The following is a 115343-nucleotide window of genomic DNA, read 5'->3' on the forward strand; positions in this document are numbered from 1 at the left end:
AAGCTCACCCAGCGTTTTCAGCGCGAAGGTAAAAGCGTCATGCTGGCGGCTGGCGATACCTTCCGCGCTGCCGCCGTTGAGCAGCTAAAAGTATGGGGCGATCGTAATCGCGTGCCGGTGATTGCCCAGCATACCGGTGCCGATAGCGCCTCGGTTATTTATGACGCGGTAGCGGCTGCCAAAGCACGCGGTGTCGACGTGCTGATTGCCGATACCGCCGGCCGGCTGCATAACAAAAGCCACCTGATGGAAGAGCTGAAAAAAGTCCACCGGGTGATGCAGAAGCTAGATACCAGCGCGCCACATGAGGTGATGCTAGTACTGGATGCGGGAACCGGGCAAAACGCTATTTCTCAAGCCAGTACCTTTAACGATGCCGTGCCTATCAGCGGCATCACCTTGACCAAATTGGATGGCACCGCGAAGGGCGGCATTATTTTCGCACTGGCTAAGCAGCTAGGAACGCCGATTCGCTTTATTGGAGTGGGGGAGGGTATTGATGATCTTCGCCCCTTTGAGGCCAGTGATTTTGTGCATGCGCTGTTTGACCGCCAAGAGGATGATGCCAGCGCATGATCGCTTTTGAGCACGTGGGAAAGCGTTATGGCGGCCGTTTTGAAGCGCTAGCGCACCTCAATTTTCGTGTCGCCCGGGGTGAAATGGTATTTCTTACCGGTCATTCCGGCGCGGGTAAAAGCTCGCTGCTGCGCTTAATCATGCGCCTTGAAAAACCCAGCCGCGGGCGTGTCGTGGTGGCCGGCCACGATATTGCCCAGCTGCATGCTAGCCAGGTGCCGTTTTATCGCCGTCAAATTGGCGTCGTCTTTCAAGACCACCAGCTGCTCTTTGATCGCAGCATTTTTCACAACGTCTCGCTGCCTCTGGATATCCAGGGAATTGAGTCCCGCGAAACCGCTCGTCGAGTGCGGGCGGCGCTAGATAAGGTGGGGCTATTACACCGTGAAAAAGCACTGCCGATAGAGCTGTCTGGCGGTGAGCAGCAGCGGGTGGGTATTGCTCGCGCCGTGGTTAATAAACCGGCGCTGCTGCTAGCAGACGAGCCAACGGGTAACTTAGACCCTCAGCTTTCGGCGGATATTATGGCGCTGTTCGAGGATTTTAATCGCATCGGCACCACCGTCATGATTGCTAGCCATGACCTGGCCCTGATTGCTCGGCTGCGGCATCGTATACTGCGCTTGAGTGATGGTCGTCTCGTGGGCGACGAGGGCGCGCTATGAAGCCATCGGCTACTCCCAGGCGCCGCCAAGGAGCGGCGTTAAAAACGCCGCGTCGGCCGCCTGCCAAGGCACCTGACAATAACCCCCCTCAGCGAGGTGCTAAATCGCATCAGGCGCGCTTTTCAAGCCGCCTGCGGGCCTGGGGTCGCCACCACCGCAGCATGGCAGGGGACAGCTTCTACCGCCTGGTACGCTATCCGGTTGGCAATCTGCTGACTATGCTGGCGATTGCCATTGCGCTGGTGCTACCGGCAGCTCTCTGGCTAACGTTAGACAGCGCGCGCCTGCTGGATGCGGAGCTTGATGAAAGCGCAACCCTAACGATGTATCTAGAATTGGCCGCTGATGACGCTCAGGCTCGGCGTATTGAAGAAGCTGTGAATGCTGAGGGTAGCGTGCTTGAGACACAGCTGATCAGCGCGGATCAGGGCATGGTGGAGTTCCAGCAGGCGCTGGGGCTCGATGATGCGTTGGCTGGCCTGGATAATAATCCGCTGCCGATCAGCATCGTAGTGCGACCAGAAAGCGTTGACCCTGCGGCTATGCAACAGTTGGCCAACACGCTTGAAGCGCTTTCGGGCGTCGATGAGGTACGGGTCGATTTAGCCTGGGTAGAGCGGCTTAGAAACTTAGCCGAGCTTGGCCGTCGAGTTGCCCTGGCGCTAGGGGCGCTGTTCGGTTTAGGGGTGCTGCTGGTAGTTGGCAATACTATTCGCCTGTCGGTAGAAAGCCGCCGCCGAGAAATTGAAGTCGTCATGCTGATTGGCGCGACGCACGCCTTTGTTCGGCGGCCATTTTTATATAGCGGCGCCTGGTACGGTGTTGGTGGCGGCCTGTTAGCACTGGGGCTACTCGGCGTGGGCAATCACTGGCTATCGATGCCGGTGGCGGCACTGGCCGCCAGCTACGGCGCGAGCTTCTCCCTGCCTCAACTTGATGTGACGGGCTCTACAATTCTGCTATCTTGCAGTACACTACTAGGCTGGTTGGGCGCTTGGCTGGCGGTAACTCGCCACCTTTCAAGTATTCGCCCAAGATGACGCCGCTGGGTGGCAAAGGGTTTGAACCTTATCCACACAACCGTGTCTGTATGTATAGGTTAATTAAGGCGTGCTACGTCAACCACGATGGTTTACAGGGGAGACCACCTGCACATGAGCACTAGTCTTCTACCGGTGGGGCAGCTTTCACCCGGCGGCGACCTTGGCGGTTATATCCGTGCGGTCAATGGTATTTCGGTATTAACGGCCGATGAAGAGCGCGAGCTTGCCTATCGTTTACACGATGAGGGTGATCTTGAAGCCGCTCGGCGCTTAGTTATGTCGCATTTGCGCTTTGTTGTGCATATTGCCCGCAGTTACTCAGGTTACGGGCTGCCGCAAGCGGATCTAATTCAGGAAGGCAACGTTGGCTTGATGAAAGCCGTCAAGCGCTTTGATCCTAACCATGGCGTTCGGCTAGTTTCTTTTGCGGTGCATTGGATCAAAGCTGAAATACACGAATTTGTACTGCGTAACTGGCGCATCGTTAAAATTGCCACTACGAAAGCCCAGCGTAAGCTGTTTTTCAATTTGCGCAGCGCTAAGAAGCGCCTAGCATGGTTGAACAACGACGAAGTCGCCGCCATCGCCAAAGATCTCGACGTTAAGCCTGAAGTTGTACGTGATATGGAAGGTCGCCTTTCTTCTTACGACGCAGGGTTTGACGGCTCGCCGAGCGACGATGACGACAGCGCTTACCAAGCGCCGGTGCATTTTTTAGATGATGCGACGTCAGACCCGGCAACACAGCTGGAAGATAGCAATTTCGAAGAAGACTCTACGCGTCGTTTGCAGCTGGCGTTGGAAGGGCTAGACGATCGCTCGCGAGATATCTTGCAGCGCCGCTGGTTAGCTGAGAATAAAGAAACGCTGCATGACTTAGCCGACGTTTACGGCGTGAGTGCAGAGCGCATTCGTCAGCTTGAGAAAAATGCCATGAAAAAGCTGCGCTTGAAAATGGGTGAAGATTCCATTGCTGCATAGCTAGGTTTAAGTAACATAAGTTTAAATACCGTAAGCGTCAATATCGTAAGTTGCGGCATGGTATGTGTAATATAAAAAACCGGCCTTCTTTAATAGAAGGACCGGTTTTTTTTGAGGTAAGGCCAGCGCCCGTTGGTTTATGGCTTAGGCGGGAAGTGCGGCGGCGCGCAGCAAATGAGCCGACAGCAATGACCACTGATCTTCCCAGTGCTCGGTCGGCATGCGTTTGAAATCACTGCGCACATACTGCGAAATGCGTCCTTCTGCCTGGGCCGCTAGCAAATTAGCGGCGGCCGGCGCCGGAATAGTGGGGCGCAGTCCTTCACGTAGCTCTGCCTCGCGTAGGATCTGCTTTAGCTGCGTCTCTAAGCGTTCAAACAGCTGATTGATACGCTGGCGCAGTCGAGCGGTTTCGCCAGTGAGTACGTCGCCCCCCATCACGCGAGCAAGGCCTGGATTCTTTTCAGCAAAGCCGAGCAGTAGCGCAAGAATGGTGCCGCAGCGCGTAGTGGCATCGGGTACGTCTTCTAAAATGCGCGTAATACGGGCAAAAATGCTTTCTTCAATAAAGTCGATTAGCCCTTCAAACATGCGCGCTTTGCTAGGAAAATGGCGATAGAGTGCCGCCTCTGATACTCCCACCTGACGCGCCAGGGCCGCCGTAGTAATGCGTTTTCCGCTGTCCTCTTCAAGCATCAATGCCAGCGCCTGGAGAATCTGCTCGCGACGGCGAGGCTTTTGGTCATCGCTCATAAAGTGCCCTCCGCCGCGGTTAGTACGCGTCCATTATTTGAGTGCCTACCCCAGCATTGGTGAAGATTTCTAGCAACACAGCGTGGGGAACGCGGCCATCAATAATGTGCGCGCTGTTCACGCCGCCTTTAACGGCATCTAGAGCGCAGCGGATTTTGGGCAGCATGCCGCCATAAATTGTGCCATCGGCGATTAAGGCATCTACCTGAGAAGTGGTTAATCCCGTAAGTACTTCGCCTTCGGTATTCATTAAGCCGGCCACATTGGTGAGCAGCATTAATTTTTCGGCGTTAAGGGCTTCGGCAATTTTGCCGGCCACTAAATCGGCATTAATGTTGTAGCTGTGGCCTTTTGCATCAACGCCGATGGGGGCAATCACCGGAATAAAGTCGCGAGCCGCGAGCATCTCGATTAGCTCGGTTGAGATCGACTCAACTTCGCCCACATGGCCAATGTCGATAATTTCGGGCGCGGTCATTTCGGGGCTTTGATGCTCAACTTTAAGCTGGCGAGCACGAATTTGTGCGCCGTCTTTACCCGTTAAGCCTATCGCCTTGCCGCCGCTCTGATTGATGAGGTTGACGATGCTTTTATTGACCAGACCGCCTAGCACCATCTCAACCACGTCCATGGTTTGCGAGTCGGTAACGCGCATGCCGTTCACAAAGCGTGATTCAATGTTGAGCTTTTTCAGCAGGTCGCCAATTTGCGGGCCGCCACCGTGCACCACCACTGGATTAATACCGACTTCCTTCATTAACACGATATCGCGTGCAAAGGAGTCAATCAGGGTGCTTTCAGTCATTGCATTGCCGCCATATTTGACCACGACGGTTTTGCCGGAAAACTGCTGGATATAGGGAAGCGCTTCGGAAAGCACTTCCACGACGACCTGTGGGTCGCTACTGGCTGAACTCATTATGTTGTCCCTTGCGAACGTTTTTATGCTGATCACGTTTATGCTGATGTAGTGATGAGGGCCATGCTTTCTTAGTGCACACGATCCCTTCGACGCCTAGCTATCTTCAATGGCGAGCTTAAGCTCTGGCGCGACGCGTAATAACGCGGTGTTAAAAACAGATTTGATGCGTGCTAGCGCGGCATCGTCTTTGCCTTCAAAGCGCATCACCAGTGCAGGCGTGGTGTTAGATGCTCGGCACAGCCCCCAACCATCTGCATAGTCGACGCGAATGCCGTCCAACGTGGTTTTGATACCTTCGCCGAAGTCGCCCTCACGAGCAAGCTTATCGACGATAGAAAATTTGTTAGCGTCGGTCACCGCAATGTTAATTTCCGGGGTGCCTGCGTCCTGGGGGAATTTTGCAAAGAACGTATCAGCATCGTCGGCTTGGTTAGCTAAAATCTCAATCAGCCGGGCGGCGGCATAAAGACCATCGTCAAAACCATACCAGCGCTCTTGGAAAAAAATATGCCCGCTCATTTCACCTGCCAGCAGAGCGCCCGTGGCTTTCATGCGCGCCTTGATCAGCGAGTGCCCGGTTCGCCACATTTCTGGTTCGCCGCCTGCTTCGCTGATCACTTTCACCAGGTTGCCCGTGCACTTGATGTCAAAAATGACCTTGGCGCCGGGCTGGCGAGAGAGCATGTCGGTGGCAAATACCATTAGTAGATGATCGGGAAACACTAGCTGGCCGTGAGGAGTGACAACGCCTAGGCGATCGCCGTCGCCATCGAAGGCAAGGCCAATATCAGCACCGGTTTCGCGAACCTTGCGTATCAGATCTTGCATATTTTCCGGCTTGCCAGGGTCCGGATGGTGATTGGGGAAGTTGCCGTCGATTTCGGCAAACAGTGGGACTGTCTCCACGCCTAGGCGCGACAGCAGCTGTGGCCCCAGCTCGCCGGCGACGCCGTTACCGCAGTCGACAACGGCTTTTAACGGCCTGCTTAGGTGAACGTCGTCTAAAATGCGCGCTAAGTACGTTTCGCGAATATCTTGCTGAGTGATGCTGCCTTGGCCGTCTACCAGCTCGCCAGACTGGATTCGCTCGAACAAGGCAGTAATGGCGTCGCCGGAAAGCGTTTCGCCGCCCAGCACGATTTTAAAACCATTATAGTCCGGCGGATTGTGGCTGCCGGTCACCATGACGCCCGATTGGGTGCCCTCTAGCAGGTGGGTAGCAAAATAGAGCACCGGTGTCGGCACCATGCCGATGTCGATGACATTGCGCCCTGCAGCGTTCAGACCGCGCATTAAAGCAGCTTGCAGCCGCGCGCCTGAAAGACGCCCATCGCGTGCCACCACCACCGTGGACTCACCGCGTGCGGCTGCCTCAGAGCCCACGGCGCGGCCAATCATCTCGGCCGTGCTTTCTGTCAGCGTGTCGTCAACAATACCGCGAATGTCGTAGGCGCGAAAAATCGAGGCGGGTACGGTCTGTGTGTTCATAAGGCTTCCCAGCTAAACCAACATGCGTTGCTCATCGCGATTTTATCCGCAAGAGGCTACTGACTGCCGGTGCTGCCAAATCCTGCGCTGCCGCGTGAAGAATCTTCAAAAGCGTCTACAAGAGACAGCTCGGCCTGTACGACGGGCACCAGTACATACTGTGCCAGACGCTCAAAGGGCGCTAGCGTAAACGCACTTTGTCCACGGTTCCAGACAGAGATCATCAGCTCACCCTGATAATCAGAATCGATTAAGCCGACCAAATTACCCAGTACGATGCCGTGCTTATGCCCTAATCCCGAGCGCGGCAAAATCATGCCCGCAAGGGAGGGGTCTTCAATATAGATGGCAATGCCGGTACGCACGAGCTGGCATTCGCCGGGGGCTAACGTTAGCGGCTCATCTAGCAGAGCGCGAAGGTCCATGCCGGCGGAGCCTTCGGTGGCATACGTTGGCAAATAGTCGTTGAGTCGCTCATCCAGCAGTTTGCACTGTAGCCGAGGGCGGGCGGTCATAGGGTATCTCCAGGGGCAGAATTAGATGCATGTTCAGCGGTTTTTGTCGCTAGCAGGGCGAGCGCTTGGCGAATAATAGTGCCAGCCAGCTGTGTTTTTGGCTGCGGCGCTTCCGATCGGCTCTCAACGCCTTCGGGCGTGCGCCACAGTAGCCAGGCAGCGTTCTGGTCGCTGCCAAAACCAAGGCCCGCTAAAGAAACGTCATTAGCGACAATCATATCCAGCCCTTTGCTCTGCAGCTTGTCGCGTGCGTAGCGCTCGATTTGCTGGGTTTCGGCAGCAAAGCCGACGACAAGCGGGCGCTGCTCAGCGGGCAGCGCCGCGACGCCGGCGATAATGTCAGGATTTTTAACCAGCGTCAGAGTGAGCGTATCTCCCGTTTCCTGTTTTTTGAGTTTGTGCTCGGCGGGGGCCGCGGCGCGATAGTCGGCGACGGCGGCGCAGCCGATAAACATCGCCGCCTGAGGTGCTAGCCGCTGGGCCTCGGCGTGCATCTGTTCGGCAGACTCTACGTCAATGCGCGTGACGCCTTTCGGCGTGGGTAGCTCAACGGGCCCGCTGATCAGCGTCACCTTGGCGCCTTCAAGCGCCGCCGCAGCGGCCAGCGCGAAGCCCATTTTCCCAGAGCTGTGATTGGAGATATAGCGCACGGGGTCGAGCGGCTCACGGGTAGGGCCCGCCGTAATGACAATATGGGGAGCACTGGCTGCGGGGCGAGGGGCGACGTGAGATGCCATGAATAAGTCGACAACCGCGCTAAAGATCTCGTCAGGCTCGCTCATACGGCCAGGGCCGACATCGCCACAGGCCTGGTCACCGGCAGCGGGGCCGATCAGCTGCCAGCGGTCGCTCTCCAGCTGCGCTACGTTGCGCTGCGTGGCGGGATGGTGCCACATGGCCTGGTTCATCGCCGGAGCAACGAGTTTAGGCGCATCAGACGCCAAGCACAGCGTAGTGAGCAGGTCGTCGGCCATGCCGTGTACTAGGCGTGCGATTAAGTCCGCGGTGGCCGGCGCAATCAGCACAACATCTGCCCAGCGTGCCAGTTCGATATGGCCCATGCCGGCTTCTGCCTCCGGGTCGAGCAAAGACGTGCGTACCGGCTCGCCAGAAAGCGCCTGCAGCGTTAGTGGCGTAATAAACGCCTGCGCCCCGCTGGTCATCACCACGCGAACCTCGCAGCCTGCTTGCTTAAGCAAACGCACCAAAAGAGCGCTTTTATAGGCTGCGATACCCGCGCTAACACCTAGCAGCACGCGTTTGCCCGTGAGCGTCGGCGCCTTGCCAGACGCGCTTATTGAAGTACCAGAAGCCATGAGCAGTGATCCACGTCAGCGTTCGTGAGGAGGCTTACCATACCATTGGCATCGAGATTTGGCATGCTAGGGGTAAACAAGGTTAAGCTAGGTTTAATGAGGCTGGCTAGGCGCAAGCTGTTTTAGATGGGCAGCGCATTAATACGCACAACAATGAGTCATGCGGGAAGGTGCAATGGGAATCAATCACTGGCCGGAAGGTGAGCGGCCCCGAGAAAAATTATTAAATAACGGCGCCCAGGCGCTTTCAGACGCTGAGTTACTGGCAATTTTCTTGCGCGTCGGCGTGCAGGGGCGCTCGGCGGTTGATTTAGCGCGAGACCTGCTCAGCAGCTTCGGTGGCTTGCGGCCTCTGCTGGAGGCTAATCAGACAAGCTTTTGCGCCGCGCATGGGCTGGGGAGCGCTAAGTACGCCCAGCTACAGGCGACGCTTGAACTGTCGCGACGTCATTTAGCCAGCCAGCTGGCGCGCGGCAACGCGCTAACATCGCCGGACTTGGTGCGCCACTATTTGAGTTCACAGCTGCGTCATTTAGGGCATGAGGAATTTGCGGTGCTTTTTTTAGATACTCAGCACCGAATTATTCGCTATGAATCGCTGTTTCGCGGTACCCTAGACAGCGCATCTGTTTACCCCCGCGAAGTTGCCAAGCGCGCATTAGAACTTAGCGCTGGCGCCGTTATCCTGGCTCACAACCACCCCTCGGGTGTGGCAGAGCCAAGCGATGCTGACCGACGTATCACTGAACGTTTAAAAGACGCTCTCGCACTTTTTGACGTGCGCGTGTTGGATCATTTCGTGGTGGGGGATGGAGACGTGGTTTCTTTTGCCGAGCGCGGCTGGCTATAAGCTGAATTGATGCATCGTTGTTATTCGCAGAGAATAACGCGGGCTATCGATTTTCTAAGTTTGATGAATTAAAAAGCTGTTTTTTAGCCTTTTTGGTCGGTTTAGCTTGCTGCTAGTCAGGTGCTCTGGTATAAAGTGCCACCTTTAAACTTGGGTTGAATAACGGATTTGGATAAAGCTTGGCCGGTTCACCGCGTCGACTCCTTCCTGCTCCGGTTTGCCCGACAGTTTTGAACACTCAGGTTATTATATCCTGGCCAAGCAGTTGAGAGGCTCTCATGTCCAAAGTATGTCAGGTTACCGGTAAGCGTCCGGTAACTGGAAATAACGTTTCACACTCAATGCGTAAGACACGTCGTCGTTTCTTGCCAAACCTGCACACCCATCGTTTTTGGGTTGAGTCTGAAAACCGCTTCGTCAAGCTGCGCGTTTCCACTAAAGGAATGCGTATTATTGATAAAAACGGTATCGACGCAGTTTTGGTTGGTATTCGTAAGCGCGGCGACGCTATCTAAGCCAGCTTTTGGGCCAAGCGTTTCGGACCAAGCATTTTGGAAGGATTAAACCATGCGCGATAAAATCAAGTTGGTGTCTAGTGCCGGTACAGGTCACTTCTACACCACTGATAAAAACAAGCGGAACACGCCGGACAAGTTCGAATTCAAGAAATTCGACCCGGTCGTCCGTAAGCACGTTATGTACAAGGAAGCTAAGATCAAGTAATCGCTGTTGCGATGAAGATCGGCTTTCACTACAGGCGAGCGCCTGTTCAAAAACCCGGCCCCAAGCCGGGTTTTTGCATGCATGTCTTTCGCATGTCGCATATGTCTTTTAGCCATCCTCGCAAGGCTGTCATCACAGGCCGGTAGATGTCCAAATATGCCCGAACTCCCCGAAGTTGAAACGACCCGACGCGGAATAGCCCCCTACATTGAGGGCCAGGAGATTACCGAGGTGCTGGTGCGTCAGCCGCGGCTGCGTGTGCCGGTGCCAGAGGATCTTGCTGAGCGACTGGTGGGCGCGCAGATTGGCGTATTGACGCGGCGTGCTAAGTATTTACAGATCCCCATTCACACTGCCCATGCGCCAGGCGGCGAGCCTGATACCGCGCAACCCGCGGATGCAACGCTGCTATGGCACCTGGGTATGTCGGGTAGCCTGCGTATTGCGCGGGCGGGGGATTTGCCTAAAAAGCATGACCATGTCGATGTGGTGACCGCCAGCGGCTACGTGTTGCGCTACCATGATCCTCGCCGCTTTGGCTTTGTGGATTGGCGGCTAGAGGATGCATCGCTGGATAAGCGCCTTGCGCACTTAGGCCCAGAGCCGCTGTCTGACGCGTTTAACGGTAAATGGCTATACACCCTCTCGCGCAATAAGCGGGTGGCGGTTAAGCCATTTTTGATGGATAACCAGGTAGTGGTTGGCGCCGGGAATATTTACGCGGCCGAAGCGCTATTTATGGCGGGTATTGATCCGCGTCGCGCAGCGGGCCGCGTCTCCCTCGCGCGCTATCAGCAGCTAGCGGTAGCGGTAAAAGAGGTGCTGGCCGCTGCGATTACTCAGGGCGGCACTACACTGCGTGATTTTGTGAGCGGTCAGGGCGAGCCCGGCTACTTCGCTCAGCGCCTAAAAGTTTACGGGCGCCACGGCCAGCCGTGCTTTCGCTGTGGTGCTGAGCTGCGCCGCATTACGCTTGGCCAGCGGGCCAGCGTGTTCTGCCCCGGTTGCCAACACTAATGGCCGCCTCTGATATGGTTATTTTGCATCTTAATCGATTGCCCTATTTAAGTTTGTTGCCCTGCTTGGGTTTTTCTAAGCCTAAGGTTTTTAAGACAACGTTTTAAGACAAAGCGCTAAGACAGCGCTTTTGGAGATTTTTGTGACCCAACGCCTGCGCCTAAATAAACACGCTGACCGCCGCCTTAAAGCGGGCCATCTTTGGATCTACTCCAATGAGGTCGATATTAAAGAAACGCCGCTGAAAAACTTTACGGCAGGTGAAACCGCTTTGGTAGAAGCGTCCAACGGTAAGGTCATCGCGGTGGCGTATGTGAATCCCCATTCGCTCATAGCCGCGCGGGTCATGTCACGCGATCCCGAAATGCGCCTTGACCGCTCGCTGTTTGTGCACCGCTTTAATCAAGCGCTAGCACTGCGCGAGCGCCTTTACGATCAGCCCTACTATCGCTTGATCCACGGTGAAGGAGACCTGCTGCCAGGCCTGGTAGTTGATCGCTTTGGCGATGTGGTTGTCGTACAGCTTAATACTGCTGGCATGCAGGCATTGGCAGATGAGATCGTCGATGCGCTGGAAAAAGTCATCAAGCCTGAGGTGATCGTCTTCCGTAACGACACCGGCGGTCGCCGTCAGGAAGGGCTAGAGGCTCACGTTGAAGTGATCAAAGGCGTCTTGCCTGACGAAGTCTTGCTAGAAGAGAACGGCGCGCGCTTTGCAGTGCCGGTTATTAACGGCCAGAAAACCGGCTGGTTCTTTGACCACCGGGTGAACCGCGAGTGGCTCAATCGCCAAGTGTCGGGTAAGCGCGTGCTGGACGTGTTCAGCTACGTGGGCGGTTGGGGCGTACAGGCCGCGGTTCACGGCGCTAAAGATGTGCTGTGCTTAGACTCTTCCAAGCCCGCGCTTGATCAGGTTCTTCGCAATGCCGAGCTGAACGGTGTGCAGGAGCAGGTTGCCGTGGGTGAGGGCGATGCCTTTGAAGCCCTGGCGGCTTTGAAAGCAGACGGCGAGCAGTTTGACGTTATCGTGCTTGATCCACCTGCGTTTATTAAAAAGCGCAAAGATATCCCCAACGGCGAGCGCGCCTATGCTCGCTTAAACCGCGAAGCTATGCGTCTGCTGGGCCGCGATGGACTGATGGTATCCGCCTCGTGCTCAATGCATCTGGCGCCTGATCGGCTGATGGATGTCGTGCGTGGCGCGGTACGTCACCAAGACCGTCAAGGTCAGGTGATTTTCCAGGGCCACCAGGGGCCTGACCATCCGGTACATCCGGCTATCCCCGAAACGTCTTACCTAAAAGCGCTGGGCGTGCGCGTGTTCCGCGATTAATTTAAAGGAAAAGATAATGGAGTGGGTGCTGCCTGATTCTTTCATGATTGATATCCGCGTGGCTGATGAGGCGATTGACGCCTATCAGCACGTCAACAACAGCGAGTACCTGCGCTGGGTTGAGCAGGTCAGCTGGGCGCACTCGGAGGCGCTTGGGCTATCGCTTGAGCGTTATCGCGAGCTTGATCGTGCCATGGTGGTTCATCGCCATGAGCTTGACTACCTCGCGCCCGCCTTTGCCGGCGACGAACTGCTGTTGGCGACTTGGATTGTCGATTGTGATGAGCGGTTTAGTCTGACCCGGCGTTTTCAACTTAAGCGACCGCGAGATGGCAAAACGTTGCTAAACGCACGCACGCGCTTTGCCTGTGTTGCGCTTAGTACCGGGCGCCCTAAGCGCTTGCCCGATGAATATCGGCGTATCTATGGTGGCGCGGTGGTTGTGGAGTGACGCAAGAAAAAGTTGATTTTTTCGTGTGGAAACGTCATTCGCTAGATTTTTCTCCTAAAAAACGCCTTAACCGGCGTTTTTTTTGTTTTTATTTTCAGGGCTGGTGGTCAACGTTAAGGGTGATGTAGTTTGCCTAGCAGAGCTAATTTTTCTGCTTAGCGCCGACGTTACATAAAAGGAAGCCGCCAATGAATATCGCCATCCCTAAAGAAATTAAAAATCATGAATACCGAGTGGCCTTAACCCCCGCCGGCGCACGCGAATTAGTCGGGCGTGGCCATCATGTCAGCGTTCAGGCCGGTGCCGGTGAAGGCGCGGGATTTGCGGATGATGACTATCACGCCGCCGGTGCGCAGATAGAGGCCGATGTCGAGGCGCTGTGGCGAGGTGCCGAGCTGATTCTTAAGGTCAAAGAACCCCAGCCGGAGGAGGTGGCACGGCTCACTCCGACGCATACGCTGTTCACCTACCTGCATCTTGCCGCTGAACAAGCGCTTACCCGTGGGCTAATGGAAAGCGGCGCGACCTGTATCGCCTATGAAACCATTACCGACGCGCGAGGCGGTCTACCGCTGCTTGCGCCGATGAGCACGGTGGCCGGTCGAATGGTCGTTCAGGCCGGTGCCCACAGCCTGGAAAAAGCCCAGGGTGGCGCCGGCGTGCTGCTGCCCGGCGTCCCTGGCGTTGCACCGGGCAAAGTGACCGTGATTGGGGGCGGCGTGGTCGGCGAAAACGCGGCCCGTATGGCGCTGGGGCTAGGCGCTGACGTCACCATTTTGGATAAATCGCTGGCCCGACTGGAAGTGCTGGACGATCGTTATCAGGGGCGCATTAAAACGGTTTATTCCACCACCGACGCCTTGGAAAGCGCTGTGCGTGAGTCCGATATGATTATTGGCGCAGTGCTGGTGCCTGGCGCCGCCGCCCCCAAATTAATTACCCGGAATATGCTGGCCGATATGAAGCCCGGCAGCGTGTTGGTCGATGTCGCGATTGACCAGGGCGGCTGTTTTGAAACCAGCAAGCCCACAACGCACGCTGAGCCAACCTATATCGTTGATGGCATTGTCCACTACTGCGTGGCCAATATGCCCGGTGCGGTGGCGCGTACCTCCACCCAAGGGCTAACCAATGCAACGCTGCCGTTTGTGATTGCGCTGGCGGATAAAGGCTGGCAGCAGGCGCTGCGCGATGACCCGCACTTTCTGCCGGGGTTGAACGTACATGCTGGGCAAGTCACCTACCGCGCAGTGGCTGACGCTTTTAGTCTGGAAAGTGTCGACCCGGCAAGTATTATTCAGTAAGCCGCGCAGCAACCGCTAACAGGGGCTTGGCTAACAGGATCTTAGCTAACAGGGCTTAGCTAACAGGGCTTTAATAGTGCGGAGGTAGCTCATCCTCAGGGCGTCGGCCACCCTGGGGCTCGCTATCTTGGAGTGCTTGGTGCTGCTCGCGCAGACGTTCGCGCATTAGTCCACTGAGCTGCTCTAGTTTTTCTAGGCGCCGCTCCTGTTGCACGACCGCTTGGTCTAGCGTGTCCAGCCAGTGCTCTTGGTAAGCGAGACGGCTTTCTAACGATTCAAGAAGTTGAGTTAGCTCAGCAGGCGTTAATTCGTGGGTCATGATAACATTGCAACCTTATGTAGTAGTATGCCGGTGCTATTGGGAGTGGGCCTGATAGTTCGGGTATTGTCCTTCGTCTGTTACCCATACAACAAGAGAGCTTTCTTTTTCTATGAACCCAAAAGTTGTGTTTCGCTGTTTCTTAATCAGTGTATTACTGTCCGCCCCCACGCCATTTCTGTTGGCGGGGATTGTTCATTTAACCGATAGTGCGCTCGCTGAGCTATGGCTGGCTGAGTTAGCCATCAGTGGTATGAGCGGTGTGTATATTGCCGTTGCTATAGGGTGTTTTATTGTTTTGTTCCTCGGCACTTTGGCATCAGCTGCGTTGGTACCTTTAGTGGTGACGTCAGACGCTATGGCACGTTCCAATTCAGCGTCGCGTCCGCCCCAAGCGGCGGCTCCTTTGGAAGACGATGAGGAAGAAGACATCATCGACCCCAATGACGGCCGTGAAGAAGGTGATGTAAAGTGGTTCAACACTAACAAAGGTTACGGTTTTATTACCCGCGACAATGGCGAAGACGTATTTGTACATTTTCGCGCCATTCGTGGTCGTGGCCCGCGTATGTTGGCAGAAGGTCAAATTGTGCGTTACCACGTGATCAAAAATGAGCGTGGCCTGCAGGCTGACGATGTAAGTATTATCGAGTAGGTTTAATCGCTCGCTTGATAGTAAACGACCCCGCCTCGGCGGGGTCGTTTACGTTTAGCTCGTTGGGTGGTTTAGTTAGCCTGATGTCAGCGGCCCGAATCTGGCCACGCAATTTCACCTTCTTTGCCACCTGGGAATACTTGCCAAAAGCGGTCGGGGTCATCGCCGGGGTTCCAGCCGCCTAGCGAGCAGCGCACCTCGGTTTGCAGTGCTTCTGCCGCCTGCTGGGCGCAGTCCTGATCGGTTAGCCAGGGGGTATGGTTGCTATCAAACCATAGGCTAGCAAACCCACCAGCGGCCTTATCAACCAGTAGCACCGGTACACAGTCGCCCTGGTATTGGCCACGGGTTTTCCACTGGCCTTTACCGGCTGGGCTAAGCGGGGGTGCTATCAGCGCACTTTTTAGCCACGCATTGAGTGCGTCCAGCGAAACGCTCTTCAGGTAAATTTCTATATCGGGGTAACGCTCCATCATACGTTTGCCTCACCGGTAATGAGCAGCGCCTGTAGCGTGGCTTCGTAAATCCGGCTTAAATCGTCTAGATCGCTGGCGCGAACGCGCTCATTGACCTTGTGGATGGTATCGTTAAGCGGCCCTAATTCGACCACTTGAGCGCCCAGGGTGGCAATAAAGCGGCCATCAGACGTGCCGCCGCTGGTTGAAAGCGTTGGCCGTAGGCCGGTCACCGCTTCAACGCCTTTCACGGCCGCGTCGACAAGCTCGCCTTTTGCAGTCAAAAATGGCTCGCCATTGAGCGTCCAGTCTACCTGATACTCAAGCGCATACTGGTTCAAAATCGCATGCGTGCGCGTTTTGAGTTCTTCATGGGTCACCTCGGTGGAGAAGCGGAAGTTAAAGACTACCTCCACGTCGCCAGGAATCACGTTGGTGGCGCCGGTGCCTGCCCGCAGGTTGGAAATTTGAAAGCTGGTGGCTGGGAAGAAATCGTTGCCAGCGTCCCAGTGCTCGTTGGTGAGCGCCGTTAGCGCAGGCATCGCTTGATGAATAGGGTTGCGCGCCAAATGCGGATAAGCCACGTGACCTTGAATGCCTTTGATGTGCAGCACGCCGCCGAGCGAACCGCGGCGCCCGTTTTTAATCACATCGCCCAGGCGCTCGGTTGAAGAGGGCTCGCCGACGATGCAGTAATCAAGGCGCTCATTGCGCTCGCGTAAATGCTCAACTACCGCGCGGGTGCCGTCCACCGCGGGGCCTTCTTCATCGGAGGTGATCAGAAAGGCAATCCGCCCATCGTGCTGAGGGTGGCGAGTCACAAAGCGCTCAACCGCTGTTAGCATTGAGGCCAAGCTGCCTTTCATATCGGCCGCACCGCGGCCGCACAGCATGCCCTCGTCGTCGATACAGGGTTCAAACGGCGGATGCTGCCAATTAACATGGGGACCGCTAGGGACAACGTCAGTATGCCCCGCGAACGCTATGACGGGGCCGTGGTGGCCGCGTATTGCCCAAAAATTTTGCACATCGCCAAACGGCAGGCGCTCAATATGAAAACCGAGCGCCTCCAAGCGCTCGATCATCAGGGGTTGGCAGCCTTCGTCGTCTGGCGTAACCGACGCGCGGCGCAACAGCTCAAAGGCGAGCGTGAGCGTGGGCGACAGTGATTCAGACTCAGTTATGGGCATGCAGCGCCTCGTTTAGGGCGATCGCACTTTTATTGGTCAAGCACTCAATGCGGCCACTTTGCGAATTGCGACGCCATAGCAGGTCATCTTGACCAGCTAATTCGCGCGCAGCGACGGTGTTTACTTCCTGGCCTTGCTCATCCAGCAGCGTAATTTTAGAGCCAGCGGTGATGTACAGGCCGGCTTCAACGGTGCAGCGATCGCCTAGCGGAATGCCGATGCCTGCGTTGGCGCCGATCAAGCAGCCTTCACCTACTTTAATAACCATATTGCCGCCGCCCGAAAGCGTGCCCATGGTCGAGCAGCCGCCGCCAAGGTCAGAGCCTTTGCCAACCATGACGCCGGCTGAAATACGGCCTTCAATCATTCCCGGGCCTTCACTGCCGGCATTGAAGTTGACAAAGCCTTCATGCATGACGGTGGTGCCTTCACCCAAATAGGCGCCCAGGCGCACGCGGGCGGTGTCGGCAATGCGAATACCGGTGGGCACGACGTAGTCGGTCATTTTGGGGAACTTGTCAACGCAGTCCACGGACAGCGCGCGTCCCGCCATACGCGCCTTCAGGCGGCGAGTTGGTAGCTCTTCAATATCAATCGCGCCTTCGTTGGTCCAGGCAATATTGCGCAGCAGGCCAAACATGCCGGTGAGATCAAGGCCGTGAGGTTTGACTAAGCGATGCGACAGTAGGTGCAGCTTTAAATACACCTCTGGCACGCTTTGCGGGGCTTGGTCGGTGTCCAGGAACATGGCTACCAACGGGCGTTGGCTGGCAGAAAGCGCTTCAGCAAGCTCCGCTTGGGCAGAGTGGCCTGCGGCTTCTAACGCTTTGGCCAGCCGCGTGCAGTCTTCCGGGAGAAAACTGATGGCGGCATTGCCCTTGGGCGCATCTAGCGCTTGTTGAGCGGCCTCCACCAGACTTGCTTCTGGGTTGAACAGTGGCGCCGGGTAATAAACTTCCAGCCAGTTGCCCTGAGTGTTTTGAGTGCCGATTCCAAGCGCAAAGCTCAGCATAAGTCGTCGTCCTGTCGTTAGAGAAAAGGGTAGTAAAATGAACGGTGTGTCACAGCGGCTACCCGCCTAGCTGATCGTAATCGCCGTCGCGGTAGCCGACTAAAAAGGTTTTATCGCCAACTTCTAAGAGCGGCCGCTTAAGCAGCGTGGGATGTTGAATAATGAGCTGGCGTGCTGACGTATCCAGCGAGTCTTTCTCCTCTTGAGAAAGATCGCGCCAGGTTTTACTGCGCTTGTTGACGGCATCAACCAGCGCGACGCCTTCTAAAATATGTTCAAGTAGGCCCGCCGAAAGGCCATCTTTGCGCAAGTCGTAGGTTTTGAACGCAATGCCTTTCTCTTCCAATGCTTTGCGCGCCTTGCGGCAGGTATCACAAGTATCGATGATGTAAAGCGTCAGCATATGACCTCCTTTGAATGACCCATTATGCAGCGAGTGCTTAGCGGCCACTACTCAGTAACGACATGTCCGCCATGTTTCATCAATCACGTTTAATCAGCCACGTTCAATCAATTGGCGAATTCGCTGGGCCGCTTCAAGCGTGGGCGCTAACTCGGCGACCAGCGCTAATCGCAAACGGCCGGCGCCGGGGTTTTTGCCACTTCTGCCGGTGCGGCCCATTAAACTGCCGGGCAAAACGCTTACGTGCTGCTCAGCAAATAGGCGTTGGGTAAAGGCAATGTCGTCACCGCCCGGTACCGCAGGCCATAGGTAAAAACTAGCCTCCGGCGCTGGAAAGTCCATTACGGGTGCGAGTACATCGGTGACGGCGCTAAACTTTTCGCGATAGGCGTCGCGATTCGCGCGCACGTGCTGCTCATCCTGCCAGGCGGCGATAGAGGCATGTTGCAGCGGTAGCGACATGGCGCAGCCGTGATAGGTACGGTAGCGCTTAAAGGGCGTCAGTAATGCCGCATCGCCCGCCACAAAGCCTGAACGCAGCCCTGGCAAGTTGGAACGCTTGGAGAGCGAGTGGAAAACGACACAGCGGCGATAATCGTCGCGCCCCAGCTCTGCGCAGGCTTGCAGTAGCCCCGGCGGCGGGGCGGCTTCGTCAAGATAAAGCTCTGAATAGCACTCATCGGAGGCAATAATAAAATCATGCTCATCAGCCAGCGCAATCAGTTGCTTGAACTCATCAAGGGGCGTAACCGCACCGGTAGGGTTGCCCGGCGAGCAGATAAAGACGATCTGCACCTCGCGCCACGTGGCGGCGGGCACCGCACTAATGTCAGATCGAAAGCCATTCTCAGCGGTGCAGTCTAGATAAAGCGGCTCGCCGCCGGCAAGTAGCGTCGCGCCTTCGTAAATCTGATAAAACGGATTGGGTACGGCAACCTTGGCCGGGCGGGTGCGATCCAGCGCCGCCTGAACAAAGGCGAAGATGGCTTCTCGCGTGCCGTTAACCGGCACTACGTGGCGCTCGCTATCCAGCTCGCGCAGTTTAAAGCGCTGGCTTGCCCAGGCGGCGATGGTTTGGCGCAGAGCAGGCAGGCCGTTAGTGGCCGGATAGCGGGCCATTTCTAGCTGATGCGCCACCATGGCTTCAAGCGCTGCGGGATAGGGCGCGTGCTGAGGTTCGCCAATGGTCAGCGAGATAGGTGCGAGTTCTACTGGCGGAGTGAGCGCCGCCTTGAGCGCGGCCAGCTTTTCAAACGGGTAGGGATGCAGGGCGTCGAGGTCGGCGTTCATGATGTGTCCGTTAATGGCTTGGCTGGCGTAAACCGACAATTATAGGCAAGCCTCGGTGTAGGCTCAAACCTAACCGGGCTTGCGATGAGACTTAAACGCCCAGTACCTCAATCAAACGTTCGCGCAGCTGCTGCTGGCGCTCGGGGTCGGTTAACGGTTCGCCAGCCTTCGTGGTAATGAAAAATACGTCTTCTACGCGCTCGCCTAGCGTGGCAATTTTTGCCGCGGAAAGCGCGATGTCCTGCTCCATGAAAATACGCCCTACTCGGGCCAGCAGGCCTGGGCGGTCGGGGGCCGTTAACTCTAATAGAGTGCGCTCGTTGGCCGGGTCTTGCTCAATAATGACCTCTGTGGGCACCCTGAAATGCTTGAGTTGGCGCGGGGTATGGCGAGTAACAATATTGGGATAGTCGTCAGGATCATCAAGCTCTTCGACTAAGTGCTGGCGCATCTCCTCGATGTACGCAGGATCGCGGATCGGCTGGCTGTGGCTGTCGAGGACGATAAAGGTGTTTAGCGTCCAGTCATTATGCGAGGTGGCAATGCGCGCATCGTGGATCGATAGGCCGAGCTGCTCCATCGCGGCCGCGGTGGCGGCAAATAAATCATCCACCGAGCGGGTGTGGATAAATACCTTGGTGCCGCCTTCGGCCATGTCTGCCGTGGGCGCGCTAATCAGCACCAGCGGTAGCGGCGACTGGTTGTGATTAAGTATGCCCTGAGTTTGCCAGACGATTTCACTTGGCGCGTACTGTAAAAAGTAATCTTCCCCCAGCGAATCCCAAAGCTGGTCAATTTGCCCACGATTCACGCCAACGGTTTGTAGCAGCGAGCGCGCTTCTGTTTTCGTCTCGCGTACCCAGTCGTCCCGGTCCGGTGGGTTATTCAGGCCGCGGCGCAGGGCGCGTTTTGTTTCGGCGTGAAGTTGGCGCAGTAGCGATGCACGCCAGCCGTTCCACAGCGTAGGGTTGGTGGCATTGATGTCGGCGACGGTGAGCACATACAGGTAGTCTAGGCGGATCTCATTGCGCACGATGAGAGCGAAGTCACGAATCACATCAGGATCGCTAATGTCGCGTTTTTGTGCCGTCATCGACATCAGCAGATGGTGCTCGACAAGCCAGCTAACAAGGTTGGTGTCATGCAGCGATACATGGTGCTTTTGGCAAAAATGCTCCACGTCGCGAGCGCCGATTTCTGAGTGATCGCCGCCACGGCCCTTGCCGATGTCATGGAACAGGCCGGCAATCCACAGCAGCTCTAGCTTTGGCAGCTGCGGCATTAGCGCAGCCGCTACCGGGAAGTCGCCTTTGGCGTCCGATTTACGAAAGCCGTGCAGAAACTTAAGCAGCCGCAGGGTGTGAGCATCGACGGTATAGATATGAAACAGATCGTGCTGCATGAGGCCCACCGCGCGGCCAAATTCAGGCAGATACTTGCCTAAAATGCCGTAGCGGTTCATGCGGCGCAGCTGGCGTGGCACGTTGCCAGGGGCGCGCATAATGGCCATGAATAGCCGCTGGTGGCGAGGCTCGTCGCGATAGTGGTCGTCAATTTGGTGGCGGTGGTCACGAATTAGCCGGATCGTGTCCGCGCGCACCCCTTCAATCTCTGGGTGTTGGGCCATGAGCAGAAACAGTTCCAGCATGGCCGCGGGCGTTTCGCGAAATAGAGTGCGCGAGCGCGCTTGAATGTAACCGCCTTTGGTCTCAAAGCGCTCGTTGAGTTTGACGGTCTCCAGGGCCTCTTTGCCGCGCAGAATGACCTCGTCAAAATGCTGTAGCAGCATGTCGTTAAGGCCTGCGAGCGCGGTGACATGCCGGTAGTAGCGTTTCATGAATTGCTCAACCGCCAGGCGTTCAGGCGTGTCGCGAAAGCCAAACATTTCAGCAATGGTGCGCTGGTGATCAAACAGCAGGCGGTCTTCAGCGCGGTCGGTGAGCATGTGCAGGGCGTAGCGCACCTGCCATAAAAACGCCTGGCCCTGACTTAGAATGCGCAGCTCGGCATCGTTCATAAACCCTTTGGCAACGATGTCCGTGTACTGCTCGGTGTCAAAATGGCGCTTAGCAACCCAGCCGATCATTTGGATGTCGCGCAGGCCGCCGGGGGAGCTTTTAAGATTGGGCTCCAGGTGATACTCAGAGTTGTTGTAGCGGTAATGGCGGGATATTTGCTCCTGCCATTTAGCCTCGAAAAAGCGGTCGGCGGGCCAAATATTGTTGGCGCTTAGGCGCTGGTGCATGGCGACCCGCAGGCTTTCAGGTCCAGCGATGAGGCGCGATTCGAGCAGGTTGGTAATCACCGTCACATCGGCTTCGGCTTCTCGTTCGCAGTCATTGAGCGAGCGCACGCTATGGCCAATTTCAAGGCCGATATCCCATAAGAAGGTGATAAACGCGGTGAGCGGTTCGCGGTAAGCGGTGTCATCGTCCTGCTCCAGCAGTAGCAGCAGGTCGATGTCCGAGTGAGGATGAAGCTCGCCTCGGCCGTAGCCACCCACTGCGACCAGTGCGACACCGTCATCGGGCCACGCTTGCAGTGCCCAGGCGATTGCCAATAGTTGGTCTAGATACCAGGCGCGGCCACGCACCAAGTCGCGAATGTCCGCACCGGCGCGAAACTGGTCGTCTAGGCGCGCCTGCAGCTCGCGCAGGGCCGCCTTAAACGGGGCAATTGGGGAGCGCGAGCCTGCAAGCTCGGCGCGAAAGGCTTGCAGGTCGTAAAGCGAGGTGTCCGGTTCGAACCGGTAGTGGTGTAGGAGCATCAGTTGGGCAAAAAGCTGAAGTCTTCTTCGCTACGTGCGGTCAGCACCTCAACGCCAGACTCAGTGACCAGCAGCGTATGTTCCCACTGGGCAGAAAGGCTGCGGTCTTTGGTGACGGCCGTCCAGCCATCGCGCAGTACCTTGGTTTTGTAGCCACCAACATTGATCATCGGCTCGATCGTGAAGCACATGCCCGCCGCCAGTTTAATATCGGCATCCGGCGCGTAGCCATCGTAGTGTAAAAACTGCGGCTCTTCGTGAAACTCGGCACCCAGGCCGTGACCGCAGAAATCGCGGACTACCGAATAGCCGTTCTCTTCAGCGTGCTTTTGAATCACCCGCGCGAGTTCAGAAAGGCGCGCGCCGGGTTTTACTAATTCGATGCTTTTATACAGGCACTCTTGAGTGATACGGCTTAGCCGCTCGCCCTGAATATTTTCACCGATGATGAACATAACGCTGGAGTCACCGTGATAACCCGCAGGGGTTTTAACGGTGATATCCAGGTTCATGATGTCGCCTTTTTTCAGCGTTTTGGCATCGTCGGGAATGCCGTGGCACACCACGTGATTCAGCGAGGTGCAGGTCGCCTTGGGAAAGCCATGATAGTTCAGCGGCGCCGGGATCGAGCCCAGTTCGTTAACAATGTATGCGTGGCAAAGGCGGTCGATCTCGCCGGTGCTGATGCCCGCCTGCACATAAGGGGTGATCATTTCGATGACGCTGACCGCTTGGCGTCCGGCTTCGCGCATGTGTTCGATTTCAGAAGGCGTCTTGATAGGAACGTTCATGAATACTCGATTTGAATGTAAATGGGGCAAATAGGATGGCGCAATTTAAAACCGTCAAACGGGGCGCGACTTCATCTTGGCGATGATCTATGGTATAAAGCCGCGCGCTTTCCTGCAATCGTGATTCCGAGCTTCTTTATTGGCTGGGTGCACGTTGAAGGGCGGGGCAATGAATATGCAGTGTGCCACGAAGCGGCGCGTTGCTTGCTTAATCACTAAAAACGTCAAGCCTTAAAAACACACATGCACCGGCACATGGTCCCGGGTGCCGCTGGCAGCGTCTAACGCGGTCAACGGTCGGATCCATGGGGTGCGTGGAGGCCTAACCCGAGTTTGAGGAGTTTTACCATGTCTCACGTCAATATGCGTGACCTGCTTAAAGCAGGCGCTCACTTCGGTCACCAGACTAAGTACTGGAATCCGAAAATGAGCAAATTTATCTTCGGCGCGCGCAACAAGATTCACATCATCAACCTTGAGCACACTCTGCCGGCACTGAATGAAGCGGTTGATGTGGTTGAGAAGATGGCGGCATCCAACAACAAAATTTTGTTTGTTGGCACCAAGCGCAGCGCTAGCAAGGTAATTAAAGAAGAAGCAAACCGCAGTGGCCAGCCGTTCGTCAACCATCGCTGGTTGGGCGGCATGCTGACTAACTTCAAGACCATTCGCCAGTCGATTAAGCGCCTGCGTGAGCTTGAAGCAATGCGCGAAGACGGTACGTTCGAGAAGCTGACCAAGAAAGAAGTCTTGATGGCGACTCGCGAGCAAGAAAAACTTGAGCGTTCTATCGGCGGCATCAAGAACATGGGCGGCCTTCCGGACGCGCTGTTCGTCATCGACGTTGACCATGAGCGTATTGCGATCAACGAAGCCAACAAGCTTGGCATCCCGGTCATCGGCGTGGTGGATACTAACTCCAACCCCGATGGCGTTGATTACGTGATCCCAGGCAACGATGACTCTATCCGCGCTATCCAGATCTACGTTAAAGCGATTGCGGATGCGTGTGGTCGTGCCAAAGAAAGCAATGCTCAAGAGTTTGTTGAAGTGACCGAAGAGGCCGCTGCAGCTGAAGACAACACGGCAGCTGAGTAATAGCCGCTGTGGATGCGCTGATTTAGCCGCATCGTGATGAAGGGGGCTATGCCCCCTTTGTCGCGCTACAGATGAATAATCTGAGCAAGTCGAATTTGCCAGCTCATCGAAGCCGGCCTCGTAATGCAGAGTGATACATGATGGTCATCTATGTTGGCTATACTCGCCTGTGTTGCGTCTAACTCTCATAGCACTATTTTCAAGTGCTACTTCAATAGCACTATTTCAGAGGTGAATTCTCATGGCAGCTATTAGCGCCTCTCAGGTCAAGGAACTTCGCGAACGTACCGGTCTCGGCATGATGGAGTGTAAAAAAGCACTCACCGAAACCGACGGCGATATCGACGTTGCAATCGAAAACCTGCGCAAAAATTCAGGCCTTAAGGCCGCGAAGAAAGCCGATCGTATCGCCGCAGAAGGTGTGGTGGTTACGCGCGTAGCGGAAGACGGTAGCTACGGTGTAATGGTCGAAATCAACTCCGAGACTGACTTTGTTGCACGTGATGACAACTTCATTTCGTTTGCTGACAAAATCGTTGGTGGTTTCTTCGCTGCTAAAAATGAAGATGTCGCTGCGGTCATGGCGGGCGATCTGGAGACTGCACGTGAGCAGTTGGTTCAGAAAATCGGCGAGAATATCGGCGTGCGTCGTGCCGTCGTTGTTAACGCTGTAGGCGGTGGCTTGGTCGGCGAATACGTCCACGGTGGCCGTATTGGTGTTCTGACTGTATTGACTGGCGGTACCGCTGCTGTGGCGAAAGATGTTGCGATGCACGTGGCCGCCATCAATCCTGCGGTTGCGCTGCCTGCTGACATGCCCCAAGAACAGCTTGATCAAGAAAAAGCTATTATCCTGGCGCAGCCGGATATGGCCGGTAAGCCGGAGCAGATTGCTGAGAAAATGGTGCAGGGTCGCTTGAAAAAGTACCTGGCCGAAAACAGCCTGACCGAGCAGCCGTTTGTTAAAGATCCTAACCAGACCGTTGCTGAGTTCGTTAAAGCAGCGGGCGGCGAAGTCGTGAGCTTTACGCGCTTTGAAGTGGGTGAAGGTATCGAGAAAGAAGAAGTCGATTTTGCTAAAGAAGTTATGGAACAGGCTGGCCGTCGCTAGGGTCAGAGGTTTCAAGAAGAAGATGGCGTGCGCGCGAGCGCACGCCTTTGCGTATCCGGCCCTTGTAATTGGTTCTAGTGCAACGGATGGTTGTACAAATCAGGGCTACCCCGCCTGCTTGTATTCAGGCCTGCCTCAGGAGAGATGCCATGTCACGTGATGTTCAAGAGCCGACCCCTTACGTCGCACCCAGCAAAGGCAACGCTGAGAGCTCGAAGTCAAAATACAAACGTATTTTGCTCAAGCTTTCGGGTGAAGCGCTGATGGGTGAACACGATTTTGGTATTGACCCTAAGGTGCTTGACCGCCTAGCGCTGGAAATCGGTCAGCTGGTGGGTATTGGCGTGCAAGTGGGTATCGTGATTGGCGGCGGTAACTTGTTCCGCGGCGCCGCACTCAGCGAGGCCGGTATGGATCGCGTGACTGGCGACCATATGGGGATGCTGGCCACCGTCATGAATGCGCTGGCCATGCGTGACGCTCTAGAGCGTTCTAATATTCGCTCGCGTGTTATGTCGGCTATTCCGATGAGCGGCGTGGTTGAGCACTACGATCGACGCACTGCTATTCGTTACTTAACCTCCGGCGACGTTGTGCTTTTCTCAGCGGGAACGGGTAACCCCTTCTTTACCACTGATTCTGCTGCCTGTTTGCGCGGCATTGAAGTGGACGCTGACGTGGTGATCAAGGCGACCAAAGTTGATGGCGTCTACAATAAAGATCCGGTAAAACATCCGGATGCTGTTAAGTATGACCAGCTTTCTTACGACGACGCTCTAGATCAAAAGCTAGGCGTTATGGATTTGACCGCTATCTGCCTGGTACGTGACCATAATATGCCGGTGCGGGTGTTTGACATGAATAAACCTGGTGCCCTGCTGAATATGGTGGTGGGGGGCAAGGAAGGCACGCTGATATATAGAGGGTAATGACGTGATCAACGATATTAAGAAAGACGCCGAATCGCGCATGAAGAAAAGCGTTGATGCGCTGAATAGTAACTTCAATAAAATCCGTACCGGGCGCGCTCATCCGAGTATTTTGGACGCGGTCACCGTTGACTATTACGGTAGCCAGGTGCCGCTGGGCCAAGTAGCCTCTGTGAACGTTGAAGATGCTCGCACGCTGAGCATTGCGCCATGGGAACAGGGCATGGTGCAGAAGATCGAGAAGGCCATCATGACGTCTGATCTTGGCCTTAACCCGGCCAGCGCGGGTAACGTCATTCGCGTTCCGATGCCGATGCTGACGGAAGAAACCCGCAAGGTTTACATTAAGCAGGCGCGCAGCGAAGCAGAGAATGCCCGCGTTGCCGTGCGCAACGTGCGTCGTGATGCCAACGGTGACTTTAAGTCGCTGTTAAAAGAGAAAGACATTACCGAAGACGATCAGCGTCAAGGTGAAGATGAGGTTCAGAAGCTGACCGACAAATATATCGCTGAAGTCGATAAAGCGTTGGCCGCCAAAGAACAGGATCTGATGCAGGTATAATTCTGTGTTTTATTCAACGACGGGCAGCGTTAGCTGCCCGTTTTTCCACGCTTTGTCGGGTGTTTTATGACTGATTTTTGGTGCGAGAACCCATGACGTCACCGCAGTTTCCCAAAAAACAGCCGGACGATGCCAGCGCTCTTTCCCTAGATGGGGAGGCTATGCCGTCCCATGTTGCCATCATTATGGATGGTAATAACCGCTGGGCGCGTGCGCGCGGGCTTTCTGGCGTGCGTGGGCACCGCGCAGGGGTTGAAGCGGTTCGCGCGGTGATTCAGCGTGCTGCTGAGCGTGAGGTAAAAACGCTTAGCCTATTCGCTTTCTCCAGCGAAAATTGGAAACGCCCAGCGGCAGAGGTTAACGCGCTGATGGAGCTGTTTTTAATGGCGCTCAAGCGTGAAGTCAAAAAGCTCAACGAGCGCAATGTCCGGCTGTCGATTATTGGCGAAGAGCGTGGTTTTTCCCACGCTATCCAAAAGCATATCCAGCGTGCTGAGGCGCTAACCGCGCACAACACGGGTATGCATTTAGTGATTGCCGCCAACTATGGTGGGCAGTGGGAGATCGCCCGCGCGGCACGCACTTTAGCCGAGCAGGTCGCCGCCGGTGACTTAGCGCCTTCCGCCATCGATGAAGATTGTTTCGATGCAGCGATGGGCAGCGAGCGGGTGCCGCCGGTCGATCTGTGCATACGGACGAGCGGAGAGCAGCGGCTATCAAATTTCATGCTTTGGCAGCTTGCTTACGCTGAGCTGCACTTTTCACCTCTGTTATGGCCTGATTTCGGCGCAGACGCTTTTGATCTGGCGTTAAACGACTTCTGTCAGCGGCGTCGTCGCTTTGGTATGACAGACGAACAAATTGAGGCGCAAGGTGCTTAAACAGCGGATTATCACCGCAGCTTGGTTAGCGCCTCTGACGCTAATCGGCCTGTTCGGATTACAAGGCGGTGCGTTTGCGCTGTTTACAGCCTTGATGGTTCTGCTTGGCGCTTGGGAGTGGACCAACTTAGCCGGCGTTACTCGACAGCGCATCCGCTTACAGCTGGTCGCCGCTATGGCTTTACTGATGGCAATTATGTGGCTTAGCGGTGCGGTATTTGCCGTTTGGCCGCTATGGCTAGCCGCAGTGGGCTGGTTAGCAAATCTTTACTGGGTCGTACGCTACCCGGCAGCGGGGACGCAGTGGCAAACCACCACGCGCCGCTTAGCGATGGGTTTATGGGTGCTGCTGCCGTGCTGGGTAGGCTTTAACGTGCTGCGTGATAGCGGCGCGATTTGGCTGTTGTTCGTGATGCTGCTGGTCTGGACCGCCGATATCGGTGCTTATTTTGCCGGCCGTCGGTGGGGTAAGCGTAAGCTTGCGCCTCGCGTTAGCCCCGGTAAGTCCTGGGAAGGCGTTATTGGAGGGCTGGTGGCAACCTCTCTGCTGGCGCTAGCGTTTGCCATTTGGCAGCCGCTGGGCCTAGCAGGAGGAATAGCGCTGATCATAATTACCGCCTTGGTTACTTTGATTTCCGTGCTGGGTGATTTGTTAGAAAGCATGTTGAAGCGATATCGCAATATTAAGGATTCCAGCCAGCTGCTGCCTGGTCACGGCGGAGTTTTAGACCGTATTGATAGCCTGACAGCCGCCATTCCGCTGTTTGCGCTGCTGTATCTCGAAGTTTTGCTCTCAATGCTTGCCTCGTCCCTGGGTCAAGGGCCGCCGCTATGATTCAGTCAGCTAAGCCATCATCGTTGCAACGAGTCACGGTGCTAGGCTCAACGGGCTCTGTGGGTACGAGCACGCTGGACGTGATTGCCCGCCACCCCGAGCGCTATGCGGTTCATGCGTTAACTGCGCACACCTCAAAAGAAGCGTTGCTCGCTCAGTGTTTGATACATCGACCCGCGGTCGCCGTGCTGGATAGCGACGCTGATGCTGCGTGGCTACGTCGTGAACTTAAGCAAGCTGGGCAGCCAGTCGATGTCAGTGCCGGCCCGCAGGCGCTATGTGACGTTGCTCGAGATGCCAGTGTCGACTGTGTTATGGCCGCCATTGTGGGCGCCGCAGGGTTGCTGCCAGCACTGGCGGCGGCGGAGGCAGGTAAGCGAGTGCTGCTAGCCAATAAAGAGGCACTGGTCATGAGCGGCGCGCTGTTTATGGACGCTGTTTCCCGTTCGGGCGCAACGCTATTGCCAATTGATTCCGAACATAATGCCATCTATCAGTGTCTACCCGTGGAGCACCGCGGTGGGTTGGCACAACACGGCATTACCCAGCTTATGTTGACGGCCTCTGGAGGGCCGTTTCGCACCTGGCGTCAGGCCGACATCGATAGCGCAACGCCAGAGCAGGCCTGTGCCCATCCTAATTGGTCAATGGGGCGCAAGATTTCCGTCGACAGCGCAACGTTGATGAATAAAGGGTTAGAGCTGATTGAAGCCTGCTGGTTATTTGATGCAACGCCTGAGCAAATCCAGGTGGTGGTTCACCCGCAAAGCGTGATTCACTCCATGGTGGCGTATCATGACGGGTCAGTGATTGCCCAGCTGGGTAATCCAGATATGCGCACGCCTATTGCCTACGGGCTTGCTTGGCCTGAGCGGATTAACGCAGGTGTTGAAACTCTTGATCTTTTTCAGGTGGCACGGCTCGATTTTGAAGCCCCTGACGAAGCGCGTTTTCCCTGTTTAGGCCTTGCTCGCGCAGCGATGCAGCAAGGCGGCTTGGCGCCGACCGTATTAAATGCAGCGAACGAAATAGCGGTTGAGGCATTTTTACAGCGTCGGCTGGGCTTTTCGGCGATTGGGCAGTTGGTAGAAGAAATTCTTTCGCGCCCCTCTGAAGGTCGCGTTGATAGTGTGGAAAGCGTATTGGCAGCCGACCAGTGGGCGCGACATCAGGCGATTGAGCTGGTAACAAAGTGGTCCGCTTAAGCATCCGCTGAGCTGGTCGTTAAGAGCGGGGCGTTAAGGAGTGCAGTGTGGGCCTGATACAAAATATTTTAGCGGTCATTGTGGTGCTGGGCCTGTTAGTGACGTTTCACGAATTTGGTCATTTCTGGGTGGCGCGGCGCTGCGGGGTCAAAGTGCTGCGCTTTTCAGTAGGCTTTGGTAAGCCTTTATGGTCACGGGTTGATCGTCAGGGCACTGAGTACGCCATCGCGGCGATTCCGCTTGGCGGCTATGTCAAAATGCTTGATGAGCGCGAAGCGCCGGTTCCCGACGATCAGCTTGACCAAGCGTTTAACCGCAAGACAGTTTGGCAACGCATTGCTATTGTGGCAGCGGGCCCTATTGCTAATTTTTTGCTAGCGATCGTTGCGTACTGGGCACTGTTTGTGGCCGGCACTACGGTCGTGTCGCCCATGGTGGGCAACGTTATTCCAAACTCCCCTGCAGAGCAGGCGGGGCTTGCGCGGGGCTATGAAATTGTCGCTGTCCAGGGCGATGAAATGCGCTCTTGGGAAGATGTTAATCTAAAGCTGGTGTCTATCATTGGCTTTAACGGCGAGTTGAGTATTGATGCACGGCCCGAAGGGGCGAGCGATTCCCAGCGCTACGTTTTGCCGGTGACCGATTATTTAGTGCGTCAGGATCCACCGCAGCCGTTGGAAACGCTGGGTATCACGCCGTGGCAGCCAGAGTTTCCGGCTATTTTAGGCCAGATAGTGAGTGGCGAGGCCGCCGAGCAGGCGGGTCTTATGGCTGGCGATACCATGGTGGCGATTAATGGCGAGCCGGTGGATGATTGGATGCACTTCGTCAATATCGTGCGGGGAAGTCCTGGTGAAACGCTGCAACTCACCTACGAGCGCAGTGGCGAACGGTCGAACATAGATTTAACCCCAGGGCGTAACAGCTTGGATACGGGGATTGAAATTGGTTATATAGGTGCAGGTGCGCAGCAAGTTGAATGGCCTGCTGAGTTTCAGCGTGAGATCCGCTATGGCCCTATTGAAGCGGTTGGACAGGCGTTTTCGCGCACTGGCGAAATGACGCTATTAACCGTTGATGCCATACGTAAAATGTTGGTGGGGCTTATTTCGCCCTCCAATTTATCCGGGCCGATTACCATTGCGCAGGTGTCTGGGGATTCAGCGCGTGCGGGGGTAGAAGCGTTTGTTGGCTTTCTAGCGTATCTTTCTATCAGTCTTGGGGTGCTTAATTTACTACCGATCCCCGTGCTTGATGGTGGCCATTTGCTTTATTATTTCATGGAGGTCGTGCGTGGACGGCCAGTATCTGAAAAAACACAAGCCGTAGGATTGCGCATTGGGCTTGCCATGGTCGGCACCCTGATGTTGATGGCCCTCTATTTTGATCTGATGCGCCTGTGGTAATGACGCGTGTAGCGCGCAGGATGCCTTGGCATCTGCCTGCACAAATGTATATGGTGCCTGTCTGGAATGATGGGCAGACCAACGCGAGCGAATTGACTGCATGAAAATCAAGACCCTTGGAATGGCGGCACTTTTGCTGGCAGGCGCCAGCGGCGCCCAAGCACAATCCTTTGATGTTTCAGACATTCGAGTGGAAGGACTACAGCGGGTATCTGCCGCCTCGGTCTTCAATGCATTCCCCGTCAGTGCCAACGAGCGCGTCAGCGAGGCCCAGTTGGCCGACGCTGCGCGTGATTTGTTTGCAACGGGACTTTTTGACGATGTCTCTTTGGCACGAGAGGGGGATGTGCTCGTTATTCAGGTGGTTGAGCGCCCAACCATTGCACGGCTACAGATCAACGGCAACGATCAGATATCTGAAGACGATCTGCGCAATGGCTTACGCCAGTCGGGTCTTTCTGAGGGGCAGGTGCTAGAGCTTTCTACGCTAGAAGAAATTCAGCGCGAGCTGGAAGGCGTTTATCAGTCTCAGGGGCGCTACAGCGCCAGCATTGATACCGAGGTTGAGGAAGTTGATGAGGGTCGCGTTCAGGTCAATATCAACATCAATGAAGGCGAAATAGCTAAAATTAGCCAGATCAATATTATTGGTAATGAAGCCTTTGATGACGAAACGCTGCGCCAAGTATTTGAGCTAGACGATCGGCCGGGCCGGTTTTTTGGCTGGTTCTCTAGCGACGAGTACTCCCGCGAAGCACTGTCGGGCGATATTGAGCGCCTGCGTTCATATTACCTGGATCGCGGCTATGTCAACTTTGACGTTACCTCGACTCAGGTGTCTATTGGCCCTGAAAAGTCGGAAATTTTCATCACCTTAAACGTTGATGAAGGTCAACAGTATCGCGTTGGCGATATTCGTTTTGCGGGTGATTTGCAAATCAGTGAAAACGAAGCCCGTCAGCTGCTCACCGTTGAGGAAGGTGAGATTTTCTCGCGTGGCGATGTCAATGCCTCCACGGAAGCACTGCGCCAGCGGCTGGGTGCGGAAGGATTTGCCTTTGCGGACATTCAGGGCGTACCGGAAATATCGGATGATGGTGAGACGGTCGATTTGGTCATCGCCGTTAATTCTGGTGAGCGTGCCTATGTGCGCCGTATTGAGTTCTTCGGCAATACCACCACGCAGGACGAAGTGCTGCGTCGCGAAATGATTCAGCTAGAAGGCGCGCCTGCCTCAACCGATGCCATCACCCAATCACGTCAGCGTCTAGAGCGACTGGGTTTCTTTAGCCAAGTAGAAGTGGATACGCAGCCGGTCCCTGGCGAGCCGGATCTGCTGGATGTTACTTATAACGTTGAAGAGCAGCCTTCCGGCTCGGTGTCTGCCAGCGTTGGTTTTTCTCAGAGTGCTGGCGTTATCTACGGCGTAGGCCTATCGCAGAATAACTTCCTAGGCACGGGTAACCGCGTCAACGTGGGCGCTCAGCGCAGCGATACCTTTACCAGCGTCAACTTTGGTTTCACCGACCCGTATTGGACGCTTGATGGGATTTCTCGCGGTTACAATGTTTTCTACCGCGAAACTGACTACGCCGATTCCGATATTTCTACGTTCTCGACGGATGCCTACGGTGCAGGTATTAACTTCGGCTATCCCGTCAGCGAGCTATCGCGGCTAAACTTTGGCGCCAGTCTTGAAGATCTAACGGTCAAAACTTACTTTGATACGGCCTCTGAAATTCGCCGCTATGTGGAAGAGGAGGGTGAGGACGCGCAAAGTCTGAAGCTGACGGCCAGCTGGACACGTAACAACCTTAACCGCGGTATCATGCCGACGGATGGTAATTACCAGCGTCTTTCAGTAGAAACCGGCGTGCCGGGCAGCGATGCGGAATACTATAAGCTGCGTGCGCGGGCCCAGCAGCTTTTCCCGATTAATGCTGATGAGTCCTTCGCGTTCAAATTTACCGGCAACGTCGGCTATGCTGATACGCTAGGCAGCAACGATCCGTTCCCCTTCTATGAGAACTTCTACGCTGGTGGCCTAGGCTCGGTGCGTGGTTATACCTCTAATACGCTAGGGCAGCGCACGACACCAGCGAATGAAGGCGGTCGTAATCGTACCTTAGGCGGTAACGTGTCAATTGAAGGCAGCGCCGAGATCATTTTCCCACTGCCCTTTATTGAAGATCAGCGCGCACTGCAAACATCGCTGTTCTTAGATGGTGGTAATACCTTCCTGAGTTCTTGCTACGATGTGCTTGACGAAGATGCCGGTCGTCAACAGTGTAACTCGGGCGTTGATTTAGGCGATCTGCGCTACAGCACAGGTATTGGTCTTTCTTGGCTGACACCGGTGGGCCCGCTAACGTTTAGTGTTGCTCGGCCATTGAACGAGGAGAGCGGTGACGATACACAGTTCTTCCAGTTCTCGTTGGGACAAACGTTCTAAGAGCTGGCTGTTCTAAAGGCTAGTAGTTTGAAGGGCTAATCGTTCTAAAGTGCAGTCGTTCTAATTTTGCTAGGCCGCGTGCCATGGTGGCGCGCGCTAGCATGACCTAAGGAGTTAACACAATGCGGAGACTGACAGCGGTTGTATGCTTGTTGGGCGCGATGATTTTACCTGCTCATGCGGCGGAAGTGGCCGTGCTGGATTGGCGAGCAGCGTTAATGAATACCCAGTCTGCTCAAGCGTCGCTGAGCAGTTTGGAAGGTCAAATCGGCAGCCAGCAGCGGGAAGCGCAGTCTCTTGGCAATGAGCTGCAGCAGATGCAGCAGCGCTTGCAAAACGAAGGTGAAACAATGGGGCAGTCCCAGCGTGAGTCGCTGATAGGCGAATTGCAGCAAAAGGGCAGCCGTTTTGAGCAGCTTCGTCAAGAAGTGATGCAGGCGCAGCAGCGTTCTGAACAGCAGTTTTTAGAAAGCGCTGAATCTAAGCTGGAGCAAGCCGTAGAGCAAGTGCTGGAACGTCACGGCATAGACGTACTGGTTGAGCCACAGGGCGTACTGCACTCCGGCGTTGATTTGCCTAATCTGACCGACGAAGTCACTCAGATTTTTGATGGCTTGAACTAAATTTAAACGATGCTTGGTGTGGCCGGGCCACACCAACGTTTCTCTGGGTTCCCATGACGCACGCTTCTCATCACCTTACTCTTGCAGACGTTGCTCGCCACTTAGGCGTTGCCTTTAAGGGCAATGCTGAGCAGCCTATACGTGGTCTTGCGACGCTAAAAGAAGCGCAGCCGGATCAAGTAGCTTTTTTGGCGAACCGTGCCTATCTAAAAGATTTGGCGACGACCCAGGCGGCGGCGGTGTTACTACACCCCGAGCATGGCAAAGACTGCCCCGTGCCGCGTCTGGAAATCGATAACCCGTATTTAGGCTATGCAAAGCTCTCTCAGCTGTTTGATCCGTTGCCGCCGCGCGACGTGATCGGTATTCATCCGACGGCGGTGGTAGCCGATGACGTCCAGCTAGGTGCCGATGTCTCTGTCCAGGCTCACGCAGTCGTGGAAGCAGGAGTGGTGCTCGGTAACCGCGTCGTTATTGGGGCCGGCAGTATGGTCGGCGCCGATAGCCAGCTCGGTGAAGGGACGCGCTTACACGCCAACGTTACCGTCTGCCATGGCGTCATTGTCGGTAAAAACGTGATCCTGCAAAGTGGCTGTGTTATCGGCGGCGATGGGTTTGGCTTTGCTCACGATGGTGCCGGCTGGCATAAGATTGTTCAGCTGGGTGGCGTTGTGCTGGGTGATGATGTGGAAGTCGGCAGCTGCTCGAGCATTGATCGTGGCGCGCTGGGTGATACGGTGATCGGCAATGACGTTAAAATCGATAGCCAGGTGCAAATTGCCCATAACGTTATTATTGGCGACCATAGTGCATTGGCGGGCTGTGTAGGTATTGCTGGCTCAACGAAAGTCGGCAAGCACTGCATGCTAGGCGGCGGCGTCGGGCTATCCGGCCATCTGACCATTTGTGATGGCGTTCAGGTGACGGGTATGAGTCTGGTAACGAACTCTATTCATGAGCCCGGTGTCTACTCTTCGGGCACTGGCGCCATGGCCAATAACCAGTGGCGGAAAAACGCGGTGCGCTTTAAGCAGCTTGATGATATCGCCAGGCGTTTAGCAAGATTGGAAAAAAAGCAGTGAGATTAACCAGTGCTAAATGATTTTATCCGCCATTAGCTTGAGGCTAGATAGCAGCGGGGTATAATCCACAGCCTTTTCACCAGCCGGCGTGCTGGTATTTACCTGACTCCCCTCAGGTGTTCCAGGTTTTTGTCATTTTAGAGGTCGCTACGATGGTTATGGATATCAATGAAATTCGCGAATACTTGCCCCACCGCTATCCGTTTTTGCTGGTGGATCGAGTAACGGAATTGACCATCGGTGAGTCCATCGTTGCGTACAAGAACGTTAGTATCAATGAGCCGTTTTTCAACGGACATTTTCCGCACCACCCGATTATGCCCGGCGTGCTGGTTATCGAAGCGCTGGCTCAAGTTTGTGGCATTCTTGGCTTTAAAACGGTTAATAAACTGCCGGCCGATGGCTACGTCTATTATCTAGTAGGCACCGATAAAGTACGCTTCAAGCGCCCGGTGATGCCTGGCGACAAGCTCACGTTAGAAGCTAACGTTATCAAAGGTAAACGCGGTATTTGGAAGTTCGCCTGCCGCGCTTCTGTTGATGGCGAACTCGCCTGCGAAGCGGAAATCATTTGTGCCGAGAGGAAGGTTGCTTGATACATCCTACTGCCTTGGTCGACCCAGCGGCGCGTCTAGCCGATGACGTTGAGGTGGGTCCTTTTAGTGTTATTGGCCCAGACGTCACTATCGGCGCAGGCTCTATCATTGGCCCTCATGTAGTGGTTAAAGGCCCCTCTACGCTGGGCGAGCGTACGCGTATCTTTCAGTTCGCCTCCGTAGGCGAAGACTGTCAGGATAAAAAATACGCAGGCGAGCCAACGCGGCTGGTGATGGGCGACGATAACGTCATCCGCGAAGGCGTCACGCTACATCGCGGAACGGTTCAGGATCGCAGCGAAACCACGATTGGTTCGCGCAATTTATTTATGGCCTATGTGCACGTAGGGCATGATTGCGTTATTGGTAATGACTGCATCTTGGCCAACCAGGTCACCTTGGCGGGTCATGTCACCGTCGGCGACCACGTTATCCTAGGTGGCTTGTCGGCAGTGCATCAGTTCTGCCACTTTGGCGATTATGCCATGGCGGGCGGCGGCTCGATTATTACCAAAGACACGCCCGCGTATATCATGATTAACGGTAATCCTGCTGAAGCACGTGGCCTTAATCTCGTCGGTTTGAAGCGGCGAGGCTTTAGCCGCGATGCCATCAGCGCGTTAACTTCTTCCTACAAGATGGTTTATCGACAGGGCTTGACGATAGAGCAAGCGCTTACTGAGATGCACAGCCGTTTTGACTTGCCTGAGGTGAAGCACTTTGCCGCCTCAATTGAGCGATCGACACGCGGCATCACCCGCTAGCCCATGCGAATCATTTTATGACCCTGCAACGCGTTTATCTCGTGGCCGGGGAACTCTCCGGCGATATTCTGGGCGCTGGGTTGATGCGCGAGCTGAAGGCGCGTCATCCGGGCGTTGAGTTTCGTGGTATCGGCGGGCCACGCATGCAGGTTGAGGGTATGGAAAGTCGTTTTCCATTAGAGACCCTGTCAGTCATGGGTCTGGTTGAAGTTCTAAAGCATCTGCCTGAACTGATTCGTGTGCGGCGTACCTTAAAAGCCGAAGCGCTGGCCTGGCAGCCGGATATTATGCTGGGCATAGACGCACCTGATTTCAACTTGGGGCTAGAAAGACAGCTCCGCGAGGCAGGTATTACGACCGCCCATTACGTCAGCCCTTCCGTTTGGGCGTGGCGTCAGGGCAGAGTGAAAGGCATCGCCAAATCGGTCGACGGCATGCTGACTCTGCTGCCCTTTGAAGCTGCTTTTTATCGAGCCCATCGAGTCCCCGTCGTGTTTGTTGGCCACCCGCTGGCCGACGAGCTACCGCTTGAAAATGATCGTGATGCCACGCGCCGTGAACTCCACTTGCCTGCTGACGCGCCGGTGCTGGCTCTGTTGCCGGGCTCGCGCGCTAACGAAGTGCGTTTTTTAGGCGCTACTTTTTTGGCCGCTGCCGAGCAGCTTTGCCAGCAACACCCCGCGCTGCACGTTGTTATCCCCGCCGCTACGCCTGATCGACGTCGTGAAATAAGCGCACTACTTGCCGACTATCCACGGCTTGCAGAATGCACCAGTCTGCTAGATGGGCAAGCCCGTGAGGCCATGGTAGCGAGCGACATTGTGTTGCTCGCCTCCGGTACGGCCGCGCTTGAAGCGATGCTGTGCCATCGGGCAATGCTGGTCGCTTACAAAATGGCGCCGGCGACGCACTGGCTGGCGAAGCGGCTGGTGAAAACGCAGTGGGTGTCACTGCCGAACCTGATCGCGCAAGAAACGCTGGTGCCTGAACTGATTCAGGAGGCCGCTTCGCCTGAGGCGATTGCGGGCCAGCTCAGCGCTATGCTGATCGACGAATCGAGCCGTTACGCGCTTGAAGAACGCTTTGCTGAGATACATGCCACGCTGCAGCGCGACGCTAGCCGGCGTGCGGCTGAAGCGCTCGGCGCATTGGCAGCAGGGCAGCCATGGGAGGACGCTTATGACGATTAAGTACGCCGACTATCCGCCCCTAGAGATTGCCTATATCGGCCAGCGGCTTGCCGGGGTAGATGAAGTAGGGCGTGGGCCGCTGATCGGCAGCGTCGTGGCCGCTGCGGTCATTCTGGATCCTGCACAGCCGATTGAAGGCCTGACGGACTCTAAAAAATTAAGTGCGCGTCGCCGTGAAGCGTTGGACGAGCAGATTCGCGCGCGGGCAATAGCGTTTGCGATAGCAGAGGCCAGTGCCGCCGAGGTGGACGCGCTGAATATCTATCACGCCACTCACTTAGCCATGCGACGAGCCATTGATGCGCTGGCGCCTTCGGCCGAGTACCTGCTCGTCGACGGTAATAAGTTGCCTGGCCACCGGTTACCCGGACAAGCCGTGGTCAAAGGCGATGCTCGCCATGCGGCTATCGCCGCGGCATCAATTTTGGCTAAAGTGTTGCGCGATGCACAGATGGTGGCGCTGGATATGCGCTATCCTGAGTATGGCTTTGCTCGCCACAAAGGCTATCCCACAAAAGAGCACCTAGCGGCACTGTCTGCGCATGGGCCTTTACCCGAACATCGACGCAGTTTTGCGCCCGTTCAGCGTCAGCTATCAACGATCAACATGCCCTAGCGCTGCTGTAAGCTTATTTCTTTATTTGCCGAGAATGTTATGAATTTGTTGAGGGTGTTATGACGTTAGCGAGAGTCTCATGACGGTACCGTTTGTTCATCTGCGTTTGCACAGTGAGTACTCCCTGGTTGACGGCTTGGTTAAGCTCAAATCGTTGGTCAGTACCACCGCTGAACGGGCGATGCCGGCGCTGGCCCTGACCGATGAAACCAATTTATTTGGCCTGGTAAAGTTCTATAAAGCGGCCCAAGGAGCGGGTTTAAAGCCCGTGATTGGCAGCGATTTATGGCTCCAAAATCCGCACGACGAATCGCATCCTTACCGCATAACGTTGCTGGCGATGAACGACGTTGGCTATCGCAATCTTACCGAACTGATCTCTAAAGGCTGGACTCATGGCCAGCGCCAGGGGCGCGCCATTCTCGACAAACAGTGGGTGATGGAGCAGAACGAGGGATTAATTGCGCTCTCCGGTGCTCGCGAGGGCGAAATTGGCCGCCACCTGCTATCTGATCACGAGCAGGACGCGCGCGCGCTGCTGAAAGAATGGCAGGCGGCCTTTCCTGAGCGTTTTTATCTAGAGCTAGTGCGCACCGGGCGCCCCTTGGAAGAGGCTTGCGTTCACGCCAGCGTCAAGCTAGCCATTGAAACCGGTACGCCGGTGGTCGCCACCAACGACGTGCGCTTTCTTGAACGCGGCGATTTTTGGGCCCACGAAACCCGGGTGGCGATTGGCGAGGGCAAGGCTCTGGATGACCCGCGCCGCGAGCGTCGCTATACCGAAGAGCAGTACCTGAAAAGCCCCGATGAGATGGCGGCGCTGTTCTCCGATATCCCCGAAGCGTTAGAAAATAGCGTGATGATTGCCGAACGCTGCAGCGTAAACGTGCGGCTTGGCGAGATTTTCCTGCCCGAGTTCGAAATTCCCGAGGGCATGACGCAGGACGAGTTTTTCCGCAAGGTTTCCCACGACGGCCTGACGGATCGTTTGGATTTCTTATTTCCCGCTGAGCGCTATCCTCGCGAGAGTGACGAATATAAAGCGATCAATCAGCGCTATCGCGATCGGCTTGAATTTGAGCTGAACGTTATTATTCAGATGGGCTTTCCCGGCTACTTTCTGATCGTTATGGACTTTATCCAGTGGGCGAAGGATAACAATGTGCCGGTAGGGCCAGGGCGTGGTTCGGGTGCAGGTTCGCTGGTTGCCTATGCTCAAAAGATTACCGACCTAGACCCGATTGGTTACGACCTGCTGTTCGAGCGCTTTTTGAATCCTGAGCGTGTTTCCATGCCCGACTTTGACGTCGATTTCTGCATGGAAAAACGCGACAAGGTCATCGAGTACGTAGCCGAGCGCTACGGGCGTAACGCGGTATCGCAGATTGTTACCTTCGGCACCATGGCGGCGAAAGCCGTGGTGCGCGATGTTGCTCGCGCTCAGGGCCGGCCTTATTCGCTGGGCGACAAGCTCTCCAAGCTGATCCCTTTTGAAGTCGGCATGACGCTGTCAAAAGCGATTGAGCAAGAGCCAGCGCTTAAAGAGTTTATCGGCAGCGACGAAGACGCCGGAGAGATCTGGGAAATGGCGCTCAAACTAGAGGGCACCACGCGGGGTACCGGTAAGCATGCGGGCGGGGTGGTTATTGCCCCGACCAAACTGACCGACTTCTCACCGCTGTTATGCGATGAAGATGGTTCAGGCTTGATGGTGCAGTTCGATAAAAACGATATTGAAGAAGCGGGCCTGGTCAAATTCGACTTCCTGGGTTTGCGTACGCTGACAATTATCGACTGGGCGCTGGAGATGGTCGATAAAGTGCGCGACGTTAATGGCCAGGGGGCGCTGAATATCGACAGCATCCCGCTGGACGATGCGCCGACCTTTGAAATGCTCAAACGCGCCGAAACCACCGCGGTGTTCCAGCTCGAATCTCGCGGTATGAAGGAGCTGATTAAGCGCCTGCTGCCTGACTCGCTAGACGACATGATTGCCCTGGTGGCACTGTTCCGCCCCGGCCCGCTGCAGTCGGGCATGGTCGATGACTTTATCAACCGTAAGCACGGCCGGGCCGAAGTGTCTTATCCACACCCGGACTACCAGCATGAACTGCTTAAGCCGGTGCTGGCGCCTACCTACGGCATCATTCTTTACCAAGAGCAGGTCATGCAGATCGCTCAGGTGATGGCCGGCTACAGCCTCGGCCAGGCCGATATGCTGCGGCGCGCCATGGGTAAGAAAAAGCCCGAAGAGATGGCTAAACAGCGCGACGGCTTTATGGATGGCTGTGCCGCCAACGGTATTGATAAAAATCTGGCCGGTAATATTTTTGATTTGGTGGAAAAATTCGCCGGCTACGGTTTTAACAAGTCGCACTCGGCTGCTTATGCGTTAGTTTCTTATCAAACCGCATGGCTGAAAGCCCACTATCCGGGTCCCTTTATGGCGGCCGTGATGTCCACAGAAATGGACAATCTGGACAAAGTGGTGCCGCTGATTGAAGAGTGTCGCAACCTAAAACTCACGGTGACGCCCCCGGATGTCAACGTGGGTGGCTACAAGTTCACGGTGGATACGGACGCTCGGGTTGTGTATGGCCTAGGCGCGATCCGAGGTGTGGGCGAAGGGCCTATTGGTGCCATTGTTGATGCCCGCAAGGCAGACGGCCCGTTTAAGGATATCTTCGACTTTTGCCGGCGTATGGATCCTAAGCGGATGAATAAGCGCACCTTAGAGGCGCTGATTCGCTCTGGTGCACTCGATACGATAGGCCCTAATCGTGCGGTGCTGTTCGCGGCGATGGAAGACGCGCTAAAAGCCGCTGCGCAGAATCATACCAATCAGAATCTGGGTATGCTGGACATGTTTGGCGATGCCTTTATTGAGGCTGACGATAGCGAAAGCAACGTTTACGCCGAGTATCTCAGTGCTCGGGAGTGGACCGATCGTGAGCGGCTATCGGGGGAAAAAGATACTCTGGGGTTGTACCTAACCGGCCACCCGATTGACGAGTATGAGCGTGAGTTAAAGCGCTTTGTTTCCACTCGCATCAGCGATTTAAAACCCTCTCGCGATCCGCAGCGCGTGGCAGGGTTGGTGGTTGGCGTGCGCACGATGAAGTCCAAGCGTGGTGATACCATGGCGTTTATTACCTTGGATGACCGCACTGGACGCATTGAAGCCTCGCTGTTTGGCGAGCTGTTCGAGCAGCTGCGCGGCCAGATTGAGTCTGATCAAGTGTTAATCGTTGAAGGCGAAGTCTCCAGCGATGAATTTTCCGGCGGTTTGCGCCTGCGCGGTAAAGACGTCACGCCCATGGTGACGGCGCGGATTCGCTATGGCCAGGCGGTAGAACTTGCCTTAGACGCTGAGCAAATCAACGGCCGTTTAGTTGATAGCCTGCGTGATAGCCTTACGCCATACCGTGATGAAACGGGGCTGCCCGTGCGCTTGCAGTACCGCCATCCGGCAGCGGTGGCTTGGCTTGAGCTTGGCGATGAGTGGAAAGTCTCGCCTAGCGACGATTTATTGCTAGCGCTGCGAGATGTGCAGGGCCAGGCGGGTGTCCAACTTCGCTACCGCTAGCAAGGCGACAACGGAGCCTTCACCTTGCGTGGCAGAACCAGGGTGCGATAATGCTCATATTCTCTCATTATTTATCCATGCTTATTTTGATCAGGCTTCTTACAGGTAGCGCCGATGAATCCTAATTATCTCGATTTTGAACAGCCCATTGCCGAGCTTCAGGCAAAAATTGAAGAGCTGCGTTTAGTCGGCTCCAGTAGCCAAGTGAACCTCTCCGATGAAATTACTCGTCTGGAAGAAAAAAGTCGCAAGCTGACGGAATCGATCTTCAAGGATTTAACTCCCTGGCAGGTTTCTCAGTTATCGCGGCACCCTCAGCGGCCCTATACGCTGGATTATCTTGAATACATCTTCACCGATTTTGATGAGCTGCACGGTGACCGTCTCTTTGCCGATGATGCTGCTCTGGTCGGCGGGGTTGCGCGGTTGAACGGTGCGCCGGTGATGGTGATTGGCCATCAAAAAGGCCGTGACGTGAAAGAGAAGGTGCGCCGCAACTTCGGCATGCCGCGTCCGGAAGGTTATCGCAAAGCGTGCCGGCTGATGGAGATGGCCGAGCGTTTCAAAATGCCGATTCTGACCTTTATCGATACGCCCGGTGCTTATCCCGGCATTGATGCCGAAGAGCGCGGTCAGTCAGAAGCTATCGCCTACAATTTGGCCGTTATGTCACGGCTGAAAACACCGATTATTTCTACCGTGGTGGGTGAGGGCGGCTCCGGCGGCGCGCTGGCTATTGGCGTCTGCGACGAGCTGCAAATGCTGCAGTACTCCACTTACTCGGTGATCTCGCCGGAAGGCTGCGCCTCGATTCTCTGGAAGAGCGCGACCAAAGCCTCTGACGCCGCTCAGGCGATGGGCATCACCGCCGAGCGTCTAAAAGAGCTAGGGTTTGTCGATTCATTGATTAAAGAGCCGTTAGGCGGCTCGCATCGCCATCCTCTAACGACCGCTGAGCGCGTTAAAGAGGCGCTGTCTGCCAGCTTAGAGCGCTTACAGTCGATGGACACCGAGGCACTGCTGGAACGCCGCTATAAGCGCTTAATGAGCTATGGCGCCCCAGCCGCTTAGCACACTGCAAAGCCTGCTTAACGACGCCCTGGCGGAAACCCCGCCGGGGCGCTCTATTTGGGTGGCGCTCTCCGGAGGCATAGACTCATGCTTGCTGGTGACGCTCGCCGCCAAGGTAGGCAAGCAGGCTAATCGCTGCGTTCGCGCTATTCATATCAATCACGACCTTCAGGCCGCTGCCCAGACCTTTGAGGCGCATTCGCGGACGCTGTGTGAACGTCTAAATGTGCCGCTAACGGTGGTCAATGTCACGGTGGCTGTGCAGGGGCAGGGTGTCGAAGGCGCTGCACGCAACGCTCGCTACGCCGCGTTTTACGCCACGCTAGCCGCTGGCGATGCGCTATGGCTTGCCCAGCACCAGGATGATCAGGCAGAAACGTTTCTACTCGCTGCGCTGCGCGGCAGCGGGTTGCGTGGTCTTGCAGGCATGCCTTGTCGACGCGAATCTCAGGGCATTACGCTAGTGCGGCCCTGGCTGAGCGTACGTCGAGCCGAGTTGGAGGCAGCGGCACGTTCGCTAGCACTAACGTGGTGCGAAGATCCTACCAATAGCGATATCAGCTTTGATCGTAATCGCCTGCGCCATCGCGTGCTGCCGGAGCTCCATGAGCGCTGGCCAGGAGCCGCGCGCGCGTTAGCGAATAGCGCGGCGCATGCCTATGAGGCGGATGCCGTGCTGGGCGAATACGTGGCAGCCGAGCTGGCGGGCCTTATGACCAATGATGGTCAGGTAGATGCCGGTGCGCTTAATCGATGCTCACGCCCGCGTCAGCGGCTGCTGGTGCGGGCGCTGTGCCAACAGCAAGGCTTGCCAACGCCGCCGCAAAAACGCTTAGAAAGTCTCTTGGAACAGCTGATGGCTAAGGCGGATGCAGAGGTCTGCATTGAGTGGCCGGGAGTTCAGGCACGCTTATGGCGTCAGCGGCTCTACGTGATGGCAAGGCTTGAGCCCCTGCCGGCGTGGGACGTTTTCTGGGACGGTCAAGCGCCGCTGGAAACGCCACTGGGGCGGTTAGGCTGGCAGCTTGACTGCTCGCAACGGCTGAGGGTTGCCTGGCGGCAGGGAGGCGAGGTTATCCAACTTCGCACGCGTGGTCGGCGTGATCTAAAACGGTTACTGCAAGAGGCATCTGTGCCGCCCTGGGAGCGAGAGCGGCTAGTGGTGGTGATGCAGGCAAAGGCCTGCATTGGCGTGATCTCTCCTCCGGACAGGCTGCTCTGGCAAGCTGAAGGGTTTGAGTTTACCCCTCAGCCTTCATCTGCTTAACCACAAGATTAAAGCCCGCGGCTTGCATAAACGCCTGCTCCTGTTCGAGGTCGGTGCTCAGCAGGGTGGGCTCATCGCTCTCCGGCAGAGTAATCGTTAGGCTGCCGCTATCGACGTTTAATAGCGGCAGCGCTGGCGCCGCTTCAGGCCGAGAATGATTAAATAAAACCGCCAACCGCAGCAGCTGAGCAAGCTTTTGAGCGCTCGCCTGCTGTGCTGCTGGCAGCGCCTGCCACTCTTTAAGCGGGAATTTGCGTCGATGGGCGCGCACTAAAAAGGCCAGCTGGCGCTGTTCCGGGCGTGAAAAACCGGCCAGGTCAGAGTGTTCCAACAGGTAGGCCCCGTGGCGGTGAAATTGGCTATGGGCAATCGCAAGGCCAATTTCATGCACGTGGCTTGCCCACTGTAAGTAGCGCGCCTGGGCGGGGCCCAGCGACCAGGCATGGCGTACTTGATTAAATAAACGCTCGGCGGTGTCGGCGACATTGGCCCCTTGGCGAGTATCAACATCGTAGGTCCGCTTCAGTGATTCCAGGCTTTTTGAGCGTGAATCTTCCGCACTATTGCGTCCCGCCATATCGTAGAGCACGCCTTCGCGCAGGGCGCCGTCGGCAAAACGCATTTGCGTGAGATCGAAGGCTTCAAAAATCGCGCCTAGAATGGCAACCCCCGCAGGAAAGACTTTGGCGCGATCGGGCTTTAGGCCATCTAGTTCGACTTTATCAAGCTGCTTGCATTTCAGCAGGCGCTCGCGCAGTTTCTTTAATCCACTGCGCGTAATAACCCCTTCGTGAGGCGTATCGCCGTAAGCATGCAGCACGCTAGCGGCGGCTTTAATCGTACCGCTTGAGCCGACAGGATCGTCCCAGCCTAAACGCTGATAGGGGCGCTGGATATTGGCGAGCTCTGAAAGGGCGGAGATTTCAGCGCGGCGCATGCGTTTTTCGTTTAACTCGCCGTCGGGGAAAAAGCGTCGTGAAAAGGTCACGCAGCCCATGCGCAGGCTTTCCAGCGCTTTGGGTTCAAAGGCTTCGCCAATGATGAACTCGGTGGAGCCGCCGCCGATATCGACAATTAAGCGGCGGCCGTTCTCGGCCAGCGCGTGAGCAGCGCCTAGGTAAATGAGGCGGGCCTCTTCGCGGCCGGCAATAATCTCGATAGCGTGACCTAGCTGAGCTTCAGCGCGCTCAATGAACGCTTGGCTGTTACGCGCGTCGCGCAGCGCGTTAGTGCCGACGATGCGTAAGTTGCCATGGGTAATGTCGTTTAAAAACGGCGCGAAGCGGCCCAGGCAGTCCAGCGCACGCTGTATGGCTGCTTCATTGAGCACTCCGTCATCATCTAACCCCGCCGCAAGCTGAACTTTTTCACCCAGGCGGGCAACCACCTGAAGCCGCTCATGCTGATAATTGGCCACCAGTAGATGGAAGCTGTTGGAGCCCAGGTCTATCGCGGCAAAGCGCTGCGGCGCAACGTTTTCTATCTCCGCAGTGGCGGTCGTGGGTGTCGAAATGTCCTTGGGCATGCGCTATCCTTCTTATTGGCTATGCCAAGGTTGCGGTGAGCTTTATCCATTGTCAATTACCAAAGACTTGCGTTTGTCGCGATGCTTGACTACCATCGAGCTACTGGCTTGATATGACCTAGTTTGTTAGTGTGTCCACAAGCGCGGCGTTATGGTAATAAATCGTTTTACATTCGTCGTTCAAGTACGGCATCTTGGTCGCCCCATACGTTACTCATCGCTTATCTCATTAGCGTCAGCCAGATTTCCAAGTCGTCAGATAGCCCACTGGTTTCGCCACTCTCCGGTGCAAGCCAGATTAAATAACTGTTAGCACCCTCGAGTTGAGCCTTAATCACACTAATCAATAGTGTTATTAACTGAGCCCAATCCAGTTCCTTTCGTTTTCGAGCGCGTGCCTTTTCCGGGGTCTGAACGCATCACACGGCGTAACTGAAACGCCTCCTGTCTTATTCCCGGCGCCTAGCGCCCAGCTTCCATGAGCAATTTTCTAACACACCGATGAATCTTACTGAACTCAAGCAAAAAACCGTTCCCGAGCTCCTCGATATCGCCCGTGAAATGGGTATTGATAACTTGGCCCGTTCGCGCAAGCAGGACATCATTTTCGCCATCCTGAAAAAACACGCCAAAAGTGGCGAGGATATTTATGGCGACGGTGTGCTGGAAATTCTTCAGGATGGCTTTGGCTTCCTGCGTAGCGCTGACAGCTCCTATCTGGCCGGTCCAGATGATATTTACATTTCGCCTTCACAGATCCGTCGTTTCAATCTGCGCAAGGGCGATTCCATTTCAGGCAAAATCCGTCCGCCGAAGGAGGGTGAGCGCTATTTCGCCCTGCTCAAGGTCAGTCAAATCAATTTTGACCGCCCGGAAAATGCCAAGCACAAGATACTGTTTGAGAACTTAACGCCCCTGTTCCCAGACGAACGTATGCGTATGGAGATCGGTAACGGCTCCACGGAAGACCTTACCGCGCGGATCATTGATCTAACCGCGCCGATTGGTAAAGGCCAACGTGGCTTGCTGGTATCGCCGCCTAAAGCGGGTAAAACGCTGATGTTGCAAAACATCGCGACCTCCATCACGCGTAACAATCCAGAATGTCATCTGATCGTACTGTTGATCGATGAGCGTCCTGAAGAAGTGACCGAAATGTCGCGCACCGTGCGTGGCGAAGTGGTTGCATCGACCTTTGATGAGCCGCCAGCGCGTCACGTGCAAGTCGCCGAAATGGTTATCGAGAAAGCCAAGCGTTTGGTTGAGCACAAGAAAGACGTGGTCATCCTGCTCGACTCGATTACCCGCTTAGCGCGCGCTTACAACACCGTGGTGCCTAGCTCCGGCAAAGTACTCACCGGTGGTGTCGATGCGCACGCGCTTGAGAAGCCAAAACGCTTCTTCGGTGCGGCGCGTAACATCGAAGAGGGCGGCAGCCTGACGATTATCGCCACGGCGCTGGTCGATACCGGCTCTAAGATGGACGAAGTCATCTTCGAAGAGTTCAAGGGTACCGGCAACATGGAAGCCCACCTGGACCGCAAGCTGGCCGAACGTCGCGTATTCCCCGCGATCAATATCCGTCGCAGTGGCACTCGTCGTGAAGACTTGCTGGCCTCTGAGGATGAAATGCAGCGCATGTGGATTCTGCGTAAGCTGCTCAATCCGATGGAAGACACCGCCGCGACCGAGTTCTTGATTGACCGTCTGAAAGATACCAAGACCAATCTTGAGTTCTTTGAAGCGATGAAGCGCCGCTAGCGTGTTATTCATATCAGCGCTGCTAGCGTTGAGTGGGACAAACGCCGCCGCGCAGTAGCCAGCCAGGGAGCGTGCCTTGAAGTACAAAGACCTGCGTGAGTTCATTGCGGCGTTAGAAGCCCGTGGTGAACTCAAACGTATCCATGTCGAAGTCGATCCTTATCTGGAAATCACTGAAATTTGCGACCGCACGCTGCGTGCCGGTGGCCCGGCGCTGTTGTTTGAAAACGTCAAAGGCCATGACATGCCGCTACTGGGCAATCTCTTTGGTACCCCCAAACGGGTAGCGCTGGGAATGGGGCAGGACTCGGTAGAAGCGCTGCGAGAAGTCGGCAAGCTGCTGGCGTTTCTCAAAGAGCCTGACCCGCCTAAAGGCTTAAAAGATGCCTGGGACAAGCTGCCGATTTTCAAGCAAGTGCTCAGCATGGGGCCTAAAAACGTCAAGCGAGCGCCGGTGCAAGAAGTGGTTTACGAGGATGACGACGTCGACCTTGGCCTGCTGCCGATCCAGCACTGCTGGCCTGGCGATGCAGGGCCGCTGGTCACCTGGCCGTTGGTGATTACCAAAGGGCCGCATAAAAAGCGCCAAAATCTCGGTATTTATCGTCAGCAGAAAATCGCTAAAAACCGCCTGATTATGCGCTGGCTCTCCCATCGCGGCGGCGCTTTGGATTTCCTTGAGTTTCAAAAAGAACACCCAGGTGAGCCGTTTCCGGTGGCAGTGGCGTTAGGTGCTGACCCGGCGACGATTCTTGCGGCCGTTACGCCCGTGCCAGACTCGCTTTCGGAGTATGCCTTTGCAGGGCTGCTACGTGGCTCGCGTACTGAGCTAGTCAAGTGCGGCCACGCGGATCTTGATGTGCCGGCATCGAGCGAAATCATCCTCGAAGGCTTCATCTATCCTGACGACATGGCAGCGGAAGGCCCCTTTGGTGACCACACCGGTTACTACAATGAGGTCGATCACTTTCCTGTCTTTACCGTCACCCGTATGACCATGCGCCGTGACGCGATTTACCATTCTACCTACACCGGGCGTCCGCCTGACGAACCGGCGATCCTCGGGTTAGCGTTGAACGAAGTATTTGTGCCGATTCTGTGTAAACAATTCCCAGAAATTGTCGACTTTTATCTGCCGCCAGAAGGCTGTTCGTACCGCATGGCGGTGGTCACGATGAAGAAGCAATACCCTGGTCACGCCAAGCGCGTAATGATGGGGGTCTGGAGCTTTCTGCGACAGTTCATGTACACCAAGTTTGTGATTGTGCTGGATGACGACGTTGATGCCCGCAACTGGGAAGACGTCATTTGGGCCATCACCACACGGATGGATCCCGCGCGCGACACCGTGCTCGTGGAGAATACGCCGATTGATTATCTCGATTTCGCCTCGCCGGTCTCAGGCCTTGGGTCGAAAATGGGGTTAGACGCCACCAATAAATGGCCGGGTGAAACAGACCGGGAGTGGGGCACCCCCATTGTGATGGACGAAGCCGTTAAAGCGCGTGTGGATGATCGCTGGGAAGCGCTTGGGATCGGCCTTGATTTGCCGCCCTCTCGCCACGGCGGTTAAACGTGCGGCGTTATAGTTGACCGAAATAGTTGAGCGAAATAGTTGAGCGAATTTGCAAAAAGAGGCTTTCATGAGTGCAAGGACGTTGACTTGCCAAGTTACCGAAGTTGAGAACTTGAACCCCGATGTGTTTGGCGTGACGCTCGAAGGGCGCGCCGAAGCCATGCAGCATGCACCGGGCCAGTATTTAGAGCTTAAGTTAGACGATACCACCTGGGTGCCGTTTTCGATTGCCAGCTTCGATCGCGGAGTTGGCATTATTGAACTACATATTCAGCATTGGCCGGAGCGAAGCAATTCCGTGCGTCTGCGAGAGCTGTTGAAGGTCGCAAATCAACTAACACTGCGGCTGCCGGGCGGTGAATGTGTACTGGATCGCCAAAGCCAGCGGCCGCTAATGCTCATCGCCGCGGGCACCGGCTTTTCGCAGATGAAAGCCATGGTTGAGGCGGTGCTGCACGAGCAGCCCGACCGGCAAGTGTCGCTATGGTGGGCCGCACGCGAGCACCGGGATCTTTATCTAGAGCAGCTGGCCAGCCACTGGGCGCAAACGTACTCCAACGTGTCATTCCATGCGGTCACCGAGCTTCCGTTAGAAGAGCCGCTAGCGGTGGGAGAGCGGATTACCCATCAGCAGGGGCGTATTGATGACGCCCTGAAGGCTGCCGATATTGCCCCGCACGCTCATGATGTTTATTTATCAGGGTCGCCAGGCATGGTGTATGCCTGTCTGGACGTGCTTGAAAGTAAAGGCATGCCATTAGAGCGCGTATTTTCAGACGTGTTCGCCTATGCGCCACGGGCTAGCTAATATCCCAGGCATGACCTGTCTTAGGCGCGCTTAAGCTCTGTTATCAGCCCTGTTTGACTTGAAGGGCACCGCTGAGCGGCAGGCTTTTAGCAGATGAGTATTGCCATTTGAAACGCTTGCAGGCAGGATAAAGTCATTACGCCACTGCGAAAGCCCTTTGGGCTATCCCTCGGGCCTTACCATTACCAGCGGAAAATAAGCATGCTACAACGCGCCACGTCATTCACAGCTAAGCCCCAGCCGATAACGGCTGATGGCGTGCGTGCGTGCGTGGAAAGCCTACCGCCAGTGCGTAGCACTGAACTGGTTAACAGCACTGCAGCTTATTGGTATTGGTTTAGCCACGGTGTGCCCTTGGCCGACGCCTAACGTCGCGCTACCAGGCACACCACTCGGTTGCCTGCCGCAAGCACAGAAGCCCCGGTCGGTAACCCCGCCGGGGCTTTTGGCGTTTTTGGACGTATCTAAGTTCTTGTACGTATCGAGAGCGATCGTCATCATTATTTCATTAAGGAGCGGCACCATGATTTATCGCGCACTGACTAACGCTTTTGCTATCGGCTTTGTGGGCTATTGCTATGGCTGGCGATTTAGCGGCGCGCGGTCGGTGCAAGCTACCACCTCCGATCGTGTTCGCCTGGGTGGTCACTTAGTCAAACGATGTACGATTACGGAGAGTTAATCATGAATGCGCCCATCAGTTCTGCTGTCAATTGCCCTGTAATAGCTAACCCTAGTATCGATACAACCTTCAGCGCGTCGTCTGAAAGGCTGCCCACCCCCGATGCGCTTCGTCAGCGTATCCCGCTGAATGACTCGCTACGTGAGCAGATTTCTCGCCAGCGTCACGCCGTTCAGCAAATTTTAAGCGGTCAGGATGATCGCCTGCTGGTCGTTGTCGGCCCCTGCTCGGTGCATGACCCTAAGGCGACGTTAGAGTATGCCGATCGCTTATCCGTGCTCAGCGAGCAGGTGAGCGAACGTATTTTGCCGGTGATGCGCGTCTATATTGAAAAGCCGCGCACCACTGTGGGTTGGAAGGGGCTAGCCTACGATCCTGATTTGGATGGCAGCGGTAATATGGGGCGTGGCTTAGCGCTCTCCCGTGAGCTGATGCATGCGGTTGCCGCACGCGGGCTGCCGGTGGCTACCGAGCTTTTGCAGCCAATGCTGGCACCCTATTTGGACGATTTACTGAGCTGGGTAGCGATTGGCGCACGCACCACGGAGTCACAGCTGCACCGTGAGCTCGCCAGTGATTTAGCCGCCGCGGTGGGGTTTAAAAATGCCACCAGCGGCGATGTACAGGTGGCGATTGATGCCATGGAGGCGGCGGCTCATCCACACCAGCGCTTCGCGGTTGATTCTCAGGGGCACCCTATTGTCCAGCAAGCGGCGGGAAATCCGCATACTCACGTCGTATTACGCGGCGGCCACGGTGAGCCCAATTACCAGGCGCATCACGTGCGTGCGGCCATTGCCGCGCTGCGTAACGCTGGGCAAAATCCACGGCTGATGGTGGATTGCAGCCACGCTAACGCGCGTAAAGACCATCGTCGCCAGAGCGAAGTCATGCTGGATGTGCTGGCTCAGCGCCAAGCGGGTGAGGCAAATCTCGTCGCGCTTATGTTAGAAAGCCACCTGTTCGAAGGCAAGCAGCCGTTAAAGCCCGGCGCAATGCGCTATGGCGTGTCGGTCACCGATGCTTGCATGGGCTGGGAAACTACCGAACATCTGCTAAAAACCGCCGCCGAGCGTTTAGCTTAGCGCAAGTGCTTGTTTGCCCTGGTCAGCCCCGTATCATAAGGGCGTTTCTAAAGATAACGAGGCTGGCTATGGTATTTAATCTAGAACATCACGACCCAGAGGCCTACCGCCGCAAAGCCCGTATGATCAGCTTTGCCATGGCGGGGCAGCTGATTATTTTTGGCCTATTATTTTCAATGCTGCTGACCTCTACCTTTGGCAGCAGCCTGTGGCTCTACGCCTTAGGCGTCGTGCTTGGGCTGCTGGCAACCAGCGCACTGTTTGCCGTGCTGCGTGAGCGCCCGTGGATGACCGAGGTGCGCTATGCCTGGCAGCTTAAGCATCACCTGTCACAAGTCAGCGGCTATCTTGCTCCGCTGCGGCGTGCGGCTGAAGAGCACAATCGCACGGCGCTGGATCTACTGACTTTCTATCATCAGGGCATGGCGCAGTTAGCCGAGCTCAATGGACGCGCCGCCAATAGTGACCCAGAGCGTCTCGCTGAAAAAAGACAGCTGAAAATAAAGCGCGAAGAGCAAGGGTTGCCACCACGGATAGAGAGTGTCGATACTCAAGACCTGCAAGCGTTCAAGCGCGGGTAGGCACACCTCAAGCCATAGAATCCGTCATATAGGGAACCCAGTACAATGAATCCAGGACTATGAACATGCTAACAACACGCCTATGGGCGACGGTCGTAACAGGGCTGATGGTCGCCTTAACGGGCTGTGCAGCAACGCCTTCGGCCGAAACAGCCGTTGCTAACCAGGCAACGTTGGAAAATCGGGCACCTTTTTTACCGTCGGCGCTTTTTCCCGGCTCTGCGCAGCAGTTTGAAGCCTGGCACTGCATGCCCGCTCAGCAGCACCTCGTCACTGCAACTAATGACAGCGATCTGCGTCTTTGGTCGCTGCACGGCGCTTGGCGATTGCCACAGGCGATTGTAGCCAGCGGCGCTCGCTATCAGGATGGTGAAATCAGCTTCTGGAATCGCGGTGATCAGGCGCGCGTAGAAACGCCGCGTGGTCAGCTACAATGCGCCCTCGCTGAGCAGCGCGATGCCTTAACCCGCGCTGAACGCCCCGGCGTCATGTTCTTTGGCCAAGGCAATGAGCCAGGATGGTCGATCGCGCTAGCCCACGATACGCCGACACTAACGGTCGAACTCAATTATGGTGAGGATAAAATCCAACTGCCCTACATGGTCAGCGTGATGGATAACGAGGCCGGCCGGGTGGTGATTGAAAATGGCGATGTCGAGCCTTTCTTCCGCGTGCGCATTGAGGCGGGGGCCTGCTTCGACGACATGAGCGGCAAGCCTTTTCCCGCCCGAGTCACGCTGACCTATGGCGGCGAGCAGTACAGCGGCTGCGGCCAGGGTATCGCTCCCTAAGCCCTGCCCAATGCCCAGGCATTAACTTAACAACGATCAGCCGCGGGCTCCGCTCGCCATGCATCCGCCACAAATTCGCTGGCGCATAAAGCGGAAGGGTTGCCAGTGGCGCGAGCGGCGAGGCGTAGCAGGGTTTGCATCGCCAGCTCACGCGTATTTTCTAGCTCCTCGGTTACCGCCAAGGGTGTCCAGCGCCCATCCTCTAAGGTTGCGAGTGTAAAGCTGAACGGGTGAAAGCCTGGAAAGCCGAGCCTGACGTCGGTGGCGATCAGCGTCTCTTTACCGTCCAGCAGGCGTGTCTCGTAGCGTAAGAACGGGCCAGCAAACCATGCTAAACGCTGGCCCTGTTGGCTAGCGAGGGCGGCCTGTTCTAACTCAGCGTTTCGACGTAGCGGCTCAAGATGTGGTGAATGCTGGCCATCAAACAGACTGACCAAACTTTCATAGTAGCGATCGCCGTCCACCAGCGTTACGCGCCACAGTGCGATACTGAACGGCGCTGGTTGGATAAGTAAGGGCGCATTCTCCAGACCTTGTGCCGCTAGCGCCGGCGCTAAACGGTGCTCCACCGCGGTTTTGGCGCCTATCGCCATGATGAGATAAACGCTAGAAATGGCTAATCCCCAGGTGCAGGCTTTGCGTATCTGCTTTGAAGCCAAGCCGATGCCGAGGGCAATCAGCAGGGGCAGCGTGTAGAACGGATCGATAATAAACACGATGGGCAGCGCGGCCGGGGGCAGGTCGAGAGGCCACAACAGCTGGGTGCCGTAAGTGGTCAGCGAATCTAGCAATGGGTGAGTGGTCAGGCCCATGGTAAAAAGCCACCACCAACGTTGAAAGGAGATATCGCGAGCAGGGGCAAAGCGTGTGCACAGCAGTGCCATTAGCGTGGCTAAGCCGGTAAGCACAAACAGCGAATGGCTAAAGCCGCGATGCTCGGTGACATTGGCCACGGCATCGCCATAATCCAACACTACGTCAAGATCCGGCAAGGTGCCGAGCACTGCGCCAATGAGCAATGCCTTGCCGCCTAGGCGGCGTCCCAGCACAGCACCGCCAATAGCGGCACCCAGCGCGGCTTGGGTGACTGAATCCACAGGTTTCTCCGTCGGGTAAACCCAGTTAAGATAAACGTTATGGTGTCATTGTACAGCGTTGCAATGCTTTGGTCTTATTGTCACGCTTTTGTAAAGCATGGCTAAGATGAATTATTCACAGGAGTCGTTATGCAATATCTTCATACCATGGCACGGGTTAGTGATTTAGATGCGTCGTTACACTTTTACTGCGACCTGCTGGGTCTTAAGGAAGTGCGTCGCAAAGAAAATGAGAAAGGCCGTTTCACGCTGATTTTTTTGGCCGCACCAGCGGACGAGCAGCGCTCAGAGCGGCTGACGGCGCCTGAGCTGGAGCTGACCTACAACTGGGACCCTGAAGAGTATTCAGGCGGGCGCAACTTCGGCCATTTAGCCTATCGTGTCGATGACATTTACGCGCTTTGCAAGTATCTGCAGGATAACGGCGTCACTATCAATCGTCCGCCTCGCGACGGCTATATGGCGTTTGTTAAATCGCCAGATGGTATCTCGGTAGAGCTGCTGCAGAAAGGCGATGCGTTAGCACCGCAAGAGCCCTGGGCTTCTATGGAAAATAGCGGTAGCTGGTAATCCATTGCGGGTAATCAAGCTGCTGATCGTCGTTAAGCCTAATCGCTAAAGAGGTAAAGGATCATCATGACCATGAAAGGTTGGCGTTTACTGCCGCTGCTTGCTTCAGCCGCGCTGTTGTTAAGTGCCTGTAGCAGCACCCCAGGACCGAGCTCAGCAACGGGAGGCCAAATGAGCGGCTCCTCGCTCTCAGGCCCTATCGTTGAGCAGCGCTGGAATCTATTGCTGGTCGGCACCGACGAGCGCCTCTCCATGTCGGAAACGCCCTATTTCCAGATTGCAAAGGACGGCAAGGTCAGCGGTTATGATGGCTGCAATCGCTTTACCGGCGAAGTGACGCTCGGCGATAGCCAGCGCATAGCGTTTAGCGAATTAGCGACGACCCGCATGGCATGCCCACAAATGGCCGATGCAAAGCGGGTAACGGATATGATGGAAACCGCCTACCGTTACTTAATTGATCATGATCGGCTGGTCTTTTTTGGCCCGGATAGCCGAGTACTCGGCGGCTGGCGCGAAGGCAAGTAGGCTGTTCTGAGCACTACTTATGCTTTTCTGAGGACTACCTAGGCGGATTGAAGCGTGCGATAAAGCGCGCATCAATCCGCTTTTTCCATTTCCAAACCCATCGGCCTGAGATGCCAACGCCACCATGGCTGGCAATGGCCCGGCCATCGCCGGTGCCAATCAGTGCCAGTACGCGCTTCGGCGCCTGCCAGTCCGTCAGCGGCTCGTCGTGGCAAGCGCGGCGTAGGTTCTCCGCTAGATGGGGCCCCATGCGCACCGCGTAAACGCCGGCGTTAGGCACTGCTGGCGTTAGCGCGGCACAGTCGCCGGCGGCAAAGATCCCCGGCTGATCGCTGGCTTCTAGCGTGTTGTTTACCCGGATAAAGTAATATTTGTCCAGCGGTAATGCCGTGTCTGCCAGCCAGCGATGGCCGACGGCGCCGGTCGCCCAGAGCACGATATCAGCGCCAATCAGCACGTTGCAGTGCGTTAAAACGCCGCCGTCAACCAGCGCGGCTCCTCTTACTTGCGTATGCACGCTAATGCCTGCGCGTGAAAGCGCCCGCTGGGTTAGGCCGCGTGGCAGGCGCCCTGCGCCGGGCAACAGTCGGTTGGAGGCGCTGAGCAGATGCCCCTGCCAGTCAATATCCGCACGCTGGTGGCGTAGCTGCGCCATCACGCTCATCAGCGTTTCGCAGCCTGCCGCGCCGCCTCCAATGCCAACAACGCGTTGAACGCCGCCGCTGGGCAGGTGCTGAATATGCGTCTGCAGGGCTTGCCAGCGTTCATGTAGCGAGCTTAACGGGCGCATCGCCATCAGCTTGGGCAGCCGTTCGCCATGCTGCTGGGGTGGAACCAGGGTGGAGCCGATATTGAACGAGGCAATGTCAAAATCAATCCGATCGCCATTAGCCAACGTGACGTAGCGCGATAGCGTGTCGATGTGACGAGCGCAAGACAGTAGCAGCCGTGCATTGGCGCGTTGACACAGTGCCGCCACGTCGATCTGAGTCTCACGCAGCGTACATTCACCGGCCAGCCATGCCGGCACGCTGCCCGAATAAGCCGTTAAAGCACTGTCGCTGACAACGGTAATGGCAATGTTTGGATCTGGCCGCTTTGCAAACGCTTCCAGCACAAAGGCATGGGCATGGCCTGCACCGATCAGCAGCAGCTGCTTCATTTTGCGTCACCGCGCCGCCAGCTGAAGTAGCGTTTCAATAGCGCCAGCACCCGCTCGGGTTTATGCGCATTTTTCCATACGCCTGCCGTGGCCTTGGCAGCCTCACCTAACGTGGGATAGGGGTGAATAGTGCCCAACAGCTTGTTAAGCCCCAGGCCATGCTTCATGGCGAGGGTAAATTCACCCAGCCACTCGCCGGCATTTTCAGCCACAATCGTCGCGCCGAGAATTTTATCTTTGCCGGGCGCGGTAAGCACCTTGATAAAGCCTTGAATGGCGCCTTCCGCAATGGCGCGGTCGCTCTCGCTCATCGCGTAGCGTGTAACTTCAAATGCAATGCCCTTTGCTTCAGCTTCTTTCTCATTCAGCCCCACTCTGGCCACCTCTGGCTGAACGTAGGTGACGGCGGGCATAACGCGATAGTCCACCGCAAAGCTTTTGAATTCACCAAACAGTGCGTTGACCGCTGCGTGCCAGGCTTGATGTGACGCCGCGTGGGTGAGCTGGTAAGGCCCGGCTAAATCACCGCAGGCCCAGATATTAGGAAGCCGCGTTTGCAGCCGCTCGTTAAGCTCCAGCGTGCCTGCTTGAGTGGTAGTGATACCCAGCGCTTCCAGCCCCAAGCCCTCAACGTTGGCTTGGCGTCCTGCGCTCACTAATAGATAGTCAAAGGCGAGCAGCGTGCGTTCGCCTTGATGCTCAACGACTAGCTGGTAGCCCGCGGCATCATTAATCACTTCGTATGCCTGGGTATGGGACATCACCGTGACGCCTTCGCCAGCCAAGGTGTTTTCAATCAGTTCGCCAACGTCATGGTCTTCACGCCCCAGCAGCTGAGCAGCTTCTTCTATCAGCGTGACGTGGCTGCCCAGGCGGGCAAAGCTCTGGCTTAGCTCGCAGCCAATGGCACCGCCCCCCAGCACCACTAAGCGCTTGGGCAGCTCCGTTAGCGACCACAGGTTTTCTGAGGTTAAAACGGGGGCGCCCTCAATGCCCGGCAGGGCTGGAATGCGTGGCCGTGCTCCGGTGGCCAGCACGATATGGCGAGCCGTCAGGGTTTTATCGCCGACCTTTATTTCCCATGGCGAGGTGAGCGTGGCGTGATCTTGGTATACCTCCACGCCTAAGTCGCTGTAGCGTTCTACGCTGTCGTGAGGCTCGATATCGCGAATCGCCTGATGAACGTGCCCCATCACCTTGGAAAAGTCGATCTCGGGCTCGCTGGCGCTGACGCCAAAGCGTGACGCGGTGCGGATCTCATGGGCCGCACGGGCGGCGCGTATCAGCGCTTTAGACGGTACGCAGCCGGTGTTCAGGCAGTCGCCACCCATTTTGTTTTTTTCCACTAGCGCTACTTTGGCGTTCACGGCGCTGGCGATGTAGCTGGTGACCAGCCCCGCTGAGCCTGCGCCAATCACCACAATGTCATAATCAAAACGCTGGGGGCGGGTGAAGCCCTGGTAGGCCTTGCGTTGCTGCACTACTAGTACGATGCGCCGGGCAATCCAGGGGAAAATCGCCAGCAGCGCAAACGAGGCTAACAGCGTCGGGGAAACGATGCCGCCCAGGCTCTCAAGCTCACCCAGCTGGCCGCCGGCATTGACGAAAACCGCCGTGCCCGGCAGCATCGCGAGCTGACTCACCCAGTAAAACGTCACGGTTTTAATCCGCGTTAAGCCCATCACCAGGTTGATCATGAAAAATGGAAACACCGGCACAAGGCGTAGCATAAAGAGATAAAAAGCCCCTTCGCGCTCAACGCCGCGGTTCACCGCTTCAAACTGGCGCGGAAAGCGCTTTTCAATCGGCTGGCGAAATAGAAACCGTGACAGTAAAAACGCTAACGTCGCGCCCAGCGTGCTGGCAAACGAGATAATCAGCAGCCCCCAGCCCAGACCAAACAGCGCACCGCCGAGCAGCGTGAGCAGCGTGGCGCCGGGTAGCGAAAGGGCGGTCATCACCACGTAAACGGCAAAAAAGAGTCCCGCTACCTGCCACGGATTTTGATTAAACGCCGCTTGAAAGTCGCTTTGGTACGCCTTGAGGGTTTCCAGCGTGAACCACTGGTGGGCACCGCTCAGAAAAAACACGCCAATGGCAATGACCAGTAGCGCTGCAAGAATCAAACGTTGTCGGGTCACGATAAGCTCCAGCGGCAGGGGATAAACATGCGGTGTTTAACTGTTTTTATACAGTGAGGGAGACTCACTTAGTGAGAAAAGAATCCGTTTTCTTATCTGGAAAGCGCTTTCCAGCGCTGCCAATCTTCGGGGCGATCTACATCCCAGATGGTTGCCGGATAAGCGGCCTGCAGCCCCAGTGCTTCAATACGCTGCTGAGTGGTTGTCAGCACGCTTTGGGTTCCCCAGGGAATGTCGCTAAATAGCGCAGGGTAGTCTTGCTGAGTGCCGACAAAACCGTAGCCGCCGTCTTCCGCGGGTAAAATGACCACGTCGTAGCGGGCGAGCTGCTGTGCGCAGGTGGTAATCAGCGCACTGGTAATACTGGGGCAGTCACTGCCCATTAGCATGGCGGGCCCCGGCGTGCTGTTGAGCGCATAGCGAACCCGAGTGCCTAGATCGCCGTTCGGCTGAGGGCATAACGCCAAGCCGTATTGATTTTGCAACTCAATAAATAGCGGGTGGGAGTGCTCAAGCGCCGTCCACAGCGTGATCTGCTCAGCGGGCAGTGCCCCGCAGGCGTTGGCGACGCAGTGGCGCACCAGTTCAGCATGCGCATTGGCCGCTCCGCTTTCTCCCAGCAGGGGTGCCAGGCGCGTTTTTGCCTGCCCGGCCAGCGGCGCTTTGGCCAGCAGGTGCAAATGAGGCAGCGGTTCGCGCTGAAGAGGCATCTTAGCGGGCATCGCGATATTCCTTGGCAAGTTGAATGGCGCTAACGCCGCGCCAGTAGCGATAGCGCAGCCGCCACATCAGGCAGATGGTTTTCCACGCGCCGTGCTGATCCCAGCGCCTGCCTGAGCTTATCACTTTTGCCGTTAGGCAGGCGGGGCGCGAGATGCGTCTGAGCCGCTTAGACAGCTCAATATCCTCCATTAACGGCTGTTCGGGAAAGCCGCCGATGGCTTTAAACGCACTGGCGCGCACGAAAAATCCCTGGTCGCCGGTCGCGATGCCGGTGAGCCGCGAGCGTTTATTCATCATCCAGCTCACGACGGGTAGCCAGCCACTGCGGCCGTTAAGTTGAATATCAAAGCGGCCCCAGGTGTGGGTCGTCAGCGCCTGGGCTACCTGCTCAATGGCGCCCTCGGGCAAGCGGGTATCGGCGTGCAAAAACAGTAAGGCAGGCGCGCTCGCCTGCTGCGCTCCCAGGTTCATTTGCATCGCTCGGCCGGTCGGGCTGTTGAATATACGGTCAGCCAGCGGCCTGGCGATATGAATGCTGTCATCGCTGCTCCCGCCATCAACCACAATGATCTCGATGTGCTGGGCAGCGTCCGGCGTGCGCAGTGGCGCCAGCGCGGCATGAATGCTGGCAGCTTCGTTCAGCACCGGCATTATGATGCTGAGCCGAGGCGGCTGTTTAGCCAAGCTCAATGACCGGCCCTCCCGCGGCGTCGGCATCCGCGTGGTCGTGGGTGACCAGCAGTGCCGGCAGGCCAGCCTCGCGCAGCTGGCTAAATACCAGCGAGCGCGTCTCCTGGCGTAGTGCCGTATCCAATTTTGAAAACGGCTCGTCCAGCAGCACCGCCTGGGGCGATGAAAGCAGCAGGCGCATTAATGCCACACGGGCTTTTTGACCACCGGAAAGCGTGGCCGGGTCACGATCTTCAAAGCCCTCAAGCCCCACGCGCGCAAGAGATTGGGATACTTGCTGGCGCTTCTCTTGCGCGCGTTTAGGTAGCCCGAAGCGCAGGTTGCCAGCCACGCTAAGATGCGGAAACAGCAGCGGATCCTGAAACAAAAGCCCGATGCCTCGCTGCTCCGCGGGCAGCTTAATCAGGCTGCGCTCGCCCAGCCAAACGTCACCGCGAGCGGTGAACTCACGTTCTAAAAAGCCCGCTATATAGGCGAGCAGGGTAGATTTTCCTGAACCGGAAGGCCCCATCACAGTGAGCACCTCGCCGGGGGCAATGGTGGCATCAACGGCGAGCAGCTCGCGGCCTGCAAGGGCGATGCTGATCTGCTCAAGACGTAGCGGTGCGCTCAAATATGCTGTCACGATGACCCTCTTAGGTAGCCAGCTCTCGACGGTTTGCGCGTAAAAGGCGGGGCAGCGTCAGCGCAAGCACAAAGCCAATCAGCGGCAGTACCGCCTGCATTAAGGCCCATACGCCAATTAAGCGACGATTACTGCCTGCGGCAAGCGCCACGGCTTCAGTGGTCACGGTGGTTACGTGCCCCGCACCCAGCAGCTGAGTGGGCAAATACTGGCCAATGCTAACCGCTAAGCCTACCGCAAACGCCGTTAACACCGATGCTAATAGGAGCGGCAGGCGAACGCGCCAAAAAGCGGCGCGGCGAGATACGCCCAGTGAACGTGCTACCTGAAGCCAGCGGGGGTCCAGGCGGCGGTATGCCTCTGATAGCGAAAGATACACATAAGGCAGCACAAACAGCAGGTGCCCCGCGACCACCAGGCTTAACTGAGGGCGTATTCCCAGGCTTTCAGCCGCGACGACTAGCCCAAACAAAAAGGCAATTTGGGGCACCAGCAGCGGCAAATACAGTAGCCACAGCGCGCGCTTAGGGCGTAGATGCTGGCGGTGCTCGTTTTCCAGCGTTGCGAGTACTAACGCCGTCGCTAGGGCAGTTGACAGCAGCCCGATGAGCGCGGTGTTGAGCAGCGGCGTGGCAAACATTGGGCCGCTACGCTGCCAGTGATCCAGCGTTAGCATTTGTGGCAGCAGATCAGGGAACTGCCAGAAACCGGCTAAGGAAAACAGCCCCAAACCTACCAAGGATGCAAGCGCTGTCACGCTTGAGAATAGCAGCGCCGAGCGACCCAGCATACGCAGCGCACGTTCACCGCGCTGGCGGCTGCCGTTGATTAGCCAGCCCCGCGTTAGCGAGCGGGCCAGCTGTTCCAGTAGCCACCAGCAAAACAGCGCCGCTAGCGTCACGCCAAGCTGCAGCACCGCCGCCGCCGAGGCCATAAAACGCATGCTAATGTTAGGATCGTTAAACCAGCTAAGAATCGAGACGCTCAGCGTTGGCGGCAGCTGTGGGCCCAGAATCAGCGCCATGTCCACCACCGAGGTTGCGTAGGCGATCACCGCGTAAATGGGCAGGCGAATAAGCGGATACAGCGAAGGCAGTACCGTTTTCAACCAGGCAATGGTAGGTGAATAGCCCAAGGACCGCGCCAGCATTAGGTGCTTTTCAGGCGCTAGCTGCGGCAATGCCGCCAGGCTCATCAGCAGTAAAAACGGCGCCTCTTTCAATGCCAGCCCGGCCATTAATGCCAGCCCCCACGGGTCGTTGACGATCAGCGCATCCGGTGGGCGCTCCCAGCCCGTTAGCGCCGGTGAAATCAGCCGCGCCACCAGACCAGAAGGCGCGATCAAAAAAGCGAATCCAAACGCGATAGCGGCATGGGGAATCGCGAGCAGCGGTGACACTAGCCGCCGAATGCCGCGATCTAGCCAGGTTCCCCGGCTGGCCGCTAAAAAAAGCACCACAATGATCAGTGCTATCGCGGTGCTGATCAAGCCGCTGGCAAAGCTAACCGAGACCGAACGCCATAGCCCCGGCTGATCGAACAGCATTTGCCACGGGGCAATACTAGCAGCGTGGCCACCTAGCGCGGGCAGGTAGCCAAATGCTGGCAGCAGTACCATTACTAGCCCAGCACCCACCGGTACGACCAGCAGAGCAATGATGAGCGCCGGGGCTAATTGCAGCATGCTTAGTTAACGCCGTAACGCTCAAGCCACGCCTCTTGAAGCGCGGTCATCCAACTAGGGTGTGGTTCTGGCAGCGTGTTGGAAAGCGCATCGGCAGGCAGCTCGGCAGGATGGCGCTCACCCTGCTCAAACAGCGCTTGGGTATCCGCATCGAGTTGAGCGATATCGAGTACGCTGCGGTCGCCCCACATGGCTAGCGACTGTTTTTGGGCCTGTGCCTGCGGAGAAAGCAAAAAGTCGGCAAGTACCATGGCACCGGCTTTATGCGGTGAGTTATAGGGAATCGCCACAAAGTGTACGTTCCCTAGCGTGCCGCCTTCTAGCACGTAGCTGCGAACGCTTTCAGGCAGCTCATACTCCATGACCGCTACGGCGGCATCGGTGGGATAGAAGGAAAATGCCAGGCTCAGCTCGCCATCACTCATCAGCGTGCGCAGGTTGGGGCCTGAGTCAGGGAAGGTGCGTCCGCTGCGCCATAGGTGCGGGTGCAGCGTATCTAAATAGGCCCAGAGCGGCGCTGTTACGGCCTCGAAATCGGCCTCTGACACCGGCTGATAAAGCGCCTCATCCTGCTCGGTAAGCTCGATCAGTGCCTGCTTTAAAAACGTGCTGCCGGTGAAGTCGGGAATGCGCGGATAGCTGAACTGGCCGGGATTGGCTTCCGCCCAGCTGAGCAGTGCCTGCATATCCTGTGGGGGCGTGTCGGTTTGGGCGCTATCGTAATAGAAGGTGATTTGCGCTTTGCCCCACGGCGCTTCGTAGCCTTCCGTGGGAAGGGTGAAGTCGGTCACTACCTCCGGGTTAGCGGCGGCGTTGGTGAGCGTAAAATTAGGCAGCGCTTCGGCGAAAGGGCCAAACAGCAAGTCGCTTTCGCGCATGGCCGCGAAGTTTTCACCGTTGATCCAAATCAGGTCGATGCTACCATCGTCGCCGTTACCGGCCTGCTTTTCCGCCAGCACCCGCGCTACGGCGCTGCCGGTGTCATCCAGCTTGACGTGCTCCACATCAACGCCGTACTGCGCCTGCATTTGCTGGGCGACCCAGTTAATGTAGCGATTCGTCCGCGTATCACCGCCCCATGCGTTCCAATAAACGGTCTGGCCTTCGGCCGCTTGCTGCACGGCCGGCCAATCACTTGGATCTGGGTTGGCCATGGCGGAAAAGCTCAGCGCCAGCATCGTCACCGCCGTTGTGGCACGCAGGGAGTTGCGGTTAATCGGCATTGCACACCTCATCATTAAAGAAATAAAAACATCACAGGGAGGCTTGCAGGCACTGCAGCTCGCCGTGGACGTGATCGATAGTCGGTAGCGAGAGATAATGCTCGACGCGATCACGGACGTGCTCAATCACGGCGTCGTCAGTGAGTTCTGCCGACCAGTCTTCGCCGCGCTGTTGGTCATCTTTGGCGTTGACGTATTGAGCACGCCATTTGGCACACCACGTCAGCGACCATAGCCAGGTCGCGCGACGACAGGCGACCAGGGTTTCTGTACTGGGTGTTTCTCCCATGGCGGTTTGCCAGCGACGGTAAAAATCAATCACCTCGCTCAGCGACAGCACGGCTTGGCTATTGATATCCCACGTAGTGGAGGTATAAAGCGAGGTATGCGCAAGATCAATACCCGGTAAGCCGTAGCGGCATTTCTCAAGATCCACTAACACGGCGCGGCCATCGTCTCGGATTAAAAAGTTGCCGGGGTGAGTATCAAAGCTAATCAGTGCAGGTGTGGCATCGCTTAAGCGGGGCGGGAGCATATCCAGCTCTTGCTGAATGCGTTGCGTGACTTTGCTGGAAAGCTGGGCATCACTCAGCCAGTTAGCCTGCTGGCGCACTTCAGTAACCATTGCTTGCCACGGGTCGTCAGGGGCAAGCAATGGTTGCCGCGCCGCGTGACTGGGCAGCGGTTGGCGATGCAGGCTGGCCAGTGCATCCGCAATGGCGGGCAGGTCATCCGGGAGTCGGGTCAAGCGGCCGCGGATAGCCTCAACTAATAAACCACCGCGTGGCAGGGCATCACTGGGCGGCAAGGTGGCATAAAACGTTGGCATATGACCACCTGGGCTGGCGCGCTGATAACAGGCGGCTTGGTAGGCCAGGTTTTCTTGTGGGGGCAGGTTCATTTGGCTTTGTTTTGGCAGCCTCGCCACCCAGTCGTCACCATCGTTGCGGTGCACCCATACGTGATCGTGAGCAAGCCCGGTATCCGCCATCGGCGAAAGCTCACGGTACGAAACCCCTGCCCGCTGTAGTTCGCTTGCCAGCGCCTCTAGTCGCGCCTCGATAGGTGTCGGCATAAAGCAGTCCGTGTCGTTGCTGAATCAGCGATGCTAGTAAGTGGCCGTTCTTGTACCAACCTTACACTTTTCTTAACAAGAAGTGATGATGCAGTTTAAGTGAACATTGATTGAGCGCAATGCTAAAAAGGAGGCAGCCTAAAACCAAAAACGGCACCTCAGAGGTACCGTTTTTAATTCAGCTCGTGCCAATAAGCGTTTTACAGCGCCTCTATCTTCATCTTTTGTTCTTCCAGCAGCTGCTTCGTTGCTTGGAATTCGGCGAGTTTGCCGCGCTCTTTGTCGACCACTGCGACGGGGGCTTTGGCGATAAAGCCGTCGTTGCCGAGCTTTTTCTCGATGCCGCCGATGAATTTATCCTGCTTTTCGATCTCTTTGGCTAGGCGGGCCAGCTCGACGTCTTTATCGATCAAGTCCGCCATCGGTACCAGCACTTCCATATCGCCCACGAGCTGCGTGGCGCAAAGCGGCGCGTCGTTGGGGTTTTCAAGCCAGCTAACGCTTTCTAGCTTGGCGAGCTTGGAAAGGAAGTGACGGTTGCTATCCAGACGTTCGATGTCTTCTGGCTTGCCTTTGGTCAGCAGCACGTCGAGCGGTTTACCGGGGGAGATGTTCATCTCGGCGCGGATGTTGCGTACAGCGATAATCACGCCCTTCAGCCACTCGATATCAAGGCTTGCTTGATCGTCGATTTTGCTTGCGTCGGTTTCCGGCCAGGACTGCAGCATGATCGACGCACCTTCACCCATAAACACGCCCGCCAGCGGCGCGACGCGCTGCCAAATCTCTTCGGTGATATAGGGCATCATCGGGTGGGCAAGGCGCAGAATCGTTTCGAGCACGCGCACCAGTGTGCGGCGAGTGCCTCTTTTCGCTTCTGCTGTGGCGTTTTCGTCCCACAGTACCGGTTTGGAAAGCTCCAGATACCAGTCGCAGTATTCGTTCCAGACAAATTCATACAGCGCTTGTGAGGCGTGGTCGAAACGATATTCATCCATCGCTTTAGTGACCTGAGACTCAACCTTCTGCAGCTGTGAAATAATCCAGCGGTCGGCCAGAGAGAGCTCAACGTCACTGCCATCTAGCCCGCAATCCTCGCCTTCGGCGTTCATCAGCACGTAGCGCGAGGCGTTCCACAGCTTATTGCAGAAGTTGCGATAGCCATCCAAGCGGTTCATATCAAACTTGATATCGCGCCCGGTGGTGGCCTGGGAGAGGAAGGTAAAGCGCAGCGCATCGGTGCCATGGGCTTCGATGCCGTCTTTAAATTCGTCCTTGGTCGCCTTGGCAATGGCCTTCGCCTGTTTCGGCTGCATCATATTGCCGGTGCGCTTGTCGAGCAGTTCATCCAAGGTGATGCCGTCGATCAAATCGATAGGATCGAGTACGTTGCCCTTAGATTTGGACATCTTCTGACCCTGGCCGTCACGCACCAGGCCATGCACATACACCGTTTTGAATGGCACCTGTTTGGTGAACTTCAGGGTCATCATGATCATCCGGGCAACCCAGAAGAAGATGATGTCAAAGCCGGTGACCAGCACGCTGGAAGGATGGAATGTCTCAAGCTCTGGCGTTTGTTCTGGCCAGCCGAGGGTGCCGAAGGTCCACAGACCCGAGCTAAACCAGGTGTCGAGCACGTCTTCGTCTTGCGTAAGCGCCACGTCGGCACCAAGGCCGTGCTTCTCGCGCGCTTCCTCTTCGCTGCGGGCAACGTAGATATTGCCTTCGGCGTCGTACCACGCTGGAATGCGGTGGCCCCACCACAGCTGGCGGGAAATACACCAGTCTTGCAGGTCGCGCATCCAGGCAAAGTACATGTTTTCGTAGTTTTTAGGCACGAACTGAATATCGCCGTTTTCCACCGCTTCAATGGCCGGTTTGGCGAGCGATTCCACCGCCACAAACCACTGATCGGTGAGCAGCGGTTCAATCACGTCACCTGAACGATCGCCATAGGGCAGGGTATTGTTAACGGCTTCTACCTGTTCCAGCAGACCTAGGGCATCCATGTCAGCCACGATTTGCTTGCGCGCGTCGAAGCGGTCCAGGCCTGCGTACTTGGCGGGCAGGCTGGCATCTTCGTCAGGATGAGGCTGACCCTTCAGGTCAAAGATTTCGGCACGTTCAAGGATCGACGCATCTTTGGAGAAAACGTTAATCAGCAGGTGGTTATGCCGCTTGCCGACTTCGTAATCGTTAAAGTCGTGGGCAGGGGTGATCTTGACGCAGCCCGAGCCTTTTTCGATATCCGCGTGTTCGTCGGCCACGATCGGAATACGCCGACCAACCAGCGGCAGCTCAATAAAGGTGCCGATCAATGAGGCATAGCGGGCGTCGTCTGGGTTCACGGCTACGCCGGTATCACCGAGCAGCGTTTCTGGGCGGGTGGTGGCGACCACCACGTAATTCTTGCCATCAGCCGTTTGCACGCCATCCGCCAACGGGTAGCGGAAATGCCAGAAGCTGCCTTGCTGCTCTTTATTTTCTACTTCTAAATCAGAAATGGCGGTGTGCAGCGTTGGGTCCCAGTTGACCAAGCGCTTGCCACGATAAATCAGTTTTTCTTCGTGCAGGCGAACAAATACTTCTTGAACTGCTTTGTAGAAGCCGTCGTCCATGGTGAAGCGTTCGCGGCTCCAATCTACGCTTGCGCCCATGCGGCGCAGCTGGCGGGTAATCTGGCCGCCAGACTCTTCCTTCCATTCCCACACTTTATCGATAAACGCGTCGCGGCCTAAATCGTGGCGGGTTTTGCCCTCTTCCGCTGCAAGCTTACGTTCCACCAGCATTTGCGTGGCGATACCGGCGTGGTCGGTGCCTACCTGCCACAGCGTATTGTTCCCCTGCATTCGCTTCCAGCGCGTCAGGGTATCCATAATGGTGTCCTGGAACGCGTGGCCCATATGCAGGCTGCCGGTCACGTTGGGCGGGGGAATCATGATCGAAAAAGGCGCGCCCTTGCCGGAAGGGGCGAAACGGTTGTCGGCTTCCCAGCGCTCGTACCAGCGGGTTTCGATCTGCTCGGGTTGGTAGGTCTTTTCCATGGGAGTCGGCTCACGGCTGGCAAAAATGTGCACAAGTATAGCGCGAGAGGTACTTGCTCGTCAGGTGCTTCGGGTGCGCATCGCGATGAGCCCAAGAACTGGGCCTGGCAGCAGCCACCAAATGACCGCCAGCGACTGGCTAGACCACAGCGCGGTGACTAGCGCAATGGAAGGAATGGTTAACCCAAAGCCAATAGCGTTCATCATTGCTAACGCCGCCCCCAGCCGTTCGGGCGGGGCCGTGGCGCTGGCTAGCGCTGAAAACTGTGCCGAGTCAGCAATCACGCTAACTCCCCATACGCCTAACAGTGCCAACAGTAGCCAGGGTGATGCATTAGCCAATAGGGGGTAAGCCAAACACAGCGCACCAGAGACTGCCAGTGCTATACAGGCAACTCTACCGCTACCAATGCGATGGCTCCATTTGCCCGCTAGCACGCAGCCGGGCAAGCCTAGGGCGATCACTGCAAAGCTTAGCCACGGCTGCGCGCTATTTGACGCATCCAAGCGCTCCAGTTCCCGGGCGACCAGGAATGGTACCAGCGCCCAAAATGCATACAGTTCCCAGCAGTGGCCGAAGTAACCCAGCGCGGAGGCACGAAAACGGGGTTGTTTGAACGCAGCTAGCCCTGCCCAAGGGCGGCCACTTTTGGCGGTGGCCGGTAGGTGAGGGCCGTCGCCTAAGCGAGCAATCATCAGTGCGGCGACCAGCGCTAATAGTGAAGCAAGCAGTAGCGGCCACTGCCAAGGAAGATGTAGCGTTAAACCTCGCAGCAGGTGGGGGGAGGCAATGCCTAGGGTGAGCATGCCCAACAGCCAGCCCAGCGCTGCTCCGGCGTGGCTGGGTGTCCAGCTCACCACGAGCTTCATACCAAGCGGATAGATGCCCGCTAGACAAAGCCCGGTGGCAAACCGCGCCACTGCAGCTAGCGTCACGCTTTCGGCGACGCCAATAAAGGCGGCGTTAATTAATGCGCCCAGCACCGCTGAAATCGCAAACAGGTGGCTGGCGCGGACGCGATCGGCCAAGCCCGTGGTGGCCATTAGCAGGGTGCCGGTAATAAACCCGGCCTGAACGGCGATAGTCAGCAGACCCAGATCACTTTCGCTCAGGCCTACGGCCTCCTGTAGTGCCAGGCCAACGCCGTTTACGCTAAACCACAGCGAAGTGCCAAACAGCTGGGCGATAACAATAACGGCCAAAGGGTAGCGCACCAGCAGCGATGTGGGCATATAAAATCCCTTCCAATAAGGGGGGTATTATTACCCCAGTTTATGCGGCACGACCTCATGGCCGAGCTCTTTATAGCGCTGCCAGCAGGCACGTTTGGCGACCAGCACTTGTTGGTGCTGATTGATGATTTCGGCAATGCGCGCGTAGTGTTCAAGGCCGTCGGGAATGTCGGGGTGCAGATTGAGCAGTGCGGTTTCTTGCGTGGGCATCGGTAGCTGTTGCCAGCCCAGCGTAATGGGCACGCTGGCGGCCATTTCGCTATCTTCTAACGCGTGGGGCAGATAGGCATCGGGGCGAAAATTCCACAGCGCGCTGTCGGCCTGCTCAGCGAATGCTTTGTCCTCGCAGTGCAGATGCAGCCGGTAGCCTTTGCGCCAGATGGTCTCGGCAAGCTTGCAGGCAAACTGCAAACGGGCTTCTAGGGTCGTGTCGGGCAGGATGTAAAAGTCAATGCGCGCCATAGCGATTCCAGATAAGTCGGGTCTAGAGTAAGCGGCTTAAAACAGCGCCGCCGCAAAAGATGCGGCGGCGAGAAGAAGCGCTTTAGCGTTAAACCAGCTTAGTTAGCCAGCCGTGCTTATCTTCACTGCGGCCATACTGCAGGTCGAGCAGCTTGCTACGAATGCGCATAGCGACTTCGTTGCTGTCGCCAGCGCCTTCAACGGCAGACTTAAGACGAATACGCTCGTTTTCGGAAACCAGCTCGCCCACCGGGGTGATCACCGCGGCGGTGCCGCAGGCAAAGACTTCGATGATCTCACCCGACGCCGCGCCTTCGCGCCACTCGTCAATGCTGATCGGGCGCTCTTCTGGCGTTAGGCCTTCCTCTTTGGCTAGCGTCAGTATCGAGTTGCGGGTCACGCCTTCCAAAATGGTGTCGGTTAAGCGGGGCGTTACCAAGCGGCCGTCTTTGAAAACGAAGAACAGGTTCATACCGCCCAGCTCTTCAACCCACTTGTTTTCAGCGGCATCTAGAAACGCGACTTGGCCACACTGATGGGCTTCGGCTTCTTTCTGCGCAGCTAAGGATGCGGCGTAGTTGCCGCCACACTTGGCAAAGCCCGTGCCACCGGCGGCCGCGCGCTTGTAGTTCGAGGAAAGCCAGATCGATACCGGCGCAACGCCGCCTTTAAAGTAGGCCGCCGCTGGGGAGGCGATAACGTAGTAATCGACCTCCTGTGACGGGCGAACGCCTAAAAACGCTTCAGAGGCGATCATAAAGGGGCGTAGGTAAAGGCTGCACTCATCCGAGGTGCTGGCAGGCGTGGGAACCCAGGCGTGATCTTGGGCCAGCAGCGCTTTCAGCGAGCCAATAAAGTCTTCGTCTGAAAGCTCAGGCAGTGCCAGGCGACGTGCGCTGCGGCGAAAACGCTCGGCGTTTTTCTCAGGGCGAAACGTCCAGATCGAACCGTCGGCATGGCGATAGGCTTTAATGCCTTCAAAAATTTCCTGGCCGTAGTGCAGCACTGACGCTGCAGGGTCTAGCGTCAGCGGACCATACGGACGCACCTGATGGCCGTGCCAGTTGGCATCGGAGGTCCAGCGAACGTGGGCCATGTGGTCAGTGAAATACTTGCCAAAACCTGGGTTACTTAGGATATTGCCACGAATATCACCTGCCAACGGATTGTTGGACGGGAGGGTTTCAAAACCCGTTTCAAAGCTTGCAGTGGGCACGGCTATTTGTCTCCGCTAGAACCACGCCCAGGGTTGGGCATGGTTGGATACGATGGTGAATTCGATACAGCAGCACCGAGCCTCGGCTCGGTGCTGCTTGATATGTCCAGGTTTAACGGTTGCGGCGCAGAAAGGCAACCGTTTCGCGCATGAACGAGGCGTTAAGCGTCACTATTTTCGACCTGAGTGTCGGTTTCACGATCAAGCAAGTACTGGGTTAATAGGCCAACAGGGCGCCCCGTGGCGCCTTTTTGCTTGCCAGAGTGCCAAGCGGTGCCTGCGATATCTAGGTGCGCCCAGGGGAAGTGATCGGCAAAGCGCGACAAAAAGCACGCGGCGGTAATCGTGCCCGCTGGACGACCGCCTATATTGGCAAGATCGGCAAAATTAGAGTCTAGCTGCTCTTGGTATTCGTCCCACAGCGGTAAATGCCACGCGCGATCCCACGCGGCCTCGCCTGCATCTAGTAAGTCGAGTGCTAGATCATCATCGTTGGAAAGCAGGCCTGTGGCATGGTGGCCCAGGCCAATAATCACCGCACCGGTGAGGGTGGCGATATCCACCACGCTTGCCGGCGTAAAGCGCTCGGCGTAGGTCAGCGCATCGCATAGCACCAGGCGGCCTTCTGCGTCAGTGTTGAGCACTTCAACGGTCAAACCTTTCATCGTCTTGATAATATCGCCGGGCTTGGTGGCATGGCCGTCAGGCATGTTTTCCGCGGCGGCGACGATAAAGACTAGGTTGAGCTTTGGCTTGATCGCCAGCACCGCTTTGACGGTGCCGAAGACGCTGGCGGCGCCGCACATATCGAATTTCATTTCGTCCATGCCTTCGCCAGGCTTGAGCGAAATGCCGCCGGTATCGAAGGTTATGCCTTTGCCGACCAGCACATGGGGCGCTTCTTGCGCATTTTCAGCACCTTGATATTTCATTACGATCAGGCGGGTTGGCTCTTTGCTACCGCGGCCTACGGACAATAACGAGCGTGCGCCCAACGCTTCGAGCGCATCTTCATCGAGGATCTCAACGTCCAGCGCACCGTTTGACTCGCGCCCTAGCTGCTGCGCCTGCTCGGCTAAGTAGCTGGGCGTGCAGACGTTGGCGGGAAGGTTGCCCAGCGTGCGGGTATAGTTAATGCCTTGGCCAATCGCATTGCCTACTAGCGCACCTTGCTGAACGAGAGGCTGCGCGCTGGTGTCACTAATAACGAGCGTGAGTTTGGCAAGGCTGGGGGCTGGTGCCGGCGTCGATTTGAACTGATCGAAGCGATAAATAGCCCGCTCAGCGGCTTCTAACACTTTACGAGCTTTCCAGGCCGCGTCGCGGTCGGTTAGCGGCACATCATTAAAAACGACGCTGGCTTCATCAATGGGCAGTTTCACCAGCGCAGCCATGGCGGCATCCAGCGCTTTAATGTAGGCCGCTTCCTGACATTTTTCGCGTTCGCCCAAGCCGACTAATAACAGCCGCTGTGCCCCGAGGCCTGGCGCAAACGGTATCATGAGGATGCTGCCGAGCGAGGCATCAAAGTCGCCGCGCTCCATCAGCTGGCCGATTAGGCGCTCGCTAGCGTCGTCCAGTTTGGCGACGCTGGGCAGTAGATCGCTACCTTTAAAAACCGGCACCACAAGACAGGCTGTTTCGGTTTTGGCCGGATTAGCAGTTTGAACGGAAAATTCCATGACGTCTCCAACAAGACAAGCAACGAGGGATTCGGGATAATGCCTCGTTACTTTTGATTTTGAAAAGGCACTGAGAATAGTTTCATTAGTGTACCCAAGCCATGCGGGTATTGCATGGCATCCTGCACGACTAGCCGGAGAGCGCGTTGATTTTATTTCGGTATTTAACTCGCGAAGTGTTACTCACCATGGCGGCGGTTGCCGGCATTCTGCTGTTGGTGATCATGGGCAGCCGTTTTATCCGTTATTTCGCGGATGCAGCGGAGGGTGACTTTCCGGTCACTATCTTAGGCAGCCTGATGATGTTTCATCTGCCTGGCTTTATGGAGCTGATACTGCCGCTGTCGTTTTTTCTAGGCATTTTGCTGGCCTACGGGCAGCTCTATATGAACAGCGAGATTACGGTCATGGTCGCCTGCGGCATGAGCCCCACGCGCTTGCTGAAAGTAACGCTGCTGCCGGCGAGCGTTGTCGCGGTGCTGGTAGGCGTGTGTAGCCTGTGGCTGACGCCCTATGGCGCGCTGCAAACGGAAACCGTACTGGAGGAACAGCGCAGCCGCTTGGATGTGTCTGTGCTCGCACCGGGGCGCTTTCAGGAGTTTGGAGGCGGTCGCACCGCGTACATTGGCAGCTTTTCCAGCGATGGCACAGAGATGCAGGATGTATTTGTGCACGAGCAGAATCAGCCCGGCGATGAAAATACCCACGACTATATTACCCGCGCCGCCTCTGGCTATCAGGAAACCCGGATGGATACGGGCAGTCGTTTTCTGGTGTTAGACGAGGGCGAGCGATACGGTGTGACCCCCGGGCGGCAAAGCGCTGAACGGCTCACCTTTGATCGCTATACGCTGCGCTTAGGGCTAAGCAATAATCGACAGTCGCTGGATTCCCTAGAGTATGCGACCACGCCAGCGCTATGGAATGATCCAAGCCCGCGTGCGCAGGCCCAGTGGCAGTGGCGGGCCGGGCTCCCGCTAATGGTGTTTATATTAGCCCTAATGGCGCAGCCGCTTTCTCGGGTTAACCCTCGCCAGGGGCGTTTTGGCAAACTTTTGCCGGCGGTGTTTTTATACGTCGCCTATCTCAGTCTTTTACTCGCGGTGGTCGACGCCATTGGCAGTGAAACGTGGTCTGCCACGTTGGGTGTATGGCCGGTACATGGGCTGTTTTTAGGATTGGGCCTGCTGCTGCTGTGGCACTCGCAACGTAAGGGAATGCGCTGATGGTGAATCTGCTGATGGTTGACCGCCTGGACCGCTACATCGCCCGCAACGTGCTGGCGGCTATTATTGTGGTTCAGTTCGTGCTGTTGGGCTTGGATATTACCATTGCCTATATCGATAACTTAGGCGATGTGCAGGCCGGCTATACCGCCCTTGATGCGCTGTTCTACTTGCTGATGCGTACGCCGTGGCGCTTCTATCAATATGCCCCGGTGGCGGTGTTAATTGGCGCGTTAATTGGCTTGGGCAGCATGGCTTCTAATAACGAACTCACCGTTATGCGTGCCTCTGGGCGCTCCCTAGCACGTATTGTGTGGGGCGTGATGAAGCCAGTGCTGCTGGTGATCGTCGTGGTGCTGCTTGTGGCTGAATATGTCAGTCCACGTACCGAACAGCACGCTGAGGCCTGGCGCTTAGAAAAGATTCAGGGCGAAGGTACGATGCTGACTAGCCGCAGTGGCTGGCAAATTGAGGGCGACAGCGTCTATCGCTTCGGGGCGATCCGTGCCGATGATGTGGTGCTTGATTTAACCCGCTATCGCTTTGATGACCGGCAGCTAGTAGAAGCCACCTATGCTCAGCGCGCGCTTTGGGAAGACGGGGCCTGGCGTTTGGAAAGCGTCTCTACGACGCGCATCTTCGATGATCACACTGAGTCCGACCAGGCCGCAAACATGGGGTGGGAAACGTCTTTTACCCCCACGCAGCTTGAGCGCCTGTTACGGGACATAGAGAGCCAGGCGCCCAGTGAGCTTTGGTACTACGCGAAGTTTCTCGCTGCTCAAGGCCTGCAAAACGATCAGGCGCTGCTGTATTTTTGGCAGAAAATGTTAATGCCGCTCACCATGGGCTCATTAGTACTGATTGCGGCCTCGTTCGTTTTTGGCCCACTGCGCACCGTGGCAGCGGGTACCCGCGTTTTCTACGGCGTGATTACCGGGCTCAGCTTTAAGTATGTGCAAGATCTGCTGGCGCCTGCATCAACGATTTTCGGATTTTCGCCCGTCTGGGCCGTATTGGTGCCGACGCTTGCGTGTGCCGGGGTGGGGATCTATTTCTTACGCCGCAACGGTTAGCAAGATGCGCACGCGACGCTTTGCTCAGTTGGGTGATGCGTGGCCAGCAGGCCTAGGCCGCCGCTTAGGCGCCATGCTCTACGACGGCTTTTTGGTTACGGCAATTTGGATTGCAGTGACGGTGGTTCATCTAGTGTTTTTCCGCTATGTGCTGGGCCAGTCGCTAGAAGACATTGGCGCCACCGCCTGCGATGTTTGGAGCCTGCGAATCATGCTGGTCGTGTTTGTCAGCCTGTTTTTTGTTTTCTCCTGGACGCGCGGCGGCATGACTCTGGGAATGCAGGCATGGCGGTTGCGTGTGCAAACGCGAGAGGGCTATTCACTGAGCCTGACGCAGTGCCTCATTCGCTGCGCTGTCGCGTGGTTGTCGCTGTTGACGTTTGGGTTAGGCTATCTGTGGGTGCTGTTCGACCCACAGCGGCGTAGCTGGCCAGATATCGTGTCTAAAACGCAAACCGTGGTGCTGTCAAAACGATAACGCTGTCGATTTTGAGTAAAAAAATAATAATTAGGCGAAAATTGTTGCCGGTAAAAAACGTCGCGGCGCCAATATGTTATCGAGCAGCTGGCGTGTGTTAAGACGAATGCCTCCCAAAAAGCAGTTATTTCTACTTGATAAGATGTATACGAATCATTTACATTCATCTCATAGTTTATATGAGGTGTCGCCATGTACGTTTGTGTGTGCAAGGGAGTAACCGATCATCAGATTCGCCAGCAGGTAAGCGACGGTGCGCGCAGCTGGCGGGAAGTACGCGAAGCAACCGGCTGCGCAACGCAGTGCGGTAAGTGCGCGTGCTATGCCAAAGCTATTACCCGCGATGCCGTATTAGATGCTCGTCAAGAGGCCGATATGGGGCTTGCTTACGCCGTGTGACGCGAATCACTCTTGTTAGAGTTATCGTTTGCAAATATATGATTTGCTTGAACTTTTAAACACTTTATCTATACTCTCAGGAAAGCTGGGAGTGTAGCTATTTGCGTCTATACTCCTTCTCTAACGTAACTGCTTGATCGCATTATTTAAAGGCCACTTAAACACTGGCTTAACCATCAGCATTACCGTTGAAAAGGTGACATTATGAAAGGTGATACTAAAGTTCTTGAGCATCTCAACAAGGCGCTTGGTAACGAACTCGTCGCGATTAATCAGTATTTTTTGCATTCCAAAATGTACAAAGACTGGGGTCTTAAGGCGCTCGCTAAATGGGAATACGAAGAATCCATCGAAGAAATGCAGCACGCTGACAAGATCATCGAGCGCATCCTATTCCTAGAAGGCATTCCCAACCTGCAAGACCTGGGCAAGCTGCACATTGGTGAAAACGTTAAAGAGATGCTCGAAAGCGATCTAAAAATCGAGCACGACGGCCGCAACGATTACATTGAAGCCATCACCTACTGTGAAAGCGTAAAAGACTACGTTACTCGCGATATGCTGCGCGACCTGCTCGCCGATGAAGAAGGTCACATTGATCACATCGAAACTGAGCTGAAACTGATTGAGCAGGTGGGTATCCAGAACTACCTGCAGCGCCAAATGCAGATGGCTGGCGAAGAGTAAATACGCTGGCAGTATTAACTATCAAGTGATCTTTTCACGTTAATGCGCAAAGCAAAACGGGCAGCCCATGGGCTGCCCGTTTTCTATTAGTCTTACAGCGATTTAAGAGTTAGTCGTCAGTGTGTCGCCTGACTTTCCGCTCTCTGAAAATAACCATTAAGCTATAGAGTCTCTAAATATTACTCCTGCCGCAAAGCATTTACAGCCATTCTTCAAAAAAAACCTCCATCATATTAATAATATTAATAGCCAATTAAATCAACTGCTTATTAATTTTCATGGATATTTTGTTCACGACTGAAACTTGCTTCAAAGACTAAAGTTTAAGTCTCGGTGCTTTGACATAGTGCATTTAAAAAGCTTTATATATCGTGATATATCAAAGGAGTGTGACTGTGCGCAAAACAATCTTTCTAACAGCATCGGCGCTACTTATTGCCGGCCTTATTCCCTCTCTGGCATTGGCTCAATGGCCGGAACGACCTGTCAATATTGTCGTTCCTTCGGGCGCTGGCGGCGGTACCGACCAGACCGGGCGAATGTTGGCTGAAAGGCTTCAGGAATATTTCGGCCAACCTTTCAATGTTATTAATCAGGGCCAAGGGGGCGGTGTAATAGGTCTTTCCTCAATCAAAAATGCTGATCCCGACGGCTACACGCTGGGTGTTCTTTATAATTTCGCCCATTACGCGGCTATGGGGCAGGCTGACTTTGATGCAGAAGACTTTACTGCTATTGCACAGTTCAACTTTGATCCGGCTGGCTTTCAGGTTCGCGACGACAGTCCCTGGGAGAATATTGAGCAGGCTTTGGATGATATTCAGCAGTCTCCAGAAGATTATGTGATTGCCTGCGGTGGTGGATGCGGGGGCTCCTGGCCAATGGCTGTTGCAACAATGATGGATAAGTACGGTGTCGACGTATCAAAAATTCGCTTTGTATCAGGTCAGGGAGCTGCTGCTGCCTTGCAGGATCTTGCTGCTGGCGGTGTCGATATTGTTCCTTCTTCTCTTCCTGAGGCTAGTCCCTTGATACAGGCGGGGCGCATCAAGTCGCTAGTAGTGATGGGCGATGAAAGGCTGGAAGCTTTCCCTGACGTTCCTACGTTGGCCGAAGCTACCGACATAGATCTGCAGCTTGGGGCCTGGCGCGGACTAGTGGCTCCCCAAGGTTTACCTGATGATATCGTCGAGCGGCTGGAAGGCGCTATGCATGAAATCGTGAATGACGATCAATGGCGCGAGCAGATGACTGATCGTGGCTTTGGTATTCAGTGGCGTGATGCCCTTACGTTCAGCGATTTTATGAACGAGCAACAGTCCTCGGTACGCGAGATCATCAAAACCATCGGTTTAGTCAAGAGCAACTGATTCTTGCTTGTCATTCGCTGGCGGCATACCTAAGTGCCGCCACAATTCAGACATTCGTACTTGGGGTCATCGCTTTGAAATTCGACGACAGTATCAGTGGGATACTCATTATCTGCTTCGGCAGCATAGTCATTTTTTTTGCTCAACAGTTACCGACCCTGCAGTTTATCGATTATGGTCCGGGCTTCTTTCCTACCTTGATCGGTATTGTGCTTGTTATATGTGGGTTATCTGTATTGGCAAAGCGGATTGTTTCCAGCGAAGGCAAGATAGCTACTTGGGTGCGCATCGATAGTGATCATAGTTTATGGAAATCGCTATTAACCATTGGCTTTGTGATTGCCGTTATTCTTTTTTATATCTTTACCGTCAAAATCCTTGGTTTTTTAGTAACGATGCCGCTGGTGCTTTTTGCATTATTGTTTTACTTCCACCGCCGTCTTGGTCGAGATATGGGCATTGCTGTTATTGGCAGCATTGCCTTCCATAGCTTTTTTTATCAGTTAATGTCGGTGCAGTTGCCTTGGGGCCTGTTAACACCGTTCGCGGGGACTCTGACATGGTAATGAATGCTCTGGCGTTGTTGTTCACGCCCACAACACTTGGTGTCATGCTCGCGTGCGCTCTTTATGGGCTAGTGATCGGCGCTATCCCCGGGTTTTCCGCTGCGATGGCAGTCGCCCTAATGGTTCCAGTCAGTTACTTTCTGGATCCTGTGCCCGCGCTAGCTGGCGTTGTCACTCTATGCGCTATGGGTATTTTTTCGGGAGATATTCCCGGCGCACTGTTACGTATTCCTGGAACTCCAGCTTCCGCAGCTTATGTTGATGAATCCTACAGAATGACTCAGAAGGGGCAGGCAGGGCTCGCTCTGGGAACAGGCTTAGTATGCTCGTCAATAGGGGGAATATTCGGCAGCATCGTATTGATTTTTGCAGCGCCCTCGTTAGGTAATTTAGCCCTACAGTTTAGCTCAGTTGAGTATTTCTGGTTGGCTTGCATGGGCTTGACCGCAGCGATTGCCGTCTCTCAAGGGTCAACCGCTAAGGGAGTTGTTTCCTTAAGCCTTGGTTTGTTGATTGCGATGGTGGGCCTTGATCCTGTATCTGGACAACCTCGTTTCGCCTTCGGCACGGAATATCTCTCCGGTGGGCTAGGCTTTATACCGGTGCTAATCGGTTTATTTGCCTTGTCAGAAGTCTTTCGGTTTGCGCTGTCGCCAAAGGTCGATGAGCTTGCGCCGGTAGGCAAGTTAAATGATGTTTTTCGGGGAGTGCTGACTGAGATTAAGCGGATGGGATTTCAGATACTGCAGGGTTGCGGCATTGGAACCCTGGTTGGCGCTATTCCGGGAGCTGGAGCTGACATTGCCTCATATATCGCTTATGCCAGCACGAAGAAACAATCCCGTCACCCGGAAAAGTTCGGCACTGGGATTGTCGATGGCATAGCATCAGCCAGTGCTGCCAATAATGCGTCGATTGGTGGAGCTCTCGTCCCGGCCACAGTGTTTGGTATTCCTGGTGACAGCCTGACTGCTGTGATTATAGGCGTCCTTTATATGAAAGGGCTTAACCCAGGGCCTACCGTTTTTCTGACGCAAGGTGATCTTATCACCGCAGTCTTTCTTGCTTTTTTACTCGCCAATATTCTGATTGTACCGTTTGGTTATCTTGCGATCCGCATTTTCAAGCACATTCTAGCCGTACCGCGAACGATTTTAATGCCACTAATCATCGCGGCTTGCATTATCGGTGCGTTCGCGGTGGAAAATACGGTGTTTGCCGTCGTGACAATGCTGTGCGCCGGTATACTTGGCTTTTTCATGGAAGAAAATGGTTTTCCGCTTGCGCCAGCGATTCTCGGCGTCGTATTGGCTCCCATCGTTGAAGAGAATTTTCTTAATACATTGGTAAAATCTAATGGCGATATGCTGGTCTTCTTCAGTCGCCCTATCGCCTTGGCTCTAGCAGTAATTACTATCGCTATCTGGGTGGTTCCTCCCTTGCTAGCGCTTCTACGTCGCAATACAGGCAGAGTTAAACCAACATGAGCGGATCTTACGGTTCTACTATATCAACGCTTTTCTCGCGTGCAGAGGAGGCCTATACGATCATCGAAGAGATGATCGTGACATTGACCCTAGTACCGGGGGAGATTCTGACGGAGCAGGCACTCTGCGAGCGGCTCGATATGGGTCGAACACCTATTCGGGAAGCGTTGTTAAGACTTAAGCAAGACTATTTGCTTAGTGTTCTGCCCAGGCAGGGGATTTTTATCCAGCCGATTGATACGACGACAGCTCTTGAGGCTTTAGATGTTCGCCAGCATGTTGAAGGACTGCTTATCAGACGCGCGAGCCAACTGGCTAGCGATAGCCAACGGCAAGAGTTCCTGCGTATGGCCGACCAGGCCGAAGAGGCCTTAAAAAGAGCCGATAACGTAGCTTTCTCACAGATTGATAAGCGTTTTAACGAACGAGTGTGCGAAGCAGCCAGGCACGCTGTTGCTGCTAAGACCATCATGCCATTGCATGCGGTATCACGCCGAATTGGCTTTTTCTTATCACAGTTCGCGGATTTGGGCCTAGCTGATACGGGGCTGCCCCACGTAGAAATCATGCGGGCAATCGCTGAGGCCGATGTGGATACTGCACTAGCTGCGCTAGGCGTGCTGCACCGGCGTACGCGCGAGCAGACCCTTGCTATCGAACGAGAAGGGTTACTTGATCGAGCTAACAAGTGATCGAATCATTGTTGCTGCCGGTGCCCGTTAATGCTTATTCATAAGGATGAAACTGTATATATGCCCCGATCTAATATAATCCTAGTAGGTGCTTATTCTCCCCAACAGCGTGAACGGCTAGAAAGTCGTTTTATCACGTGCTCTGTTGATACTCCGCAGCAGTTGACGAGTCTCGCTAGCGACGAGCGGAGGGCCTGTGCAGCAGTTGCCTGTCATGGTCACTCCCCTTTTGGTGCTGCTGAAATGGATGCGCTTCCCAGCTTGCGCCTGATTGCCAACTTTGGTGTGGGTTATGACGATATCGATATCGACGCGGCTACGAGCCGCGGTATCACGGTGACTAATACGCCCAACGTGTTAAATGATGATGTCGCTGACTTGGCCGTCGGGATGTATTTAGCCCTCAAACGTCGCCTTATTGCTGGTGATCGCTGGGTTCGTAGCGGAGACTGGGCGCGTATTGGCTCATTTCCGCTGAATGCACATACCAGCGGTCTGCGTGTTGGAATATTAGGAATGGGGCGGATAGGTAAGGAAATTGCTGACCGCATGGTAGCGTTCAAAGCCACCGTGCATTACCAATCACGTCAGGCCAAACAAGTACCCTCTGATTGGGTTTATCATGCCGATGCCATCGATCTAGCACGCTCGGTGGATGTTCTGTTTGTAACGGTAGTGGGTGGAGATGAAACTCGCCATTTCGTATCGGCTGAGGTACTCAGTGCATTACCTAGCGATGCCGTCGTGATCAATGTTTCCAGAGGCACAGTGATTGATGAGGATGCGCTAATTCAGCGTCTGCAAGGCGGATTTTTAGCGGGCGCTGCGCTTGATGTCTTTGCAACTGAGCCGCATGTGGATCCGCGGTTGTGCGATCAAGAAAATGTCTTGCTTCAGCCCCATCAAGGTTCGGGTACTATTAATACGCGTGAATCCATGGGGGATTTGCAGTACGCTAATATTCTTGCCTTCACCGAAGGTAACGAGCTAATAACGCCTGTTAATTGATATACAAAATTGCGCTAATTGTCTCCCAACAGCAACAGCGGAGTAGACCGCAGAAAGAGGTCTAGTTATAGGATGCAGGAGGCGTCTGTTGTGTATCGAATAGCCTGCTATTTACCGTAATTTAAATCGCTATATAAACCGTGCTAGAAGCAAGACGGGATTACAGGCTAATTCCACTGATGGTTGCTCCATATAGTCAACGTGATACTTTCCTGACGCCCACAATGCTGGAAATCGACACTGCCAGTACCGATAGTAAAATCAGCGCTAACGCGGGAATGAGGACTGCCCAGGGTGCGCGCTCGATGTAGGGCATGCCCTCGGCGAGTATCAGCCCCCACTCTGGCGAAGGCGGGCGCGGCCCAAGGCCAAGAAAGCCTAGGGCTGCTAGAGCTAGCGCGACCCCCGGTAAGCGCAGCATGGAATGGCGAAACACTGGGCCAAACACTGCCGGCAGAATGTAGCGGCTCATCAGACGAAAATGGCCTACTCCTAACATCGGCGTAATGCGCACATGGGGCTGGGCTTTGACTTCGGCCACCAGCGCCGCCGTGTGCGCAGCAAGTGGTGCCCAGGCCACGGCAGTCACCGCAATAATAGCGCCGCTGGCGCTTGGCCCCATCAGGCCTGCGACGATAAGTCCTGCAATGGTGGGGGGCGTTGCCTTGGTGATCTCAATGGGGCCGGTTGCCAGCTTGGGAGCTAGACCAATTAGCAGACCCAGCCCAAGTGAAAAGAATACCACTACCGTGGCCATACCCATGGTAGACAGTGCCCCGTGGGCCACCCGCGCCAAAATATCACGGCCCGTGCCGTCGGCACCTAGCGGTAGAGCCAAGCTTGGCGGCTCCAAACGCATAAAATTGGAGTTAAACGGATCGCGAGTAATCCCCGTCGCCACCAGTATGAACAGGAGCAAAATAGCGATGGTGGGAACGATCCACGCCCGGCGCTGAATGCTCTGCTCGCTATGCGCCACCGGCAATGCTCCAAGCCTGAAGGCGCGGCCTAGTAGAAGCGCGCGGCCAATATTGGCCAGACTGCCAAGCACAATGGCAATAATCAGCAGAATAAGAATGCCGGTTTGCAGGGCGGGCATGTCCTGGGCCGATGCCGCACCAAGGGTTGCTCGACCAAGGCCTGGAATCGAGAACACCTGCTCTACGGCAATAGCACCGCCCGTAAGACCTACCATCACCATACCCACCTGGGGCATTAAGCTTGGCAGGGTGCGGCGCAGGGCTGCCAGGGTAATCCGGATGCGGGAAAAACCAGCCACATTCCAGGTAGCCACCCAGCGTTCTGTAAAGGTGGCCGAAAGGCCGTCGCTAAACAAATGTCCCAATAGGCCACCTGCCGGAATACCCAGGGCGAGGGCAGGCAGTATGGCGTAGCTGAAACCGCGCCACCCATAAGGTGGCAACCAGTTTAGCCAGGCGGCAAATATCACCAGCAGTACTGAGGCAAGTAGAAACTCGGGGAGCGCTGTCAGCGTTGCGCCAATGGCCCCAGATGAGCGGCTGACTTGGCCATTTAAGCCGCGGCGAATCACGGGCACACAAATCAGCGTCGCAGTAACCACTGCCACCAGCATGCCGAACGACATAAGCATGAGAGAAACCTGGGCGCTTTTCAGCATGCCCGGCAGCACTGGCGCGCCAGAAATCCAGGAGTTCCCTGCATCGCCATGCAGAAGCCCCATCAGCCAGCTCTGCAGCTTTTCGAAGGGGCCAACGTCCAGCCCCAGCTGGGCTCGAATGGCGGCGAGTACCTCGGGCGTAGCTTCCTGTTCGGCTGAGCGTGCCCGCAAGATGCTCAGTGCTGGATCCCTGCCGGATAACCATGGCAGTAGCCCGACTAGCACGATCACGCTTGCTAATGTCATCAGCCGAGAGAGCAGTGGAATAAAAGGCGCTATGTGCAAGCTGCGCCAAAGACGCAGCGATGTTGCAGTTGTCATGCGCAGGGTACCCTTAATACTCACTATCGGCGTCGATGGACGTTTTTTCAGTGATCAGCACTCGCTCGCGGGGGTCACGCTCCGCGTTGGAAACACGTGCTGATTCGCCCTGAATGACACGCTCATGGAGCATCGGGATGGCTGCATCGGTGCGTAAAATGGCCGCTTCAGCTTCGATGATTGCCTGACGGCGCGCGTCACCCGTGGGCAGTACGGCGGCTGTGGCTAGCGCCTCGTCCACGGCAGGATCGCATAGCTGGGCGATATTGAATGAGCCTGCGCAAGCAAAGTCGCTAAACATATAGGCAACCGGGTCGCCGGAGTCGAGGACGGTGGCACGCGAGAGGATAAAGGCGTCAAACTGGCCCGCTAACGCATCCGCTTCAATATGCGCGTACTCACGCACTTCCTGGTTAACGGTGAAGCCTGCACGGGTGAGCTGTTGCTCAAGCAGCACGGCGACTTCGGGAAGCTCCGCGCGATCAGTAAAGGTCGCTAGCGTAATCTCCGTACCATTTGGCTCGGTAGGCTCGGTGCGTTGCCCAATTGGCGTGCGGTAATCGCTTGCCCACGCTAGCGCCGGGCCAAGTAGTCCTTCAGCGATATCCGCGCGACCTTCGTAAACGGTATTCACGATAGTGGAGCGGTTAACTGCTTCACGCACGGCGGCTCGCAGAGCAGGGTCGGTCATGGGGCCTGATTCGGTATTCAGGTACAGCGTATTGGTGCGCGGCATGGGCACTTCGTGGACTAACTCAGGGTCGAGCAGGGCGACCTGAGATACCGGGATGGCTTCCACCACATCGGCCGCACCCGTTCTCAACGCTGCCGCACGGGCAGTGCCATCCGGCACGTAGTCGGCATCAATACCGGCCACTGCGGCTGGCTCGCCCCAGTAGTCGTCAAAGCGGTCTAGCCGAGCGCTGGTGGTGCCGTTGATCTCTTTCAGTACAAAGGGGCCGGTGCCTGCTTCGATAGGGTTAATCCGGCCATCTTCGCCGTAGGCGCTAGCGGCGAGAATCGCCAGCTGCGGGCTGGAAAGACGGTTGGGGATCAGCGGATCTTCTCTTTCTGTGCGTACGATCACCGCCTTATCACCATCGGCTTCAACGGTCATGCTCACACCGTCTAAAATCCTCGGCTTAGGAGCGGCCTGAGTAGCGGCGGTGAGAGAATTGACGACGTCTTGCGCGGTTAGCTCGCTGCCATCATGAAACATTACACCGTCGCGAATCACAAAGCGCCAAGTGTTGGCGTCCAGCTGTTCCCATTCGGTGGCTAGAAAAGATTGGGGATCGCTGTTGGCGTCCAGGCGAATCAGCGTTTCCGCCATGCTCCAACGGGATAGCTTAAAAGCATCGTCGGAAAGTGGCGTTAATCCTGAACGCGGCGGCTGTAACATCGCCACGCTAATGCGCTCACCTGATTCAGTGGAGGAGGTATCGCGCTGCTCATCAAAACAACCGGTAAGCAAAAGAGGAGCGGCAAGGGCAGCGGGCAAAGACAGGCGAAGCGAGCGGCGTAGCATCGTAATGAATCCTAACAGTAGGTGGAAAATAGTGAGAGAAGGGGGATAAGCGATGACAACACCTTATTTGGTGCAAATGCTTTAACACTGCATGGAGCCAAAGGGGTTAATCAAAAAAGTCGTGGAAGATTTACAACAATGCCTCTACCTCTGCTGCATTGCAGTTTGGAAACGCGCAGGTAGGCAGCTGTGACACGGCATTAATTAGTGACAGCGTGACCGCATGGCGGGGGGTGCTCCACAGCGCTGCCGTTGGACGATCTTCAACAATATTGCCGTCATCCATCACCAGCGTGCGCTGGCAAAGTTTTGTGACCACCGCTAAATCGTGAGACACCATCAGCAGCCCCGTGCCACTTTCATCGCATAGCTTTTTCAGCACGCTAATAACCTGCGCGCGAACCGGTAGATCAAGGCCACTAAGCGGTTCATCGGCCAGCAAAAAACGTGGGCGGGTAGCAATCGCCCGAGCTATGGCGACCCGTTGGGCTTGGCCACCGGAAAGTTCATGGGGTTGGCGGTCCAAAAACTTCGCATCTAGCCCAACCTGTTCCAGTGCTTCCCGGGCGCGCGCTTCTGGGTTGCAGTCGACACGCAGCCGGATGAGCGGCTCGGCTACCAGGGCGCGAACACTCATCCGCGGGTCAAGCGATGAGACAGGGTCTTGGGGAATATACTGCACTGCCTGGCGGTACCACCTGAGCTGAGCCGCAGAGCCGGGGCGCACCGTTCTATGCTGGCAGGTTATTGAGCCGGCATCAGGCGCTTCAATAGCCAATAGCGCGCGCAGCAGAGTCGTTTTTCCCGAGCCGGATAAACCCACTAGCCCCACCCGCTCGCCAGGATAAAGCGTGAGGTCGATATTGTTCATGACCTGCTTACGCTCACCTCTTCGCCAAAAAACGTCGCGGGGCAGTGAAATGTGTTTAGTTAGTCCGCGAGCCGAGATAAACGCTTCTCTGCCGTTCAAGTTAGCTCTTTTATTAAGTGATAGCGGGCTTGGCATCTAGGCGCTCTTTAAAAGGTCATTCGAGGCTAAAAAATCTACAGATGCCAAGATGTCGGCGTTGGGCAACTCGGAGGGTTGCACGCTATGTGCGGCGGTGACTAACTCCTGAGTGAAGGAATGCTGCGGAGCAGTAATTAGAGCCTCTAAGTCGCCGCTTTCGATCATTGCGCCACGCTCAATAATCACCGCACGTTGGCAAAGCTGTGAGGCCGCATGGAGGTCGTGGGTAATAAATAGCATGGCGGTGCCTGAGTCGCCGGTATGGTCGCGTAAGACGCGCAGTACCTGCGCTTGGGTGACCACATCCAGTGCGGTGGTAGGCTCATCGGCGACCATTAACGATGTTTTGCACGCCATAGCCAGGGCAATACAGACCCGCTGGCGCTGGCCGCCGGAAAGCTCCGCTGGGGTGCGTTTTATTAACCGCTGCGGGTCTGGCAAACCCATAGCTGCTAACAGCTTCACGGCCGCTTGGGTCGCGGTTTTGCGCGGCAGGCCATGATGGCGTGAAAAAGGCTCGCGTAACTGGAATCCAATTGAAACCAGAGGGTTAAGCGCTGAAAGGGAGTCCTGAAACACCATCGAAACGCGCGTTTCAGCACGTCGCCGTGCGGCGGGTATTGCAATGGCTTCTTGGCCTTGAATGCGAATGCTGCCTGATACCTGTGCATTAGCCGGTAAAAGCCCCAGGACTGCTTTTGCCGTAAATGATTTACCCGACCCTGATGCACCTAACAGGCAGACGCGTTCGCCGGGCATGACATCGAAGGAGAGCCCATCGACGACCTGCTGACCGTCAATTTGAATATGAAGATCACGCACTGATAATACAGGGGCGCTGCACATTGACACTATCTCTTGCTGAGCTATTCAATTGCTATTAATAGTTATGATATAACGTTTTTGTGGGATGCAGCAATATTAGTTTCAATGCAAAGAAGTAGGCGGAGGCGTTGGCTGGTCAATCAACAGGTATAAAAAAAGCGCTGAACAGATCAGCGCTTTATGGTTACTAGGCGGCGTTAGTCACCTGATTATGGTCAATTATTTTGAGACGGTGGCGAAACTTTCCTCACCCGTAACAAAATTTTCTGCCGGTTCATCAACGCTAAAGGTTGTGCGGCTTAGGCGACGAACGCGCTTCATAAATAACGCAATGCAAAGCAGTGTTCCTAGCGCCGCCACAAAGTAGCTGGTGTTCAGCGGCAGACCAAAGCCAATCGGCGCGTAGGCTAGGTAGGTGAAGGTCGCCATGGTCATAAAGGTGGCTGGAATCGATGTGATCAAATGAGGCTTACGCGACAGTACCAAGTACATGGTACCTACCCACAGGGCAATAACCGCGGTGGTTTGGTTTGCCCAGGAGAAGTAGCGCCACAGCAGCGTGAAGTCCATGTGCGTTAATGCATAGGACACAACAAACAGTGGAAGAGCCACCATAATGCGCTTAACCATCGGCTTTTGGTCGACTTTAACGTAGTCGGCGATAATCATCCGCGCGCTGCGAAAAGCGGTGTCACCAGAGGTGATCGGCAGCACAATAACGCCGAGTATAGCCAGCGTGCCGCCTACAGCGCCGAGCATGGTGGTAGAAACTTCGCTAACCACGGCAGCAGGGCCACCGGCGGCAAGTACGTCAGACAGCGTTTGGTCGCCGTAGAACAGGCTCATAGCAGCGGCGGCCCAAATCATCGCGATCACACCTTCTGTGATCATCATGCCGTAGAAGATTTTGCGTCCATTGGTTTCGTTTTGCGTGGTGCGCGAAATGATCGGTGTTTGAGTGGCATGAAAGCCGGAAAGTGCGCCACAGGAGATCGTTAAAAACAGCAGCGGGAAGATAGGGGCTGCTTCAGGGTGCATATTTTCGAAAGACAGTTCGGGAATGGGCGCGCCGGTGACAATCAAGCCAATGCCGATACCGGCCGCACTGAACAGCAGTAGCGCACCAAAGTAAGGGTAAATACGGCCGATGATTTTATCGATCGGCAGTAGTGTCGCGACCAAATAGTAAATAAAGATGGCGACGATAATTAACGTCATCGACAGCGAGGTCATATTCGCTAGCAGCGCAGCGGGAGAGGTGACAAAGACCGTGCCGACCAGCAGTAGTAGCAAAATGGCGAAGGCATTAACGACGTGCTTCATCGCTTTACCGAGAAATTTGCCCGCTAGTTGAGGTAAATGAGCACCGTGGTTACGGATTGAAATCATGCCGGTTAGGTAATCGTGCACAGCGCCGGCAAAGATGCAGCCGACCACAATCCATACAAAGGCAACCGGGCCGTAAAGCGCGCCAAGAATAGGGCCAAAAATAGGTCCCACGCCGGCAATATTTAATAATTGAATAAGTGAGTTACGCGTAGTGTTCATCGGCACATAGTCGATGTCATCACGCATGGCGAATGCTGGTGTGCGTCGCTTGCGGTCGGTAACGAACACGCGCTCAACGAACTTCCCGTAGGTAAAGTAGCCCGCTATTAGCAGCAGGATCGATACAATAAAGGTGATCATCTAAGGTACCTAGAGTAGTTAGAGGGATTAGCCGGAGTCGGCAAGACGCTTACTAGCATGCTACCTGTACACCAGCGGTTACTTTTAAACCGAGATGAATGTACAGATAAGGCCCGTAGATCACAGCTAGACTTTAGTTGTTAATTTTCGATAAACCTTCAATAAAACGGGCAGCCACTGGCTGCCCGTTTTTGATGCTGAAGTGAATGCTTGTCTTAAGACTCAACGACACCACAGGCCATGCGAGCGCCGCCACCGCCAAGATGGGGCTCATCCTTATAGGTATCGCCGCCTGCGTGGATCATGATGCTACGGCCCGGCATATCTTCCATGCTAAGGCGCGGTGCCAACACGGGAAGATTGGCTTCGCCGTCTTCATTAACCGTTAGCACCGGCAGGTCACCCAAATGGCCTTCGCCGTAGGGGCCAAGGTGGGTATCCGTTTCTTCCGGATCATAGTGGCCGCCTGCGGCTTGCGCCGCGGTCATTTCGCCGTCGTCATTCTCGGCAGGATCGCAGCTGGCGTTCTGGTGAACGTGGAAGCCGTAAACACCGGGCTCCATATCCGTGAGTGACGGGGTGAGCAATAAACCGTGCTCCGTGCTTTCCAGTGAAACGGTGCCAATCGACTCTTCAACACCATCAACGCTGACTTTATGCATTTCAACATCAAGGGTGTCGTTTGCCTGCGCCGCAGCACTGGCGAGCAGTAATGAGGCGGCAATGCCGGTAAGGGAAGCTGTAAAGCGCATAGTGATTTCTCCTTCCTAATCCATGGAAACGCTGTGGCAGCGTTGCCTATTTAAGGTAGCTGCCACAACACCACTATGCCAACGAACGATGTAAAGCGCTACTCAGGGCCGTTACCTGATGTCTTCCAGCCGATGGCTTAGCCTGTGCTCAGCTAGCCAACCATGCCACAGAAGAGCATTTCGTCATAAACGCCATCTAAAAGGATTATCGTATCAAGCGGATGACATCTCGCAGCCAAGCCGCGACAATGGCGCCCTATTTACAAAAACAGTTTTTATAAACAGCTTTTATAAGCAGCTTTTATAAATAGTTTTTGTAAATAGTTTTTAGATAACCGTTCTAGACCGTTTTTGTCGCTAGCTTTTACCGGGGAGCGTTATGACGCCACTCACTATCCTCTATCAGGATGAGTATCTCGTTGCGATGCATAAGCCATCGGGGCTTTTAGTGCACCGCTCGGCGCTAGCGCGTGGCGAAACAGAATTCCTGCTCCAGCGGTTGCGCGATCAGCTTGGTAAGCGGGTATATCCCGTTCACCGGTTGGATCGGCCTACCTCTGGCGTGATCGTATTTGCGCTTTCATCAGCAGTGGCGGGGCTGCTCAGCGAGGCCTTTAGCGAGCGCCAGGTCGAGAAACGCTACCTCGCCGTAGTGCGTGGCAACGCCCCTGAAAGCGAGCGTTTAGACTATCCGCTACGGGAAGAGGACGGCACGCGGCCTAAGGCGGAAATGCCCGCAATGCCTGCGATGACCGATATTCGCCGCTTGGATAGCGTCGAACTGCCTGTTCAGGTCGACCGCTATTCGGTGGCGCGTTACTCGCTGGTGGAAGCGCGGCCGCTGACCGGGCGTCGCCATCAAATTCGTCGCCATCTTTCTCGACGAGGCTATCCCATTATTGGCGATGCCAAACATGGCAAAAGTGTCCACAACCGTTTTTTTGCCGAGCAGCTGGGCGCGCCGCGCTTACTACTGGCCGCTACTTATTTAGCCTTCGATCATCCGATGTTAGATAAACGCGTACAGTTAAGCTGTGCCGTGGACGACACCATGATCACGCTGTTTAATCATCTTGGCTGGGCCGGACACTTACCGTTGGATAGTGTGCGTACGCCACCTCACACACCGCTTTCAGCCCTCCAAGCGCTATGAGTGATCCCGCTATGTCCTCCGCGATTTCAGCTGCTAATCCGCCAGCCTCTGCCGACTACGACGCTCGCTTTGGCGGAATTCGTCGCCTTTACGGTCAGCGCGCTGTTGACGTGTTTCGTCATGCTCACGTGGTGGTGGTGGGTGTCGGCGGGGTGGGAAGCTGGGCCGTTGAGGCGCTGGCGCGTTCGGGGATTGGCAAGCTGACGTTGATCGACCTGGACGACGTTTGCGTCTCTAACGTTAACCGCCAGCTGCACGCGCTAGATGGCACTATAGGCCAGCCTAAAGTGGAGGTGCTGGCAAGCCGGTGCCGCCTGATTGCTCCTGAGATCGAGATCGTTGCCGACAGCGCTTTTGTAACACCTACCAATCTGGCCGAGCGTATCCCTGATGACGTCGACCATGTGGTAGACGCCATCGACAGCGTGATCGCCAAGGCCGCGCTCATTGCCTGGTGCAAACGCCGCAAAATTCCGATTACCGTGACCGGCGCCGCCGGCGGGCAAACCGACCCGACGCGCATCCAGGTTGCTGACCTTACTCGCACCGAGCACGACCCGCTGCTATCTAAAGTGCGCTCACGACTGCGCCGTGACTACGGTTTCTCCCGCAACCCCAAGCGGCGCTTCTCGGTAGAGTGCGTCTACTCCGACGAACAGCTGGTGTATCCCAGCGGCGACGGTGAAGTGTGCCTGCAAAAGCCCGGCAGTGGCGAAGCTACGCGCTTAGACTGCGCGTCAGGCTTCGGCGCCGCCACCTTTTTAACCGGCACCTTTGGCTTTGTCGCCGCCTCAAAAGTGCTCGAACGGCTCGCTAAAAAAGCCCATGCCGCCCATAAGGAATCACCATGACCGCTCCCGTTCCCGGCATCTACCGTCATTACAAAGGCAGCCTTTACGAAGTGCTCGGCACCGCCCAGCACAGCGAAAGTGAAGAGTGGCAGGTGGTTTACCGCGCTCTTTACGGCGACTACGGCCTGTGGGTGCGCCCGCTTGAGATGTTCACTGAAACAGTCACTAAAGAAGGCCGCACGCAGCCGCGCTTTGCGCTGGAGAAAGCGTTCTAGCCAGCCGCTAATTGTTCAGTAACGCCGTCATTTGACGTCGCCATCTGGTTACAGTTTGGCGGCATTTTTATGCGCGCTATTGTATATATTCCATAATTAGATATGTTTATAACAATTATTTTCGCGCGACTGTTATGTTTCACCGCGCAGCGGTACACGCATTTAGGAGACAAGCATGAAGACCTTTGCACTTTCTCAAAACACAGGTGCAGGCACACCCGATGTGGCGGGTTTTTTTGATTCCCGTACCTTTAGCGTGCAGTACATCGTTAGCGACCCGGCCACCCGGCAGTGCGCGATTATTGATCCGGTATTGGATTTTGATGAAAAATCTGGCGCGACAGCGACTTTCTGTGCTGACGCGTTGTTAGCCTATATAGAAGAGCAGCGACTCACGGTCGCATGGATTTTAGATACTCACCCTCACGCCGACCACTTTTCTGCCGCGCAGTATTTAAAACACAAAACCGGCGCGCCGACGGCCATTGGCCAGCACATCACCAGCGTGCAGGCGCTGTGGAAGGACATCTATCACTGGCCTGAAATGCCTGCCGATGGCCGGCAGTGGGACACGCTGTTTGCCGAGGGCGACACGTTTCAAATTGGCGAGCTAAGCGCCAAAGTGCTGTATTCTCCTGGCCATACGCTGGCGTCGATTACCTACGTGATTGGCGACACCGCGTTTGTCCACGACACTCTGTTTCAGCCCGATTTCGGTACCGCGCGGGCTGACTTTCCTGGCGGCGATGCAAAGTCGTTGTGGGACTCTATCCAGCAAATTCTTGCACTGCACAGTAAAACGCGCCTTTTCACCGGCCACGACTATATGCCGGGCGAGCGCGACCCTGAATGGGAAAGCAGTGTCGCGGAGCAGCGCGCGGATAACCCACACCTAGTGGGCAAAAGCGCCGACGACTACATTGCTCTACGTCATAAGCGCGATAGTGAGCTGCCAATGCCTAAGCTGATTCTGCACGCGCTGCAGGTGAATACCCTGGGTGGTCGTTTGCCGAAGCCTGAGGCCAACGGCAAGCGCTATCTCAAAATCCCTCTAGATGCCCTAGATGGCGCGAAGTGGGGCTAGCGTTAGCGCCACTGCAAGAGCACTTATTATTTTTAGGAGCGTGTCTTTCGTTGGTGAAAACGTCTTGAACCCGGTAGCGTGTTACTCCAAGACGTCACTCCACTTTAGGAAGATGCATGACTTCAACTTCTCCCCAGCAAACGCTGAAAGCCGTATTTGGGTTTGACGACTTTCGAGGCGGCCAGCAGGCGGTGGTGTCACGCGTATTGGAGGGGCACTCTACCGCGGCCATTTTCGCCACCGGTGCGGGCAAGTCGCTTTGCTATCAGCTGCCGGCGCTGCATTTGCCGCACTTAACCCTGGTGGTATCGCCGCTGCTGGCGCTCATGCAGGATCAGTTGGCGTTTCTAACGCGCCACGGCGTGGCAGCGGCCAGCATTGACTCCACTCAAGACCGCGAGACTGCGCGCGAGATAATGGAGCGCGCTAAAAGCGGTGAGTTAAAAATTCTGATGGTCTCAGTAGAGCGGCTTAAAAATGAGCGCTTTCGGCACTTTTTGCGCCAGGTTCAGATCTCGCTGTTAGTGGTTGATGAAGCTCACTGCTTGTCTGAGTGGGGGCACAATTTCCGCCCCGACTACCTTAAGCTGCCGGACTATCAGCGCGACTTTGCCATTCCCCAGGTGCTGCTGCTGACCGCTACCGCGACGCCCGCGGTGATTGCCGATATGCGCGAGAAGTTCGCCATCGCGCCAGACAACGTCGTTACCACCGGCTTTTATCGCCCTAATCTTGAGCTGCTGGTGGCGCCCGCCCTGCAAGACCGCGAGCAGCAGTTGATTGACTGGCTGAAGCCACAGATGCAGCCGGGCAGCGAAGCGCCGACGATTATTTACGTCACCCTTCAGCATACCGCCGAGCGCGTGGCGAAAGCGCTGGCGGCGCAGGGAATTGCTGCGCAGGCCTATCATGCAGGACTGGATTCACAGCGTCGCGATGAGATTCAGCGCCAGTTTATGGGCGGCGAATCGCCCTGTATCGTCGCCACGATTGCTTTTGGTATGGGGATCGATAAGGGCAATATTCGCAACGTGGTGCACTTTGACTTACCCAAATCGATTGAAAACTACAGCCAAGAGATTGGCCGAGCGGGCCGCGACGGCCAGCCTTCCACCTGTCTGACCATGGCCGGACGCGATGGCCTGCGGGTGCTAGAAAACTTCGTTTACGGTGATACCCCTGAATATGCCGGTATCTACCGTTTGCTTGAAGAGATTGTGGCGGCTGGAAACGCGCCAGATCGTCAGTGGGAAGTGCTGCTTAACACGCTGTCTCGCGATACCAATATCCGCTTGTTGCCGCTGAAAACGCTGTTGGTGCGGCTAGAAATGCACGGCATTATTGCGCCGCGCTTTGCCTTCTTAGCCGAATATCGGCTCTGCTACCACAGTGAGCCGGATGCTCTGGCTAGCCGTTTTGAAGACGAACGAGCGGCTTTTGTGCGGCTTATCATCGACAATGTTCCTGTGGCGCGGACATGGGGCACGGTCGATTTTGAACGCCTGCACAGCGCGGGGCAGGCACAGCAGATTGACGCCTCTCGCGCACGGGTCATTACGGCCCTTGAGTATTTTCAGGACAAAGGTTGGCTGACGCTGGAAGGCAAGCGGATGACCGACGTGTATGAGATTTGCCAGCCAGAAATCGCGATTGAAACATTGACCAACCAGCTTTATGAAGAATGCCTAACGAGGGAGCGCGCGGAGATTGAGCGGCTGCATTCAATGCTGGCGCTATTTGAATCGGAAAGCTGCTTAACCCGGCGGCTGGCCGAGCATTTTGGAGACAGCACCTTTGGAGACAGCACCTTTGCTGGGCAGGATCGCTGCGGGCACTGTTCGGCGTGCTACGGCAACCCTGTACGCCTGCCGGACTCACCGCCGCAGCCTGCGCTTTCGAATAACGACTTCACGCGCTACGCCGCGCCCTTCATTGAACGCCACACTGATCAGTTCGGCCAGCCGCCGAATGCACATCGGCTGGCGCACTTTCTGTGCGGATTAACAATGCCGATTTTTACACCGCTCAAAGCGCGAAGTCTTAACGGCTTCGCGGTCTTTGAGCAGCGTGGTTATCCTGATGTGCGTCAGTGGGCAGAGCAGAGGCTGGTCGGCTAGCCACTCGATGGTGGGGCCGGATTGTTGGGCGAGCAGCTCGACAATGGCGGGGTCTGCCTCGAAGCCATTCTATCCTCCGCCATTACGTCGGGGGAGTCGCTTACTCCGAGTGTGTGCTAAAAGTGCGTATTGGCGGCGAGAATGAAGCTCGGTGACGTTGCAGTGCTCTTGGTGCTGGGCACGTTTATGGAGCAGATTTCCATAATGATGCTCACCGTGCCGATCTTCTTTCCATTAGCACAGGCGTTAGGATTTGATCTGGTATGGTTCGGGATTATTGTCTTGCTGGCACTGGAAATCAGCTTCTCAACGCCGCCTTTAGGACTGCTGCTGTTTGTTATGAAAGGGGTAGCGCCTCCCGGCACGACCATGAGTGAAATTTACTCGGCCGCTATCCCTTACATCCTGTGTTCGATGCTGCTAGTGGCCTTGCTGATTGTGTTCCCCAGCCTGGCGACCTGGTTGCCCAGCATGCTGCAGTAACGGCGTTACTGTTAATGCAAAAAGAGAGGCATCGGCCTCTCTTTTTTTATGCGTACCTCACCGCAGTGACTTACTCCCAGGCGGGAAAAGGGTCGGGCAGCTGCTTCCATGCCGCCATGCCTTCCAGCAGTTCTGCCTCGCTTAGCAGGCAGGCATCCAGCGCTTCACGCATTTGGGTTTGATCCAGATTCTGGCCGATAAACACCAGCTCCTGGCGCATATCGCCAAACGGCTCCTGCCATTTCTCCATAATGAAGTGTCGCGTCTCAGGATCTTCCGGCCAGCTGGCTTCCGGTATGGCTTTCCAAAACATGCCGGCGGGGCCGTGGTGAGCGATGCCGCCCGCCTGGCTCCACTGACCGGCGGCCTGAGGGCGGGTGGCGAGCCAGAAAAAGCCTTTCGAGCGTAACAGCCCTTTGCCGAACCACTCTTGGTTGAGCAGGTCGTGGAATTTCTGAGGATGGAAAGGGCGGCGAGCGTGATAGGCAAAGCTGCCAATTCCGTATTCTTCGGTTTCTGGCACGTGCTCGCCGCGCATTTCTTTTAGCCAACCGGGTGCTAATTGAGCACGTTCAAAGTTGAATTTTCCGGTGTTGAGCACTTTATCTAGCGGTACCCCACCTTGGGTGATGGGCACCAACTCGGCATCAGGGTTTAACGAACGCAGTATGGCCTTTAAGGCTTGCAGCTCTCGATCGCTAATCAGATCGGTCTTGCTGATCAGCAGTACATCGCAGAACTCGATTTGATCGACCAGCAGATCCGCGACGTTGCGATCGTCGTCTTCGCCCAGGCTTTCGCCGGCATCAGCCAGGCTTTGCGCTTCGCGATACTGCTCAAGAAAATTAGCACCATCCACTACTGTGACCAGCGTATCCAGCCGCGCAACGTGGGAAAGGCTCTGGCCGCTTTCATCTTCAAAGGTAAAGGTTTCCGCCACGGGCAGCGGCTCGGAAACACCGGTGGATTCGATGACCAAGTAATCAAACCTGCCTTCCTTTGCCAGTTGGCTGACCTCTTCAAGAAGATCTTCACGAAGGGTGCAGCAAATGCAGCCATTGCTCATCTCCACCAAGCGCTCTTCAGAGCGGTTCAAGGCAACGTCGCCATCCAGCGTTGATTCACCCGGGCCGCCGCGCACCAGCGCCGCATCGATATTCACCTCGCTCATATCGTTGACGATCACCGCCACGCGGCGGCCTTCACGGTTAGCCAAAATATGGTTCAGTACGGTGGTTTTACCGGCGCCCAGAAAGCCGGAGAGCACGGTGACGGGTAAGAGGGAGAGTGCGGTCATTGCTAGGTCATCTCTAAACGGTTTGTGTTATGTGATAATATAACAATAAAGAGATATCTAGGGAAAGGCCTGTTTTGAAGGCGCCTGAGTTAGGTGTGTATTTGTTAAGCGTTCTCAGTGCTTATATTGCGTCGGACAGTAGCCTCGCAATACATCCGGCGAGCGCAACGCGATGTGCTTGGTGGCGCGGCCAGTGACGCGCTTACGCCACAGGCGAAACGAGGCGGGTTTTAGCTGGTGGCGCATTACTTCAATCACATCGGGTTCGGCAAGGCCAAACAGCGTCTCGATCGCTTCAAACGGCGTTCTGTCTTCCCAAGCCATTTCAATCACGCGCGACTGCTCGTCATCGGGTAAGCGGCGAAAGCGTTTAACGGGAGCTTTGGGCATTGATCACCTCGGTATATTTGAATGGTGGGCATGTTTATTGCGAGCAGTGTAACGCTTTTTAAAATACCAGCGCAGCGCATCAATCACGATAAAAACCGCCAGACTTACCCCTAACACCGGCAGCGCTAAGCCTAGAGCGATAGCGACTAAGCTCACGCTGAGCTTGGCAGTGAGCGGTAGCATGAGCCAGGGTTCGGCTATGGTGGGAAAGCGCTGGCCACTCGCTGCGCGCATTCGCCGCCATGCCGTTACATAACCCAGTCCTATCAGCGTGACCAGCCCCGCGGCGATTAGCGCTAGCACTAGCTGATTGGCGATTCCAAACAGTACCCCCATATGCAGATCAACGCCCCAGCGAGTGAGCTTGGCGGCTAAGGGGAAGGTGGCGAAATCCGTTTGATCGGTCACGGCCATGCTGCGTGGATGCAGTGCGACTTGGTCGACTTGTGTCGGCCAGCGTCGATCAATTTCTGCTACCCGCCACGCCTGGTTTTCATTTGTCGGCGGATAGAGCTGAATACGGTCGGCCGTTAAGCCGGCTGCCCGAGCGGCATTCAGCGCGCGGTCAAAATCCTCGGGCAGCAGCTGTACGCTGGTGGTAACGGGGGCTACATGGCCGTGATGCTCTGCGTGCTCATCGTGTGGCTGGCTGTCGGTGCCAATTAGCGCCGTTGAGGCACTGGGTGTGCTCCAGCCCCAGGCATTGCGCAGCTCCGAAATATTGCCGCCCGCCCACTGGGACCAGGTAAGCCCGGTTGCCGAAAAAAAGAGTAATCCTAGCGACAGGATCAGCCCTAGCATTGCATGGCGACGCCGCGTTGTCTGGCGCCCGGAAAGCGTTTTTAGCGAGCGGCGCTGCCAGGCCCACAGCAGGATGCCCCCTAGCGCGGCCAGCCAAAGCCACGAGGCGGCCAGCTCACTGTAAAGACGGCCAACATCGCCCATTAATAGCTGGCGATGAAAGTGATCAATAGCGGTGCGTAACGGTAAAATGCCGCTGGTGCCGTAAACCGTTGTGTCACCCGTGACGGCCAGCGAAATAGGGTCAACAAAGATCGCACGATGTTCCGAGGGGCCAAGGTCAGGCGCGTTAAACATCAGCCGAGTAGTATCGCCGAGCTGTGGTGCGGGGCGCACGGCGCTTGGCAGTGTCGAATGACCTAAGTGGCGTTGGACCGTATCAATCTGGGCGGCCAGCGGCTGAGGCTCGCCTTGGCTGACGCCATAGAGCGTGTCGTGATAAAGCCACTCTTCGAGTGGCGGGCTCAGCAGATAAGCAATCCCGGATAGCGCGGCGATGAGAATAAACGGCCCAACGAAGAGCGCAATATATAAGTGCAGACGACTAAGTAGCGCAAACAGTAGTTTGCCAGTGCGGACAGATGGGCGTTGTGTCATGTTTTAATCCGAGCTTAATCGACTAAATAGCTGCTCAGATTAAACAGTATCGTTAGCGATCACTAGTCAGCAGGCTGCGGTTAAAGGACGCATAATTAAGTCGTAGAGTGCGCAAGCTTGGTTGCGAGCAGAGCGCGAAATACGCCGTTCATCAGCACCGGTTCGTCATGGCGTATGGAAAAACCTGCCGCCGTGAGTAGCGGCTGCGCTTGGCGGGTTATGTCAGTGGCAATCGCCGATGTCAGTTGGTTCAGCAAGCGCCGGCCCGCTCCCGAAGGCTGGCTGTCCGGTTGGAATTTGTCCATCACGCATAGCTGGCCACCTGCTTTTAACACGCGGTGTACTTCGCTAAGCCCTTGCTGCGGGTTAGGCATCACCGCAATGATCAGGTGCATGATTACGACGTCAAAGTGTTCATCGGGATAGCCGATCGACTCAGCGTCCATAACGCGACATTCAACGTCGCGGCGCAGCGTTTCAGCGCGCTTGGCTGTGCGCTTCACCATAGCGGGCGCCAGGTCGGTGGCGTGCAGCTCAATATCATGCGGCAGAAAAGGCAGGTCCAATCCCGTCCCCGCACCGACCATCAGCACACGCATGCCTGGCTCCCAGTCCACCTGGCCAAGCGCAATGCGCCGCGGTTTACGAAATGCGCGATTAGCGACGGCGTCATAAAAGGGAGCGTAGGCGGTATAGCGTAGGCGGTTCCATGCGGTAGTATTGAACATGAGAGATACTCCAAGCGAGCCGTTTTGCGTACTCTCTGTTGTACACCACGTCAGGCAGCAGTGCTAAGCGTTTGCGAAGAACCCCAATGCATTGTTTTATGGTTACTGTTTTATCGTTACTGTCGCTACGGCCCGAAGCTTTAAGAACCACATAGCCCGTAACCGGTCTATAATGTTCTCTTACAAGGATATCGGATAGGGTAGCTGACTAAGCTGCTGGCGACTGATTCCTACGCCGTGCTTGAATACGGCGCATTCGGCTGATCGAATGAGCATGATGATATGTCGATTCGGCACATAAGCGAACTTGAACTTAGTCAAAGGATTGTCCGGGAGCAATACGCTAAATGAGTGGATTTACCTCACGAAACATCTTAAGCCGCAAAGGCTTTTGCTCTGTCGCCGTTTTAGGCGGGCTGCTGATTGGCAGCATTCCTCTTCAAGCTTTCGCCTTCGGTTTTGATGATGTTGCCAGGCGAGCCGAGGAACTGGCTCAGCAGGGTTACAGCGCGCCAGAAACGGCCATGCCGAATGAGCTGCGAGAACTTAGCTATGCGGAATACGCGCAAATCCAGTATAAGCGAGACCGTGATGTTTGGAGCGGTACTGGTTCGCCGTTTACGCTTAGCTTTTTCCATGAGGGAATGCATTACGGCAGTGCGATCCAGTTAAACAGTATTGATTCGCAGGGTGACGTTCATAATTTTGCTTACAACCCTGACGATTTTACTTACGGTGATTTGAATATCCCTGACGGCGTTAAAAATAGCGATGATCTGGGTATCGCCGGCTTGAGAATTAACTATGCGATTAACGATGCTGATCGCAAAGATGAAGTCATGGTGTTTCTGGGGGCAAGCTATTTCCGCGCCGTAGGTAGAGGGCAGGTTTACGGCATTTCGGGACGTGGCCTTGCCGTTGATACAGGGCTGCCATCGGGTGAAGAGTTTCCACGGTTTAAAGAAATGTGGGTTGTCGAACCTAGCCAGGAAAGCCAATATTTAACTATTTTTGCGCTGCTCGATTCGCCGAGTGTGACCGGTGCCTATCGCTTTGTGCTGCGCCCCGGTGACGACACCTTGGTCGATGTGCAGTCGCGCCTTTATTTGCGCCGCGCTGTCGAAAAGCTGGGCATAGCACCGCTAACGAGCATGTATCTTTACGGCCCTGAGCAGCCTTCACCGACGCTTAACTATGTGCCCGCCATCCATGATTCTAATGGTTTACTCATTAACGATGAGCAGAATGGCTGGACCTGGCGCCCGCTGGTGAATCCGGCCAGACTGATGATGAATCGACAAGAAACGCCTGAGTTAGGCGGCTATGGGCTGATGCAGCGCGGCCACAACTTTAGCGACTATCAGGATCTTGATGCACGTTATGACCAACGCCCGAGTGCTTGGATTGAGCCGCTAAATGATTGGGGGCCCGGGAGTGTTGAGCTGATTCAAATTCCTACGGACAACGAAACCAACGACAATATTGTATCGATGTGGTTGCCTGACGGGGAGCATGAGCCGGGTACACCGCTGGCCTTCGATTACCGCATGACGACTACCGTCGATGAAGAGCGTCATGTGGATCCGCAGCTTGCTTGGGTGGATGAAACCAGACGCTCGCGTGGCGAGGTGGTGAGGGATAACCTGGTCCGTGAGGCCGATGGCACGCTTTCGTTCGTGCTCGACTTTGTTGGGCCCGCGCTTGACGGTATTGGCAGCAATGCCAACATAAGCGTTCAGGCAAGCGTGGGGGATAATGGCAGCTTAGCGTCTAGCCGCGTTGTCCCTAACCCGGCTACCAATGGCTGGCGCGTGTTTGTCAACGTCAAACGTGAGAATACCAGCCAGCCGTTAGATATCAGGGCGCAGTTAATGCGCGACGGTAAGCCGATCTCCGAGACTTGGTACTATAGGCTGCCTGCGAATGGCTGATATGAAGGCTTCGACGCCAGCGCCGACTAATCGTTACCTTGAGCGGCTGGCGCTCGAGACGCAGGATCGCGATGAGCGGCGCAAGCTATTAGTCAGTGATCTTGATCAACACGACATGGCGTCGTTGCATGCTACGTTAGGCGGGCACAGCGATGAATATAGTGACGACAGTGATCCGGCCGCGTCATCTGTTGGCCGGCGCCTGGCGCTGGCCTATGCAGAGCCGCCGCTAGCGCCCCCCGAGGTGCTTTCAACCGACGCGTCAGGCATTACAAGGTTGCGCACGTCGCTTCCCATCAAGCGAACGCCGCTGGCGCCGCAGCAGTGGTCGACCAATCCTATTGTGAATACCGGTCGGCGCCTGAAAAACTGGGCTAACCGCGGTTGGAGCCGCCGGCGCAAAAGAGAATATCATTCTCCCGCGTCCTGGAGAGGGGTGGCCTCCAGGCGCCGCTGGGTTTTGCTAGTGCTGATTTTCGGCCAAAGCATTATCGCGGCCAATCAGATGCGTACCGTGCTTCCCTCCCAGGGGCAGCAGTGGCTTGAAATAACGATTCTGTCACTGTTTGTGCTGCTGTTTGCCTGGGTATCTGCAGGGTTTTGGACGGCGCTGATGGGGTTCTTCCAGCTACTGCGCGGCAATGACCGTTACGCCATTGATAGCGAGGTAGGCGACGAGCCGATTCATGCTGACGCGCGCACAGCGCTGCTGGTGCCCATTTGTAATGAGGATGTTGCTCGGGTATTCGCCGGCGTGCGCGCCACGTTGGAATCGCTACGCAGCACCGGTAATGATCAGCATTTTGATATCTTTATTCTTAGCGATACCTTTGATGCCGATATTGCTATTCAGGAAAGCTACGCTTGGCTGTCGATGTGCCGGGATCTTGAGGCCTTCGGGCAGGTTTTTTACCGCCGCCGACAGCGCCGTGTAAAACGCAAAAGCGGCAATCTTGACGATTTTTGTCGCCGCTGGGGTGCGCTTTACCGCTATATGCTGGTGCTGGATGCGGACAGCGTGATGAGCGGCAAATGCCTGACTCGCTTAGTGCAAATGATGGAGGTGCATTCCAAAGCGGGCATTATTCAAACCGCGCCACGGGCCTCTGGACGCCTCAATTTGTATGCGCGCATGCAGCAGTTTGCAACACGCGTTTACGGGCCGCTGTTTACTGCGGGGCTGCACTTTTGGCAGCTTGGTGAATCGCATTACTGGGGGCACAATGCAATCATTCGCTTAGCCCCTTTTATGCGCCATTGCATGCTCGCACCGCTGCCTGGCAAGGGGTCGATGTCGGGCGAGATTTTATCCCATGACTTCGTTGAGGCGGCATTGATGCGGGGCGCCGGCTGGGGGGTGTGGATTGCCTACCGGTTAGAAGGCAGCTATGAAGAGATGCCGCCTAACTTACTCGACGAGCTCAATCGGGACAGACGCTGGTGCCACGGCAATTTGATGAACTTTCGGCTGTTTTTCTCGAAAGGTATTCATCCCGTACACCGCGCCGTGTTCCTGACGGGCTTAATGTCTTATCTTTCAGCGCCGCTATGGTGCTTGTTCTTAGTGCTGTCTACCGCGCTGTTAGCCGTGCATATCTTTGGCACGCCCAACTACTTCCCAGAGCCGGGAATGCTGTTTCCCGTGTGGCCGCAGTGGGATCCAACCTTAGCCGTGGGGCTGTTTGGTGTGACCGCGCTACTGCTGTTCTTGCCTAAGTTTCTTAGCGTACTGCTGGTGTGGATCAACGGTAGCCGCCAATTTGGTGGGCCGCTCAAAGTGTTGGCCAGCATGGTGCTTGAGTCGCTTTTTTCGATGCTGCTAGCGCCGGTAAGAATGCTGTTTCACACCCGCTTCGTGCTGGCATCCTTGATGGGCTGGGAGGTGCAGTGGCGCTCACCCTCACGCGAAAATAGCGATACCACCTGGGGCGATGGGATACGCAATCATTGGAGCCAGACGCTGATAGGCGCCGTGTGGGCAGCGGGCGTTTACGTGCTGGAACCGACGTTTCTTTGGTGGCTATCGCCCATCGTGGTTTCCCTGATGCTGTCTATTCCGGTATCGGTACTATCGAGCCGTGTCACGTTAGGGCGCCTTAGCTTTCAAAAGCGGCTGTTCCGGATTCCCGAAGAGACGCAGCCGCCGCGCGTGCTGCGGCGAATGGTGAACTTGCTTGCCCAGATGAACACAGGAATGGCGGCACCGTCATTTGCCCAGGTGGTGGTGGACCCCGTCCCCAATGCGCTGGCCACTGCGCTTGGCGCCTCACGGCATTCAGATGCCGAGCCCGTGCGTAGGCGTCGAGACGAGCGGGTTTCACGCGCAGTTAAGATGGGGCCTGCGGCAATGAGCCAGTTGGAGCGTTTAGACTTTCTCGACGACCCGGTGATGATGTCGCAGTTGCACTATCACGTGTGGGACGATAGCAACGCGCATCAACGTTGGTTTGGCGATGGCCTGCCAGGGCGCGAATCCAAACATCTACCTACATTTAAATAAGCGTTTTATAACGTCTAATCAAGCTGGCTGAAAGGCTGGCTTGATTTTTTCTGCTGTTGCCGCGCTGCTACTGCCTGCCTAAGTGCTTTTGTCTGCCTAAGTACTGTCGCCTGCCTAATTGCTTTGCCACTAACTGCCTCGCTCGCCGTTTGTCAAAACGTGCTTCCCATATCGATTGATAGCGCTATAGTTGAAACACGCAACTTTTTAAACCTCAATGATCTGTCAGTATGATGAAAGTCGCCGCTGCAAGGCCGCATTGAGAAAAAGAAAGAGTGAAAGAAAAAGGAAAGCACTATGGCCCAGACCTATCACACCAAGGTGGGAAGTCGCAGCTACCGCTTCGCGAGCCTAGCCGAGCTAATGGCAAAAGCCACGCCGCCCCGTTCGGGTGACCGCTTGGCCGGAGTGATGGCAGAAAGCGCTGAAGAGCGCGTGGTCGCCCAGATGCTGCTGGCCGAGCTTCCGCTCACCACCTTTTTAAATGATGCGTTAATTCCTTACGAAGACGATGAGATCACTCGGCTGATTATGGATGACCATGACGCCGACGCCTTTGCCCCCATTCGACACCTCACGGTAGGTGATTTTCGTAACTGGCTGCTCTCGGATCATGCGTCCAGCGAGGCGCTTACCGCCATACGCGCAGGCGTTACGCCTGAAATGGCCGCCGCGGTCAGTAAGCTAATGCGCAACCAGGATCTCATCTTGGTAGCAAAGAAGTGCCGGGTCATTACCGCCTTTCGCAATACCATTGGTCTACCTGGACGGCTCTCCACGCGCTTACAGCCAAATCACCCTACCGACGACGTAACCGGCATTGCCGCCAGTATTCTCGATGGCCTGCTCTACGGTAGCGGCGATGCGGTGATTGGCATCAACCCAGCCACTGATAACGTCGCCCAAAGCGTTAAGCTGATGCGCTTAATGGACGATGTCATCCAGAAATATAAGATTCCCACCCAGTCGTGCGTGCTCACGCATGTGACCAACACGCTGGAAGCGATAGAGCAGGGCGCCCCTGTGGATCTGGTCTTTCAATCCATCGGTGGAACGGAGGCGACTAACCGCAGCTTCGGCTTTGACTTGAGCACGCTGGCGGAAGCCGAATCCGCGGCTCAGTCGCTTAATCGCGGCACGGTGGGGCGCAACGTGATGTACTTTGAAACCGGCCAGGGCAGCTCGCTTTCTGCCGATGCTCACCACGGGCTCGACCAGCAAACCTGCGAGGCGCGTGCCTATGCCGTGGCGCGTAAGTTCAACCCTCTGCTGGTGAATACCGTGGTGGGCTTTATCGGCCCCGAGTATTTGTTTGACGGTAAGGAGATCACCCGTGCCGGGCTTGAAGATCACTTCTGCGGCAAGCTGTTGGGTGTGCCCATGGGGTGCGATGTTTGCTACACCAACCACGCCGAAGCCGATCAAAATGATATGGATAATCTGCTGACGCTGCTTGGCGTGGCGGGCTGCAACTTCATCATGGGCATCCCTGGTTCTGACGACATCATGCTCAACTATCAGACCACCTCTTTTCACGATGCGCTTTATGCGCGACGAGTGCTGGGGCTGAAAGCGGCGCCCGAATTTGAGCGATGGCTTGAAGAAATGCAGATTTTCCAGGATGTGAGCACCTACCGGCTTAATGACCAGCTGCCCGCTGCCTTTGCTAATAGCCTGCGTCACCTACCCAAGGAGCCTCGCCATGGTACATAACGGATCATCGCCTATCGTGGTGGAGAACCCCTGGGAGCGTCTCAGTGCCTTTACCGATGCGCGCATTGGCTTAGGGCGTGCGGGCATCAGCCTGCCGACCAGCAAGCTGCTGGCATTCCAGCTGGCCCATGCGCAGGCGCAAGATGCGGTGCACTGCCCGCTAGATGTCGAGAAACTGGCCGACGAGCTTACTCAGGCCCTCGATTTGTCTCAGCCGCCTCTATGCCTGCATAGCCATGCCCAAGACCGTGCGACGTATCTTCAGCGGCCAGATTACGGCCGGCGGCTTAATGACGAAACCCGCGAGCAATTGCAGCAAGCCGCTACCTCTCAGCAGCGTTTTGACCTCTCGGTGGTGATTGCCGATGGGCTTTCGGCGCTGGCCGTGCAGCAGAACAGCGCCGCGTTTCTCAGCGCACTTTATAAGCTATTCAAAAACGATAGCGCCGATTGGCAGCTAGCGCCGCTCACGATTGTTGAGCAGGGCCGGGTCGCGATTGGCGACGAGGTAGGCGCACTGCTGAATGCCGATGCCGTGCTGGTGATGATCGGTGAGCGGCCTGGGCTGAGCTCGCCAGATAGCCTGGGGCTGTATATGACCTGGGCGCCGCAGCCAGGGCTTAAGGACGATAGCCGCAACTGTATTTCTAACGTGCGCCCGGCAGGCTTGCAGATCGAAGAAGCCGCCAGGCGCTTTTTTTTACTTTTGAAGGAGGCCCGCCAACGCAAGCTATCAGGCGTTACGCTAAAAGACCGCAGCGAAGACGATGTGCTAGAAAGCGACTCTGCTGCGAACGGTTCTACGCGCAACTTTTTGGTTGCCGATTAAGGCGGTTAATTCCCGCCAATCGCACCCTGAAAGCGCCTTTTAGCTCGATCAAATGACCATCTTCTAACAATAATATGGAACGTCGTAATCAGCACTTGAAACGGAGAACGGCACGCCGCTGACAACTCTTTCGTTCCACATGATAAGGGCACAACGATGACACAATCCTCGGTTGATCAGGCGTATCTGGCAAAACGCCAGCTGCGTAAAGGCACTGCTGGCTGGATGCTGCTAGCAGGGCTTGGCGTTTCCTACGTTATTTCCGGGGACTTCGCCGGATGGAACTTTGGCATCGCCGAAGCGGGATGGGGCGGTTTTGCGATTGCTGCCTGTTTAATGGCGCTAATGTACCTTGCCTTAGTGCTATCGCTGGCGGAGATGTCTGCGGCGATACCGGCCGCGGGCGGTGGTTACAGCTTTGCTCGCCAGGCGATGGGGCCGGCAGGCGGGTACTTAACGGGGCTTGCTGTATTGATCGAGTACGCCTTGGCGCCCGCCGCGATTGTGATTTTTATTGGCGCCGCGGTTGAGTCATTGCTAGGCATTAACGGGCCGTTGGTTTATCTGATTTTTTACGCGGTGTTTATCGGTATTCATCTGGCCGGCGTGGGTGAAGCGCTCAAGGTCATGATGGTTATTAGCGGCCTGGCGGTATTTGCCATTCTAGCGACCGCTGTAGCGCTGATAGGCAGTTTTGATGCGGCCAATTTGTTTGATATAGCCCCCACCGATGCCGCGGGCGCGAGCACGTTTATGCCGTTTGGCTGGTACGGCGTTTGGGCGGCGCTGCCGTTTGGGATGTGGCTGTTTCTGGCGGTCGAAGGCGTACCGCTGGCCGCTGAAGAAGCTAAAGACCCTGCGCGTGATATGCCTAAAGGCATTATCGCTGCGATGCTGTTTTTGCTGTTCACTGCGCTGCTGGTGGTTGTGTTGTTAGCCGGCGCCGCAGGGGCTGAAATGATCGGCCAAAGCGGCGTGCCGCTGGTGGATGCGCTTAATGCGACCGGCAATCCGATGCTGGCGACCACGGTTAACGTGCTGGGCTTGGCGGGGTTAATTGCTTCCTTCTTTTCGATTATTTATGGCTATAGTCGGCTGGTGTTTGCGCTGTCGCGGGCGGGCTATTTGCCTAAGCGTCTATCGCTGACCAGCGGGCGTAAAGTGCCTTATCTGGCGCTGATTGTACCCGGTGTGTTTGGCTTTCTGGCATCGCTAAGCGGGGAAGGCGACCTGATGCTAGCAATGGCCGTGGTAGGGGCAACTATTTCCTATGCGCTGATGGCGCTAAGCCATATTTTACTGCGTTTAAAGCAGCCTGATTTGCCGCGCCCCTATAAAACTCCAGGGGGAATTGTGACCTCCTCGATCGCGCTGGTGCTGGCCTTGGTTGCCTTAACCGGCGTATACGCCTTTGATCCACGCGCGTTTAACTACACCATCGTGCTGTTTATCGCGGGTGCAGCCTACTTCTTCCTCTACAGCAAGCATCATCTGGTGGCGAAAACAGCCGAAGAAGAATTTGCGCTGGTGTCCGCCGCACCTGACGAGCTTGATAAGAGCGAACACACACCAGCCGCCGCTAAGCTGTAAGCGAGCCAGCGATTAGGCTACTGTGGTAAGCCCCTGACGGTATGACGTCGGGGGCTTTTTCTTAGCTATTTTGCCTATCTGTTTTTTTCTATCTGTTTTTTCTATCTATGAGCCGTTGCGAGGTGACCTTATGACGCTGACCTTTAATAATGCTGACGAGCAGCAGCGCTGGTATGCCGTTGACGATGGTGTCATGGGCGGTGTTTCCCAAAGCAGGTTTAGCGTTGCCGACGGTGAAGGTCGTTTTCAGGGTGAGGTGTCGCTCGAAAACGGCGGCGGCTTTGCCTCTGTGCGTCGCGAGCCTAACGGTTTTGAATCCACGCTAGCGGGAGCCAAGGGCATCGCTGTTAGCGTGCTAGGAGATGGCCGCACCTATCAATTACGCCTGAAAAGCACCACGCTCGGCGATGCGTCGGCGTATCGGGTGAAATTTACGCCTTCCGCTGACACGTGGGAGACCATACATTTTCCATGGGACGCGTTTGAAGCCGTGCGGCGTGGCACGCTACTCAGCGATGCACCGGCGATAACGCCCAGCGACATTCACATGCTGGGCTTCTTAATTGCTGATCGCACCGCTGGGCCTTTCTGCCTGCAGGTCAAACGTATTGAGTCCATCGACTAACAATGAGGGAATCATGACAGCAAGGCCGCATTTAGTGGTGTTTACCGGATCGGGAATCAGCGCCGAGAGTGGCATCAAAACGTTTCGTGCCAGCGACGGCCTTTGGGAGGACTATCCGATTGAAGACGTCGCCACACCACGTGCGTGGCAGCGTAATCCGCAGCAGGTGTTGGATTTTTATAATCAGCGCCGCGAGCAGATCCGCCGAGCAAAGCCCAATGCTGCGCATAAAGCTCTGGCGGCCCTTGAGCAGGATGGGTTTGACGTCAGCATCATTACCCAGAATATCGATGATCTTCACGAGCGGGCAGGTTCGCATCATGTGCTGCACTTACATGGTGAGATTTTAAAGGCGCGCTCATCGGTTGATGAACACATGCGCTATCCGTTGCCTAAAGGCGGCATTGCGCTGGGTGATGTCTGTGATAAGGGCAGCCAGCTACGCCCTGATGTGGTCTGGTTTGGTGAGGCGGTGCCGCTATTTGCCGAGGCCTGTGAGCTTGTCAGTAAGGCTGATTTTCTATTAGTGGTGGGTACCTCGCTGGCGGTGATGCCTGCCGCTTCGCTGCTCTCGTACATTGATGTCGAGACACCCTGCGCGCTGGTCGACCCAGAGGCCGACATGCTCAGCCCGCCGGGCGTCTTGGCGATCAACGCCACCGCGGGCGAGGGCGTGCCCGCCCTCGCCAATCGCTGGAAGCAGCAGGGTCATTTGCGGCTGTCTTGAAAATTCGAGACTGAATTGGAATGCAACAGTCCTTAACGTTATTAAGCCCTTAAGAACCACGCCTTCATGACGTCGGTAATCTGGGTGATTTCCGCCTCAGAGGTGATATAAGCGGGCATGGTATACAGCCATCGGCCAATGGGGCGCAGCCAAACGCCGTGTTCGCGGGCGAAGTCTCCTACGCCTTTTAGCGCCTCTGCGGAGTGCGCTTCGATCACGGCGGTGGCGCCGAGTACTCGAACGTCGGCAACGGCTGAATGTTCGTTCAGCGCTGGGTCTTCCAGTAGCTCACGGCGCAGCTGCTGGCTGAGTCTCGCAATTTTGCCCAGGTAATTCTCTTCCTCAAATACACGCAGGCTCTCCAGTGCCACGCGGCAGGCGAGCGGATTGCCCATAAACGTCGGGCCGTGCATAAACGCGTGCGGAGGGCTGTCACCGATAAAGGCGCTGTGGACGCGATCCGTGGCCAGGGTTGCAGCGTGACCCAAATAGCCACCGGTCAAGCCTTTGGAGAGCACCATAATATCTGGCGTGACGCCCGCATGGTCCGCGGCAAACAGCTTGCCGGTGCGGCCAAAGCCGGTAGCTACTTCATCAAAAATCAACAGCACGCCAAACTCATCGCACAGTGCTCTGGCGCCAGCAACATAGCCCGGTGACGTCATGTTGAGCCCGCCAGCCGCCTGTAGTAATGGTTCCATCAACAGCGCTGCGATCTCGTGATGATATTGCTCAAGCACGCCACGCAGAGCATGAAGGTCGTGTTCAACCTGCTCAGCGCTGGCATCAAAAGGAGCCGTAGGTGCCGGAGCAAAATGATGCTGAGGCAGTAGGCTGGCGAACAGGCTGTGCATGCCTTCTTCCGGGTCGCACACCGCCATGCAGCCGGTGGTGTCGCCGTGGTACGCCTTCATCAGCGAAAGCATCTTTGCCTTGCCAGGGTTGCCGGTGAGCACCTGATACTGGAGGGCCATTTTCATCGCCACTTCCATGCCAACCGAACCACTGTCCGAATAGAAAACGTGATTCAGCCCGGCGGGCGTAATGCGCACTAGCTCACGCGCTAACTGGTCAGCGGGCTCATGGGTTAAGCCGCCAAGCATGACGTGGCAAAGCTCGCCAGCCTGCTCACGTATGGCCGCCACCAAGCGCGGGTGGCCGTAGCCGTGGATCATGCACCACCAGGAACAGGTGGCATCCAGCAGGCGTTCTCCGCTTTCAAGCACAAAGTGCGTGCCTTCACCGCCGACCACCTTGGGTGCGGGTGCCTGTGTTTTTAGATGTGAATAAGGATGCCAAACCGGCGTTGTCATAACGGCTCCAGGGAGAGATAGGGGGCGGCAGTCGCGGCCTCGGGGGCATCAAGATGGGGGATAATGCCTAAGCAGTGGGCCGCCAGCCTCGTTTTTAAGTGGGCAATATTGGCCTCAAAGCGAGTTGAGTCGGCGGCAAAGGCGGGGTCGACCACGCTGCCCGCCCAACCTGCGAGATGCAGGCCATCGGCACGAATGGCTTCTGCCGTTAAGCGGGCATGGTTCAAACAGCCTAGCTTTAGGCCGACGACCAGAATCACCGGCAGCTTGAGGGCGATTGCCAGGTCGGCGAAATCTTCCTGGGCGTTTAATGGGACCCGCCAACCGCCTGCGCCTTCAATCAACGTGAAGTCTCTCGGTGTTTGGGTAAACGTTTTGCGCAGTAAGTGAGTAATGGCGCTGGCTTTCAGCGGTTGGCCTGTTTCTATCGCAGCGAGATGAGGCGCTATAGCGGGCGCAAAAGTGATGGTGTTCACCGTGGCGTAGTCGACTGAGGGCACGCTCTGTCGCTGTAGTGCCAAAGCATCGTCGTTACGCAGGCCATCGCTCGTCTGCTCACTGCCGGAAGCCACAGGCTTAAGACCCAGTGTGCTTAACTGTTGTTGGCGGGCAGCATATAGCAACGCGCTGGTCACCAATGTTTTACCCGCATCGGTATCGGTGCCCGTAACAAACCAGACGTTCATAGCGGTTTTTCCAATTGCAGGGTTAAACAGCGATAGCTCACCGGCAGACCCATCCGCTCGCGCAGTTGCTCAAAGCGCGCTTGTGCGGTGGCGATGTCAGCTCGCGTAAGAGGGGTGTGCGATCGGGCAAGCTGTGCTCCCACCCCTTTAATGGACGCCATGACGGCCGTTAGGTCGGGATAGTAGAAACGCTCAATCGACGCAGTCTGCTGGATTATCGTTAAGCGGCTTTTAGCGATGGCCTTCACAACACTTGCCTGATCAGGCGTTTTTAGCAGTGCTTCGGGCCTCTGCCAGGCCTGGGCAACTTCTTGCAACGTTCCTGGCAGTAGTGTCGTGATATGCGCTTGCCCACCAGGCTGTAACACGCGGTAGAGTTCATTCATGACGGCGCTAATATCGGGGCACCACTGCACCGCCAAGTTGGAAAAAACCAGATCAAATAAATGCGCATCAAAGGGCTGGGCGGCAGCATCGCCGGGTTGCCAGTCAATGCTTTCACCGTGGCGCTGGCGGGCCTGTTCCAGCATGCCGGGCGCTAAATCTAATCCAGTGATATGCGCGCAGGGGTAACGTGTTGCCAATCGCTGCGTCCAGTAACCGGTGCCGCACCCCATGTCCAACACGTTAAAAGCACGGGTAGGTAACGAATCCCAAAGTGCCTCGCCTATTTGGCGTTGAGCCGTGGCTAGCGCATCGTAGCGAGGAGCGGCGCGGGAGAATGCGTGGGCGACCCGCGCCTGCCAGTGGGTTTCGCTATTCAGCGTTAGATCCATCATAAAACCGCCATGCTGGTATTCGTCATCTGGATGGCATCGTTAGCCATCTGGGTGACATGGCGAATAATCGACGCCGCCAGAGCCTGCGGCTGCGAGAGCATCGGGCAGTGTCCGACACCGCTTAGCGTTTCACTTATATGGTGCTGAGCGCGGCTAATGAAGGGATCATATTCGCCGGTGAGACGTACAACCGGGCAGAGGGGCGCCGCTAAGCGTGAGCGATTATCAATCGACGCCAGCCACTGTAAACCGGAAGCTAAGGTGATGTTATCGGCGGGTGGCGCATCGCCCAGCAAGTCACGTAGCTGCCGATACGCCTGCCGAGGATTTAGTTCTTCTTGCGCCTGCCAGCGTAAAAAGTGTTGCCACGTCGCGGTAGGTTCGCGCTGAAAGGCACGCTGGAACGCCTTTAGCTCGCGGGTAGTGACACCGCCGCTGGCACCGGTCTCGTCTCTGGCACAGAAAGTATCGCCCGCACCGAGCAGAATGAGGCCGCGTGGTGGGGGAAGGTGCTCAAGCAGTGCCGTTGCCAGTAGTCCGCCTAATGACCAGCCGACCCATACCGCATCGCTGGGTAGTGACGGGGCCATGGCCTCGGCTAGTGATGTCAGCGTTGCGCCAGCTCTTAGCGCAGGGGTGGCGCCGTACCCAGGCCATTCGATCGCTTGGGGAGCAAGGTGATCTGGCCAGTACGTCTCGAGTGGCTGCCAAATATGCTGATCGACTCCCCAGCCTGAAAGCAATATCACGCGTAGCGGTTGCATAGCACCTCTTTCTGCTGACAGTGGTAAAGCGCTGCGAGTAGTTGATCAATATCACCGCGCTGATGGCGCGCACTAAGCGTAATGCGTAGCCGTGCTTCACCGTTAGGCACCGTAGGTGGTCGAATCGCGCCTACGTGTATGCCCTTTTGCTGGAGCTGCACCGCCCAGCTTAGGGTGCGCGTTTCATCGCCCAAGATTAGCGGCTGAATAGGGGTGGCCGAATCGCTGAGCGGTAGCCCCAAGCGCAGCGCCTCATGACGAAAGTAAGCGATGTTGGCGTTTAGCTGAGCGCGGCGTTCGGGTTCACCCTGAACGATTTCAAGCGCTTTTAAAGTAGCGGCGGCAATCGCCGGGGGCTGTGCGGTGGTATAGATATAGCTGCGTGAAAACTGAATCAGATGATCGATTAACGCGGCGTCACCGGCGACAAATGCCCCGGCGGTGCCTAACGCTTTACCCAAAGTGCCGACCAAAATTGGCACCTCGGTGCTATTCCAGGTGCTGCCCACGCAGCCGCTTCCATCGTCGCCGAGTATGCCTACGCCGTGGGCATCGTCGATCATCAGCCAGGCGTTATGGCGCTGGCTGACGGTGACTAAAGCACCAATATCTGCGATATGGCCGTCCATGCTGAAGATGCCATCGCTGACCACGAGCTTGTGCTCGGACTCACTGCGCCCCAGCAGATTTTCCAGATCCATAGCATCGCGGTGATGAAAACGCCGCGAGCGCGCGCCGCTTAACGCAGCGCCATCGATTAGCGATGCATGGTTAAGGCGGTCTTGGAAGATAGCCGTGTGGCTATCTGCCAGTGCTTGCAGCACGCCGATATTCGCCATATAGCCCGTGGAAAAAAGCAGCGCACGCTGCCGCCCTGTCCAGCGGGCTAGGGTTTCTTCCAGCGCATCGTGAATGGCTAGATGGCCGCTGACCAAATGCGAAGCACCTGCACCCGAGCCAAAACGCCGCGCACCTTCAGCCTGGGCCTCGCTGACACGTGGATCGTGGGCGAGGCCCAGGTAGTCGTTGCCTGCAAAGTTGAGCGTGCTACGCGCCAGTACCTGGCGCGTTCGCCAGCGGTGTTGCCGCTGACGATCAGCGCGGGCATCGCTTAAGCGTTGTTGCCATGCATCAAGCACTGACATCTACCGCTAACTCGGCCACGCGTTCGGCGTGTACCTGCTGCTGCGCTTGCTGAACAAGACGGGCGGCGTGGGTAGCGTCGCTTTCACAGGTGTCGCGTGTTTCAGGGTGTAGGCCGAGCTTGGTAAACAGCGCGCGATCGCGATTCGCTTGGGGATTGCTGGTCGTCAGCAGTTTGTCGCCGTAGAAAATCGAGTTGGCGCCCGCCAAAAATGCCAGCGCCTGGGTCGACTCGTTCATCTGCTCACGGCCGGCGGATAGCCGTACGTGGCTTTGGGGCATCATAATGCGGGCGACCGCAATCGCGCGGATAAACACAATGGGATCTAGATCTTCGACGTTTTCCAGCGGGGTACCGGGTACTTTCACCAGCATATTGATCGGCACGGACTCCGGGTGAGGTGACAGCTTGGCCAGCTGCTGCAGCAAGGCGCTGCGGTCGTTGGCCTCTTCGCCCATGCCAAGAATACCGCCGGAGCAAACCTTCATGCCCGCCTCGCGGACGTTAGACAGCGTTTCCAGCCGGTCGCTGTAGGTACGCGTGGTGATGATTTCAGCGTAGTAATCCGGCGAGGTATCCAGGTTGTGGTTGTAGTAATCAAGGCCCGCCGTGGCAAGCCGGCTAGCTTGCTCGCCATCCACCATTCCCAGCGTCATACAGGTTTCCAGACCAACCGCTTTGACCTGGCGCACCATCTCTTCGACTAACAATAGATCCTTATCGCGCGGGCTTCGCCACGCTGCGCCCATGCAAAAACGGCTGGCACCGGCCTCTTTAGCGGCCTTGGCTTGTTCGACGACTTTTTCAATTTCTAACAGCTTCTCTTTTTCGAGCTGGGTGTTGTAGTGGCCGGACTGGGGGCAGTATTTGCAGTCCTCTGGGCAGGCGCCGGTTTTAATCGAGAGTAGGGTAGAGATCTGCACCGCGTTAGCGTCAAAGTGGGCGCGATGAACCTGCTGGGCTTGAAACAGCAGGTCGTTGAACGGAAGCGCAAAAAGCGCGTTGATTTCATCCAGCGTCCAGTCATGGCGCTGACTAAGGCATTTTTCACGGGCTAGTGGCATGATGTAAACCTTTTATATTTTAATAGTTGACGAGACTTTAGCGGCGTTGCGCTTTACGTGTCAACGTTGAACGATTTTTAGGTTTACAGCGTCAGCGGAAATATTCGTCAAGATAGCGCGCGCTCCTTTATACTCTGCGCCCTTTTCCACACTTGAGAGCGCGGATGTCTGCTTTTGATCGTCCTGTTGATGATGGCTCTTCTGAAAATAGCTCTGCTGGGCATGGCGGCGGCTCCGTTGCCGGGTATCCGCGTCCACCGCGGCGTGAATTCAAGGCGCGCGGAAGTTTTGTGACGCGCTGTGAGGCTTGCCAGCTTCCCGCTCTGAACTGTTTGTGCCCGTATCAGGTGAAGGCTGAGAGCCATGCTCAGGTATGGTTATTGACCCATCCGCTCGAACATTTTAAGCCGACCAATACCGGGCGTTTGATACGCGATGTGCTGACGACGACGCAGGTGTTTACCTGGTATAGGATGGCGCCGGATGCGCGTTTGCTGGCACTGCTGGAAGATCCGCGCTATGCGCCTTTTTTGATTTTTCCTGACGATCAGGCAGATTACGCCGATCGAGTAGTGGGGTTGGATGCGGTTGAAGAAGCTAAAAGCCAGGCGCGCATTCCGGTGTTTATTATTTTAGACGGCACCTGGCGCCAGGCGCGGCGCATGTTTCGCAGAAGCGTCTATCTGGATAAATTGCCGATTCTGCCGCTGCATACTGAGCGTGAAACCCGCTATCGGTTAAGAAAGCCCGCGTCTAAAGCGCATCTATGCACGGCAGAAGTGGCCATCGAGCTGCTGCGCCAAGGCGGTGATGTCGCCGCTGCCGATAGGTTAGATGATTATTTTGATGTGTTTAACGATAGCTACGCGGCGAGCCGACTGCATCACAAAATAGACCCGCCGACCGCCGCCATGCGGCGTCTTTCTGCACAGCGAGACGCAGCGCTCACCGGGGAGTGAGCGCTGCGAATAGCGTCTTTACGCGCTGCCAAATAACGCACCGGCAATTCTAAAGCCTGCCACCCAGGTGCCTATTGCCGAGCCGAGCGTGGCGAGAATAAAGACCAGCAAGGTGCGCGATACACGGTTTTTCCACCAGCCTTTTAGCTGCGTGACGTCGTGGCGCAGCGTTGAGAAGTCGCGCACTTTGG

General features: G+C 55.9%; 108 protein-coding genes (2 of these 108 cut by a window edge). 63 read left to right on the forward strand and 45 right to left on the reverse strand.

Translation table 11 applies throughout. The features are described 5' to 3' along the window. From ftsY to rpoH, 4 genes are all read left to right on the forward strand, one after another. On the forward strand, positions 1-576 hold the end of the coding sequence (gene ftsY / locus KUO20_RS01900) for a signal recognition particle-docking protein FtsY (RefSeq protein WP_235041229.1). 762 nt of this gene lie to the left of the window's left edge; the window shows 576 of its 1338 coding nt (coding positions 763-1338); the start codon falls outside the window, past its left edge; the stop codon is at positions 574-576. Further along, on the forward strand, positions 573-1241 hold the full coding sequence (gene ftsE / locus KUO20_RS01905; RefSeq protein ID WP_235041230.1) for a cell division ATP-binding protein FtsE: 669 nt from the start codon (positions 573-575) through the stop codon (positions 1239-1241). The genes ftsY and ftsE overlap by 4 nt, the downstream gene beginning before the upstream one ends. Then, positions 1238-2281, forward strand: a complete 1044-nt coding sequence (gene ftsX, locus KUO20_RS01910; protein ID WP_235041231.1) for a permease-like cell division protein FtsX — start codon at positions 1238-1240, stop codon at positions 2279-2281. Before ftsE ends, ftsX begins: the two co-directional genes overlap by 4 nt. A 114-nt stretch (positions 2282-2395) precedes the next feature. After that, complete coding sequence (gene rpoH / locus KUO20_RS01915) at positions 2396-3265, forward strand: RNA polymerase sigma factor RpoH (RefSeq protein ID WP_235041232.1); 870 nt, start codon at positions 2396-2398, stop codon at positions 3263-3265. A 144-nt stretch (positions 3266-3409) separates the two neighbouring features. Here rpoH and slmA read toward each other — a convergent pair whose 3' ends face one another. The 5 genes from slmA to coaBC form a co-directional block, all read right to left on the reverse strand. Next, positions 3410-4018 (reverse strand): nucleoid occlusion factor SlmA, encoded by a 609-nt coding sequence (slmA, locus tag KUO20_RS01920; RefSeq protein ID WP_235041233.1) that lies wholly within the window; start codon positions 4016-4018, stop codon positions 3410-3412. A 19-nt stretch (positions 4019-4037) separates the two neighbouring features. Then, positions 4038-4937 carry an acetylglutamate kinase gene (argB, locus tag KUO20_RS01925; protein WP_235041234.1) on the reverse strand — a complete coding sequence of 300 codons (900 nt, stop codon included), beginning with the start codon at positions 4935-4937 and terminating at the stop codon, positions 4038-4040. Positions 4938-5033: 96 nt separating this feature from the next. Beyond that, positions 5034-6428, reverse strand: coding sequence for a phosphomannomutase/phosphoglucomutase (locus KUO20_RS01930; protein WP_235041235.1), 1395 nt, complete (start codon positions 6426-6428; stop codon positions 5034-5036). Between the two features lie 56 nt (positions 6429-6484). Then, complete coding sequence (gene dut / locus KUO20_RS01935) at positions 6485-6943, reverse strand: dUTP diphosphatase (RefSeq protein ID WP_235041236.1); 459 nt, start codon at positions 6941-6943, stop codon at positions 6485-6487. Continuing rightward, the gene (gene coaBC, locus KUO20_RS01940; protein ID WP_235041237.1) at positions 6940-8259 is read right to left on the reverse strand and encodes a bifunctional phosphopantothenoylcysteine decarboxylase/phosphopantothenate--cysteine ligase CoaBC; all 1320 of its coding nucleotides are present in this window, start codon (positions 8257-8259) and stop codon (positions 6940-6942) included. Before coaBC ends, dut begins: the two co-directional genes overlap by 4 nt. Before the next feature lie 175 nt (positions 8260-8434). Here coaBC and radC point away from each other — a divergent pair, with 175 nt between their 5' ends. The 7 genes from radC to ald all read left to right on the forward strand — a co-directional run bounded on the left by radC (position 8435) and on the right by ald (position 13937). Beyond that, complete coding sequence (gene radC / locus KUO20_RS01945; protein WP_235041238.1) at positions 8435-9109, forward strand: RadC family protein; 675 nt, start codon at positions 8435-8437, stop codon at positions 9107-9109. Positions 9110-9387: 278 nt separating this feature from the next. Next, positions 9388-9624, forward strand: a complete 237-nt coding sequence (rpmB, locus tag KUO20_RS01950; protein ID WP_096282194.1) for a 50S ribosomal protein L28 — start codon at positions 9388-9390, stop codon at positions 9622-9624. 52 nt (positions 9625-9676) lie between these two features. Next, complete coding sequence (rpmG, locus tag KUO20_RS01955) at positions 9677-9832, forward strand: 50S ribosomal protein L33 (RefSeq protein WP_096282193.1); 156 nt, start codon at positions 9677-9679, stop codon at positions 9830-9832. A gap of 156 nt (positions 9833-9988) precedes the next feature. Beyond that, positions 9989-10849 (forward strand): bifunctional DNA-formamidopyrimidine glycosylase/DNA-(apurinic or apyrimidinic site) lyase, encoded by an 861-nt coding sequence (gene mutM, locus KUO20_RS01960; RefSeq protein WP_235041239.1) that lies wholly within the window; start codon positions 9989-9991, stop codon positions 10847-10849. A 142-nt stretch (positions 10850-10991) separates the two neighbouring features. Beyond that, the gene (locus tag KUO20_RS01965) at positions 10992-12182 is read left to right on the forward strand and encodes a class I SAM-dependent rRNA methyltransferase (RefSeq protein WP_235041240.1); all 1191 of its coding nucleotides are present in this window, start codon (positions 10992-10994) and stop codon (positions 12180-12182) included. Between the two features lie 16 nt (positions 12183-12198). Continuing rightward, on the forward strand, positions 12199-12633 hold the full coding sequence (locus KUO20_RS01970; protein ID WP_235041241.1) for an acyl-CoA thioesterase: 435 nt from the start codon (positions 12199-12201) through the stop codon (positions 12631-12633). A 188-nt stretch (positions 12634-12821) separates the two neighbouring features. Continuing rightward, the gene (gene ald / locus KUO20_RS01975) at positions 12822-13937 is read left to right on the forward strand and encodes an alanine dehydrogenase (RefSeq protein WP_235041242.1); all 1116 of its coding nucleotides are present in this window, start codon (positions 12822-12824) and stop codon (positions 13935-13937) included. Between the two features lie 70 nt (positions 13938-14007). On the opposite strand, the gene KUO20_RS01980 is transcribed toward ald, so the two are convergent. Beyond that, positions 14008-14256: a SlyX family protein gene (locus KUO20_RS01980; RefSeq protein WP_096282188.1), complete on the reverse strand. Its 249-nt coding sequence runs from the start codon at positions 14254-14256 to the stop codon at positions 14008-14010. A 112-nt stretch (positions 14257-14368) separates the two neighbouring features. On the opposite strand from KUO20_RS01980, the gene KUO20_RS16760 reads away from it, so the two are divergent. Beyond that, on the forward strand, positions 14369-14911 hold the full coding sequence (locus KUO20_RS16760) for a cold-shock protein (RefSeq protein WP_273543153.1): 543 nt from the start codon (positions 14369-14371) through the stop codon (positions 14909-14911). Positions 14912-14997: 86 nt separating this feature from the next. Here KUO20_RS16760 and KUO20_RS01990 read toward each other — a convergent pair whose 3' ends face one another. From KUO20_RS01990 to map, 7 genes are all read right to left on the reverse strand, one after another. Next, positions 14998-15387: a hypothetical protein gene (locus tag KUO20_RS01990; protein WP_235041243.1), complete on the reverse strand. Its 390-nt coding sequence runs from the start codon at positions 15385-15387 to the stop codon at positions 14998-15000. Continuing rightward, the gene (gene dapE, locus KUO20_RS01995; protein ID WP_235041244.1) at positions 15384-16556 is read right to left on the reverse strand and encodes a succinyl-diaminopimelate desuccinylase; all 1173 of its coding nucleotides are present in this window, start codon (positions 16554-16556) and stop codon (positions 15384-15386) included. The genes KUO20_RS01990 and dapE overlap by 4 nt, the downstream gene beginning before the upstream one ends. Then, positions 16543-17568 carry a 2,3,4,5-tetrahydropyridine-2,6-dicarboxylate N-succinyltransferase gene (dapD, locus tag KUO20_RS02000; protein WP_235041245.1) on the reverse strand — a complete coding sequence of 342 codons (1026 nt, stop codon included), beginning with the start codon at positions 17566-17568 and terminating at the stop codon, positions 16543-16545. Before dapD ends, dapE begins: the two co-directional genes overlap by 14 nt. Positions 17569-17626: 58 nt before the next feature. Beyond that, positions 17627-17971 (reverse strand): Spx/MgsR family RNA polymerase-binding regulatory protein, encoded by a 345-nt coding sequence (locus tag KUO20_RS02005; protein WP_235041246.1) that lies wholly within the window; start codon positions 17969-17971, stop codon positions 17627-17629. A 93-nt stretch (positions 17972-18064) separates the two neighbouring features. Next, positions 18065-19261 carry a succinyldiaminopimelate transaminase gene (dapC, locus tag KUO20_RS02010; RefSeq protein ID WP_235041247.1) on the reverse strand — a complete coding sequence of 399 codons (1197 nt, stop codon included), beginning with the start codon at positions 19259-19261 and terminating at the stop codon, positions 18065-18067. Between the two features lie 91 nt (positions 19262-19352). Beyond that, the gene (locus tag KUO20_RS02015) at positions 19353-22028 is read right to left on the reverse strand and encodes a [protein-PII] uridylyltransferase (RefSeq protein ID WP_235041248.1); all 2676 of its coding nucleotides are present in this window, start codon (positions 22026-22028) and stop codon (positions 19353-19355) included. After that, positions 22028-22819: a type I methionyl aminopeptidase gene (gene map / locus KUO20_RS02020; RefSeq protein WP_235041249.1), complete on the reverse strand. Its 792-nt coding sequence runs from the start codon at positions 22817-22819 to the stop codon at positions 22028-22030. Before map ends, KUO20_RS02015 begins: the two co-directional genes overlap by 1 nt. Positions 22820-23167: 348 nt before the next feature. Here map and rpsB point away from each other — a divergent pair, with 348 nt between their 5' ends. From rpsB to tilS, 18 genes are all read left to right on the forward strand, one after another. Continuing rightward, the gene (gene rpsB / locus KUO20_RS02025) at positions 23168-23917 is read left to right on the forward strand and encodes a 30S ribosomal protein S2 (RefSeq protein ID WP_235041250.1); all 750 of its coding nucleotides are present in this window, start codon (positions 23168-23170) and stop codon (positions 23915-23917) included. A gap of 241 nt (positions 23918-24158) precedes the next feature. After that, positions 24159-25028: a translation elongation factor Ts gene (gene tsf, locus KUO20_RS02030; RefSeq protein ID WP_235041251.1), complete on the forward strand. Its 870-nt coding sequence runs from the start codon at positions 24159-24161 to the stop codon at positions 25026-25028. A gap of 149 nt (positions 25029-25177) precedes the next feature. Next, entirely contained in the window at positions 25178-25957 is a 780-nt protein-coding gene (gene pyrH / locus KUO20_RS02035; protein WP_096282177.1) for a UMP kinase, read from the forward strand. A gap of 4 nt (positions 25958-25961) precedes the next feature. Next, on the forward strand, positions 25962-26519 hold the full coding sequence (frr, locus tag KUO20_RS02040; protein ID WP_235041252.1) for a ribosome recycling factor: 558 nt from the start codon (positions 25962-25964) through the stop codon (positions 26517-26519). 92 nt (positions 26520-26611) lie between these two features. After that, positions 26612-27400: a polyprenyl diphosphate synthase gene (gene uppS, locus KUO20_RS02045; RefSeq protein ID WP_235041253.1), complete on the forward strand. Its 789-nt coding sequence runs from the start codon at positions 26612-26614 to the stop codon at positions 27398-27400. Continuing rightward, on the forward strand, positions 27393-28235 hold the full coding sequence (locus KUO20_RS02050) for a phosphatidate cytidylyltransferase (RefSeq protein WP_235041254.1): 843 nt from the start codon (positions 27393-27395) through the stop codon (positions 28233-28235). The genes uppS and KUO20_RS02050 overlap by 8 nt, the downstream gene beginning before the upstream one ends. Then, complete coding sequence (gene ispC / locus KUO20_RS02055) at positions 28232-29440, forward strand: 1-deoxy-D-xylulose-5-phosphate reductoisomerase (protein ID WP_235041255.1); 1209 nt, start codon at positions 28232-28234, stop codon at positions 29438-29440. Before KUO20_RS02050 ends, ispC begins: the two co-directional genes overlap by 4 nt. Before the next feature lie 47 nt (positions 29441-29487). Continuing rightward, positions 29488-30846, forward strand: a complete 1359-nt coding sequence (gene rseP / locus KUO20_RS02060; RefSeq protein ID WP_235041256.1) for an RIP metalloprotease RseP — start codon at positions 29488-29490, stop codon at positions 30844-30846. Positions 30847-30946: 100 nt separating this feature from the next. Beyond that, a complete protein-coding gene (gene bamA / locus KUO20_RS02065; RefSeq protein WP_422823097.1) occupies positions 30947-33298 on the forward strand; it encodes an outer membrane protein assembly factor BamA in 2352 nt (783 codons plus the stop codon). 122 nt (positions 33299-33420) lie between these two features. Next, positions 33421-33921: an OmpH/Skp family outer membrane protein gene (locus tag KUO20_RS02070; protein WP_235041257.1), complete on the forward strand. Its 501-nt coding sequence runs from the start codon at positions 33421-33423 to the stop codon at positions 33919-33921. A gap of 53 nt (positions 33922-33974) precedes the next feature. Continuing rightward, positions 33975-35003 carry a UDP-3-O-(3-hydroxymyristoyl)glucosamine N-acyltransferase gene (gene lpxD, locus KUO20_RS02075; RefSeq protein ID WP_235041258.1) on the forward strand — a complete coding sequence of 343 codons (1029 nt, stop codon included), beginning with the start codon at positions 33975-33977 and terminating at the stop codon, positions 35001-35003. Between the two features lie 152 nt (positions 35004-35155). After that, positions 35156-35599 carry a 3-hydroxyacyl-ACP dehydratase FabZ gene (gene fabZ / locus KUO20_RS02080; protein ID WP_235041259.1) on the forward strand — a complete coding sequence of 148 codons (444 nt, stop codon included), beginning with the start codon at positions 35156-35158 and terminating at the stop codon, positions 35597-35599. After that, positions 35596-36363 carry an acyl-ACP--UDP-N-acetylglucosamine O-acyltransferase gene (gene lpxA / locus KUO20_RS02085; RefSeq protein ID WP_235041260.1) on the forward strand — a complete coding sequence of 256 codons (768 nt, stop codon included), beginning with the start codon at positions 35596-35598 and terminating at the stop codon, positions 36361-36363. Before fabZ ends, lpxA begins: the two co-directional genes overlap by 4 nt. A gap of 17 nt (positions 36364-36380) precedes the next feature. Continuing rightward, the gene (lpxB, locus tag KUO20_RS02090) at positions 36381-37553 is read left to right on the forward strand and encodes a lipid-A-disaccharide synthase (RefSeq protein ID WP_235041261.1); all 1173 of its coding nucleotides are present in this window, start codon (positions 36381-36383) and stop codon (positions 37551-37553) included. Then, positions 37543-38169 (forward strand): ribonuclease HII, encoded by a 627-nt coding sequence (gene rnhB, locus KUO20_RS02095; protein WP_235041262.1) that lies wholly within the window; start codon positions 37543-37545, stop codon positions 38167-38169. Before lpxB ends, rnhB begins: the two co-directional genes overlap by 11 nt. Positions 38170-38248: 79 nt before the next feature. Beyond that, a complete protein-coding gene (dnaE, locus tag KUO20_RS02100) occupies positions 38249-41755 on the forward strand; it encodes a DNA polymerase III subunit alpha (protein ID WP_235041263.1) in 3507 nt (1168 codons plus the stop codon). 114 nt (positions 41756-41869) lie between these two features. Then, positions 41870-42826, forward strand: coding sequence for an acetyl-CoA carboxylase carboxyl transferase subunit alpha (gene accA / locus KUO20_RS02105; RefSeq protein ID WP_235041264.1), 957 nt, complete (start codon positions 41870-41872; stop codon positions 42824-42826). Then, positions 42807-44093, forward strand: coding sequence for a tRNA lysidine(34) synthetase TilS (gene tilS, locus KUO20_RS02110; RefSeq protein ID WP_235041265.1), 1287 nt, complete (start codon positions 42807-42809; stop codon positions 44091-44093). The genes accA and tilS overlap by 20 nt, the downstream gene beginning before the upstream one ends. On the opposite strand, the gene ppx is transcribed toward tilS, so the two are convergent. Beyond that, positions 44068-45618, reverse strand: coding sequence for an exopolyphosphatase (ppx, locus tag KUO20_RS02115; RefSeq protein ID WP_235041266.1), 1551 nt, complete (start codon positions 45616-45618; stop codon positions 44068-44070). The genes tilS and ppx overlap by 26 nt on opposite strands. A 501-nt stretch (positions 45619-46119) precedes the next feature. On the opposite strand from ppx, the gene rho reads away from it, so the two are divergent. From rho to KUO20_RS02150, 7 genes are all read left to right on the forward strand, one after another. Then, positions 46120-47379, forward strand: a complete 1260-nt coding sequence (gene rho, locus KUO20_RS02120; protein WP_235041267.1) for a transcription termination factor Rho — start codon at positions 46120-46122, stop codon at positions 47377-47379. Between the two features lie 76 nt (positions 47380-47455). Further along, positions 47456-48952, forward strand: coding sequence for a 4-hydroxy-3-polyprenylbenzoate decarboxylase (ubiD, locus tag KUO20_RS02125; protein WP_235041268.1), 1497 nt, complete (start codon positions 47456-47458; stop codon positions 48950-48952). A 70-nt stretch (positions 48953-49022) separates the two neighbouring features. Continuing rightward, positions 49023-49763: an FAD-binding oxidoreductase gene (locus tag KUO20_RS02130; protein ID WP_235041269.1), complete on the forward strand. Its 741-nt coding sequence runs from the start codon at positions 49023-49025 to the stop codon at positions 49761-49763. Between the two features lie 523 nt (positions 49764-50286). Next, entirely contained in the window at positions 50287-50445 is a 159-nt protein-coding gene (locus tag KUO20_RS02135; RefSeq protein WP_235041270.1) for a hypothetical protein, read from the forward strand. Between the two features lie 2 nt (positions 50446-50447). Continuing rightward, a complete protein-coding gene (locus KUO20_RS02140; RefSeq protein ID WP_235041271.1) occupies positions 50448-51530 on the forward strand; it encodes a 3-deoxy-7-phosphoheptulonate synthase in 1083 nt (360 codons plus the stop codon). Positions 51531-51598: 68 nt separating this feature from the next. After that, entirely contained in the window at positions 51599-52111 is a 513-nt protein-coding gene (locus KUO20_RS02145; RefSeq protein WP_235041272.1) for a DUF3087 family protein, read from the forward strand. A gap of 59 nt (positions 52112-52170) precedes the next feature. Beyond that, the gene (locus KUO20_RS02150) at positions 52171-52902 is read left to right on the forward strand and encodes an MliC family protein (protein ID WP_422823098.1); all 732 of its coding nucleotides are present in this window, start codon (positions 52171-52173) and stop codon (positions 52900-52902) included. Between the two features lie 26 nt (positions 52903-52928). Here KUO20_RS02150 and KUO20_RS02155 read toward each other — a convergent pair whose 3' ends face one another. After that, positions 52929-53999: a metal-dependent hydrolase gene (locus KUO20_RS02155; RefSeq protein ID WP_235041274.1), complete on the reverse strand. Its 1071-nt coding sequence runs from the start codon at positions 53997-53999 to the stop codon at positions 52929-52931. Positions 54000-54128: 129 nt separating this feature from the next. Between KUO20_RS02155 and KUO20_RS02160 the strand changes: the two genes are divergently transcribed. Both KUO20_RS02160 and KUO20_RS02165 read left to right on the forward strand, forming a co-directional pair. Next, positions 54129-54569: a VOC family protein gene (locus KUO20_RS02160; protein WP_235041275.1), complete on the forward strand. Its 441-nt coding sequence runs from the start codon at positions 54129-54131 to the stop codon at positions 54567-54569. Positions 54570-54635: 66 nt separating this feature from the next. Further along, entirely contained in the window at positions 54636-55097 is a 462-nt protein-coding gene (locus KUO20_RS02165; protein WP_235041276.1) for an META domain-containing protein, read from the forward strand. Between the two features lie 34 nt (positions 55098-55131). Here the strand turns inward: KUO20_RS02165 and KUO20_RS02170 are convergent, their stop codons facing one another. From KUO20_RS02170 to KUO20_RS02230, 13 genes are all read right to left on the reverse strand, one after another. Then, the gene (locus KUO20_RS02170; RefSeq protein WP_235041277.1) at positions 55132-56259 is read right to left on the reverse strand and encodes an FAD-dependent oxidoreductase; all 1128 of its coding nucleotides are present in this window, start codon (positions 56257-56259) and stop codon (positions 55132-55134) included. Further along, positions 56256-58400, reverse strand: coding sequence for an FAD-dependent oxidoreductase (locus KUO20_RS02175; RefSeq protein ID WP_235041278.1), 2145 nt, complete (start codon positions 58398-58400; stop codon positions 56256-56258). Before KUO20_RS02175 ends, KUO20_RS02170 begins: the two co-directional genes overlap by 4 nt. 92 nt (positions 58401-58492) lie before the next feature. Further along, the gene (locus tag KUO20_RS02180) at positions 58493-59122 is read right to left on the reverse strand and encodes a TIGR04282 family arsenosugar biosynthesis glycosyltransferase (protein WP_235041279.1); all 630 of its coding nucleotides are present in this window, start codon (positions 59120-59122) and stop codon (positions 58493-58495) included. After that, positions 59112-59774 carry a TIGR04283 family arsenosugar biosynthesis glycosyltransferase gene (locus tag KUO20_RS02185; protein ID WP_422823134.1) on the reverse strand — a complete coding sequence of 221 codons (663 nt, stop codon included), beginning with the start codon at positions 59772-59774 and terminating at the stop codon, positions 59112-59114. Before KUO20_RS02185 ends, KUO20_RS02180 begins: the two co-directional genes overlap by 11 nt. A 25-nt stretch (positions 59775-59799) precedes the next feature. Then, positions 59800-60438: an ATP-binding cassette domain-containing protein gene (locus KUO20_RS02190; protein ID WP_235041281.1), complete on the reverse strand. Its 639-nt coding sequence runs from the start codon at positions 60436-60438 to the stop codon at positions 59800-59802. 10 nt (positions 60439-60448) lie between these two features. After that, on the reverse strand, positions 60449-62122 hold the full coding sequence (locus tag KUO20_RS02195; protein ID WP_235041282.1) for an ABC transporter permease: 1674 nt from the start codon (positions 62120-62122) through the stop codon (positions 60449-60451). A gap of 2 nt (positions 62123-62124) precedes the next feature. Further along, positions 62125-63345, reverse strand: coding sequence for an ABC transporter substrate-binding protein (locus tag KUO20_RS02200; protein WP_235041283.1), 1221 nt, complete (start codon positions 63343-63345; stop codon positions 62125-62127). Positions 63346-63376: 31 nt separating this feature from the next. Next, the gene (locus KUO20_RS02205) at positions 63377-64420 is read right to left on the reverse strand and encodes an aminoglycoside phosphotransferase family protein (RefSeq protein ID WP_235041284.1); all 1044 of its coding nucleotides are present in this window, start codon (positions 64418-64420) and stop codon (positions 63377-63379) included. Between the two features lie 200 nt (positions 64421-64620). Beyond that, positions 64621-67467 (reverse strand): valine--tRNA ligase, encoded by a 2847-nt coding sequence (locus KUO20_RS02210; RefSeq protein ID WP_235041285.1) that lies wholly within the window; start codon positions 67465-67467, stop codon positions 64621-64623. 60 nt (positions 67468-67527) lie between these two features. Next, positions 67528-68700: an MFS transporter gene (locus KUO20_RS02215; protein ID WP_235041286.1), complete on the reverse strand. Its 1173-nt coding sequence runs from the start codon at positions 68698-68700 to the stop codon at positions 67528-67530. Between the two features lie 30 nt (positions 68701-68730). Next, complete coding sequence (locus tag KUO20_RS02220; RefSeq protein ID WP_235041287.1) at positions 68731-69162, reverse strand: DNA polymerase III subunit chi; 432 nt, start codon at positions 69160-69162, stop codon at positions 68731-68733. 88 nt (positions 69163-69250) lie between these two features. Beyond that, positions 69251-70378, reverse strand: a complete 1128-nt coding sequence (locus KUO20_RS02225) for a branched-chain amino acid aminotransferase (RefSeq protein WP_235041288.1) — start codon at positions 70376-70378, stop codon at positions 69251-69253. A gap of 161 nt (positions 70379-70539) precedes the next feature. Continuing rightward, entirely contained in the window at positions 70540-72060 is a 1521-nt protein-coding gene (locus tag KUO20_RS02230) for a leucyl aminopeptidase (RefSeq protein WP_235041289.1), read from the reverse strand. Positions 72061-72206: 146 nt separating this feature from the next. On the opposite strand from KUO20_RS02230, the gene lptF reads away from it, so the two are divergent. The 10 genes from lptF (at position 72207) to KUO20_RS02280 (ending at position 81049) form a co-directional block, all read left to right on the forward strand. Further along, positions 72207-73286 carry an LPS export ABC transporter permease LptF gene (gene lptF / locus KUO20_RS02235; RefSeq protein WP_235041290.1) on the forward strand — a complete coding sequence of 360 codons (1080 nt, stop codon included), beginning with the start codon at positions 72207-72209 and terminating at the stop codon, positions 73284-73286. Between the two features lie 11 nt (positions 73287-73297). Next, positions 73298-74362: an LPS export ABC transporter permease LptG gene (lptG, locus tag KUO20_RS02240; protein WP_235042401.1), complete on the forward strand. Its 1065-nt coding sequence runs from the start codon at positions 73298-73300 to the stop codon at positions 74360-74362. Between the two features lie 4 nt (positions 74363-74366). Next, the gene (locus tag KUO20_RS02245) at positions 74367-74840 is read left to right on the forward strand and encodes an RDD family protein (protein WP_235041291.1); all 474 of its coding nucleotides are present in this window, start codon (positions 74367-74369) and stop codon (positions 74838-74840) included. Between the two features lie 192 nt (positions 74841-75032). Further along, the gene (locus tag KUO20_RS02250) at positions 75033-75239 is read left to right on the forward strand and encodes a (2Fe-2S)-binding protein (RefSeq protein ID WP_235041292.1); all 207 of its coding nucleotides are present in this window, start codon (positions 75033-75035) and stop codon (positions 75237-75239) included. 204 nt (positions 75240-75443) lie between these two features. Then, positions 75444-75926: a bacterioferritin gene (bfr, locus tag KUO20_RS02255; protein WP_096282134.1), complete on the forward strand. Its 483-nt coding sequence runs from the start codon at positions 75444-75446 to the stop codon at positions 75924-75926. A gap of 395 nt (positions 75927-76321) precedes the next feature. After that, on the forward strand, positions 76322-77296 hold the full coding sequence (locus tag KUO20_RS02260; protein ID WP_235041293.1) for a Bug family tripartite tricarboxylate transporter substrate binding protein: 975 nt from the start codon (positions 76322-76324) through the stop codon (positions 77294-77296). 74 nt (positions 77297-77370) lie between these two features. Further along, entirely contained in the window at positions 77371-77862 is a 492-nt protein-coding gene (locus KUO20_RS02265) for a tripartite tricarboxylate transporter TctB family protein (protein ID WP_235041294.1), read from the forward strand. Continuing rightward, positions 77856-79349: a tripartite tricarboxylate transporter permease gene (locus KUO20_RS02270; protein ID WP_235041295.1), complete on the forward strand. Its 1494-nt coding sequence runs from the start codon at positions 77856-77858 to the stop codon at positions 79347-79349. Before KUO20_RS02265 ends, KUO20_RS02270 begins: the two co-directional genes overlap by 7 nt. Next, positions 79346-80041, forward strand: a complete 696-nt coding sequence (locus KUO20_RS02275) for a GntR family transcriptional regulator (RefSeq protein WP_235041296.1) — start codon at positions 79346-79348, stop codon at positions 80039-80041. Before KUO20_RS02270 ends, KUO20_RS02275 begins: the two co-directional genes overlap by 4 nt. A 60-nt stretch (positions 80042-80101) precedes the next feature. Further along, a complete protein-coding gene (locus KUO20_RS02280; protein WP_235041297.1) occupies positions 80102-81049 on the forward strand; it encodes a 2-hydroxyacid dehydrogenase in 948 nt (315 codons plus the stop codon). A gap of 196 nt (positions 81050-81245) precedes the next feature. Here KUO20_RS02280 and KUO20_RS02285 read toward each other — a convergent pair whose 3' ends face one another. The 6 genes from KUO20_RS02285 to sodC all read right to left on the reverse strand — a co-directional run bounded on the left by KUO20_RS02285 (position 81246) and on the right by sodC (position 88812). After that, positions 81246-83009, reverse strand: a complete 1764-nt coding sequence (locus KUO20_RS02285) for an ABC transporter permease subunit (protein WP_235041298.1) — start codon at positions 83007-83009, stop codon at positions 81246-81248. A gap of 13 nt (positions 83010-83022) precedes the next feature. Further along, complete coding sequence (locus KUO20_RS02290; protein WP_235041299.1) at positions 83023-84537, reverse strand: ABC transporter substrate-binding protein; 1515 nt, start codon at positions 84535-84537, stop codon at positions 83023-83025. A 130-nt stretch (positions 84538-84667) separates the two neighbouring features. Continuing rightward, positions 84668-85543: an ABC transporter ATP-binding protein gene (locus KUO20_RS02295; protein WP_235041300.1), complete on the reverse strand. Its 876-nt coding sequence runs from the start codon at positions 85541-85543 to the stop codon at positions 84668-84670. Continuing rightward, a complete protein-coding gene (locus tag KUO20_RS02300; protein ID WP_235041301.1) occupies positions 85544-86392 on the reverse strand; it encodes an ATP-binding cassette domain-containing protein in 849 nt (282 codons plus the stop codon). 198 nt (positions 86393-86590) lie between these two features. Beyond that, on the reverse strand, positions 86591-88060 hold the full coding sequence (locus KUO20_RS02305) for a carbon starvation CstA family protein (protein ID WP_235041302.1): 1470 nt from the start codon (positions 88058-88060) through the stop codon (positions 86591-86593). A 215-nt stretch (positions 88061-88275) separates the two neighbouring features. Continuing rightward, entirely contained in the window at positions 88276-88812 is a 537-nt protein-coding gene (gene sodC, locus KUO20_RS02310; RefSeq protein WP_235041303.1) for a superoxide dismutase [Cu-Zn] SodC, read from the reverse strand. A 379-nt stretch (positions 88813-89191) separates the two neighbouring features. Here sodC and KUO20_RS02315 point away from each other — a divergent pair, with 379 nt between their 5' ends. The 6 genes from KUO20_RS02315 (at position 89192) to KUO20_RS02340 (ending at position 94715) form a co-directional block, all read left to right on the forward strand. Next, entirely contained in the window at positions 89192-89965 is a 774-nt protein-coding gene (locus tag KUO20_RS02315; RefSeq protein ID WP_235041304.1) for a pseudouridine synthase, read from the forward strand. An 11-nt stretch (positions 89966-89976) separates the two neighbouring features. Continuing rightward, complete coding sequence (gene tcdA / locus KUO20_RS02320) at positions 89977-90816, forward strand: tRNA cyclic N6-threonylcarbamoyladenosine(37) synthase TcdA (protein ID WP_235041305.1); 840 nt, start codon at positions 89977-89979, stop codon at positions 90814-90816. Continuing rightward, entirely contained in the window at positions 90813-91031 is a 219-nt protein-coding gene (locus tag KUO20_RS02325) for a DUF1653 domain-containing protein (RefSeq protein ID WP_235041306.1), read from the forward strand. Before tcdA ends, KUO20_RS02325 begins: the two co-directional genes overlap by 4 nt. Positions 91032-91206: 175 nt before the next feature. Further along, positions 91207-92115: an MBL fold metallo-hydrolase gene (locus KUO20_RS02330; RefSeq protein WP_235041307.1), complete on the forward strand. Its 909-nt coding sequence runs from the start codon at positions 91207-91209 to the stop codon at positions 92113-92115. A 116-nt stretch (positions 92116-92231) separates the two neighbouring features. After that, positions 92232-94232, forward strand: coding sequence for a RecQ family ATP-dependent DNA helicase (locus KUO20_RS02335; protein WP_235041308.1), 2001 nt, complete (start codon positions 92232-92234; stop codon positions 94230-94232). Positions 94233-94373: 141 nt separating this feature from the next. Further along, on the forward strand, positions 94374-94715 hold the full coding sequence (locus KUO20_RS02340) for a TRAP transporter large permease subunit (RefSeq protein ID WP_235041309.1): 342 nt from the start codon (positions 94374-94376) through the stop codon (positions 94713-94715). 70 nt (positions 94716-94785) lie between these two features. On the opposite strand, the gene zigA is transcribed toward KUO20_RS02340, so the two are convergent. From zigA to KUO20_RS02360, 4 genes are all read right to left on the reverse strand, one after another. Next, positions 94786-96012 carry a zinc metallochaperone GTPase ZigA gene (zigA, locus tag KUO20_RS02345; protein WP_235041310.1) on the reverse strand — a complete coding sequence of 409 codons (1227 nt, stop codon included), beginning with the start codon at positions 96010-96012 and terminating at the stop codon, positions 94786-94788. A gap of 114 nt (positions 96013-96126) precedes the next feature. Beyond that, positions 96127-96402: a TIGR03643 family protein gene (locus tag KUO20_RS02350; protein WP_235041311.1), complete on the reverse strand. Its 276-nt coding sequence runs from the start codon at positions 96400-96402 to the stop codon at positions 96127-96129. Positions 96403-96405: 3 nt separating this feature from the next. Then, positions 96406-97800, reverse strand: a complete 1395-nt coding sequence (locus KUO20_RS02355) for a PepSY-associated TM helix domain-containing protein (protein ID WP_235041312.1) — start codon at positions 97798-97800, stop codon at positions 96406-96408. A gap of 95 nt (positions 97801-97895) precedes the next feature. Continuing rightward, a complete protein-coding gene (locus tag KUO20_RS02360) occupies positions 97896-98528 on the reverse strand; it encodes a class I SAM-dependent methyltransferase (protein WP_235041313.1) in 633 nt (210 codons plus the stop codon). Between the two features lie 347 nt (positions 98529-98875). Here KUO20_RS02360 and KUO20_RS02365 point away from each other — a divergent pair, with 347 nt between their 5' ends. The 7 genes from KUO20_RS02365 (at position 98876) to KUO20_RS02395 (ending at position 108443) form a co-directional block, all read left to right on the forward strand. After that, complete coding sequence (locus KUO20_RS02365; RefSeq protein WP_235041314.1) at positions 98876-100459, forward strand: glucan biosynthesis protein G; 1584 nt, start codon at positions 98876-98878, stop codon at positions 100457-100459. Beyond that, a complete protein-coding gene (gene mdoH, locus KUO20_RS02370; RefSeq protein ID WP_235041315.1) occupies positions 100452-102959 on the forward strand; it encodes a glucans biosynthesis glucosyltransferase MdoH in 2508 nt (835 codons plus the stop codon). The genes KUO20_RS02365 and mdoH overlap by 8 nt, the downstream gene beginning before the upstream one ends. A gap of 297 nt (positions 102960-103256) precedes the next feature. Beyond that, positions 103257-104672 carry an ethanolamine ammonia-lyase subunit EutB gene (locus KUO20_RS02375; RefSeq protein ID WP_235041316.1) on the forward strand — a complete coding sequence of 472 codons (1416 nt, stop codon included), beginning with the start codon at positions 103257-103259 and terminating at the stop codon, positions 104670-104672. Beyond that, on the forward strand, positions 104662-105501 hold the full coding sequence (eutC, locus tag KUO20_RS02380) for an ethanolamine ammonia-lyase subunit EutC (RefSeq protein WP_235041317.1): 840 nt from the start codon (positions 104662-104664) through the stop codon (positions 105499-105501). Before KUO20_RS02375 ends, eutC begins: the two co-directional genes overlap by 11 nt. A gap of 156 nt (positions 105502-105657) precedes the next feature. Then, positions 105658-107091, forward strand: coding sequence for an ethanolamine permease (eat, locus tag KUO20_RS02385; protein ID WP_235041318.1), 1434 nt, complete (start codon positions 105658-105660; stop codon positions 107089-107091). Positions 107092-107221: 130 nt separating this feature from the next. Continuing rightward, complete coding sequence (locus tag KUO20_RS02390; RefSeq protein WP_235041319.1) at positions 107222-107716, forward strand: CIA30 family protein; 495 nt, start codon at positions 107222-107224, stop codon at positions 107714-107716. A gap of 13 nt (positions 107717-107729) precedes the next feature. Further along, positions 107730-108443, forward strand: a complete 714-nt coding sequence (locus tag KUO20_RS02395; RefSeq protein ID WP_235041320.1) for an SIR2 family NAD-dependent protein deacylase — start codon at positions 107730-107732, stop codon at positions 108441-108443. 41 nt (positions 108444-108484) lie between these two features. On the opposite strand, the gene bioA is transcribed toward KUO20_RS02395, so the two are convergent. From bioA to bioB, 6 genes are read right to left on the reverse strand one after another with little or no spacing between them, the layout of a single operon-like run. Further along, positions 108485-109756 carry an adenosylmethionine--8-amino-7-oxononanoate transaminase gene (bioA, locus tag KUO20_RS02400; protein WP_235041321.1) on the reverse strand — a complete coding sequence of 424 codons (1272 nt, stop codon included), beginning with the start codon at positions 109754-109756 and terminating at the stop codon, positions 108485-108487. After that, positions 109753-110442: a dethiobiotin synthase gene (bioD, locus tag KUO20_RS02405; RefSeq protein WP_235041322.1), complete on the reverse strand. Its 690-nt coding sequence runs from the start codon at positions 110440-110442 to the stop codon at positions 109753-109755. The genes bioA and bioD overlap by 4 nt, the downstream gene beginning before the upstream one ends. Continuing rightward, positions 110439-111221 (reverse strand): methyltransferase domain-containing protein, encoded by a 783-nt coding sequence (locus KUO20_RS02410; RefSeq protein ID WP_235041323.1) that lies wholly within the window; start codon positions 111219-111221, stop codon positions 110439-110441. The genes bioD and KUO20_RS02410 overlap by 4 nt, the downstream gene beginning before the upstream one ends. Beyond that, positions 111218-111985, reverse strand: coding sequence for an alpha/beta fold hydrolase (locus KUO20_RS02415; protein WP_235041324.1), 768 nt, complete (start codon positions 111983-111985; stop codon positions 111218-111220). Before KUO20_RS02415 ends, KUO20_RS02410 begins: the two co-directional genes overlap by 4 nt. Continuing rightward, positions 111967-113130, reverse strand: a complete 1164-nt coding sequence (gene bioF, locus KUO20_RS02420; protein WP_235041325.1) for an 8-amino-7-oxononanoate synthase — start codon at positions 113128-113130, stop codon at positions 111967-111969. The genes KUO20_RS02415 and bioF overlap by 19 nt, the downstream gene beginning before the upstream one ends. Next, on the reverse strand, positions 113117-114193 hold the full coding sequence (gene bioB / locus KUO20_RS02425; protein ID WP_235041326.1) for a biotin synthase BioB: 1077 nt from the start codon (positions 114191-114193) through the stop codon (positions 113117-113119). The genes bioF and bioB overlap by 14 nt, the downstream gene beginning before the upstream one ends. A gap of 164 nt (positions 114194-114357) precedes the next feature. Here bioB and KUO20_RS02430 point away from each other — a divergent pair, with 164 nt between their 5' ends. Then, positions 114358-115152, forward strand: a complete 795-nt coding sequence (locus KUO20_RS02430; RefSeq protein WP_235041327.1) for a tRNA-uridine aminocarboxypropyltransferase — start codon at positions 114358-114360, stop codon at positions 115150-115152. Positions 115153-115170: 18 nt separating this feature from the next. Here the strand turns inward: KUO20_RS02430 and KUO20_RS02435 are convergent, their stop codons facing one another. Beyond that, positions 115171-115343, reverse strand: partial view of a TraB/GumN family protein gene (locus KUO20_RS02435; RefSeq protein ID WP_235041328.1) — the end only. The gene runs 1120 nt beyond the window's last position; the window shows 173 of its 1293 coding nt (coding positions 1121-1293); its start codon lies off the right edge, out of view; the stop codon is at positions 115171-115173.

It is taken from the genome of Vreelandella profundi (assembly GCF_019722725.1).
GTDB classification, from domain to species: domain Bacteria; phylum Pseudomonadota; class Gammaproteobacteria; order Pseudomonadales; family Halomonadaceae; genus Vreelandella; species Vreelandella profundi.

Excerpts from the sequence above, each read along its gene's own strand:
- ftsE (WP_235041230.1), top strand. The coding sequence starts at position 573 with ATGATCGCTTTTGAGCACGTGGGAAAGCGTTATGGCGGCCGTTTTGAA.
- ftsX (WP_235041231.1), top strand. The coding sequence starts at position 1,238 with ATGAAGCCATCGGCTACTCCCAGGCGCCGCCAAGGAGCGGCGTTAAAA.
- rpoH (WP_235041232.1), top strand. The coding sequence starts at position 2,396 with ATGAGCACTAGTCTTCTACCGGTGGGGCAGCTTTCACCCGGCGGCGAC.
- slmA (WP_235041233.1), bottom strand. The coding sequence starts at position 4,018 with ATGAGCGATGACCAAAAGCCTCGCCGTCGCGAGCAGATTCTCCAGGCG.
- argB (WP_235041234.1), bottom strand. The coding sequence starts at position 4,937 with ATGAGTTCAGCCAGTAGCGACCCACAGGTCGTCGTGGAAGTGCTTTCC.
- KUO20_RS01930 (WP_235041235.1), bottom strand. The coding sequence starts at position 6,428 with ATGAACACACAGACCGTACCCGCCTCGATTTTTCGCGCCTACGACATT.
- dut (WP_235041236.1), bottom strand. The coding sequence starts at position 6,943 with ATGACCGCCCGCCCTCGGCTACAGTGCAAACTGCTGGATGAGCGACTC.
- coaBC (WP_235041237.1), bottom strand. The coding sequence starts at position 8,259 with ATGGCTTCTGGTACTTCAATAAGCGCGTCTGGCAAGGCGCCGACGCTC.
- radC (WP_235041238.1), top strand. The coding sequence starts at position 8,435 with ATGGGAATCAATCACTGGCCGGAAGGTGAGCGGCCCCGAGAAAAATTA.
- rpmB (WP_096282194.1), top strand. The coding sequence starts at position 9,388 with ATGTCCAAAGTATGTCAGGTTACCGGTAAGCGTCCGGTAACTGGAAAT.
- rpmG (WP_096282193.1), top strand. The coding sequence starts at position 9,677 with ATGCGCGATAAAATCAAGTTGGTGTCTAGTGCCGGTACAGGTCACTTC.
- mutM (WP_235041239.1), top strand. The coding sequence starts at position 9,989 with ATGCCCGAACTCCCCGAAGTTGAAACGACCCGACGCGGAATAGCCCCC.
- KUO20_RS01970 (WP_235041241.1), top strand. The coding sequence starts at position 12,199 with ATGGAGTGGGTGCTGCCTGATTCTTTCATGATTGATATCCGCGTGGCT.
- ald (WP_235041242.1), top strand. The coding sequence starts at position 12,822 with ATGAATATCGCCATCCCTAAAGAAATTAAAAATCATGAATACCGAGTG.
- KUO20_RS01980 (WP_096282188.1), bottom strand. The coding sequence starts at position 14,256 with ATGACCCACGAATTAACGCCTGCTGAGCTAACTCAACTTCTTGAATCG.
- KUO20_RS16760 (WP_273543153.1), top strand. The coding sequence starts at position 14,369 with ATGAACCCAAAAGTTGTGTTTCGCTGTTTCTTAATCAGTGTATTACTG.
- KUO20_RS01990 (WP_235041243.1), bottom strand. The coding sequence starts at position 15,387 with ATGATGGAGCGTTACCCCGATATAGAAATTTACCTGAAGAGCGTTTCG.
- dapE (WP_235041244.1), bottom strand. The coding sequence starts at position 16,556 with ATGCCCATAACTGAGTCTGAATCACTGTCGCCCACGCTCACGCTCGCC.
- dapD (WP_235041245.1), bottom strand. The coding sequence starts at position 17,568 with ATGCTGAGCTTTGCGCTTGGAATCGGCACTCAAAACACTCAGGGCAAC.
- KUO20_RS02005 (WP_235041246.1), bottom strand. The coding sequence starts at position 17,971 with ATGCTGACGCTTTACATCATCGATACTTGTGATACCTGCCGCAAGGCG.
- dapC (WP_235041247.1), bottom strand. The coding sequence starts at position 19,261 with ATGAACGCCGACCTCGACGCCCTGCATCCCTACCCGTTTGAAAAGCTG.
- KUO20_RS02015 (WP_235041248.1), bottom strand. The coding sequence starts at position 22,028 with ATGCTCCTACACCACTACCGGTTCGAACCGGACACCTCGCTTTACGAC.
- map (WP_235041249.1), bottom strand. The coding sequence starts at position 22,819 with ATGAACGTTCCTATCAAGACGCCTTCTGAAATCGAACACATGCGCGAA.
- rpsB (WP_235041250.1), top strand. The coding sequence starts at position 23,168 with ATGTCTCACGTCAATATGCGTGACCTGCTTAAAGCAGGCGCTCACTTC.
- tsf (WP_235041251.1), top strand. The coding sequence starts at position 24,159 with ATGGCAGCTATTAGCGCCTCTCAGGTCAAGGAACTTCGCGAACGTACC.
- pyrH (WP_096282177.1), top strand. The coding sequence starts at position 25,178 with ATGTCACGTGATGTTCAAGAGCCGACCCCTTACGTCGCACCCAGCAAA.
- uppS (WP_235041253.1), top strand. The coding sequence starts at position 26,612 with ATGACGTCACCGCAGTTTCCCAAAAAACAGCCGGACGATGCCAGCGCT.
- ispC (WP_235041255.1), top strand. The coding sequence starts at position 28,232 with ATGATTCAGTCAGCTAAGCCATCATCGTTGCAACGAGTCACGGTGCTA.
- bamA (WP_422823097.1), top strand. The coding sequence starts at position 30,947 with ATGAAAATCAAGACCCTTGGAATGGCGGCACTTTTGCTGGCAGGCGCC.
- KUO20_RS02070 (WP_235041257.1), top strand. The coding sequence starts at position 33,421 with ATGCGGAGACTGACAGCGGTTGTATGCTTGTTGGGCGCGATGATTTTA.
- lpxD (WP_235041258.1), top strand. The coding sequence starts at position 33,975 with ATGACGCACGCTTCTCATCACCTTACTCTTGCAGACGTTGCTCGCCAC.
- fabZ (WP_235041259.1), top strand. The coding sequence starts at position 35,156 with ATGGTTATGGATATCAATGAAATTCGCGAATACTTGCCCCACCGCTAT.
- lpxB (WP_235041261.1), top strand. The coding sequence starts at position 36,381 with ATGACCCTGCAACGCGTTTATCTCGTGGCCGGGGAACTCTCCGGCGAT.
- rnhB (WP_235041262.1), top strand. The coding sequence starts at position 37,543 with ATGACGATTAAGTACGCCGACTATCCGCCCCTAGAGATTGCCTATATC.
- dnaE (WP_235041263.1), top strand. The coding sequence starts at position 38,249 with ATGACGGTACCGTTTGTTCATCTGCGTTTGCACAGTGAGTACTCCCTG.
- accA (WP_235041264.1), top strand. The coding sequence starts at position 41,870 with ATGAATCCTAATTATCTCGATTTTGAACAGCCCATTGCCGAGCTTCAG.
- tilS (WP_235041265.1), top strand. The coding sequence starts at position 42,807 with ATGGCGCCCCAGCCGCTTAGCACACTGCAAAGCCTGCTTAACGACGCC.
- ppx (WP_235041266.1), bottom strand. The coding sequence starts at position 45,618 with ATGCCCAAGGACATTTCGACACCCACGACCGCCACTGCGGAGATAGAA.
- rho (WP_235041267.1), top strand. The coding sequence starts at position 46,120 with ATGAATCTTACTGAACTCAAGCAAAAAACCGTTCCCGAGCTCCTCGAT.
- KUO20_RS02130 (WP_235041269.1), top strand. The coding sequence starts at position 49,023 with ATGAGTGCAAGGACGTTGACTTGCCAAGTTACCGAAGTTGAGAACTTG.
- KUO20_RS02135 (WP_235041270.1), top strand. The coding sequence starts at position 50,287 with ATGATTTATCGCGCACTGACTAACGCTTTTGCTATCGGCTTTGTGGGC.
- KUO20_RS02140 (WP_235041271.1), top strand. The coding sequence starts at position 50,448 with ATGAATGCGCCCATCAGTTCTGCTGTCAATTGCCCTGTAATAGCTAAC.
- KUO20_RS02145 (WP_235041272.1), top strand. The coding sequence starts at position 51,599 with ATGGTATTTAATCTAGAACATCACGACCCAGAGGCCTACCGCCGCAAA.
- KUO20_RS02150 (WP_422823098.1), top strand. The coding sequence starts at position 52,171 with ATGAACATGCTAACAACACGCCTATGGGCGACGGTCGTAACAGGGCTG.
- KUO20_RS02160 (WP_235041275.1), top strand. The coding sequence starts at position 54,129 with ATGCAATATCTTCATACCATGGCACGGGTTAGTGATTTAGATGCGTCG.
- KUO20_RS02165 (WP_235041276.1), top strand. The coding sequence starts at position 54,636 with ATGACCATGAAAGGTTGGCGTTTACTGCCGCTGCTTGCTTCAGCCGCG.
- KUO20_RS02170 (WP_235041277.1), bottom strand. The coding sequence starts at position 56,259 with ATGAAGCAGCTGCTGCTGATCGGTGCAGGCCATGCCCATGCCTTTGTG.
- KUO20_RS02180 (WP_235041279.1), bottom strand. The coding sequence starts at position 59,122 with ATGCCCGCTAAGATGCCTCTTCAGCGCGAACCGCTGCCTCATTTGCAC.
- KUO20_RS02185 (WP_422823134.1), bottom strand. The coding sequence starts at position 59,774 with ATGCCGGTGCTGAACGAAGCTGCCAGCATTCATGCCGCGCTGGCGCCA.
- KUO20_RS02195 (WP_235041282.1), bottom strand. The coding sequence starts at position 62,122 with ATGCTGCAATTAGCCCCGGCGCTCATCATTGCTCTGCTGGTCGTACCG.
- KUO20_RS02200 (WP_235041283.1), bottom strand. The coding sequence starts at position 63,345 with ATGCCGATTAACCGCAACTCCCTGCGTGCCACAACGGCGGTGACGATG.
- KUO20_RS02205 (WP_235041284.1), bottom strand. The coding sequence starts at position 64,420 with ATGCCGACACCTATCGAGGCGCGACTAGAGGCGCTGGCAAGCGAACTA.
- KUO20_RS02210 (WP_235041285.1), bottom strand. The coding sequence starts at position 67,467 with ATGGAAAAGACCTACCAACCCGAGCAGATCGAAACCCGCTGGTACGAG.
- KUO20_RS02215 (WP_235041286.1), bottom strand. The coding sequence starts at position 68,700 with ATGCCCACATCGCTGCTGGTGCGCTACCCTTTGGCCGTTATTGTTATC.
- KUO20_RS02220 (WP_235041287.1), bottom strand. The coding sequence starts at position 69,162 with ATGGCGCGCATTGACTTTTACATCCTGCCCGACACGACCCTAGAAGCC.
- KUO20_RS02230 (WP_235041289.1), bottom strand. The coding sequence starts at position 72,060 with ATGGAATTTTCCGTTCAAACTGCTAATCCGGCCAAAACCGAAACAGCC.
- KUO20_RS02245 (WP_235041291.1), top strand. The coding sequence starts at position 74,367 with ATGCGCACGCGACGCTTTGCTCAGTTGGGTGATGCGTGGCCAGCAGGC.
- KUO20_RS02250 (WP_235041292.1), top strand. The coding sequence starts at position 75,033 with ATGTACGTTTGTGTGTGCAAGGGAGTAACCGATCATCAGATTCGCCAG.
- bfr (WP_096282134.1), top strand. The coding sequence starts at position 75,444 with ATGAAAGGTGATACTAAAGTTCTTGAGCATCTCAACAAGGCGCTTGGT.
- KUO20_RS02270 (WP_235041295.1), top strand. The coding sequence starts at position 77,856 with ATGGTAATGAATGCTCTGGCGTTGTTGTTCACGCCCACAACACTTGGT.
- KUO20_RS02275 (WP_235041296.1), top strand. The coding sequence starts at position 79,346 with ATGAGCGGATCTTACGGTTCTACTATATCAACGCTTTTCTCGCGTGCA.
- KUO20_RS02280 (WP_235041297.1), top strand. The coding sequence starts at position 80,102 with ATGCCCCGATCTAATATAATCCTAGTAGGTGCTTATTCTCCCCAACAG.
- KUO20_RS02285 (WP_235041298.1), bottom strand. The coding sequence starts at position 83,009 with ATGACAACTGCAACATCGCTGCGTCTTTGGCGCAGCTTGCACATAGCG.
- KUO20_RS02290 (WP_235041299.1), bottom strand. The coding sequence starts at position 84,537 with ATGCTACGCCGCTCGCTTCGCCTGTCTTTGCCCGCTGCCCTTGCCGCT.
- KUO20_RS02295 (WP_235041300.1), bottom strand. The coding sequence starts at position 85,543 with ATGCCAAGCCCGCTATCACTTAATAAAAGAGCTAACTTGAACGGCAGA.
- KUO20_RS02300 (WP_235041301.1), bottom strand. The coding sequence starts at position 86,392 with ATGTGCAGCGCCCCTGTATTATCAGTGCGTGATCTTCATATTCAAATT.
- KUO20_RS02305 (WP_235041302.1), bottom strand. The coding sequence starts at position 88,060 with ATGATCACCTTTATTGTATCGATCCTGCTGCTAATAGCGGGCTACTTT.
- sodC (WP_235041303.1), bottom strand. The coding sequence starts at position 88,812 with ATGCGCTTTACAGCTTCCCTTACCGGCATTGCCGCCTCATTACTGCTC.
- KUO20_RS02315 (WP_235041304.1), top strand. The coding sequence starts at position 89,192 with ATGACGCCACTCACTATCCTCTATCAGGATGAGTATCTCGTTGCGATG.
- tcdA (WP_235041305.1), top strand. The coding sequence starts at position 89,977 with ATGTCCTCCGCGATTTCAGCTGCTAATCCGCCAGCCTCTGCCGACTAC.
- KUO20_RS02325 (WP_235041306.1), top strand. The coding sequence starts at position 90,813 with ATGACCGCTCCCGTTCCCGGCATCTACCGTCATTACAAAGGCAGCCTT.
- KUO20_RS02330 (WP_235041307.1), top strand. The coding sequence starts at position 91,207 with ATGAAGACCTTTGCACTTTCTCAAAACACAGGTGCAGGCACACCCGAT.
- KUO20_RS02335 (WP_235041308.1), top strand. The coding sequence starts at position 92,232 with ATGACTTCAACTTCTCCCCAGCAAACGCTGAAAGCCGTATTTGGGTTT.
- KUO20_RS02340 (WP_235041309.1), top strand. The coding sequence starts at position 94,374 with ATGAAGCTCGGTGACGTTGCAGTGCTCTTGGTGCTGGGCACGTTTATG.
- zigA (WP_235041310.1), bottom strand. The coding sequence starts at position 96,012 with ATGACCGCACTCTCCCTCTTACCCGTCACCGTGCTCTCCGGCTTTCTG.
- KUO20_RS02350 (WP_235041311.1), bottom strand. The coding sequence starts at position 96,402 with ATGCCCAAAGCTCCCGTTAAACGCTTTCGCCGCTTACCCGATGACGAG.
- KUO20_RS02355 (WP_235041312.1), bottom strand. The coding sequence starts at position 97,800 with ATGACACAACGCCCATCTGTCCGCACTGGCAAACTACTGTTTGCGCTA.
- KUO20_RS02360 (WP_235041313.1), bottom strand. The coding sequence starts at position 98,528 with ATGTTCAATACTACCGCATGGAACCGCCTACGCTATACCGCCTACGCT.
- KUO20_RS02365 (WP_235041314.1), top strand. The coding sequence starts at position 98,876 with ATGAGTGGATTTACCTCACGAAACATCTTAAGCCGCAAAGGCTTTTGC.
- mdoH (WP_235041315.1), top strand. The coding sequence starts at position 100,452 with ATGGCTGATATGAAGGCTTCGACGCCAGCGCCGACTAATCGTTACCTT.
- KUO20_RS02375 (WP_235041316.1), top strand. The coding sequence starts at position 103,257 with ATGGCCCAGACCTATCACACCAAGGTGGGAAGTCGCAGCTACCGCTTC.
- eutC (WP_235041317.1), top strand. The coding sequence starts at position 104,662 with ATGGTACATAACGGATCATCGCCTATCGTGGTGGAGAACCCCTGGGAG.
- eat (WP_235041318.1), top strand. The coding sequence starts at position 105,658 with ATGACACAATCCTCGGTTGATCAGGCGTATCTGGCAAAACGCCAGCTG.
- KUO20_RS02390 (WP_235041319.1), top strand. The coding sequence starts at position 107,222 with ATGACGCTGACCTTTAATAATGCTGACGAGCAGCAGCGCTGGTATGCC.
- KUO20_RS02395 (WP_235041320.1), top strand. The coding sequence starts at position 107,730 with ATGACAGCAAGGCCGCATTTAGTGGTGTTTACCGGATCGGGAATCAGC.
- bioA (WP_235041321.1), bottom strand. The coding sequence starts at position 109,756 with ATGACAACGCCGGTTTGGCATCCTTATTCACATCTAAAAACACAGGCA.
- bioD (WP_235041322.1), bottom strand. The coding sequence starts at position 110,442 with ATGAACGTCTGGTTTGTTACGGGCACCGATACCGATGCGGGTAAAACA.
- KUO20_RS02410 (WP_235041323.1), bottom strand. The coding sequence starts at position 111,221 with ATGATGGATCTAACGCTGAATAGCGAAACCCACTGGCAGGCGCGGGTC.
- KUO20_RS02415 (WP_235041324.1), bottom strand. The coding sequence starts at position 111,985 with ATGCAACCGCTACGCGTGATATTGCTTTCAGGCTGGGGAGTCGATCAG.
- bioF (WP_235041325.1), bottom strand. The coding sequence starts at position 113,130 with ATGTCAGTGCTTGATGCATGGCAACAACGCTTAAGCGATGCCCGCGCT.
- bioB (WP_235041326.1), bottom strand. The coding sequence starts at position 114,193 with ATGCCACTAGCCCGTGAAAAATGCCTTAGTCAGCGCCATGACTGGACG.
- KUO20_RS02430 (WP_235041327.1), top strand. The coding sequence starts at position 114,358 with ATGTCTGCTTTTGATCGTCCTGTTGATGATGGCTCTTCTGAAAATAGC.